At 45.1% G+C, this 84,647-nt stretch carries 72 protein-coding genes, 1 pseudogene and 1 other annotated feature; of the genes and pseudogenes, 61 read left to right on the top strand and 12 right to left on the bottom strand.

The genetic code is table 11. The annotated features are described in order from the left end of the window. The first annotated feature begins 162 nt into the window (after positions 1-162). The 3 genes from carB to DXA18_RS17650 are packed head-to-tail and all read left to right on the top strand — an operon-like array spanning position 163 to position 5,011. Entirely contained in the window at positions 163-3,378 is a 3,216-nt protein-coding gene (carB, locus tag DXA18_RS11425) for a carbamoyl-phosphate synthase large subunit (protein ID WP_118383993.1), read from the top strand. An 11-nt stretch (positions 3,379-3,389) separates the two neighbouring features. Next, positions 3,390-4,337, top strand: a complete 948-nt coding sequence (locus DXA18_RS17655; RefSeq protein WP_330424560.1) for a PglD-related sugar-binding protein — start codon at positions 3,390-3,392, stop codon at positions 4,335-4,337. Then, positions 4,271-5,011: an aminoglycoside phosphotransferase family protein gene (locus tag DXA18_RS17650; RefSeq protein WP_330424559.1), complete on the top strand. Its 741-nt coding sequence runs from the start codon at positions 4,271-4,273 to the stop codon at positions 5,009-5,011. The genes DXA18_RS17655 and DXA18_RS17650 overlap by 67 nt, the downstream gene beginning before the upstream one ends. A 62-nt stretch (positions 5,012-5,073) precedes the next feature. Here DXA18_RS17650 and DXA18_RS11415 read toward each other — a convergent pair whose 3' ends face one another. Continuing rightward, a complete protein-coding gene (locus DXA18_RS11415) occupies positions 5,074-6,099 on the bottom strand; it encodes a bile acid:sodium symporter family protein (RefSeq protein WP_118383992.1) in 1,026 nt (341 codons plus the stop codon). Between the two features lie 81 nt (positions 6,100-6,180). Further along, positions 6,181-6,420, bottom strand: a binding site (T-box leader). A gap of 311 nt (positions 6,421-6,731) precedes the next feature. On the opposite strand from DXA18_RS11415, the gene DXA18_RS11410 reads away from it, so the two are divergent. The 11 genes from DXA18_RS11410 to DXA18_RS11365 all read left to right on the top strand — a co-directional run bounded on the left by DXA18_RS11410 (position 6,732) and on the right by DXA18_RS11365 (position 16,795). Continuing rightward, positions 6,732-7,292 carry a hypothetical protein gene (locus tag DXA18_RS11410; RefSeq protein ID WP_118383991.1) on the top strand — a complete coding sequence of 187 codons (561 nt, stop codon included), beginning with the start codon at positions 6,732-6,734 and terminating at the stop codon, positions 7,290-7,292. Positions 7,293-7,304: 12 nt separating this feature from the next. Beyond that, the gene (locus DXA18_RS11405; RefSeq protein WP_118383990.1) at positions 7,305-7,826 is read left to right on the top strand and encodes a hypothetical protein; all 522 of its coding nucleotides are present in this window, start codon (positions 7,305-7,307) and stop codon (positions 7,824-7,826) included. A 14-nt stretch (positions 7,827-7,840) separates the two neighbouring features. Further along, positions 7,841-8,062, top strand: coding sequence for a hypothetical protein (locus DXA18_RS16185; RefSeq protein ID WP_243007113.1), 222 nt, complete (start codon positions 7,841-7,843; stop codon positions 8,060-8,062). Continuing rightward, the gene (locus tag DXA18_RS11400) at positions 8,062-9,570 is read left to right on the top strand and encodes a V-type ATP synthase subunit A (protein WP_243007112.1); all 1,509 of its coding nucleotides are present in this window, start codon (positions 8,062-8,064) and stop codon (positions 9,568-9,570) included. Before DXA18_RS16185 ends, DXA18_RS11400 begins: the two co-directional genes overlap by 1 nt. A gap of 12 nt (positions 9,571-9,582) precedes the next feature. Continuing rightward, entirely contained in the window at positions 9,583-10,878 is a 1,296-nt protein-coding gene (locus tag DXA18_RS11395; RefSeq protein WP_118383989.1) for a V-type ATP synthase subunit B, read from the top strand. 12 nt (positions 10,879-10,890) lie between these two features. Continuing rightward, positions 10,891-11,505, top strand: a complete 615-nt coding sequence (locus DXA18_RS11390; protein ID WP_118383988.1) for a V-type ATP synthase subunit D — start codon at positions 10,891-10,893, stop codon at positions 11,503-11,505. Next, a complete protein-coding gene (locus DXA18_RS11385; protein WP_118383987.1) occupies positions 11,502-13,343 on the top strand; it encodes a V-type ATP synthase subunit I in 1,842 nt (613 codons plus the stop codon). The genes DXA18_RS11390 and DXA18_RS11385 overlap by 4 nt, the downstream gene beginning before the upstream one ends. Before the next feature lie 21 nt (positions 13,344-13,364). Then, a complete protein-coding gene (locus DXA18_RS11380; RefSeq protein ID WP_118383986.1) occupies positions 13,365-13,799 on the top strand; it encodes a V-type ATP synthase subunit K in 435 nt (144 codons plus the stop codon). A gap of 156 nt (positions 13,800-13,955) precedes the next feature. Then, complete coding sequence (locus DXA18_RS11375) at positions 13,956-14,264, top strand: toll/interleukin-1 receptor domain-containing protein (RefSeq protein ID WP_118383985.1); 309 nt, start codon at positions 13,956-13,958, stop codon at positions 14,262-14,264. A gap of 24 nt (positions 14,265-14,288) precedes the next feature. Further along, on the top strand, positions 14,289-16,019 hold the full coding sequence (locus DXA18_RS11370; protein WP_118383984.1) for a hypothetical protein: 1,731 nt from the start codon (positions 14,289-14,291) through the stop codon (positions 16,017-16,019). A 20-nt stretch (positions 16,020-16,039) separates the two neighbouring features. Continuing rightward, positions 16,040-16,795 (top strand): inositol monophosphatase family protein, encoded by a 756-nt coding sequence (locus DXA18_RS11365; RefSeq protein WP_118383983.1) that lies wholly within the window; start codon positions 16,040-16,042, stop codon positions 16,793-16,795. Positions 16,796-16,820: 25 nt separating this feature from the next. Here the strand turns inward: DXA18_RS11365 and DXA18_RS11360 are convergent, their stop codons facing one another. From DXA18_RS11360 to DXA18_RS11350, 5 genes are all read right to left on the bottom strand, one after another. Next, positions 16,821-18,926: an HD domain-containing phosphohydrolase gene (locus DXA18_RS11360; protein WP_243007111.1), complete on the bottom strand. Its 2,106-nt coding sequence runs from the start codon at positions 18,924-18,926 to the stop codon at positions 16,821-16,823. A 35-nt stretch (positions 18,927-18,961) separates the two neighbouring features. Next, positions 18,962-19,660 carry a hypothetical protein gene (locus tag DXA18_RS16180; protein WP_243007110.1) on the bottom strand — a complete coding sequence of 233 codons (699 nt, stop codon included), beginning with the start codon at positions 19,658-19,660 and terminating at the stop codon, positions 18,962-18,964. Positions 19,661-19,862: 202 nt separating this feature from the next. Continuing rightward, the gene (locus DXA18_RS17025) at positions 19,863-20,198 is read right to left on the bottom strand and encodes a phosphoribosyltransferase family protein (RefSeq protein ID WP_330424561.1); all 336 of its coding nucleotides are present in this window, start codon (positions 20,196-20,198) and stop codon (positions 19,863-19,865) included. Next, on the bottom strand, positions 20,192-20,431 hold the full coding sequence (locus DXA18_RS17020; protein WP_330424558.1) for a hypothetical protein: 240 nt from the start codon (positions 20,429-20,431) through the stop codon (positions 20,192-20,194). Before DXA18_RS17020 ends, DXA18_RS17025 begins: the two co-directional genes overlap by 7 nt. A gap of 16 nt (positions 20,432-20,447) precedes the next feature. Further along, positions 20,448-21,506, bottom strand: coding sequence for an NCS2 family permease (locus DXA18_RS11350; protein ID WP_118383982.1), 1,059 nt, complete (start codon positions 21,504-21,506; stop codon positions 20,448-20,450). 312 nt (positions 21,507-21,818) lie between these two features. Between DXA18_RS11350 and DXA18_RS11345 the strand changes: the two genes are divergently transcribed. The 22 genes and pseudogenes from DXA18_RS11345 to DXA18_RS11240 all read left to right on the top strand — a co-directional run bounded on the left by DXA18_RS11345 (position 21,819) and on the right by DXA18_RS11240 (position 46,232). Then, positions 21,819-22,199 carry a C-GCAxxG-C-C family protein gene (locus tag DXA18_RS11345; protein WP_118383981.1) on the top strand — a complete coding sequence of 127 codons (381 nt, stop codon included), beginning with the start codon at positions 21,819-21,821 and terminating at the stop codon, positions 22,197-22,199. Positions 22,200-22,225: 26 nt separating this feature from the next. Continuing rightward, on the top strand, positions 22,226-23,629 hold the full coding sequence (locus DXA18_RS11340) for an alanine/glycine:cation symporter family protein (protein ID WP_118383980.1): 1,404 nt from the start codon (positions 22,226-22,228) through the stop codon (positions 23,627-23,629). 297 nt (positions 23,630-23,926) lie between these two features. Beyond that, complete coding sequence (locus DXA18_RS17645; protein WP_118383979.1) at positions 23,927-24,043, top strand: glutamine amidotransferase-related protein; 117 nt, start codon at positions 23,927-23,929, stop codon at positions 24,041-24,043. 21 nt (positions 24,044-24,064) lie between these two features. Beyond that, a complete protein-coding gene (gene trpD / locus DXA18_RS11330; RefSeq protein WP_118383978.1) occupies positions 24,065-25,090 on the top strand; it encodes an anthranilate phosphoribosyltransferase in 1,026 nt (341 codons plus the stop codon). A 118-nt stretch (positions 25,091-25,208) separates the two neighbouring features. Further along, positions 25,209-26,546: a TrkH family potassium uptake protein gene (locus tag DXA18_RS11325; RefSeq protein ID WP_118383977.1), complete on the top strand. Its 1,338-nt coding sequence runs from the start codon at positions 25,209-25,211 to the stop codon at positions 26,544-26,546. Between the two features lie 12 nt (positions 26,547-26,558). Then, positions 26,559-27,205, top strand: a pseudogene (locus tag DXA18_RS11320) (potassium channel family protein). A 31-nt stretch (positions 27,206-27,236) separates the two neighbouring features. Then, positions 27,237-28,925 (top strand): DUF4118 domain-containing protein, encoded by a 1,689-nt coding sequence (locus DXA18_RS11315; RefSeq protein WP_118383976.1) that lies wholly within the window; start codon positions 27,237-27,239, stop codon positions 28,923-28,925. After that, positions 28,918-29,619, top strand: coding sequence for a response regulator (locus tag DXA18_RS11310; RefSeq protein WP_118383975.1), 702 nt, complete (start codon positions 28,918-28,920; stop codon positions 29,617-29,619). The genes DXA18_RS11315 and DXA18_RS11310 overlap by 8 nt, the downstream gene beginning before the upstream one ends. A gap of 287 nt (positions 29,620-29,906) precedes the next feature. Further along, on the top strand, positions 29,907-30,416 hold the full coding sequence (locus DXA18_RS11305; RefSeq protein ID WP_118383974.1) for a heme-degrading domain-containing protein: 510 nt from the start codon (positions 29,907-29,909) through the stop codon (positions 30,414-30,416). 49 nt (positions 30,417-30,465) lie between these two features. Continuing rightward, the gene (locus DXA18_RS11300; protein ID WP_243007109.1) at positions 30,466-31,602 is read left to right on the top strand and encodes a response regulator transcription factor; all 1,137 of its coding nucleotides are present in this window, start codon (positions 30,466-30,468) and stop codon (positions 31,600-31,602) included. A 33-nt stretch (positions 31,603-31,635) separates the two neighbouring features. After that, positions 31,636-32,430, top strand: coding sequence for an IclR family transcriptional regulator (locus DXA18_RS11295; protein WP_118383973.1), 795 nt, complete (start codon positions 31,636-31,638; stop codon positions 32,428-32,430). Between the two features lie 17 nt (positions 32,431-32,447). After that, positions 32,448-33,014: an SGNH/GDSL hydrolase family protein gene (locus tag DXA18_RS11290; RefSeq protein ID WP_118383972.1), complete on the top strand. Its 567-nt coding sequence runs from the start codon at positions 32,448-32,450 to the stop codon at positions 33,012-33,014. A gap of 385 nt (positions 33,015-33,399) precedes the next feature. Beyond that, positions 33,400-34,830: an SLC13 family permease gene (locus tag DXA18_RS11285; protein ID WP_118383971.1), complete on the top strand. Its 1,431-nt coding sequence runs from the start codon at positions 33,400-33,402 to the stop codon at positions 34,828-34,830. Between the two features lie 116 nt (positions 34,831-34,946). Further along, a complete protein-coding gene (locus DXA18_RS11280; RefSeq protein ID WP_243007108.1) occupies positions 34,947-36,305 on the top strand; it encodes an aldehyde dehydrogenase family protein in 1,359 nt (452 codons plus the stop codon). Between the two features lie 110 nt (positions 36,306-36,415). Next, positions 36,416-37,549, top strand: coding sequence for an ATP-grasp domain-containing protein (locus DXA18_RS11275; RefSeq protein ID WP_118383969.1), 1,134 nt, complete (start codon positions 36,416-36,418; stop codon positions 37,547-37,549). A gap of 2 nt (positions 37,550-37,551) precedes the next feature. Then, positions 37,552-38,469, top strand: coding sequence for a succinate--CoA ligase subunit alpha (gene sucD / locus DXA18_RS11270; RefSeq protein WP_118383968.1), 918 nt, complete (start codon positions 37,552-37,554; stop codon positions 38,467-38,469). A 188-nt stretch (positions 38,470-38,657) separates the two neighbouring features. Then, positions 38,658-39,617: a (2S)-3-sulfopropanediol dehydratase activating enzyme gene (hpfH, locus tag DXA18_RS11265; protein ID WP_118383967.1), complete on the top strand. Its 960-nt coding sequence runs from the start codon at positions 38,658-38,660 to the stop codon at positions 39,615-39,617. 56 nt (positions 39,618-39,673) lie between these two features. Next, positions 39,674-42,163, top strand: a complete 2,490-nt coding sequence (gene hpfG / locus DXA18_RS11260) for a (2S)-3-sulfopropanediol dehydratase (RefSeq protein ID WP_330424556.1) — start codon at positions 39,674-39,676, stop codon at positions 42,161-42,163. A 113-nt stretch (positions 42,164-42,276) separates the two neighbouring features. After that, positions 42,277-43,425: an iron-containing alcohol dehydrogenase gene (locus tag DXA18_RS11255; RefSeq protein WP_118383966.1), complete on the top strand. Its 1,149-nt coding sequence runs from the start codon at positions 42,277-42,279 to the stop codon at positions 43,423-43,425. A 199-nt stretch (positions 43,426-43,624) separates the two neighbouring features. Further along, positions 43,625-44,374, top strand: a complete 750-nt coding sequence (locus tag DXA18_RS11250) for a tetratricopeptide repeat protein (protein ID WP_118383965.1) — start codon at positions 43,625-43,627, stop codon at positions 44,372-44,374. Positions 44,375-44,398: 24 nt separating this feature from the next. Next, positions 44,399-45,313 (top strand): ketopantoate reductase family protein, encoded by a 915-nt coding sequence (locus DXA18_RS11245; protein ID WP_118383964.1) that lies wholly within the window; start codon positions 44,399-44,401, stop codon positions 45,311-45,313. Then, positions 45,297-46,232: a bile acid:sodium symporter family protein gene (locus DXA18_RS11240; RefSeq protein WP_118383963.1), complete on the top strand. Its 936-nt coding sequence runs from the start codon at positions 45,297-45,299 to the stop codon at positions 46,230-46,232. Before DXA18_RS11245 ends, DXA18_RS11240 begins: the two co-directional genes overlap by 17 nt. A gap of 44 nt (positions 46,233-46,276) precedes the next feature. Here the strand turns inward: DXA18_RS11240 and DXA18_RS11235 are convergent, their stop codons facing one another. From DXA18_RS11235 to aroF, 3 genes are read right to left on the bottom strand one after another with little or no spacing between them, the layout of a single operon-like run. Beyond that, positions 46,277-47,023 (bottom strand): SDR family NAD(P)-dependent oxidoreductase, encoded by a 747-nt coding sequence (locus DXA18_RS11235; protein WP_118383962.1) that lies wholly within the window; start codon positions 47,021-47,023, stop codon positions 46,277-46,279. A gap of 36 nt (positions 47,024-47,059) precedes the next feature. Beyond that, positions 47,060-48,118, bottom strand: a complete 1,059-nt coding sequence (gene aroB / locus DXA18_RS11230; RefSeq protein WP_118383961.1) for a 3-dehydroquinate synthase — start codon at positions 48,116-48,118, stop codon at positions 47,060-47,062. 13 nt (positions 48,119-48,131) lie between these two features. Further along, complete coding sequence (gene aroF / locus DXA18_RS11225; protein ID WP_118383960.1) at positions 48,132-49,145, bottom strand: 3-deoxy-7-phosphoheptulonate synthase; 1,014 nt, start codon at positions 49,143-49,145, stop codon at positions 48,132-48,134. A 283-nt stretch (positions 49,146-49,428) separates the two neighbouring features. On the opposite strand from aroF, the gene pepT reads away from it, so the two are divergent. The 3 genes from pepT to DXA18_RS11210 all read left to right on the top strand — a co-directional run bounded on the left by pepT (position 49,429) and on the right by DXA18_RS11210 (position 53,011). Continuing rightward, positions 49,429-50,646: a peptidase T gene (pepT, locus tag DXA18_RS11220; RefSeq protein WP_118383959.1), complete on the top strand. Its 1,218-nt coding sequence runs from the start codon at positions 49,429-49,431 to the stop codon at positions 50,644-50,646. A gap of 136 nt (positions 50,647-50,782) precedes the next feature. Continuing rightward, a complete protein-coding gene (locus DXA18_RS11215; protein WP_118383958.1) occupies positions 50,783-52,162 on the top strand; it encodes a peptide MFS transporter in 1,380 nt (459 codons plus the stop codon). A 234-nt stretch (positions 52,163-52,396) separates the two neighbouring features. Continuing rightward, positions 52,397-53,011, top strand: a complete 615-nt coding sequence (locus DXA18_RS11210; protein ID WP_330424555.1) for an N-acetyltransferase family protein — start codon at positions 52,397-52,399, stop codon at positions 53,009-53,011. On the opposite strand, the gene DXA18_RS11205 is transcribed toward DXA18_RS11210, so the two are convergent. From DXA18_RS11205 to DXA18_RS11195, 3 genes are read right to left on the bottom strand one after another with little or no spacing between them, the layout of a single operon-like run. Next, positions 53,008-53,958, bottom strand: a complete 951-nt coding sequence (locus tag DXA18_RS11205; protein ID WP_118383956.1) for a HAMP domain-containing sensor histidine kinase — start codon at positions 53,956-53,958, stop codon at positions 53,008-53,010. The two genes, DXA18_RS11210 and DXA18_RS11205, sit on opposite strands and share 4 nt — an antisense overlap. Beyond that, a complete protein-coding gene (locus DXA18_RS11200; protein ID WP_118383955.1) occupies positions 53,853-54,383 on the bottom strand; it encodes a hypothetical protein in 531 nt (176 codons plus the stop codon). Before DXA18_RS11200 ends, DXA18_RS11205 begins: the two co-directional genes overlap by 106 nt. Beyond that, positions 54,376-55,080: a response regulator transcription factor gene (locus DXA18_RS11195; RefSeq protein WP_118383954.1), complete on the bottom strand. Its 705-nt coding sequence runs from the start codon at positions 55,078-55,080 to the stop codon at positions 54,376-54,378. The genes DXA18_RS11200 and DXA18_RS11195 overlap by 8 nt, the downstream gene beginning before the upstream one ends. A 145-nt stretch (positions 55,081-55,225) precedes the next feature. Between DXA18_RS11195 and DXA18_RS11190 the strand changes: the two genes are divergently transcribed. From DXA18_RS11190 to DXA18_RS11085, 22 genes are all read left to right on the top strand, one after another. Then, complete coding sequence (locus DXA18_RS11190; protein WP_118383953.1) at positions 55,226-56,182, top strand: glycosyltransferase family 2 protein; 957 nt, start codon at positions 55,226-55,228, stop codon at positions 56,180-56,182. Further along, positions 56,163-58,802: a YfhO family protein gene (locus tag DXA18_RS11185; protein ID WP_118383952.1), complete on the top strand. Its 2,640-nt coding sequence runs from the start codon at positions 56,163-56,165 to the stop codon at positions 58,800-58,802. Before DXA18_RS11190 ends, DXA18_RS11185 begins: the two co-directional genes overlap by 20 nt. Before the next feature lie 183 nt (positions 58,803-58,985). Then, positions 58,986-59,513 (top strand): tetratricopeptide repeat protein, encoded by a 528-nt coding sequence (locus tag DXA18_RS11180; RefSeq protein WP_118383951.1) that lies wholly within the window; start codon positions 58,986-58,988, stop codon positions 59,511-59,513. Positions 59,514-59,540: 27 nt separating this feature from the next. Next, on the top strand, positions 59,541-60,788 hold the full coding sequence (hflX, locus tag DXA18_RS11175) for a GTPase HflX (protein WP_118383950.1): 1,248 nt from the start codon (positions 59,541-59,543) through the stop codon (positions 60,786-60,788). A 49-nt stretch (positions 60,789-60,837) separates the two neighbouring features. Then, positions 60,838-64,257 (top strand): helicase-exonuclease AddAB subunit AddB, encoded by a 3,420-nt coding sequence (addB, locus tag DXA18_RS11170; protein WP_118383994.1) that lies wholly within the window; start codon positions 60,838-60,840, stop codon positions 64,255-64,257. Continuing rightward, on the top strand, positions 64,218-67,850 hold the full coding sequence (addA, locus tag DXA18_RS11165) for a helicase-exonuclease AddAB subunit AddA (protein WP_118383949.1): 3,633 nt from the start codon (positions 64,218-64,220) through the stop codon (positions 67,848-67,850). The genes addB and addA overlap by 40 nt, the downstream gene beginning before the upstream one ends. A 66-nt stretch (positions 67,851-67,916) precedes the next feature. After that, positions 67,917-68,126 (top strand): small, acid-soluble spore protein, alpha/beta type, encoded by a 210-nt coding sequence (locus tag DXA18_RS11160; RefSeq protein ID WP_118383948.1) that lies wholly within the window; start codon positions 67,917-67,919, stop codon positions 68,124-68,126. A 69-nt stretch (positions 68,127-68,195) separates the two neighbouring features. Further along, on the top strand, positions 68,196-68,639 hold the full coding sequence (locus DXA18_RS11155) for a hypothetical protein (protein ID WP_118383947.1): 444 nt from the start codon (positions 68,196-68,198) through the stop codon (positions 68,637-68,639). Further along, positions 68,630-68,869 (top strand): WecB/TagA/CpsF family glycosyltransferase, encoded by a 240-nt coding sequence (locus DXA18_RS11150; protein ID WP_158567125.1) that lies wholly within the window; start codon positions 68,630-68,632, stop codon positions 68,867-68,869. The genes DXA18_RS11155 and DXA18_RS11150 overlap by 10 nt, the downstream gene beginning before the upstream one ends. Positions 68,870-69,099: 230 nt before the next feature. Beyond that, positions 69,100-70,188: a PucR family transcriptional regulator gene (locus DXA18_RS11145; RefSeq protein WP_118383945.1), complete on the top strand. Its 1,089-nt coding sequence runs from the start codon at positions 69,100-69,102 to the stop codon at positions 70,186-70,188. A gap of 18 nt (positions 70,189-70,206) precedes the next feature. Beyond that, positions 70,207-70,893 (top strand): cell division ATP-binding protein FtsE, encoded by a 687-nt coding sequence (gene ftsE, locus DXA18_RS11140; RefSeq protein ID WP_118383944.1) that lies wholly within the window; start codon positions 70,207-70,209, stop codon positions 70,891-70,893. Next, complete coding sequence (gene ftsX / locus DXA18_RS11135) at positions 70,883-71,791, top strand: permease-like cell division protein FtsX (RefSeq protein ID WP_118383943.1); 909 nt, start codon at positions 70,883-70,885, stop codon at positions 71,789-71,791. The genes ftsE and ftsX overlap by 11 nt, the downstream gene beginning before the upstream one ends. A gap of 80 nt (positions 71,792-71,871) precedes the next feature. Beyond that, positions 71,872-73,050 (top strand): murein hydrolase activator EnvC family protein, encoded by a 1,179-nt coding sequence (locus tag DXA18_RS11130; protein WP_330424554.1) that lies wholly within the window; start codon positions 71,872-71,874, stop codon positions 73,048-73,050. A gap of 26 nt (positions 73,051-73,076) precedes the next feature. Next, the gene (locus tag DXA18_RS11125) at positions 73,077-74,288 is read left to right on the top strand and encodes a S41 family peptidase (RefSeq protein ID WP_118383941.1); all 1,212 of its coding nucleotides are present in this window, start codon (positions 73,077-73,079) and stop codon (positions 74,286-74,288) included. A 91-nt stretch (positions 74,289-74,379) separates the two neighbouring features. Next, the gene (locus tag DXA18_RS11120) at positions 74,380-75,672 is read left to right on the top strand and encodes a dihydroorotase (protein WP_118383940.1); all 1,293 of its coding nucleotides are present in this window, start codon (positions 74,380-74,382) and stop codon (positions 75,670-75,672) included. Further along, a complete protein-coding gene (gene pyrF, locus DXA18_RS11115) occupies positions 75,665-76,591 on the top strand; it encodes an orotidine-5'-phosphate decarboxylase (protein ID WP_118383939.1) in 927 nt (308 codons plus the stop codon). The genes DXA18_RS11120 and pyrF overlap by 8 nt, the downstream gene beginning before the upstream one ends. 51 nt (positions 76,592-76,642) lie before the next feature. Beyond that, a complete protein-coding gene (locus DXA18_RS11110) occupies positions 76,643-77,425 on the top strand; it encodes a dihydroorotate dehydrogenase electron transfer subunit (protein ID WP_118383938.1) in 783 nt (260 codons plus the stop codon). After that, positions 77,425-78,327, top strand: a complete 903-nt coding sequence (locus tag DXA18_RS11105; protein ID WP_118383937.1) for a dihydroorotate dehydrogenase — start codon at positions 77,425-77,427, stop codon at positions 78,325-78,327. Before DXA18_RS11110 ends, DXA18_RS11105 begins: the two co-directional genes overlap by 1 nt. Positions 78,328-78,376: 49 nt before the next feature. Continuing rightward, complete coding sequence (gene pepI, locus DXA18_RS11100; protein WP_118383936.1) at positions 78,377-79,261, top strand: proline iminopeptidase; 885 nt, start codon at positions 78,377-78,379, stop codon at positions 79,259-79,261. A 51-nt stretch (positions 79,262-79,312) separates the two neighbouring features. After that, complete coding sequence (locus DXA18_RS11095; protein WP_118383935.1) at positions 79,313-81,100, top strand: aminopeptidase P family protein; 1,788 nt, start codon at positions 79,313-79,315, stop codon at positions 81,098-81,100. 703 nt (positions 81,101-81,803) lie between these two features. Beyond that, positions 81,804-82,682: a YitT family protein gene (locus tag DXA18_RS11090; protein ID WP_158567124.1), complete on the top strand. Its 879-nt coding sequence runs from the start codon at positions 81,804-81,806 to the stop codon at positions 82,680-82,682. A gap of 49 nt (positions 82,683-82,731) precedes the next feature. Next, positions 82,732-84,282 carry an ABC-F family ATP-binding cassette domain-containing protein gene (locus DXA18_RS11085; RefSeq protein WP_118383933.1) on the top strand — a complete coding sequence of 517 codons (1,551 nt, stop codon included), beginning with the start codon at positions 82,732-82,734 and terminating at the stop codon, positions 84,280-84,282. Positions 84,283-84,647 lie beyond the last annotated feature (365 nt).

Genomic DNA, 84,647 nt, shown 5'->3' with positions numbered 1-84,647 from the left:
GGCTTATTCAATCGTGGTAAATTCGTGGTAAAATGAATGTTTTCCTATACGTCAAAATGCTTGAAAGTATTGTATTTATGCGGATAATCAAAAATCAGATATAAAATTTTATATAAATTATATTGTGAAAAAATGTTACTGCTTCAGCAGAGAGGAGATAATATGTCAAAGAGAGAAGATATTAAGAAAGTACTGATTATTGGTTCCGGCCCGATCATTATCGGTCAGGCGTGCGAGTTCGATTATTCTGGAACACAGGCGTGTAAGGCCCTTCGAAAACTGGGATATGAGATTGTGCTGGTGAATTCTAATCCGGCAACGATCATGACGGATCCGGAGATCGCGGATGTTACTTATATTGAGCCATTGAATGTGAATCGTCTGGAACAGATTATTGCAAAAGAAAGACCGGATGCGCTGCTTCCGAATCTGGGAGGACAGTCCGGATTGAATCTCTGCTCTGAATTATACAAAGAAGGAATTCTTGACAAATATAATGTAAAGGTTATCGGTGTGCAGGTGGATGCAATCGAACGTGGGGAAGACCGCATCGAGTTTAAGAAGACGATGAATGAGCTTGGCGTGGAAATGGCGAAAAGCGAGGTTGCGTATTCTGTAGACGAAGCACTTGCGATTGCTGATAAGCTGGGTTATCCGGTGGTACTGCGTCCGGCTTATACTATGGGCGGTGCCGGCGGCGGGCTTGTCTATAATAAGGAAGAACTGAAGACTGTATGTGCACGAGGACTGCAGGCAAGTCTTGTGGGACAGGTGCTTGTAGAGGAGTCTATTCTCGGATGGGAAGAGTTGGAGCTTGAGGTGGTTCGTGATGCAGAAGGCAATATGATCACGGTATGCTTTATTGAAAATGTTGATCCACTGGGCGTGCATACAGGAGATTCCTTCTGTTCTGCTCCGATGCTGACGATTTCGGAAGAATGTCAGAAGAGAATGCAGGAACAGGCTTATAAGATCGTAGATTCTGTACAGGTGATCGGTGGAACGAACGTGCAGTTTGCGCATGATCCGGTATCAGACAGAATTATCGTTATCGAGATCAATCCGCGTACATCCCGTTCTTCTGCGCTGGCATCCAAGGCAACCGGATTCCCGATCGCGCTTGTATCTGCGATGCTTGCATGCGGACTGACATTGAAGGATATTGAATGTGGCAAATACGGCACTCTGGACAAATACGTTCCGGACGGCGACTATGTGGTAATCAAGTTTGCACGCTGGGCGTTTGAGAAGTTCAAAGGTGTAGAGGACAAGCTTGGCACACAGATGCGTGCGGTCGGCGAGGTTATGAGTATCGGTAAGAATTTCAAAGAAGCATTCCAGAAGGCAATCCGAAGCCTGGAGAATGGCAATTACGGTCTGGGTCATGCGAAGGATTTTGATGCTCGCACGAAGGAAGACCTGCTGAAACAGCTGATTACTCCGTCCAGCCAGCGTTATTTCCTGATCTACGAAGCACTCAGAAAAGGTGCGACTGTAGAGGAGATTCATGAGATCACGAAAATAAAACATTACTTCCTGGAGCAGATAAAAGAACTGGTGGAGGAAGAAAATGCATTGATGGAATCCAAAGGGGCTCTGCCATCAGACGAAGCACTGACACAGGCTAAGAAAGACGGATTCTCTGACAAATACCTCAGCCAGATTCTGGAAGTTCCGGAAGCTGATATCCGCAATAAGAGAAAAGCGCTTGGTGTCGTAGAGGCGTGGGAAGGTGTACATGTAAGCGGTACGAAGGACAGTGCATATTACTATTCTACATATAATGCAGAGGATGCCAATCCGGTATCTGATAACCGTAAGATTATGATCCTTGGCGGTGGACCGAACCGTATCGGTCAGGGTATTGAGTTTGATTATTGTTGTGTACATGCGGCAATGGCGCTTAAGAAGCTTGGATTTGAGACGATCATCGTGAACTGTAACCCGGAGACGGTTTCTACAGACTACGATACTTCTGACAAGTTATACTTCGAGCCGCTGACACTGGAAGACGTGCTGAGCATTTACGAAAAGGAAAAACCGCTTGGTGTGATCGCACAGTTCGGTGGACAGACACCGCTGAATCTGGCAGCAGATCTGGAGAAGAATGGTGTTCGTATTCTTGGAACCGCACCGTCTGTTATCGATCTTGCAGAGGACAGAGATCAGTTCCGTGCAATGATGGATAAGCTGGAGATTCCGATGCCGGAAGCGGGAATGGCTACAACCGTAGAAGAGGCAGTAGAGATCGCAGGCAAGATCGGTTATCCGGTTATGGTTCGCCCATCTTACGTACTTGGCGGACGTGGAATGGAAGTAGTCTACGACGATGTGGCAATGGCTGACTACATGAAGGCAGCAGTTGGTGTAACACCTGACCGTCCAATCCTGATTGACCGTTTCCTGAATCATGCACTGGAGTGTGAGTCTGACGCGATCTGCGATGGAACCAACGCATTTGTACCGGCGGTTATGGAGCATATCGAGCTTGCAGGTGTACATTCCGGAGACTCTGCATGTGTAATCCCATCGGTACACATTTCCAGGGAAAATGTGGAGACCATTAAGGAATATACAAGAAAGATTGCAGAAGAAATGCATGTACAGGGACTGATGAATATGCAGTACGCCATCGAGAATGGCAAGGTATTTGTGCTTGAGGCGAACCCGAGAGCATCCCGTACCGTACCGCTTGTGTCAAAGGTTTGTAATGTGCGTATGGTGCCGATCGCAACGGAGATCATTACGCGTGAGCTGACCGGTAAGGAGAGTCCGGTACCTACACTGGAAGAGAAAGTGATTCCATATTACGGAGTAAAAGAGGCAGCATTCCCATTCAACATGTTCCCGGAAGTAGACCCGCTGTTAGGACCGGAGATGCGATCTACCGGAGAAGTACTGGGACTTTCTGAATCATACGGAGAGGCATTTTACAAGGCACAGGAAGCAGTTCAGTCCAAACTTCCGCTGTCAGGAACTGTGCTGATCTCTGTAAACCGCAAAGATAAGGCAGAAGTTGTAGAGGTTGCGAAACTGTTCCATGAGAATAATTTCCGCATCATTGCAACAGAAGGCACATGTCAGCTGATCAATGAAGCTGGCATTCCGGCTGAAAAAGTAAAGAAGCTGTGTGAGGGACGCCCGAATGTACTCGACGAGATCACGAATGGAAAGGTGGATATCATCGTGAACTCACCGGTTGGAAAAGACAGTGTATATGATGACAGCTACCTGAGAAAAGCTGCGATTAAGGGAAGGATTCCGTACTGCACGACAATGGCAGCGGCTATGGCAGCGGCAACAGGAATCCATGCAGTCAATAATCATGACGGCGGCAAGATTGCATCCCTGCAGGAGCTGCATGGCAGGATTAAATAGGAGCAAGACATATGAAGAGTTTATTAATCCTTGGAGCCGGCGGCTTTGGTCATATGATCAAGGAGACCGCACAGGCACTGGGATACGAAGAGATAGTGTTTCTGGATGATATGGTAAAGGAAGACGATGTGATCGGTATGTGCTGTGATTATGTGATTAAGCACGAGGACTATCCGGTTGCGGTTGCTGCATTTGGCAATAATAAGACGCGTCTGTTCTGGACGGATAAATTGCTGGAAGAGGGATATGAAGTTCCTGCGATTGTGCATCCGTCAGCTGTGGTAAGTCCGAGTGTGACTCTGGAGCCAGGCTGCTTTATCATGCAGAGATCGGTAGTGAATACGAATACAAAGATTGAACGCGCGGCACTGGTGAACAGCGGCGCGGTTGTAGATCATAATTCCGTTGTATGTGCGGGCGCGCATGTCGGACTTGGAAGTGTGGTCAAAGCAAATTGTACGATTGAATCCGGACGCAAAGTAGAAGCAGGAGAGGTCATCTTCTCTACAAGAAGAAAGATCGAAGGTGTGGACAGCCGGAGTCTGGAAGATGCAGTGTATGCATTTGGCTTTGGACCACTGTGCAGCTATGTGAAGCCGTTTGGTGAGGGACATATCAATGAGACATATGCGGTGTATATGCCGGATCAGAATGGCAACGATGTGCCGTTATACGTGCTTCAGCGTATTAATGTAAATGTATTTAAGAATCCGGATCAGGTTATGGACAATATCTTTGGCGTAACCGAATATCTGCGTAATATCATCCGTCAGGAAGGCGGAGATCTGGATCGCGAGGCATTGTCTTACATTAAGACCAAATCCGGCGAGACCTACTTTGAGGATGATAACGGACAGCCGTGGCGATGCCTGCATTATGTGGCGAATTCCATTTGCCATCAGCAGGTGGAGAGACCGGAGCAGTTCTATCAGTCAGCATTAAGCTCGGACATTTTCTGAAGCAGTTGGGTGATTATCCGGCAGAGAGTCTGTATGAGACCATTCCACAGTTCCACGATACGGTAAAACGTCTCAGAGATTTTAAGGATGCACAGCGCAAAGATGTGAAGAACAGAGCGCGCAAGTGTAAGCCGGAGATTGAATTTGTGCTTTCACGTGAAGACGACTGCGGCGTACTGATGAAGCAGCTGGAGGAAGGAAAGCTTCCGCTTCGTGTAACGCATAACGATACCAAGCTGAATAATATTCTGTTTGATGCAGATACAGATGAAGGATTATGCATTATTGACCTGGATACGATCATGCCGGGACTTGCAGCTAATGATTTTGGTGATTCCATTCGATTCGGTGCGTCTACGGCGGAAGAGGATGAGCCGGATCTGGATAAAGTACATTTTGATATCAATCTTTACGATATTTATACCAAGGGATATCTGGAGATGGCAAAGGATGTATTGACACCGGCTGAGATCGCGAGTCTTCCATGGGGCGCCAGACTTATGACGCTGGAGTGCGGTATGCGTTTCCTGGCAGATTATCTGCAGGGAGATGTATATTTTAAAACGGCTTATCCAGAGCACAACCTGGTACGTGCGAGAACGCAGTTCCGACTGGTGAAAGAGATGGAAGAACAATTTGATCAGATGAACGGGATATTGAAAAAATATATTTAATACAGGAAGGCTCTCAGTGTTTAGATTGCACTGGGAGCCTTCTTTATTTTATAATAGATATATTAGTGTGCTGCAGCTGTTACGTTCTCAGCAGTTTTCTCTTTGTGTTTATCATGCATTGCAAACATTCCGGCAAGTAAGGTTCCTGAGATGGAGTGCCATGTGCAGGATACAGCGCAGATGATTGCAGATTCCGGTGTGGATGCAAACTGTGCGGTTGTTGTTGCGAGGTTTGTTGCCAGACCTGCATTCTGCATACCAACTTCGATGGAGATGGTTCTCTTCTTTGATGTGTTCATTCCAACCAGTTTTCCGGCTCCGTATCCCAACAGATATCCGAATCCATTGTGAAGCAGTACAGCAACAAAGATTACAACACCTGACTGGAAGAATTTGGCTCCCTGTGAGGATACAACGCCTCCTACTACACATGCAAGACCAAGCACTGCGATTCCAGGCATTACCTGTTGAAGTTCGCGGAATGTCTGTTTCTTTCCGAGAAGATAATTTAATAAGAATCCGACACCTACAGGAAGGATTACCGTTTCGATGATGGATACGAACATTGGAAGTCCTTTGATCGTAATCTGTGTACCGCTTGCCAGGAAGGATACCATCAGCGGAGTCATGACTGGTGAAAGTAATGTGGATACGGTTGTCATTCCTACGGAGAATGCTACATCGCCGCCGCACAGATATGACATGATATTTGAAGATACGCCGCCAGGACAGCATCCTACGAGAATCAGTCCAAGTGCGATTCCGTCTGGCAGATTTAATGTTTTTGAAATTGCAAATGCCAGGAATGGCATGATCAGGTACTGGGCAATCGCGCCGACGCAGATGTCAAATGGACGCTGTGCCAGAATTTTAAAGTCTTCTGTTGTAAGGGTAAGTCCCATGCTGAACATGATGATTCCGATGATAATAGACTGGCAGGTGAATTTATTTGCCACCATATCCGTGAATAGTGCCAGATTCACCCATCCCATCATCGATGGAAGGAAAAATGTGACTACTGCGATCGCGATTACGACGACCGAGGTGTAGTCTGATAAAAATTTGCTTGCTTTCTGTAATGCTTTCATTACGTGTTTCCTCCTTTTGGTAATTACTGCTCACCGGATTCGATATGAAAGAAATAAAAAATCCCTTCTCAGAACAAACTGAAAAGGGACGAAATCTATCCGCGTTACCACCCTGATTCTGCAGAAATACTCCTGCAACACTTTCTTACGTACTAATATACGCGTTCCCTGTAACGTGGGATGACGGCGAGGTCTACTGATATTACTTTCAACCCGCTTCTTAGAGAGGATATCCTTATTCTGCCATTACCTGCTTCCACCAGCCGCAGGCTCTCTGTGAATGAGCGATAAACAAGGCGTTGTTCTCATCAATGAATTTCGGTGAACGATATTCTTTTTACAAAAAATTATTATAGACCTGCTATTTCAGATGTCAAGCATTTTTTTTTGCGGAATTCTAAATCTATAAAAATAAATCGGAAATGAGGTGAACATGAATTTGAATGACAAAACAGGAGAAACTAACAAGATGGAAAATGATAATTGTTAGACAATTTGACAAAATCTGGACAAAATATTAAATGTGTCAGAATGCTTGGAAATAATTCTTGTTTATATAAGAAGTATGTATTATAATTAAACTTGAATTGTTTCTTAAATAGTACAATTGAAAAATGAAGGGAAGTGAAATTATGGAGTTACAGATTCAAGACTTAGTTTCGTCAATCCGCAAGGACGGCATTGATGCGGCGAATGCGGAAGCAGAAGCAATTATTTCAGAAGCTAAGAAAAAGGCTGAAATGATTATTGCGGATGCGAAGGCTGAGGCTAAGAATATTCAGGAGACTTCAGAAAAAGAGATCAACATTCTGAAAGAGAGTGCAGCACTTAGTGCTGAGCAGGCAAAGCGCGATGCTATGCTTGCATTTAAGAATGAGGTCCAGGCTGAATTTGAAAAGATCCTTTCTGCAAAGATTAAGAATAACCTTTCAGATGCTGCACTTGGCAAGCTGATCCAGGCTGTTGTGGCAGATGAAGATGTACAGAATTATTCCGTTGAAGTTGCTGAGGTGAGTGATTCGCTCAAAGCAGAACTTGCAGAAGAAATTAAGAATGGTCTTGAGATCAAACCGACCAAGAGTGTACGTGCGGGATTCCGCCTGGCAGCTAAAGATGGTTCGGGTTATTTCGACTGTTCTGACGAAGAGATCATGCAGATGCTGATGCCATATTTCAGAAATCTTGATTTCTAGCAGGAGGTGCTTATGGCTTCATATTATTATTTGATATCCAGCCTGCCGGACCTGAGAACAGATGGTGACATGCCGATGACTTACGATGAGTTTCTTGACGTGTGCCAGTCAAATGTAAGTGAATCAAAGTATGAATTGTTGAAGAATCTCACCCTTTCGTCTGAAGAGGGACCGTTGTTAAAAGAGTGGTCAGCTTTTTATAAGAATCTTATGGGTGAGCTTAATTATCAGAGGAGCGTGAGTCTGGGAAGACCGTATCTGACATCCTATGATAAGGATTCGGTGATCGCACAGGTTGCTGGAGCTGCAATGGCTGCGAAGAATCCGCTGGAGGCAGAGAAGATCCTGCTGGAGTGCGAATTTGATAATCTTGATTCATTGGTAGGCCTGCATACTTTCGATGACAGATATTTATTCGGGTATGCGATTAAACTAAAATTGCTTGAGCGCCAGAGCTGTTTTGTTCAGTCAAAGGGACAGAAGGAATTCAAACGTCTTTTTGATCAGGTGCAGCAGCGCGTCTATAGCTTATAACAGGAGAGAATTTGATGGAAACAGTAACAGGATATGTAACTGGTATTAATGGAAACCTGGCGAATGTCAGCTTTAATGGTTCAGTTCATAAGAATGAAGTGGGTTATATCCTTGTTGATGGAAAACGTCTGAAAGGAGAGGTTATCCGTATTAACAACGGTGTTGCCAGCATGCAGATCTACGAGATGTCCAACGGTATCAAGGTTGGAGATCCGGTAGAATTCACCGGTGACTGATGAGCGTAGAACTTGGACCAGGTCTGTTGACCCAGGTATTTGACGGACTTCAGAATCCATTGCCGGATCTTGCAGAGCAGTGTGGTTTCTTCCTTGAGAGAGGTGTATATCTTGATCCGATTCCGGACAGAGAATGGGAATTTACACCATCTGTAAAAGTGGGAGATGCTGTGGAAGCAGGAGATTCAATCGGCAGTGTTCCTGAAGGATTATTTACACATGAGATTATGGTTCCATTCACGCTGAAAGGCAGTGACTGGAAAGTTAAATCAATCAAAGAAAAAGGCTCTTATCATGTAAGAGCGACAATTTGTGTCATTGAAAATGGCAATGGAGAAGAAAAAGAACTCAGCATGGTTATTACCCAGCCGATCAAAAAGGCTGTTAAGTGCTACGAAGAGAGACTTCGCCCGGACGAGCCTCTGGTAACACAGATCCGTTGTATCGATTCGTTCCTTCCGGTAGCGAAGGGCGGAACATTCTGTGTACCTGGACCTTTCGGAGCAGGTAAGACCGTACTTCAGCATATGGAAGCTAAGAATGGTGAGGCAGATATCGTTATCGTGGCAGCTTGTGGAGAGCGTGCCGGTGAGGTCGTAGAGATCTTAAAAGAGTTCCCGGAACTGGAAGACCCGAAGACCGGAAGATCTCTGATGGAGAGAACCATCATTATCTGTAACACATCTTCTATGCCGGTAGCTGCCAGAGAGGCTTCCTGCTACACGGCTGTAACACTGGCTGAGTATTACAGACAGATGGGACTGGATGTACTTCTTCTTGCAGACTCTACCAGCCGTTGGGCACAGGCCATGCGTGAGATGTCAGGACGTCTGGAAGAGATTCCTGGTGAAGAGGCATTCCCGGCATATCTGGAGTCTACGATCGCATCGTTTTATGAGCGTGCCGGTAAGGTAAGACTTAAGGATGGCAAGATTGCATCCGTTACGATCGGTGGTACCGTATCACCTGCCGGTGGTAACTTTGAAGAGCCTGTAACACAGGCAACACTGAAGGTAGTCGGTGCATTCCACGGACTTTCCAGAGAGCGTTCCGATGCACGTAAGTACCCTGCGATCCATCCGATGGATTCATGGTCCAAATACGATGGAGTTGTAGATATGGCTCGTGTGGAGGAAGCACGTTCTATTCTGCACAGAGGAAATGAGATCAACCAGATGATGAAGGTTGTTGGTGAGGAAGGAACTTCCGCAGAAGATTACATCATTTATCAGAAGGGTGAGCTTCTTGATTCCGTATATCTGCAGCAGAACTCATTCGATCCGATTGATGCGGCATGCTCTCCGGATAGACAGCGGGAAGAGTTTGGCGTCCTTTACGATGCATTGATGGCATCCTATGATCTGGATGACAAAAACGAGATCCGAGGTTTCTTCAATCAGTTGAGACAGGAGTTCCTTGACTGGCATGGTACAGAATTCGAATCACCGGAATTCTACGCACAGGAAAAGAAAATCTCAGAATTCTACAAATCAAAAGCTGTTGAGTAGGAGGATGTTAGCGTGCAGAAAGTATATACAAAAATTGAATCAATCGTCGGTAACGTTGTTACTGTCAGAGCGAAGGATGTGCGCCTTGGCGACCTGGCTCTGGTAGGCGACAGTTATGCGAACGTAATTAAACTTGATAAAGATGTGGTATCTCTGCAGGTATTTGCAGGTGCGCAGGGTGTAGGAACCAGCGATCCGGTACGCTTCCTTGGACGGCCGATGATGGTATCCTTCTCAGATCACCTGCTCGGACGTGTATTTGACGGAGCCGGTGTACCGAGAGACCACGGCCCGGCACTTACTGAGAACATGATTCCGATCGGCGGACCGTCATTTAACCCGGCGAAGCGTATTCTTCCAAAGAATATGATCCGTACCGGTATTCCGATGATCGATGTGTTCAATACACTGGTAGAGAGCCAGAAGCTTCCGATCTTCTCTATTTCCGGAGAACCTTACAATGCACTGCTTTCGCGTATTGCGTTGCAGGCGGAAGTAGACGTGATCGTACTTGGAGGTATGGGACTGAAATATGACGATTACCTTGCATTCCGTGATACACTGGAAAAAGGTGGTGCTATGAGCCATACGGTTATGTTTATCCATACCGCGTCTGACCCGACCGTAGAGTGTACGCTGGTGCCGGATATGGCACTTGCTGTTGCAGAGCAGTTTGCGCTTAACGGTAAGAAAGTACTGGTACTTCTTACCGATATGACGAACTACGCAGATGCACAGAAGGAAATGGCGATCACTATGGAACAGGTACCTTCGAACCGAGGTTATCCTGGAGACCTGTACAGCTGTCTTGCATCCCGTTATGAGAAGGCCGTTGATATCGAGGGAGCCGGTTCTATCACGATCCTTGGTGTTACGACGATGCCTGGTGATGATGTTACGCACCCGGTACCTGATAATACAGGTTATATTACAGAAGGTCAGTATTATCTGAAGAATGGACACATTGAACCGTTTGGATCTCTGTCACGTCTGAAACAGAATGTAAATGGTAAGACGAGAGATGACCACCGCGCACTGATGGATGGTATGATCCGTCTGTATTCTCAGTATAAGGAAGCACTTGAGAAGAAATCCATGGGATTCCTGATGAGTGAATGGGATGAGAAGCTTCTGAAGTACGGCGAGTTATTTGAGACGAAATTAATGGATCTTAGTGTGAACATTCCACTTGAAGATGCACTTGATCTTGGCTGGGAGATCCTTGCAGAGTGCTTTGAGCCAAATGAGACCGGTTTGAAGACAAGTCTTCTGCAGGAGAGATGGCCGGATAAGGATGCATTAAAATAAAAGGAGCAGCTAATGGCTATCAAACTTACTAAAAATGAGCAGAAGGTGCAGAAAGACCGCCTGAAACAGTATCAGCGTTATCTTCCGACACTGCAGCTTAAGAAGCAGCAGCTGCAGTCAGTGATCATGAAGACCAAGGCTGAACTGGATGAGAAGGAAGTCGAACGTGCTCAGATGATCGGAGACCTGGATGACTGGGTAGCAGTGTTCGCGGAGAATGAAATCTTCGATGAGGACATGAAGCTTGATTACCTGGTGCAGCCGGATACCGTTATCTGTAAGAATGAGAATATCGCCGGCGTGACAGTTCCTGCATTTCAGGAGCTGACATTCAAAGATATCAGCTATGACGTTGACGACTATCCTTTGTGGGTTGATACTGCGATTATAAAGCTTCGCGAGATTGCCCGTCTGGATGCTCTGGTATCGACGCTCCGCAAGCAGGAGGCACTCCTTGAGAAGGAACTTCGTTCTACCTCACAGCGAGTGAATCTGTTTGAGAAGGTCAAGATTCCGGAAGCCAAGGAGAATATCCGCGTGATCGGTGTATTCCTCGGAGATCAGCAGACAGCGGCAGTTGTACGCGGAAAGATTTCAAAGAAAAAATTAACGGAGGCGGCACAATGATAGAAAAGATGCAAATGGTCTATGTCGTGTCATCCGTCTCCAGAAAAGACGAGATGCTCGAAGGACTTCGTAATCTCGGACTTCTGCATCTGGCAGAAAAGAAGAGTCCGGCACGTGCGGCGACGGAAAGATTTACAACACTTTCCAAGACGGCGACGGAACTGCTGGATTATGCACCTGATAAGAAATCAAAGAACAAAAACAGTGCACCTGTTCTTTCCGACAAAGAATTTGAGGAACTGTATCAGGGCGTACTGAATGCGCTGGATAAGAAGTCCACGCTGGTTCAGGATATCAGTGCAGCCAATGCAGAGATCGAACGAATCAAAGCCTGGGGTGAGTTCTCTCCGGCTGAATTAAAACAATTAAAAGAAGCAGGGTATGATCTTCATTTTTACCGATTAGGTAAGCGTGAGTATGAGATGGCAGTGCAGGATGAAAATGTACAGATGGTCCGGCTGGCATCGATTGACAAGATGGATACCGTTGCTGTAATAGGAAGCCTGCCGGCGACCATACCTGCGGCAGAGTTCGCAATTCCGGAAAAGGGAATCGACGAACTGACAAAAGAGATAGAAGACAGTCAGAAGCAGATTGCTGAGTGTGAAGAAGTCTTTAAGAAAGCAGCAGTGTATGAGTCAAGCTTTCAGGTTCAGATGTTGAAAGCCCAGAATGCGGAGAATTATTCATCTGCAAGCGAGACCGCAGAAAGCGATGAGGATTTTGTATGGATCTCCGGATATCTTCCGGAAGAGGATCTTTCGAGATTCAAAGCAGCTGCGAAAGAAAATGGCTGGGCATGGGCGCAGGAAGATGTAGCTGAGGATGATATGCAGATTCCTACAAAAGTGAAATACGGTAAAGTATCCAGACTGATCAAACCGGTATTTGATATACTTGGTATTCTTCCAGGATACAGAGAACCGGATATTTCCCTTTGGTTCTTCCTGTTCTTTACACTGTTCTTTGCGATGATTATTGGAGATGCAGGTTATGGATGCCTGATTCTTATCGGAACCATTGCATATGCAGCGAAATCAAAGAAATTTAATAATGCAGTTTATTTGCTATTTGTATTATCGATCGTGACGATCATATGGGGTGCGATAACCGGAACCTGGTTTGGTCTGGAATCGGCAATGAATGTTCCGTTCCTGAGGGCACTGGTAATTCCTGATTTTGCAAACTATCCGGGGTACTTTGGCGTGACTGCTCTTACGCAGCAGAACACGATCATGAAGTTCTCATTTTCCATCGGAGCAATTCAGATGGCACTTGGAAGTCTGATCTCGATCAAGAAGAAGCTTTCTAACAAAGATCTGAGCTGGGTGGCAGACCTGGGATGGCTTGTAGCGATTGTTGCAATGTATTTGTTGGCACTTTATCTGGTAATCGGCGAGAAGCTGGCGATCAAACCAATTTTTGTACTGATCGGCGTAGCATTTGCGCTGGTAGTCCTCTTTGGCGGCATGGCACCGGATCGTACATTTGCACAGGGACTTAAAGCAGGACTCGCAGATGCATTTACCGTATTCTTAAATACGATCAGCTGTTTTGGTAACGTTATGAGTTACATCCGTCTGTTTGCGGTAGGTATGGCAGGACTTGCCATTTCTCAGAGTTTCAACGGAATTGCAGCCGGATTCCACGGACCACTTATCATCATTGGTATTGTGGTTGTATTGATCGGACATGCACTGAACATTGTCATGTGTTTCCTGTCAGTCGTAGTACACGGTGTCAGACTGAATGTGCTGGAGTTCTCAGGCCAGGCAGGTCTGGAATGGACAGGAGTCGCATACGAACCATTTAAAGTAAACGATAAGATTGAAAAATAGTATTTATAAAGGAGAAAGATTATGAATTTAGCATTTATTGGAATGGCAGCTGCACTTGGTTTATCCGCTTCAGGATCAGCATTTGGTGCAGGATTTGCAGGACAGGCAGCAGTAGGAGCATGGAAAAAGTGTTATGCAAGCGGTAAACCGGCACCGTTCATTATGATCGCATTTGCCGGAGCACCTCTGACACAGACAATCTACGGATTCCTTCTTATGAACTTTATCAAGAGTGCAGTAGATGGCGGAGCAGACGCAGGACTTGCACTTGGCGTTGGACTTTTCTGCGGACTTGCGATCGGACTTTCCGCATTATTCCAGGGCAAGTGTGCAGCCGGAGCAGCTGATGCACTTGGCGCAACCGGAAAAGGTACAGCGAACTACTTTATCGTAATCGGTATCGTAGAGACAGTAGCCCTCTTTACATTGGTATTCGGCTTACTGCTGTTAGGCTAAGAAGAATAAAAAATAAAAATGGTGTCGGGATTTATTCTCGGCACCATTTTTGTATGTGCGATGAGTTGAGCAGGCTTTTTTTGAAAGCATTTGAAGAGGTGGAAATTCTCTGATATTTCCTTTATAATTAAGTCAGCTTTTTTAGGAGGGAACTGCATGGGTAAGAGAGTTTTTATCAGTTATTCACATCAGGACAGCGTGTGTGCAAAGGGAATCGCACGGTTTCTTACCAGACAGGGATATGATGTCTGGATAGATGTGGATAAATTAGTGGTTGGTCAGAGCTGGGCCAATAATATCAATGAAGCACTGCAGACAGCAGACATGATGATCGCATTGATTTCCAAGAATTCGGTGCGGAGGATGGAAGTACTGCGTGAAATATCGGAAGCACTGGACAGAAATGAAAAAGATGAGAACTTTTATGTGTTGTTTGTAGTCATTGGCAATGTGCATCCATCGTGATTTCCGGATACCGGTGACGGCAAGGTGAAGAAGATTATCGAGTGTCTGCAAGTTATCCAGTTTATCCAGCTTGATGCAAAAGGGACGATCAGTATTGCAAAAATGCAGGAGCTGATACGTGCATTGAATGGTAAGATGACGTATACGGAAGGGATTGATTTCCGTAAAAGCAATGAATATATTTACGAGGCCGGGGTGCCGGAGAAGGTATATGATAATGTTGCTGAGAATTGCTTTTACCGGGTACATGCAAGTGACCTTGCTCCTTCGACAGCATTTCCTTTTGCATTGGATAACCAGTGGCTGCCGGATGAGATCATTGCGGATGATTCAGACATGAAGGGGCAGTTTATGCATTATGGGTTTGAAGCAGAATGTGTCCAGCAGTTTTTAGAGACATATCAGATGAAGAATCTGTATCTTGCGTTGATGCATACAAGACAGATCATCTTAAACAGGGCATCGATCCTTAACAGCAAAAGTCTGCAGAAATTATATTTTGCACACGAATACAAGGAACGGGAGCAGAATGCATTTGCACATTTGCTGAAGAACGGAAGCATTATTGTATTTTTGTATGGTGACCATGAACTGACGCCGTATGTGGATGAGCTGCCGGAGTACTCTACGATGCGCCATGCAGTCGATGAATGGAACCGGCTGTGTACAGAGATCGCCATGTACTGTATTCGGGAAAACTGGGAGACGCCGGTAGACAAACACAGTCAGGAACTCGTGAAGCAGTGTACAACACTGGCATTTAATAAAGAGACGAATGATATGCTGGCAGAATGTTTTGATTTTGATGTCGTTCAGAAAAAAGAATTTTTATCAACGTTGAAGGAGATCGAAATGTCTGTGTTTTTGCAGACACACATCATTGGGACGGGACGCAGGTCGGATGTGAAAGGATACAGCCGGTCAGCGTTTTACCGTAATTTTGTGGTGGTTGATAAGTCAGAAAATCATCCGGATCCGGTACTGAATTGCATATTTGATGAAAATAAGCCATTTCACAGGGAATTGAAAAAAATGATAGATGTATATTATAATTCCATTTTCACGAACTTTTTTAATTGTGCAGCCTTGATCCCCAGTGATATACGACCGGAGGATACATTTATCCATCAGCTATATCTGACACATGGACTGAAAGAAGTGAGTCCGGATGAACTGGAATATGCTTTTTCAGAATTTTTCGGCAATGAGGCGATACTTGATAAGATCGGGGAGATTGGTGATAATTTCTATCTTGAGAACTGGTCACTGGACCGGATCATTTCATATCGGGAAGGAATGCACTGGAGAGAGTATATCGAACTGGTCGAGTATATTACAAACCGTTCTACGTACTGGGAAGTGGATTTCAGTGATATTGAGAATCTGATCGAACTGTTTGTAGAAAGCATAAAGGAATGCCAGGCAAAAGAAGGGACGGTCAGCAAAAGGACACCGTTTGTTCCGGCATATACATTCCGCATATGTATTGGAAGTAAGGTGTTGGATATTGTCTGCAACCGCAATGTGCGTAAGTTAAAGACATACAAGGGCGTCCTGTCTGCCAAGACACAGAACAGTCTGTCAATACAGTTTCTGATCGGTGATTCAACTTCGGAAAGGAATCGGATATCAGAATCGATCTTTTTGCCTGTTAAAATTTTTGATGGAAAGACCAACTATATAGGTGGCAATTCCTATCTGGAAGAATTGAGTTCTTTTTTGACAGAGCAATGTGAATTTATGTGGATATATTAAAGAGAAGGAAGTAAGAGATAATGGATCATATGGAGTATGGACTGGAATTTTGCGAGAAAACACTGATCCCAACCATCAAAAATGTGGTGGATAAGTATGTAGGTACCTCGTATTCAATCGAAAAAAAGGGACAGGGTAATTTTGTTACAACGGTTGATAAGAAGATAGAACAGGAACTGATCGATCGGTTTCAGCAGCTGGTGCCGGGTTCCGGGGTGATCGCAGAGGAAACGGAAGCACAATTGGAGCAGAAGTTTAACTGGATTATTGACCCGATTGATGGAACGACTAATTTTATCAATGGCCTGCAGTATGCAGTGTCTGTAGCTCTCGTATATGAACAGCCGGATCATATTCTCTTAGGGGTGGTATATAACCCTAAAGATGATATCTGGTATTACGCATGTAAAGGAAAGGGAAGCTATATCCGGGAAAAAGGAATGGTAACACAGCTGCGAGTCAGGACATTTCCGCCGGATGAAGGGATTGTGGTGTTTGGAATGCCATATGACAGGAGGAAGACAGGGAAGATATTAGATATTGTACAGAAGTATTATGCAATCGCATCGGATATGAAGCGGATCGGACCGTCTTCTCTTGATATCTGTCTGGTAGCATCGGGGAAAGCGAAGATGTATCTGGAACTGGATCTGAATCTGTGGGACATTTCCGCCGGGATATTAATTCTTACGGAAGCCGGTGGGACGTATGTACAGAAAGGGGATCTGTATATTTTTGGAAATGATGATATCCGGAATATTAAAGGTGCGCCGTAAGGCGCACCTTCTTGAATGGTAAGAATTATCTTTGCCGGGTCTCATCAGTTGTTGGTTTATCCATTATACGGAGATATTCATAGCCAGGCATGAAATTGTGTTTCTTGTACAGCTTGTAGTATTCTGCGAAGATACGGTTCAAGATCTTCGGGATATAGTTCTCATCTGGTTTGAAGAGTATGATCAGATACTGCATGGAGCTGTATCTGGTGCAGATATCTACGGAGCGGATACTCTGATGGATCGAATGCTTCATGCATTCCATGGCTTCCTCAATATTTTCAATATAGGTCATTTGTTCCGGCGCAGTTTTCATCGTTACCATGACAAGATAACAAGGATACTGATGGCGGCTTCCCAGCCGGTTGATGTATTCGTATAACTTGGCAAACTGACGGTAATCCAGATCCAGTGCACCGGAGTAGTCGCCGCTGCTGCGCAGGGAGCGTGCAATCAGTGTCAGATCTTTATTGATGGCAGAATCAGAGGTGAGTTTCTGTTCTAACTGGTGATAGAAATAGAGATTGCCTTTCCCGTTCTGTTTTACATAGTACAAAGCTTTGTCTGCTTTCGTATAGCAGTCTTCGTAGGCATCTTTTGTAGTAGTCATGCACAGACCTGCTGACAGAGAAGCACTGCGGATTTGGATATCCTTAGCCTTGGCTGCATTGAATTTATCGAATAGAGTGTGAACCTGTGCTGTGATCGTTGCCTCAGTGGCATTTGGCATAAAGAACAGAAATTCATCACCGCCCAGACGACAGACAACTGCGTCCGGTGTCATATCTGACAGTAGTGTCCCCAGCAGTTTCAGCGACCGGTCACCGGCTTTGTGACCATGCGTGTCGTTAATCTGTTTGAGGTTATCCATATCAATGAAGACAAGGCAACCATCGTATTTCTGCATAAACTGAGACACCAGCTTCTCACCACGACTCCGCATCGGCAGTCCGGTCAGAAAATCATAAGTTTCACTGTCCTCGTGTGTTTTCATCGTAGTCATGACATTGGAGATAAAGCGGTTGATATCATTTTCAATTGCGGTAAATCCCAGATCATTTTCCGGATGCAGATAATCAGAACTGATATCTAATCGGTGTTCTTCCAGAAGCGTTAAAAAAATCTCCGTAAGTTCCGGATCAAACTGCGTGCCGCTGTTTTCACGGAATTCCCGAATGATAGATGCTTCAGGAAGTGAATTGCGGCAGGCATGATTGGTGTTCATGACATCGTAACTGTCAGCTATGGTTATGATGCGGGCATACAATGGAATATCAGTTCCTTTCAGTCCATCCGGATAACCTTTGCCGTCATAGCGTTCATGATGATGGCGGGCAACATCAGCGGATTGTTTGAGCAACGTGATATTTTTCAAAATCTCACCGCCGATGACGGTGTGCTCTTTTGTGACAGCATATTCTTCAGGAGTCAGTCTGGTTGGCTTATTCAGAATCGTATCAGGGATACCGACCTTTCCTATGTCGTGCAGATGAGCTGCGTACTTCAGATTCAGGATTTCTTTAGGACTCCAGTGAAGTTCTTTTGCAATCAGCGCAGCATATTCGGCAACCCGATGAGAATGTCCGCGAGTATATTCATCCTTTGCTTCAACGGTGAGAGCCAGGGTCCGCATCATCTGCAGAGACAGACGCTCCGTCTGCTGGCGGCGTTTTTCAAGCGCGCGCTGCTGTCTTTGGACTTCCATATTATGTACATTACGGATGGTGCGAAGTACAGCTATAAAGAGCAGAATGATCATACCGATACCCGTAAACATACCGGAAATGGACACTACGAAGTAGACAGACAACCCTTCAACGATTGCCGATATCATAACGGCAGACAGTCCGATTAAGGTCAGTCTGTCAGAGCGGATCGTGCCCTGTTTCATACATTTATAAAAGGTAATAAAGGTACTGACAAATGTGACGCCTAAGATGATCTGGCTGATCGGAAGCGTTTCGATATAATCTGCGATGCCGGTTACATGCAGGATCGTACAGACTGTGAAGTTAATGACTGCGATATAGACAAGAGCCTGATGCAGCTTATGATATCGTCCCTGCTGTACGCTGTCTGCATAGAACAGGACTGGAATCGGAACCAGCATGATCATTACAAAACACAGCATGGAAAGGACGGATGAATTAGGGAACAGGAGCTGTCTTAGCTAGATTCACCGAGCATCCAGGTTGCGCCCATGATCATACACCAGCCCAGATATTCTATATCGAATTTGGATTTGTATACCAGCCCTAGCGCGATACTGAAAAGTACGCTGATAATACCGGAAAAGAGAATGAAGAATGCAATTACAGTCTCTAATCCGTGCTGTTCAAACAGATGGACCCAGATTCCGGCACGGTCGCCGCAGTATACCGGATTGATCACGCCGGAATACCTATGCGTGTAAGTCGTCAGTTCGATGCGGAGTTCTTTCCCCGCATCGGCAGAAGAGGTATCGCAGAATATATAACGGCTGGCTGAATTCTTGCCACATAGTCTGGTATCTTTGGTGCTGTATTCGGTTTGCAGTTCACCGTCAATATAGCATTTGACATCCTGCAGAGAAGAACGAAATGCAATCACATGGGCATTGTAATCATCGGGAAGTGTCGTCGTGAGAATCATAGTCTCTCCGGCGGGAATAGAATAATGTCCGGGTACATCGACAGATTCCGTGGATCCATCCGGCTTTTGCCAGGTAAAGCTTCCGGAATAAATGAGAGAATCTGCTGCCATATCAATCATTCGTTCATTTGTTCCAAATATCTCCATAGCTACAAACCAGATCAGGATTGCAAACATCAGGATATAATAGGGATAGCGTTTGGTTTTACTGATTACGTATTTATCTTTTGTCACGACAGAAATACTCCTTGTATTTTATTGGTGGGAGATGGTTGTTTGTGGTGGGAGCAATCCTTTTGCTCCTGCTATATTTATTATAAGCGGTGCAGGATGCATTTGCAATTGTATGGAAGAAAGAAGTGAAGAAAGGGAAAAGCCCCGGGATACACGGCTGCTGGACCGTATACCCCGGGGCTTTTCGAGATGAAAAACGAGTTTAGTCGATAGCGTTGTATTCACCATCGGATAACTTGCGGAAAAGCGGAAGCTTCTGCAGGAAGATGATGTCTTCTCTGTCTGCTGCATCGCCTTCTGCAAGGATTGCGGCTTTCTTAACGACCTTGGCGCCTGCATTTTCCATCAGGCACTCCAGTGCGTGGAGAGATTCTCCGGTAGAAATGACGTCATCCAACAGGCAGACTCTTTTGCCACGGATCTTATCGGCGTCTTTTCCATCCAGATACAGATGCTGCTCTCCGGCAGTTGTAATGGAATGAACGGATGCGGATACCACATCTTTCATGTAAGACTTTGTACTCTTCCTGGCTACGATAAATTCTTTGAGACCAAGCTGTCTGCTGACCTCATATGCAAGTGCGATACCTTTGCTTCTGCGGTTACGATAGCATCCACATTGCCGATTTTTCTGGCAAGTTCAGGTGCGCAGGCGCTGACCAGTTCTGTATCGCCAAGGACTACGAAACTTGCAAATGCCATATCCTCGCTGATCGGGATAAATGGAAGGGTACGATCTACATTACACAAAGTCATATTGTATGTTTTCATAATAACATATTCCTCCTTATAATCCAAGGAACTTAGCTGCAACACCGGCGAGCATTCCGAGGAATGGATTGGTTACTGCTGTTACGACCATAGTTGTTCCGCCTACTGCAGCATTTGTTGCCAGGGCAGAAGGGGCATCCAGTACAACGGTCTTGAAGATACCAAGTACAAATAAGAAACCTGCGATAGAAGAAGCCGGTACGTATTTACCGATCTTCGGAAGCAGTTTCAGAAGCAGGATCACACCGATCACAACCATCATTGCAACACCGGCCCATACAGCATGTGGTGCATTAGCGGTAGCAGAGATAATAGACTCTACCGGAGCACCACCGAAGAAAGAAGAGCACATATCTGCCAGAGATGAGATTACAGTCAGTGTATCTACATTGTAATTACCGCCTGTTGCCATTCCGGCTGTGATTCCTCCGAAGGAAATGTTGGAACCGATGTTCAGACATACCATTCCGAGAGCACCAAGGATTACGTTAGCGTTGATGGTGAATTTCTGACGGATGAACTTGTCATCTTCTACGATAATGCTTGATTTTTCTTTGTTGAAGATTGCATTGGCAATGCAGGATGCGACAACAGAGATCACGATGGTATATACCAGTGTATTAGCACTGTCTTTTGTGAAATAATAAGTAATGAGTGCTACTGCCAGAGATACGCCTCCGGAAATGGCATCGCTTTTTACCATATCGATTGCAGCTTTGGTAAGGATGATACCAACACCGGCCATCATACCGAAAGCGACATCTTCACCGACAAAATTCACGATTTTAGTTAAAAGACCCAGAGCACCGATCAGAGCCATGATCACACCGCCGATAAAGATCATGGTGCATCGCTCAGAACGGTCCTTGCCGGCTGTTCCGGCGTAAGTGATCGTCTCAGCCTGGAAAGAGATCGGAGCCACGCTCTGTGTTACCGTGTTACCGATCGCACCTACAAAAAATGCCAGTGCAGTAGGTACAGAGGCGAATCCATAAGCCAGTGCCAGGAGTCCCTGCGGAAGTCCATTCAGTACGACACCGATCACAGCCATCAGGTCAGTCATAATTGCATTCATAGTTTTTCCTCCTAGAATAAGTAATAAATATTAAGTCAACAACGTGGTTTGGCAGGATCATGAGTACGCTGTCGTACGATGTCCTGCCTGAATAAAAGTGTAACATCGAATGCTGTGGGTGTAAATGAGTCTGGTTATGAGAACTTTTAACGGACATTGATAACTTATGCTAATAAATAGTCTTTTGCCCCTGGCATCCGTAAATATCTCTGGAAAAAACTTATGATGTATAGTAGAATCAACTGGGAAGTAATCATAAATCAAGAAATGCCGAGGCATTCTTGAAATTAACGAAAGAGAGGAAATCTGGTTATGAGCAAAGCGGAGTTGGCAATTGAAAAGAAGTACAATGGAAAGTGTAACTGTGCACAGGCTGTTGCATGTAGTTTCGCAGAAGAAGCCGGGGTAGATGAGGAGACATTAAAAGTAGCTACTCAGGCATTTGGGGTTGGGCTTGCGACTATGGAAGGCAACTGTGGTGCATTGTCAGGTGCAGCGATGGTATTAGGACTGATCCATAAGGATCGCAAGAAGACAACAGAGGATATTCGTGCGATCATGACAGAATTTAAGGAGACATACGGAACAGTAGTCTGTAAGGAACTTAAGGGTGTGGAGACAGGAAAGGTAATCCTGCCTTGTGATGACTGCATCAGAGCAGCTGCCGAACTATTGGAGAAACAGCTTGGCTAAGCTGGAAGATAAAGGAGAGAAGTTTTATGTTGGGAATGATTATTGACACTATCAGTACGTTCATGTACAGCAAGCTGCTGGTGATACTGCTGATCGGAGCCGGAATCTATTTTACGATCCGGACAAAACTGCCACAGATAAGATTATTTAAAGATGCATGCATGGCAGTTGTAGAGAAGCCGGAGGATGATGAAGGAGTATCATCTTTTCAGGCATTGATGGTTTCTACCGCATCGAGGGTAGGAACCGGTAATATTGTTGGCGTGTCGACTGCAATCTGTATCGGGGGATTCGGCTCCGTATTCTGGATGTGGGTGATCGCGATCATTGGCAGTGCATCTGCATTTGTAGAAAGTACACTGGCACAGATATTTAAGAAAAAAGGAAAAGACGGGGAATGTTATGGCGGTCCTGCTTATTATATAGAAGCAGCTCTTCACAGCAGACCGTTGGCAATTGTTTTCTGCATCTCTATGATTGCGACTTATGCATTTGGATTTAACATGCTTGCATCGTACAATCTGCAGTCCACATTTTCCGGATTTGCATTTTATGATGTAAAGTGGTCGCCATGGATCATTGGAGGTATTCTGGCAGTGATTACCGGATGGTGTCTGCTGGGCGGAGGTTCCCGTATTGTGAAGGTGACTTCTACATTGGTTCCGATTATGGGAGTGGCGTATATCCTGATCTCAATCGTGGTTCTGATTATTAATCATGCCTATCTGCCGATGGTATTCACTAAGATTTTTGAGGAAGCGTTCGATTTCAATGCAATTTTTGGAGCATTCGCAGGCTCAGCCATGATGCAGGGAATCCGTCGCGGGCTTTATTCTAATGAAGCAGGTATCGGTTCTGCGCCGAATGCGTCTGCGTCAGCACAGGTCAGTCATCCGGTTAAACAGGGAATGGTGCAGATGCTGTCTGTGTTTATTGATACACTGCTTCTGTGTACTGCAACTGCGATGATGTGTATGTCATCCGGTATCGCACCGACAGAAGAACTGCAAGGTGCACCGTGGGTACAGGAAGCACTGCGTGAATCACTGGGCGGCTTCGGACCGATCTTCATCGCAATTGCAATGGTACTTTTTGCATTTACCACATTACTTGGCAACTGTTTCTATTGTGATAATCTGTTGAATTATATTCATAAAGGTGAACCAAGTAAAGGTTTCATGAAAGGATTTCGCCTGATATCTGCGCTGGTGGTATTCCTGGGTGCCGGGATGGAAGTGTCCATGCTCTGGAACATTTCAGATGTGTTGATGGGAGTCATGGCTCTCATTAATATTCCGGTCATTCTGATCCTGTCTAATATTGCACTGAAGGCGTTGGCAGATTATGAGAAGCAGATGAAAGCAGGAGTGAACCCTGTGTTTAAGGCAAAAAACATTGATCTGGAATATGAGACCGATTGTTGGAATTAAATAAAATTCACCGTTGACATGATTTTTTCATCGTGCTATTATTTAGTAAATTAATACTTCAAACCGATGAAGTGGAGATAACGGCAATCATGCCTTTACAGAGAGTCCGGGATGCTGAGAACCGGATTTTATCTGTCATGATGATCACAGTGATCATTGTATTATAGATTCACAGAGTATTCTGCAACGTGAAGGCATACGTCAGTTGCCGGGGATATAGAGGTATCCTGATAAGAGCACAGGTTTATTCCTGTGAATACAAGGTGGCACCGCGGATAGTGATTCGTACATTCGTCCTTGACAGAAAGAGTATCTTTCTGTCAGGGACTTTTTTTACTTTACGGATTGCAGTTTCACCCGGAATCTATCATGACACCGGACGGAAAACAGATGATTGCAGCTTTCATACGATAGAGAGAAAAGGAGAGATAGGTTATGATTAAAGAAGCCATTGTAAAAATCGTAAACAAAGAAGACCTGACATACAAAGAAGCATACGACGTGATGAACGAGATCATGAACGGCGAGACTTCTCCGACACAGAACGCAGCTTTCTTAGCAGCACTTTCTACCAAGAGTGCGAGAGCAGATACAACGGATGAGATCGCAGGCTGTGCAGCAGCGATGAGAGAACATGCGCTGAAGGTTGAGACAGACATGGAGCTGTTTGAGATCGTAGGTACCGGCGGAGATAATGCACATAGCTTTAATATCTCTACCACTTCTGCATTGGTAGCGGCAGCAGGCGGTATGAAGGTAGCCAAGCACGGTAACCGCGCAGCTTCTTCCAAGTGTGGGACGGCAGATTGTCTGGAAGCGCTGGGCGTGAATATCCAGCAGAGTCCGGAACGGTGTGTGGAGCTGTTAAAAGAAGCCGGTATGTGTTTCTTCTTTGCACAGAAATATCATTCATCCATGAAGTATGTAGGAACAATCCGCAAGGAACTTGGATTCCGTACGGTATTCAATATTCTGGGATCGCTGACTAATCCCGGAACACCGTCTATGCAGCTGCTTGGTGTGTACGATGAATATCTGGTAGAGCCGCTGGCACAGGTACTGATCAGTCTTGGAGTAAAGCGAGGCATGGTCGTATACGGTCAGGATAAACTCGATGAGATCTCAATAAGCGCACCGACTAAGGTATGTGAGATTAAAGATGGATGGTTTAAAACTTACGTGATCAAGCCGGAAGATTTCGGTCTCACACGCTGTACGAAAGAAGATCTGGTGGGTGGTACTCCTGATGAAAATGCAGAGATCACGAAGAACATCCTGAAAGGAGAGAAAGGACCAAAGCGTGATGCCGTTTTGATGAATGCAGGTGCGGCACTGTACATTGGCGGTAAGGCTGAAAATATGAAAGATGGTATTGAACTGGCGAGTGTGCTGATTGATTCCGGTAAAGCACTGGAGACATTGGAGAAACTGATCGAAGTCAGCAACCGGCCGGAGATATAAGAATATTGCTGTCCGTTCTTTATACTATCTTAATACAAATGGAAATACCATTATACCATCTTAAGATAAAGACTCGTATAGTATTAAACGGAATGAAGATAAAGGAGTTTTATGTACTATGCGTAGATATATGCGACTAAAAAAACATCTGACATCGTTTCAGATCATCATTATGGGATTTGCAGGAGTAATCCTGGCAGGTGCATTCCTGCTTATGCTGCCATTTTCCAGTACATCAGGAAAGATAACGCCATTTTTTGATGCGCTGTTTACTTCAACGTCAGCAGTATGTGTGACAGGACTGGTGGTCGTAGATTCCGGAAGCTATTGGACGATGTTTGGACAGGCTGTAATATTACTTCTGATCCAGATCGGCGGTCTGGGTGTTATTACGATCGCGGTGGCATTTGCAATGCTTTCAGGGAAAAAGATTTCGCTGATGCAGAGAAGCGTTATGCAGAGCGCAATTTCAGCACCGCAGGTGGGCGGTATCGTAAGACTGACCCGTTTTATCCTGGGTGGGACATTTCTGATAGAAATAACAGGAGCAGTGGCTATGATACCATCGTTCTGCAGCAGATATGGAATGCGTGGAATCTGGATGGCAGTATTTCACTCGATATCTGCGTTCTGTAATGCAGGGTTTGATATTCTGGGAACAAAGACACACCAATTTGCTTCACTTACCGGCTACAGTGGAAATGGCGTGATCAATATAACAATTATGCTATTGATCATCATAGGTGGAATCGGCTTTCTGACATGGGAAGACATTTATCTGAATCGTTTTCAGTGGAAGAGATACCGGCTGCAGAGTAAACTGATCCTGTGTACCACAGCATTTCTGATCGTGGTTCCGGCAGTGTTCTTTTATTTTGAAGATTTCCGGGGGCTTACAGGTATGCATGGTGTGTGGAATGCACTGTTCCAGTCGGTTACAACGAGAACAGCAGGATATAATACGGCAGACCTGGCAGCAATGTCAGGAGCATCCCAGGCTCTCATGATCATACTGATGCTGATCGGAGGTGCACCGGGATCGACGGCAGGAGGAATGAAGACGACCACCTTTGCGGTGATGATCGCCAATGCGGCTGCAACGTTCCGGCGAAGGGATCAGATCCAGGTGTTTCACCGGAGACTCAAGGATGAGGTTGTGAGAAATGCTTCAACGATTGCAGGAATGTATATTGCGCTGTTTTTCTGCGGTGCTTTTGCAATCAGCGTCATAGAGCATCTCCCGTTATCCGCCTGTTTATTTGAGACAGCATCAGCTGTCGGAACAGTAGGGCTGACACTTGGCGTGACGCCAGGTCTGGGAGTAGTGTCGAAAGGCATTTTAATCATACTGATGTATTTTGGCCGTGTTGGGGGACTGACACTGATCTATGCAGCTGTTCCGGAGAAAAGCAGATATATTGCAAGATATCCGGAAGAAAAAGTAAATGTTGGATAAGGAGACAGAAAGATGAAAAATATATTGTTAATTGGTCTTGGAAGATTTGGAAAACACATTGCAATCCAGTTGAATAGCCTGGGACATGAGATTATGGCAGTGGATATTGATGAAGAGAGAATCAATACTGTGCTTCCGTATGTTACGAATGCACAGATTGGAGACAGCACCAACTATAATTTCCTGAAATCACTGGGAATCAGTAATTTTGATGTATGCATTGTGACGATCAGCGGCAATTTCCAAAATTCACTGGAAACAACATCGTTATTAAAAGAACTGGGTGCAAGACTGGTCGTGTCAAGGGCAGAGCGGGATGTACAGAAAAAATTCCTGCTGCGGAACGGTGCGGATGAAGTGGTATATCCGGAAAAACAGATTGCTAAGTGGACAGCGATTCGTTATGCGTCTGATCATATCCTGGATTACGTAGAAGTAGATGATACACATGCATTTTTTGAAGTGGAAGTTCCGGAAAAATGGCTGGGAAAAACGGTCGGTGAACTGGATATCCGTAAAAATATAATATTAATATCATGGCGGTCAAAGAAAATGGTAAAATACATGAAATAGTTTCACCAGAGACCGTGTTGACAGATCATATTACATTGATAGTTCTTGGAGAATATAAAGTAATCCAGAAATGTTTTAAGATTTAATGTTATAATTACAGAGACAGAGGTGGAAGTTATGGGAGTTGGAGCTGTATTGGCATTGAGTGTTCCATTTGTGGCCGTACTTGGATGGATTTCAGCTAATCAATTTGAAGGATTTTTTCTGAAAAACTGGAGAGATAATGAGAAAGAGTACAAGATATATGATGATTCTGTGCCAGCCAGAGTTATGAAAACTGCTTTTTACCAGAAAGGATATTGCAAAGATCTGGCGTTCACTGCTTTGATGCTTGCAATATGCACAGCGGTCGGATTCTGCTTTTTTAAGCTTGGATTTACAGATACGAATATTGTCATGATATATATCCTGGGGGTATTGTTGACTGCAGTGGTTACCAAGGGGTATGTATATAGCGTTGTAAGCGCATTTCTGAGTGTGCTGTTGTTTGGCTTCTTCCTGACAGAACCGCGGCTTTCTTTTCAGACTTATGCAGTGGGATATCCGGTGACATTTGCGGTAATGCTCCTTGCTGCAATTATTACCGGTACGCTGGCGGCTCAGTTAAAAGCACATGCGGAGATGTCTTCCAGACAGGCATTCCGGATACAGGTATTGTTTGATACGAACCGCCTGCTCCAGAGGAAAAGAGATGAAAAAGATATCCTCCGTACAACGTGTGAACAGCTGACCAAACTATTTGATTGCAGTATCGTTGCCTATCTTGTGGAAGATGACAGGCTTTCAGAGGGGACGGTTTATGCCGGCGGAGCAAGAGGAAAGGATATCAGACTGCTGGAAGCGTCAGAACATGCGGCGGCAGAATGGGTTCTGAAGAACCGGAAAAGTGCCGGTATCGGAACCGATTACTGCAAAGAGGCAAGAAGCCTTTATATGCCAATCTGTAAAGAAGATAGTGTCTACGGCGTAGTTGGTATACCAATGACGCAGAAGCCTCTGGATTCTTTTGAGTATAGTACGGTACGTTCTGTGTTAAATGAATGTGCACTTGCTATGGATAATGTGCATCATTTAAAAGAGATGGAAAAAGCGGCTGTGTTGGCCAAGAACGAACAGCTACGTGCAGATCTCCTCAGATCCATCTCACATGACCTGCGCACACCGTTATGTGCTATTTCCGGCAATGCAGATACGCTTCTGCATAATGAGGAAGGGATTGATGATGCCACACGAAAACAGATATACACAGACATTTATGATGATGCAGAATGGCTTGTCGGAGTGGTAGAAAATCTTCTGTCTGTTACAAGACTGAATGATAACCGGCTGAAACTGAACATGACAGATCAGCTGGTAGATGAGGTAGTGGATGAAGCGGTACGCCACGTCAGCCGTCTGGGCAGAGAGCATGTTATCGGCACAGATTGTGAAGAGTTATTACTGGCGCGTATGGATGCGCGGCTTATCATACAAGTATTGGTCAATTTGATCGAAAATGCAGTTAAATATACACAGCAGGGTTCTAAGATACAGATCAGTGCCCATAGACAGGGGGATAAAGTCTGTATCCGAGTGTCAGATAATGGAGGGGGCATCCGGGATGCCATGAAGCCGCATGTGTTTGAAATGTTCTATGTCGGTAAGACCACGGTTGCAGACAGCCGTCGAAGCCTTGGTCTTGGACTTGCACTTAGCAGATCCATTGTAGAGGCACATGGTGGAGAACTGACCCTGACAGATAATCAGCCACATGGCTGTATTTTCTCTTTTACATTACCAGTCAGTGAGGTGACATTAAATGAATAAAACATTGATATTGACAGTGGAAGATGACAGACCGGTGCGCAATCTGATCGTCACGACGTTAAAGACGCATGATTATAAATATCTGACCGCAGAAAACGGAAACGAAGCTGTCATGGAGGCAGCATCCCATAATCCGGATATCATACTTCTGGATCTTGGACTTCCTGATATGGATGGTATTGAGGTGATTAAAAGAATCAGAACATGGTCCAACATGCCGATTATCGTGATCAGTGCCAGAAGTGAGGAATCTGATAAGATCGAGGCGTTGGACGCAGGTGCAGATGACTATCTGACGAAACCATTTTCCGTTGAGGAGCTGCTTGCCCGTCTGCGAGTGACCGAACGCCGGTTAAAACTGATGCGATCAGGGACGGAAGCAGGTGCACCGGTATTTATAAATGGGGACCTGAAGATCGATTATGCGGCAGGCTGTGCTTACCTGAAAGGGGAGGAACTGCACCTGACGCCGATTGAATATAAGCTGCTCTGTATTCTGTCGCATAATGTGGGGAAAGTTCTGACGCATACGTATATTACGCAGCAGATATGGGGAAGCAGCTGGGAAAAGGATATCGCATCGCTCCGGGTATTTATGGCGACACTGCGGAAAAAACTGGAGACAGATCCTGGATCTGCGCAGTATATCCAGACCCATATCGGTATCGGTTACCGCATGCTGCGGGTAGACTGAGCTGACATAAGATTCATCCTGAGTACATGGATAGTATCCATATCCGGACAGCAGTAAAGTGCTGTCCTTTCTTTTGGTATTATGGAAACATTGCAATAAGACAAAAATAATTTGAAATCTTACGTAAAACTTGTTATTATTTAAACATGTGTGATAATGCTATTGTACGATTTGCGTAATTTATAAAAAATTAGCCAATTCGCCTTATTGACGCCTATATAACAATAGAAGTATAGTAAAAATGACTAAAAATAGGTAACAGTACCTAGATACAGGAGGGCATAAATATGGCAACAGATTATCAGGAGGCAATTCGTATACTTTCAGAACAGGAGAAGATCCTGCAGTTTGATTCATTTACCAGTGAGGACGCATGGAAGCTTGGCAATATTATGGTAGAAGAGATTAGGAATCAGGGGATCGATCTTACTGTCAGCATTCGCAAAATGAATGGACATATCATATTTGCATATGCATCAGAGGGTGCAAATCTGAATCACCAGAACTGGACAGACCGTAAGTTTAACATGGTAAGTTATATGGAGTGCAGTTCACTTCTTGCAACAGCAAGAGCGCATTTCCTTGGAAGAAGTCTGGTAGAGGATTTTGGACTGAACTACGAAGAGTATAAGCTGTGCGGCGGCGGATTCCCGATCCGTGTGAATGGCTGTATGACGCATGTGATCACAGTGTCTGCACTGGCGCACGAGAAGGATCATGCGTTCATCGTAGGATGTCTGGAGAAATTCCTTGGCAAGAAAGCACCTGCTATGGATATGGAAATTCCAATGTTATAGTGATAGAATAGATAGCATGCAGAGGCAGGAATTGGAGGTACTTGAGAGAATGATGGGGAACGAGAATGCGAATCAGATGAACTTTTTTTCAGAGATGTCTGAATATCAGATTACGGCGAGGGAGTTTTTCAGTACCGTTCTTTTGGACAGTCTGTACCGCAATTTTGGCTTTAATGATATTTTGATCTCTTATTTTGATACCCATGGCAATTTCCTGTCATGGACGAACCGAAGCGGTGCACTGCTAGACTATGAAGGTCATCCTTACCGCAGATTTATGGAAAATGATGTAGTGCGTTATCGTATTTATATTGAGGCTGTAAGAGATCACCTGACCTATTTCAATGTGGAGCCAAGGCTGTACAAGGCAACGGATGTGATCGGAGAAAAGGATTATGAGAATTCACCATATGTCCGTTTTCTGGAAGAGAATTTTCGGAAGCACTACAGTGTGACACTTGCTTTTGGAATCAATGCGTATATTCAGGCAGCATTCTTCAAGAGCAGGGAAGACGGTGATTTTACAGAACAAGAGATCGAGGAATTGAAGGAAATTTATGTATATGTAGCCAATTCCTATAAGAACTTTAAAAAATATGAACAGGCGAAGATTATAGCGAACATTCAGAGTGAGATCATTGCATCAGGGGAAAAGGCATTTCTGGTGACAGATGATTTTACACATGTGATGAGCTACAATAAGACCGCCCAGCAGTATCTGGCAGATATTCTTGGCGAGGCAATGGTGGAACACATTGACAGCTCTACGCCGTGCAGCTGGTTGCCATTCCTGCTTGGAGGCGAGGAGGATGTACAGGCTGAGGACCGTGTGCAGACTCGGGTGATCAAGAATTATATCTTTAAGATATATACTTATGATCAGACCTATTCCAATGGAATTATTGATCGGTATCACTGGATTACGATTTCGAAGAAGAAGGAGCAGTCGGTGTCAGCGTCACCGGCACCGAAGAGCATCAGTGCAAGCGGAGAGTCGCTTCTGACTCATGCAGAGCAGAGGGTAGCGGAACTGATGTGTCAGGGACTGACTTATAAGGCAATCGCAGACGAACTGGTGGTAAGTTATCATACCGTTAAGAAACATGTACAGAATATTTATTCCAAGTGTGGAATCAACAGCCGTTATGAACTTTATAAATGGATGGAAGACCAGGCACAGGAATAATAAGGCATAGATTGAGAAAGAGAGGCACTCCGGATGGAGCATCCACACGAAACAGGGAAAAAAGCATCTGATGCGAAGAGCGTTAGCAAGACACTGGCAATTTTGTCTACATTTGATGAGCGTACACCGATGCAGAGAACATCTGACATTGCTGCGCGGCTGGGGATGAACATCAGTACCGTGTCCAGACATTTGAATACACTTCTGGACTGGGGATTTTTGCGAAGAGATGACGAGACGGGATGCTATTATCCTGGAACACAGATCATATCCCTTGCAGGTGCAGCTCTGCAGGACAGCGATGTGTACCGTTATTCATTTCCGGAATTACAGCTTCTTTCATTCCGTTATGGCGTACACAGCCATATGAGTGTTCAGGATGACACGGAGATCATGCACCTGATCAGCTGTTGCTGCGAGCATACGATGGATCTGTTTGTGCCGATGGGACACAGACAGCCGATGTATTGTTCTGCTATGGGGCGTATCATGCTCGCCTATATGCCGGAAGCAAAGGCGGAAGACATCTTAAAGAGAAGTAACAGAGAAAAGAGAACACCGGATACAAAAGTAGGTGTGGATGAGATTATGCAGGAACTTAAGAAGGAACGTCAGCAGGGCATATGCCTTCTGGTCAACGAACTGGCTTATGGCAAGGGTTCTGTTGCAGCACCGATCTTAGACCGTGACCGTAATCCGGTGGCAGCGATCAGTGTCTCTACCAGCGCAAACGCGCTAAGCCAACCACAGAGAGAAGCAGAACTCAAAAAAGCGATTAAGATCACTGCGTCCAGAATATCCGGCAGACTGGGATATTATCCATATTAATGAATGGAGAAAAGTAAATGAATGGACAGACAAAACGGCTGCGGCTCCTATTTGTGGGCAACAGCCATACTTTTTTTAATGATATGCCAGAGATGGTGGCAGAACGATTCCGGGAGGATGGCTATGACTGTGAGGTGGCAATGATCGCCCACGGCGGCTGGTCTCTTGGTCAGCTTGTGGAAGAACCGGAAGTACAGTTTAATATCCGTTATGGACATTATGACTATGTGATGCTGCAGGATATGTCGAATCCATTCGAATCCGAGAGAAGATTTATAAGATCGATAGCCATACTGGTGCAGTGGATCAGAGAGACGGGGGCGAGCCCGGTGCTGTATCTTCCGTGGACGAGGTGTGATGGTGAGGCGAGACAGGCAGCTATGACGGAGACTTATAAGAAAGCAGCAGAGGTCTATCAGATTCCACTGGCACCGGCAGGAGAATACTGGTGGGAGTATCGCAAAGAACATCCGGAGATTGAGATGTACTATGAAGATGGCACGCATGCTTCAGAGGCAGGATCTGAATTCGCTGCCGGATACATTTATTGTACAATTCTGGCAGATATGAAACAGAAGCAGTAATTTGATTAGCTTATATAGAGAAAAGGGATCGATACGTACACGGAAGTGTGGCGTACCGGTCCCTTTGTTTTTATACGAATACACTAGCGCTTTTATACAAAATAGACAAATAGTTAATGGTAAAATTATTGCGAAATGTATACCATTCACATACTGTTTTGAAAATATATGATGAAATGCGAAAGTCAGTTGCATATACTGCAACCGATAACCAAAATATGAAATGCAAAATCACAATTCGTAATCCTGTTTTGAACAATGCGAAGTATCGGGAAAAAGCTTGTATCGTGTCGAAATATATCTATAATTTATTTCAGAAACAAGTTTTGTCAGCCGGCTAATGACGAAATTTAAAAAGATTCTATTTCTAAAAGGAGACTAAATTATGGACACAAAGAAAAGACTAATCTATTTGATCTTAGGTCCGGTGCTTTTTGCAATTGCTGCTCTCGGGTTAAAAGGAGCTCTTGGAGCATCAGAAGCGATGGCTATTGGAACGTTGGCCTGGATGGTATTCTGGTGGGTAACACAGCCAGTTGCACTGACAGTTACAGCATTCCTTCCTGTAGGTATTAACGCACTGTTCGGTATGGTCGCTCAGGCAGACGTTATATCTCAGTATTCATCAGGAAGTATTATCCTGATCTTCGGTTCTTGTCTGTTGACAATTCCGTGGGCAACAACGGGGCTTGACAAACGAGTTGCCCTGAAGGTTCTTTCGTTAGTAGGACCTTCCATGAAATCACAGATTACCGTATGGCTGCTTGCAAGTATGATCTTCTCATCCTGCCTGCCTAACGTAGCTGTATGTGCACTGTTTACACCTATCGCTGTTGCTATGATCCACGCTGCAGGATATGAAGATATTAAGAAAGCTGCACCGGCTGTTCCGATTCTTCTCTGTATCGGTTGGGGAGCCGGACTTGGTGGTGTAGGTTCTCCGCTTGGTGGAGCTATGAACGTAGCTGCTATTTCCTTCTTCCAGGAGTGGTCAGGACATGAGTTCATGTATGTAGACTGGGTAGTACGTATTCTCCCATTCTTTATCCTGACAGCAGCTGTTACATTGATCCTGATGTATTTCTTCTTCACACGTAAAGGCGAGAAGTTGGAAGGAACAAAGGACTACTTCGAGAAAGCTTATGCAGAACTCGGACCTATGAAGAGAGACGAGAAGATCTGTGGAACACTGTTCCTGTTAGCTATGATCGGTGCATTTACACGTCCGCTGTTTGCTAGTGCACTTCCATCATTGGAACCAGCTTACATCTTTGCAATCCTTGGTGCACTGTCATTCGTTATCACATCAGCTGATAAGAAGAACCCAATCCTTACATGGGAACATGCGCAGAAAAATATGCTGTGGGGTATGATGCTCCTGTTCGGTGGCGGTCTCGCTCTTGGTAAGGTCGTTAACGGATCCGGAGCTGGTGAAGCAATTGCACAGCTGATCACAGATATGCATCTGACAAGTGATCTGGCAATTATCGTAGTATTTGTAGTGGTTGCAATGATCCTGTCTGAGCTTACAAGTTCAACTGTATCAGCAGCAGTTACTGTGCCGATCATCCTGACACTTTGTACCAACCTTGGACTGAATCCGGTACCATACTGGTTCATCGTAGTAATGGGTTACAATGCAGAGTTCCTGCTTCCTGTAAGCGTACGTGCTATCACAGTAGGCAGTGGACTGGATGCGGGTAAGCAGATGAAATATGGCGTACCGTTTATGATCGCAAGAGGACTTCTGGCAATTATCGTTGGTTACATCATGCTGAAGTTCTGGCCGACATTTGGACAGCTTTCATATCTGTAAGCTAAGAGGTTATAAAAGGATTATAATGAGCGCAACGCTGGTGTTGAGGAGCATCAGTGTTGATATAAAAATGTTTAAAGTATGGATTCTATTAAAAAATTAAGGAGATGAATGAAATGAGCACAGTTGAAGAATTAGTTGCGCGTTCAAGAGAGGCGCAGAAACAGTTTGAGTTTGCTACACAGGAGCAGGCTGACGCAGCGGCACGTGCCGTTTGTAAGGCAGTGTATGACAATCAGGAGATGCTCGGTAAGATGGCAGCAGAGGAATCACGTATGGGTGATGTAAACGACAAGATCGCAAAATGCCGTAACAAATCTGCTCTGATCTGGGAAAGCTTAAAAGGCAAAAAGTCTGTAGGTGTTATCCGCAGAATCGAAGAGAAGAGAATGCTTGAGATCGCTAAGCCGGTAGGTGTTGTATGTGCGGTTCTTCCGTCTACGAACCCGGTTGTTACACCAATGGGTAATGCAGCAGCAGCTCTTAAGACACGTAACTCTATCATCTTTGGACCACATCCGCGTGGAATCAATGTATGTAAAGTAGTTGTAGACCTGTTCCGTAAAGAACTGGCTAAACTCGGATTACCAGAAGACCTGGTACTGTGTCTGGAAGAAGTATCGCTGGAAGACAGTAACAAACTGATGAGCATGGTTGATGAGATTGTTGCTACAGGTGGTCCTGGAATGGTTAAGGCTGCTTACTCAAGTGGAAAACCTTCACTTGGTGTAGGACAGGGCAATGTTCAGGTTATCGTTGACAGAGATGTAGATATCGCAGAAGCATGTGGCAAGATCATCGCCGGACGTCGTTTCGATAATGGACTTATCTGTCTTGGTGAACAGACAGCATTCGTTCCGGAAGAGAAATTTGATGAATTTATCGCAGAGTTCCGCAAACAGGGCGGTTACTATGCAGAGGGTAAAGAAGCTACTGACAAACTTCGTGAAGGCATCTTCCCAGGCGGCGGTCCGATCAACCGTGATGTTGTAGGTCTTAATGCAGAAGGTGTAGCTGAAAAGATTGGTATTGAAGTACCGGCAGGTACGAAGGTTCTCGGAGCTACAGCTACAGTAGTAGGTAAGGGAGATGATCTTTGCCGTGAGAAGCTTTGCCCGGTTATCAACATTATGCCATACGGAACATTCGAAGAGGGTGTTGCTGACATGGTTAAAAACCTTGAGTTTGAAGGCAAAGGACACAGTGTTGCGATCCATTCTAATAACCCGGAGCATGTTGAGTACTGTGGAATTCACTGCTCAGTATCACGTTGTATCGTTAACCAGCCGGCAGGAACAACCGGCGGTGGAAGCCCGACAAACGGATACCCTCCGACAACAACACTTGGATGCGGATCCTGGGGCAATAATAGTTTCAGTGGTAACTTTAACTACGAGCACTTAATGAATATTACACGTGTTGGATATCCATACGAAGAATCTTATCTTCCGGATCCGGCAAAAGCATGGGATTAATTCCTGATGCAATTATGAAATCGGCTTTGATTTACTCCTAATATGTATATTGAAATTGTCATAGCACCATATTAAGTTGTGGTGCTATGACTCTAAAGAAAGGATTATTTATGGACTATTTAGAGATTGAAGGAAAAGCGCAGCTGGAAAGATACGGCATCCGTACAAATGGTGGCGTCATTCTGGAGGGCGATGAGATTCCACCGGAAGTTACATTTCCTTGCGTATTAAAGGGACAGATTCAGGCAGGACACCGTGGACAGCACGGAGCTGTAAAGGTTGTTAAGACACCGGAAGAACTGCTGAAAGTAAAGAAAGACATTGAGAAGATCACAATTAACGGAAAACATATGGAAGGTATTATTTCCACAGGATTCCTTCCAATCGCAGAAGAGTATTATCTGGGACTGACACTGGATGTTAAGAACCGTGCACTGGTAATGCTGTATACACCATTTGGAGGAATGGATATTGAAGATCTGGCAGCAAATTCACCGGAGAAATTGCTCCGCTTTGACTGCACAGCAGGATTCGATGAGAAAGCATTCCGTGAGGCAGTTGCCAAGTTTGAACTGCCGGCAGAAAGACTGGATAAGTTAGTAGAGATCGCTGAGAAGCTGACAGATGCATGCTTCGGTCTGGATGCAACAACAATCGAGATCAACCCACTGGCTGTTCTGGAAGATGGAGAAATGGTTGCAATCGACTGTAAGCTGGTTATTGATGATAACAGCTTATATCGTCAGGGAGATTATACATTACTTCCTCGTACATCACAGAAGAAATCTGAGCAGGAACTGGAAGCTCAGAAGTATGATCTGACCTATGTAGAACTGGATCCGGAAGGAGATATCGGAACTATGGCCGGAGGAGCCGGAATCGGTATGGCTACGATGGATACCATCAAACACTATGGCGGAACAGTTAACAACTTCCTGGATCTGGGCGGCGGTGTTACAGCTGAAAAGACTTACCAGGCTATGAAGATCCTTCTTCAGAATGAACAGACAGATTATGTATTTGTAAATGTATTCGGTGGAATCAACAATTGCGCAGATATGGCAGAAGGTATCAGCCGCGCATATACAGAGTTAAAGAGCACCAAGCCGGTTGTAGTTAAGAGCCGTGGCTTTAATCAGGAGCAGGGGTGGGCTATCTACGAGAAACTGGGCTTTGAGCAGACAAAATACGGAACAACCGATGAGGCTGCTATGAAATTATTGAAATTAAAGGAGGGCAAATAATTATGAGTATTCTGATTGATAAGGACACCTCCATGCTGATCATCGGTATCACTGGAAAACAGGGACGTATTCATTGTAAACATATTCTTGACACAGGAAGCAAGTTGCTTGCGGGAGTGGCTCCTGGAAGAGGCGGACAGGAAGTAGAAGGAGTGCCGGTATTCGAGACTGTTGCAGAAGCAAGAGAGAAATTCCCGGAGATCGAGGCTGCTATGCTGATCGTTCCGAAACAGTTCGTAAGAGATGCTGCATTGCAGGCGTTGCGAGAAGGTATCAAATTACTGGTTATCATCACAGAGTTCGTTCCGGTTATGGACGCACTTCAGATTGTACATGAAGCGAAGACTCTGGGAGCTAAGGTTATCGGACCTAACACCATCGGTGTTATCTCTCCAGGCAAATCCAAATTAGGAATCATGCCGGAGTATATTTATGGAAAAGGCCACATCGGTATCATTTCCCGAAGCGGAACCCTGACACATGAGACTGCATCCAACCTGACATTCAAGGGTTATGGACTTTCTACCTGTGTTGGTATCGGTGGAGATTCTATCATTGGTATGAACCATGCAGATGTTATCGAGGAATTTGCAAAAGATGACGAAACAGATGCAATCGTACTGATCGGTGAGATCGGCGGATGCAGTGAGGAGCTTGCGGCAGCTAAGATTAAAGAGCTTGGACTTAAGAAACCGGTATGCGCATACATCGCTGGTATGTACGCACCGGAAAACAAGAAGATGGGCCATGCCGGAGCTATCGTATCTGGCGGTATGGGAACTGTGAAATCCAAAGTAGCAGCTCTGGAAGATGCAGGAGTTACCGTTTGTCCGACACTTGGTAAGATCGTTGAATTTATGGAAGAGTACAATACTCGTACCAATGGCAGGTTAAAATCTCTTGAACCACAGATCGATTAATCGCCTTCTAATATCGAAGAGTAGTGGTAATGGGGAATGTTCCCTATGCGTGTGGTAGGGGATGCCCTAAAAGAGAGAAAAAAATAATCCTGATACCCGATTTCAAGAAAAAACATTTGTTGATATAATTTTAACAAATGAAAGACGCGGATGAAAATCCGATGAAAAAGTGATTGGGAGGTAACATCATGGAACAGCTTACAGGCAATGTGTTTAATATTCAGAGATACACAATTCATGATGGACCGGGACTCCGAACAGAACTATTTTTAAAGGGCTGCCCACTTCGATGTAAGTGGTGCAGCAATCCTGAAAGCTGGCGGCTTCACAGTGAGCCTGGAATATATCAAAGCAAATGTATTTCCGGTAAACTCTGCGGGGCATGCCAGGATGTCTGTCCGGAGGGCGATATCTTCACATTCAGCGAAGATGAAGATAAGCTGATAGGTATCGACCGGACCAAATGCAGTAAGTGCATGAAATGTTATGACGAGTGTCCGTCAGATGCGATCAAACTCTGGGGCAAGCACATGACCGTTGAAGAGTGTATGGATGTGATCCGACGTGATAAAGGGTATTATGACAGATCTGGCGGCGGTGTGACCGTATCCGGTGGTGATCCGCTGGTACAGAGTGATTTTGTGGCAGCTTTGTTTAAACAGTGCAAAGAGGAAGGCTTTCAGACCTGCCTGGAATCTACATTTTATTCAAAGTGGGAAGAGGCAGAAAAGATACTTCCGTATACAGATATCATCATCTCAGATCTGAAGCATATGGATACAAAAGTCCATAGAAAATGGACGGGAGTACACAATGAGAGAATACTGGAGAATCTGAAGCGGATTACCGATGACAATCGGGAGTTCATTCTGAGAATTCCGGTAATACCTGGTATAAATGATGACAAGAAAAATATAGAGGCAAGCGCAGACTTCATATTGAATGAATTACAGGGAAGAATCAGAGTATTACAGCTCCTGAGCTTCATGAGATTAGGGGAAGAGAAATACGCTTCGCTGAATATGCCGTATCAGATGGATTTTATCGATCTGGATCGTGAGTCATTTACAGAACATGTCAATGAAATCGCCGATTACTTTAACAGCAGAGGTATTCACTGCGTAGTCGGGACGAAGGAAAAGGAATAAATATTGTTAAAATATTTACGCAATAAAGGACAAATATTTTTAAGGAGGCAAAAACAATGAGTATGACGAACACACACACAACCGCATGTGGTACTGAGCCATTTGACAAGAACTATTGTATTGGTTATCAGGTACACCATGAAGACTGGTCACCATTCCCGCGTGTCAATCACCTGCGCCAGACATTTCTGGATGGAAAGTACTGGATAGATATCGAGAGATTGAGACTGGTTACAGAAACTTATCAGAAATATGAAAACAAACTTCCTCGTAAAGTTCTGTGCGCAAAGGCATTTGAGAACATTCTTCTCAACTGCACACTGTACATTTACGACGAAGACCTGATCGTAGGCGAGATTGCAGCACCAGCAAAAGCATCTCCGATCTATCCTGAGTTTTCTGTAAACTGGATTATCGAAGAGATTCTGAACTCTCCATTTGAAGAGCGTGCGCATGATCAGTTCTACATCAGAAATGATGAGGAGAGAGCTGAGATCGTTGAACTGTGTAAATGGTGGCAGGGACGCAGTGTTGCTGACATGATCGAAGCAAGACTTACAGATGATCAGATCAAAGGATCTGAGGCTGGAGAGAAGATTTTCCAGACCAACCTGTATCACTATGCAGGAGCAGGACATCTTTCACTGGACTACAGCAGATTGATGTCACTTGGTTTCGACGGACTGATTGACGAGGCTAAGAGGTACAAAGCGGCTCTTGATATGAGAGATGTTGAGTACAACAACAAAGTAGAGTTTTACGATTCTGTTATCATTACATACGAGGCAGCTAAGAAATACATCGAGCGATATGCAAAACTTGCAGAAGAGAAAGCAGCAGTAGAAAAAGATCCTAAGAGAAAAGAAGAGTTACTTGGTATTGCTAAGAGCTGTTACGAAGTAGCCGGACCGGCTCCAAAGACATACTGGGGAGCAATGCAGTTGTTCAACGTAGCTACAGAGCTTCTGAAAGTTGAAGGAAACGGACATTCTATTTCTTACGGACGTTTCGACCAGTGGCTGTATCCATTCTACAAACATGATGTAGATAACGGAATCATCACAAAAGAGTTCGCTCTTGAACTTCTGGAAGTTGAGTACGTTAAGATGAACAACGCTACGAAACTGAAAGATAAAGGAAGTATGGCACTTCGTAACGGACGTGGATTCGGTGGAGAGTCCCTGACTGTTGGTGGCGTAGATAAATACGGACATGATGCAACCAATGATATGACAATGCTTTGTCTGGAAGCATCTGTGCACACACGTATGATGAACCCGTGGCTCTGTGTACGTATGCACAAAGATACACCATATGAACTGCTCATCAAGACAACAGAGTGTATCCGTGCCGGATATGGTCATCCGAAGCTTTTCAATGATGAAACAGCTATTAAGGGTATGCTGAGAAAAGGTATGAGCCTTGAGGAAGCAAGAGATTACATCTGTGTAGGATGTGTAGAGATAGACCTTCCAGGTAAAGAGTACGGATGGCATGATGCTGCATACGTTAATACACCAAAGATGATGGAAATGGTTATGAACGGCGGCCGCAGCATGAATACCGGCAAACAGTTGGGACCAGATACAGGAAGCCTTGAGACTTACAAGTCATTTGATGAGGTACTGGAAAGTGTTAACGCACAGTTCAAGTACTGGACAGATCAGATGTGCTCAAGCCTGTGCATGATCGATAACTGCCACAGAGCACGTAAACCGCTGCCATATCTGTCAGGATTCTATGAGGATGCTATGAAGTCCGGACATGACCTTACAGAAGGCGGAGCAAAATACAACGGTATCGGACCGCAGGCATCCGGACTTGCTACTTCTACAGATATCCTCTGCACGATCAAGCAGTTAGTATTCGAAGAGAAGAAGTGTACAGGTGCAGAGCTTCTGCAGGCTGTTAAGGATAACTGGGTAGGTCACGAGAAACTGTACGCATATGTAAATAGCTCAAAAGTACATCACTATGGTAATGATGATGATTACGCTGATGAACTGTTCAAGTTCATGTTCGAGTGCTACTGCAAGAACGTAGCAGGAAGAACAACTCCACGTGGAGGACAGTTCAACCCAGGTGTTTACTCAGTAAATGCGAACGTAGCAATGGGTCTGAATACCAATGCTTCTCTGGACGGACGTAAGAAAGGTGAGCCTATTTCAGAAAACATGGGACCTGTACACACAGCATTCAGTTCTCATGATATCAGTGGTCCGACAGCTCTGGTTAACTCACTGACTAAGGTTGACCACTCACTGGCTTCTAACGGAACACTGATGAACTTACGATTCCCACAGGACGCTGTAAGCGGAATTGAGGGAAGAGATAATCTTGCAAACTTCATTGAAGAGTACATTAACAAGGGTGCTATGCACGTTCAGTTCAATGTCATGAGTGTTGCTACCATGAAGGCAGCTCAGAAGAAACCGGAAGATTACAAAGATATGCTGGTTCGTGTAGCCGGATACAGTGCATACTTTGTAGAACTCGGTAAACCACTTCAGGATGACCTGATCGGACGTACCGAGCTTCACTTCTAAGACTTCCAGGCAGAAGGCTTGCAACAGATTACACATAATATAACTGCTTATTGTTAAATATGACTGGGTGAGTCATCCGTTTGACTCATCCGGCGAAGAAGGAGATTAATATAATGAAAGATTTTAGATTTAAAGTACCACAGAACATCGAATTTGGAGTAGGAAGCCTGAAGAAACTTCCTGAGATTTTAAAAGAGAACAATTCTGAACATGTATACCTGGTATCTGATCACGGTCTTGAGAGTATCGGAGTTGTTAAGAAAGTACAGGACATCGTTGAAGCTGGCGGACTGACATGTACTACATTCCTTGATGTAGTTCCGAACCCGACAGTAGATGTTGTTAACGCTTCTACAAAGATGTATAAAGAGAGCGGAGCAACAAGTATTATCGCTCTTGGTGGTGGTTCATCTATGGACGTAGCTAAGGCTACAGGCGTACTTGCTACATACGGTGGAGAGATCAATGACTACGAAGGTCTGTACAAAGTACCGGGACCGATTGTACCAATGATCGCTATTCCTACAACAGCAGGTACAGGTAGTGAGGTTACTGCTTCTGCAGTTATCACAGACGAAGCAAAGAACTTCAAGATGTCTGTAATCAGCTACGAGATTCTTCCAAAATATGCAGTACTTGATCCGGAACTTATCATGACAGCTCCGGCATCTATTGCAGCATCATGTGGTGTTGATGCGCTGATCCATGCAATGGAAGCTTATGTATCTAATTTCGCATCTCCATTCTCAGATGCAATGGCGGAAAAAGCAATGGAACTGATCGGTGGAAATCTTCGTCGCTTTGTTGCCAACCGTAAGGATGAGGAAGCAGCATGCGCTATGATGGTTGGTTCTACATTTGCCGGTATGGCATTTGCATGGGCTAAGCTTGGTAACGTACACGCTATGAGTCATCCGGTAAGTGCTTACTTCCATGTACCGCATGGTGTGGCTAATGCAGTTATCCTTCCTACTGTAGTAGAGTACAATGCACTTGCAGACAACGGACGTTATGAGAAGATCTACAATTACATCAGCGAAGACAAAGAACCTGTAATTGATTTCACACCAGATATGCTGGTTGATGAAGTTAAGAAACTGAACAAGGATCTGGGAATTCCTTCTTCACTGTCAGAAGTTGGTGTTACAGAGGATAAGATCGAAGCTATGGCGAAAGATGCAGTAGCTCATCCGAATGTACTTGCTAATCCAAGACAGACCAACCTGAAAGAAATGATTGCTCTTTACAAAAAAGCGCTTTAATACAAATCTAATCTTTAAAAATAACTAATCTCACTTAATAAATATGTTTGGCTTTAACGTATGAAAAACAGAGGGGCGGAGGCTGTGGCAGGTCTTCGTACCCTCCGTTTTACTTTAGAGGAGAACCATTATGGATATGACAATTGATGAATTTTACAAGTAGCTCAGCAACGTATACGAGACAGGTAGCCCGGAAGCTGTGGAATTATACTTAAATGACCGCCTGAAAGAAGCGTCCCATGGCTGTGATATGTGCTTTGAGCCGATGGAGATCACGGTAAACAACGAACTTGGATCTTTCTATCGTGGCATGGGACAGTTTGACAAATCTGCGGAGTTCTTTGAGATAGCAAAGCGTCTGGTATTTGTGCATATCGGAGACAAGACGGTGCAGTATGCGACCGTACTGAATAATCTGGCAGGAACATACCGCCTGGCAGGCAAATACGAAGAGGCAGCAGATCTGTTTAATGAAAGTGCACTGATCTATTCCACAACGATCGGAAAAGATAATTCGTATTATTGCAGCATTTTAAATAATCTGGCATTGGTATATCAGGATATGAAAGAGTATGACAAGGCAGAAGAGATGCTGGCAGATGCATTGAAGTCATCCAGAACACTGGAAAACAGCGCGATGGATGTGGCAATCACCTACTCAAATCTTGGCGCACTGTATCTGGAAATGGGTGATTATACACGAGCAGAAGAAGATCTCAGAGAAAGTGTCGACATCTATGAGCGGTTAGATACCAATCATCAGGTACATCTGGCATCCGTTTACAATTCACTTGGAATCCTGTATTATAAACAGGGTAAGCTGGAAGAGGCAAAAGAAGCTTATCAGCAGGCACTGGAACTGACCTTATATCATTATGGTAAGAACCATGAATATGAGATTCTCTGCAGAAATATTGCTGCGATTGAGGAAGCAGTCCGTAATGCCTGATACATAAGACAGGATGTGAATATTATGAAATATCTGATTATTGGTGCCGGAGGCACAGGAGGACCGTTAGGCTTTTATCTGACAAAAGCCGGAAAAGATGTGACGCTGATCGCACGAGGCGCGCATCTGAAGGCGTTAAGTGAACAGGGACTTATGATGGAACGCCTTTGGAATGGAACTAGAGAGACCATCCTGGTAAAAGCGGTGGATATGGAGCATTACGATGAGCAGCCGGATGTGATACTGGTGTGCGTAAAAGGATACTCTCTGGACGATACAGTACCATTTATCCGTAAGGTTATGAAGAAGAATACCATTGTGATTCCGATTTTGAATATCTATGGCACTGGCGGCAGGCTGCAGAAGCAACTGCCGGAGATTCTTGTAACAGATGGCTGTATCTATGTGGCAGCAGCGATCAAAGAGCCAGGTGTATTAGAGCAGTACGGCAAGGTGCTGAGCCTTGTATTTGGTGTGCGGGATCAGTCAGAAAGCCGTCCGGAACTGGAGGAGATCCGGGCAGATCTGGAATCCTGCGGTATCCGAGCACTTCTTTCGCATCATATCCAGAGAGCAGCACTGGAGAAATTCTCCTACGTGTCACCGATCGGTGCGGCTGGCTTATATTATAACGCAACGGCAGCAGATTTTATGAAAGAAGGAGCACCGAGGGAAAGCTTCAAAGAAATGATCCGCGAGATCGGAGCGTTGGCAGAAGCGATGGGTCATTCATTTCACAAGGATATGGTGACGAGAAATCTGGAGGTGTTATCCACACTGGCACCGGAAGCAACAACTTCTATGCAGAGGGATGTTATGGCAGGCAAGCCGTCGGAGATTGACGGTCTGGTGTATGAAGTGGTAAGACTCGGTAAGGAATATGATGTGCCGGTACCGGAATATGAAAAGGTGGCGAAGAAGCTTGCTGGAGAAAGGTAATAAATTTATAGAGAAATGGATGGCGTTTGTGACGCCGTTATGCATGCTGGTGGGCATCAGCTTCCCGGATGTGGCAGCACATGGGCTTCCGTATGTGACGATGGTATTTGCGTTTATCACATTTACCGGAGCATTAAAATCCGAATTCAAAGACGTATTGCGGGTATTCCATGATCCGAAGCCGCTGCTCTGTATGCTGGTGATGATCCATGTGATGATTCCGGCAGTAGCATGTGGTGCAGGACATCTGTTCTTCGGCTCTGACCCTTATGCGATCACAGGTATGGTACTGGAATTTTCCGTACCGACAGCGGTGGTAGGACTTATGTGGGTAACCATTTATAATGGTAATAATCCGTTGTCCCTGTCGTTGGTTGTGATCGATACGATCTTGTCACCGTTTCTGATCCCGGTTACACTCCGGGTGTTGGTTGGCTCACAGGTGGAGATTGATGCGACGATGATGATGCGGCAGTTAATATTTATGGTGGCACTTCCGGCAATCGCGGCCATGGTGCTGAATCAGGTGACACAAGGTGCAGTGAAGAATACCTGGCCAAAGAAGCTGGCATTATTTTCTAAATTTGCGTTAATGTTTGTGGTAACATCCAATTCTTCAAAAGTAGCACCGTATGTACGGCATATGAATCTGGAAAGGGTGGCGATCGGCGCTGCGATCCTTGTGCTGGCTACAGGCAGCTATGCGTTGGGCTGGGGTGTGGCGAGAGTCCTTCACCAAGATAAAGAGACCACAATCTCTATGATCTACGGAACCGGAATGCGCAATATCAGTGCGGGAGCGGTTATTGCAGGCGCATGCTTTCCTGGAGCAGTCATGTACCCGGTGATGATCGGAACGCTGTTCCAACAGGTGTTAGCGGCGTTCTATGGCAAGGTGCTGGTATCTAAGCTGGAATAAAGACATGAAAAAAGATGCGCAGGAACGCATCTTTTTTAAAATTCTTATACAGTTGTAAACAAGTCGATTACCTGCCCGGTCATAACGAATGGAGCGTCTGCTAACAGATAAACGATTGCTTTTGCTACGTCTTCTGCGTTGCCCATTGCTACACCGTCCTGACCAACGGAATGATTATATACGCGCTGTCCCGGTGTATCTACGATACCAGGTGCTACGGCGTTGCACTGGATACCGTATTCTTTGGTCTGGATCGCAGTTGTCTTCGTCATAGTAACGATACCTGCTTTTGCAACTGCATATGCACCCATCTGAGAGGCGATTCGTCCCATACGGGAAGACACGCTTACAATCTTACCACTATGCTGTTTGATCATTTCCGGAACGACTTTGTTAATGCAAAGGAACGGAATGCGAAGATTGGTCTTGATGATCTGATCCCACTGTTCCTCAGACCATTCCCAGATCTTGATTGCCTGGTGTTCAATATTGTTATAGATCTCTTTAGGATATCCACCGGCATTATTGACCAGAATATCGATTTTACCGTATTTTTCTATAACAGTATCAACCATAGACTGCACCTGTTCACCGTCTGTCAGATCTCTTGAGAGAGAAATGGCTGAGCCGCCGTTATCCTCGATCATCTTTACAGTTTCATCCAGATCTGTCTGCGTTCTGGCAACGGCTACAACAGTAGCCCCTTCAGCAGCGATAGCGAGAGCAGCTTCGCGTCCAATACCTTTACCTGCTCCTGTGACAATAGCAATTTTTCCACTTAATTTGTTCATGATAAATATGTCCTCCTTTAATTTGCTCTGTTTTGTTTATATCATCCGCTTAGGCTCATCAAAGAATTGAAGAGAGGATGGCTCTGCATAACTGTTTCCAATATCGTGTAACAATACCAGATTCAATGTTCCGTGCATATTCTTCTTATCTAAAGAAATGGCTTTGGTCAGACTGCCGAGCGGTAATCCGCATTTGTGTGGCAGTCGGTAAATATTCAACACGTTTAATATTCTTTCAGCAGTACCGGCGTCTGTCAGTCCACGTTCTTCAGCAATGCGGGTGATCTGATACATACCGATGGCAACTGCTTCACCGTGAATCTGCATCTGGTAATTGAAATGCTGTTCAATGGCGTGTGCAAGTGTATGTCCAAAGTTCAGCAGCATACGTCTGCCGGTGTCGAACTGATCTTCTTCTACGATCTCGCGTTTGATGTCTACGCATCTGGTAATTACTTCCGGAAGTACTTTTTTCAGATCCTTAAAGGAAGTGTGGGATGCCAGTGTCTCAAAGAGGTCCGCATCTTCAATACAGCCATATTTGACGACTTCGCCCATACCGTCGATGATGAAACGCTCACTCAGTGTGTCAAGGACTGTAGGATCGATCAGTACCAGGGATGGCTGATAAAATGCACCGACCAGATTCTTGCCCTGTGGAAGATCGACAGCAACCTTGCCGCCTACGGATGAATCTACCTGTGCTAACAGAGAAGTAGGAATCTGCACCAGCTTGATGCCGCGCATATAGGTAGATGCTGCAAATCCTGCGAGGTCTCCGATGACACCGCCACCCAGGGCAATGATCATGTCGGTTCTGGTAAAGTGAGCCTCGGCCATAGCTTCGTAGATCTGAGGCAGAGTCTGGAAGTCTTTGGTCTGTTCGCCGTGTGGCAGTACGATATGATAACATTCCCAATCAGCAAGTCTGGCGGTCAAAGCCTCTCCGTAGATCGGATACACGATATCATCAGAGATGATCATAATTTTGTGACCACGAAAGGCTTCGTGGATATAAGTATCCGCCTGACTCAATATGTTGTTTTTTATATAGATCGGGTAGCTGTTGGCTCCCAGATTTACAGTTAATTTCATGGGTTGATACTCCTTAAACTTCTTTTCCTACTACATGGGCAATCTGTGAAACTTTCCTGACCAGATTGTCGAATTTCTCAGGCTTTAATGACTGGGCACCGTCGCAGAGAGCAGCTTCCGGATTGTTGTGAACTTCAATCATAAGTCCGTCCGCACCTGCAGCTACAGCAGCCATTGCCATAGAATCTACCAGCCACCATTTGCCGCCTGCATGACTCGGATCGATGATGATTGGAAGATGAGTCAGCTTGCGGAGTACCGGGATGCACTGAAGATCCAGCGTGTTTCTTGTATAGGTTTCAAATGTACGGATACCACGCTCGCAGAGAATGACATTTTCATTACCTGCTGCCATAATGTATTCGGCAGACATGATCCATTCTTCGTAAGTTGCATTAAGGCCTCTTTTCAGCAGGATCGGGCGATCGATCTGTCCTAACTGTTTTAACAGATCAAAGTTCTGCATATTGCGGGCACCGATCTGAATCAGGTCAACCTTTTCGTTGAAAACATCCAGATACTGTGGAGACATTAATTCACTTACGATTGGAAGTCCAACCTCCTTTTTGACAGCTTCCAGAATCTCCAGACCTTCCAGCCCAAGTCCCTGGAATGAATATGGACTCGTACGAGGCTTGAATGCGCCGCCTCTTAACAGATTGGCGCCGGATGCTTTAGCAGCCTTTGCGATGCCAAGTACCTGTTCGTAAGTCTCAACAGAACAAGGACCTGCGATCAGCCCAAGGTGATCGCCGCCGATCTTAACTCCTGATACATCGATGATGGAATTCTCCGGATGGAATGCGCGGTTGGCAAGTTTATAAGGTTCCTGCACATGCATAACTCGTTCTACTGAAGGATCTACTTCAAAAAGTCTTGGATCTACCTTAGATGTGTCACCGACACAGCCGATGATGGTCATTTCGTTGCCGACTACCATGTGAGGTGTCAATCCCTTGTTCTTAACCAGTGATTCGACACGAGCGTTATCTTCGGCACTGGTATGTGGTTTTAATACTAAAATCATAATGTAAATCCTCCTTGACATTTGTTGTTTGATATGTGCGTTGGAATGCCCTGTGGATTGCTCCGTGCTGTGTGCACTCTCGCAATCCATGCCCAACATTCATAGACATTCATACTGTAAAATATTCATACTGTAAAATTTTAGTTGTTTAAAGTGTGAAACTAATGGTATGATACAGCCGATCGAAGAGGATGTCAATAGATTTTGCAAAAAATGTGTAGAAGATTGTATACAAATGGGATAGAATAGAACGTAGATTAATGATTGAGAGGAGACTACAATAATGAAAGCGTACGAAAGATTTTTGGAGTATGTTGCAGTATGGACAACAAGTGATGAGAACAGCGATACGGTTCCTTCGGCAGCAAGAGAACTGGATCTGGCGAAGAAACTGGTAGAAGAGATGAAAGGACTTGGCATTGAGGATGCGAGAGTGGATGACAAGGGCTATGTATATGGTTCTGTTCCTGCTACACCGGGATGCGAGGACAAAGCAGCTCTGGGACTGATTGCGCATATGGATACAGCGATGGATGCGTCCGGTAAAGACATCAAGCCACAGCTTATCAAGAACTATGATGGCGGTGATGTGGTGCTTGGAACAAGCGGCAATGTATTATCAGCAGCAGAATTCCCACATCTGGCAGGTCTGAAAGGACGAACTCTGATCACAACAGACGGAACAACACTTCTTGGTGCTGACGACAAGGCTGGTATTGCAGAAATCCTGACAGCTGTAGATGAGATTATAAAGGAAGGACTTCCACATGGTAAGATCTGCATCGGATTCACACCGGATGAGGAAATCGGAAGAGGTTCGGATCATTTTGATGTAGAAGGATTTGGGGCAGATTACGCTTACACATTGGATGGTGACGCAGAGGGTGAGATCCAGTATGAGAATTTTAATGCGTCTACAGGCTTTGTAACATGTCACGGCGTCAGTGTACACACAGGATCTGCAAAGGATATTATGGTGAATTCGCAGACGATCGCAACGGAATTCCACCAGATGCTTCCGGCAGATGAACGTCCGGAGACGACCGAAGGATACGAAGGCTTCTATCATCTGAATGCAATGAGTGGTAATGTAACTACTACGAATATGAAGTATCTCATCCGTGATTTTGATAAGGAGAATTTTGATAAGCGCGCAGAAAAGATGCAGGAGATTGCTGAAGTACTTAATCAGAAATACGGAGAAGGCAGCGTAGAAGTGAAGGTGACGGAGTCTTATCGTAATATGAGGGAGAAGATCGAACCGTGTATGGAGCTGGTAGATATGGCACTTGCTGCGATTAAGAATGTGGGACTGGAACCGGTCGTAGAACCGATCCGTGGAGGCACAGACGGAGCAAGACTCAGCTTCATGGGACTTCCATGCCCGAATCTTGGAACGGGCGGTCACGCATTTCACGGTGTGTTCGAGCACATTACGGTAGAGGGAATGGATCTCGGAGTTAAAATCGTGAAAGATATTGTAAGACAGATTGCAGAATAAACATTTAAAACACAGGGAAAATGTGGAGTTTATACTATTTTAATTGAACCGCGTTCTAGAATATGGTATAGTACGGATTGTCTGCTGTTATTTGGGGAAGTGACAGCGATCATCAAAGTATAGAAGGAGAACAAAAATGGGAGCAACAAAGACAAAAGAGAAACACCCAAAGGGCTTCTATGCGTGCTGTATCACGTTCATGTTTGAACGTCTAGCATTCTATGGGGCAAAGCCGTTGCTGCTCTTATTCCTGATTACTGCTGTGGCAGAAGGTGGTCTGGGAATTGAGAGGACAGACGCGGCGATCATGGCTGCGAATCTGACAGCGTACACTTATATGGCACCGCTGATCGGAGGCGTGATTTCAGACAGATGGCTTGGGGCAAGATATGCCATCTCGCTTGGTTACGTTATTATGGCATTAGGATACATTGTAGGATGGCGGGCAGATAGTCCGGCTATGATTAATGCAATGATCATTCTGGTGTCTATCGGAACAGGTTTATTTAAAGGCAATCTGAACGCATTGATCGGAAGACAGTATCATAACAAGGAATTATTGGATGCGGCATTTTCCATTCAGTATTCCTATGTAAATGTAGGAGCATTTGTGGGATCATTGCTGACAGGCTTCTTGTATCTGCATGTGTTTAAAAAGGGAGATGTACTTGGATTCCGTCAGTGTTTCCTCATGGCAGCACTGTGGTGTATCGTAGGTCTGGTATGGTTTGTGCTGAACTGGGGCAATCTCCAGGGACAGGGCATTAAGCCATTCAAGTACCTGACGGATGAAAAGGGTGAGATCATCGGATCTACACATACTGCTGACGAGGGCGCAGGCAAGAAAGAGCCATTGTCAAAGAAAGAGAAGGAACGAATGGGAGCGATCATTCTGGTATCCGCACTGTCCGTCATCTTCTGGCTGTTCTACTATCAGCAGGATCTGGCACTGGTAATCTACATGACAGACTATGTGAAGATGAGCCTTGGCTCGTTCGAAATTGCACCGTCATGGATCACAACTACATGGAACGGTCTGCTGTGTGTAGTACTTGGTGGCGTTATGGCTGCAATCTGGAAGAAGCTTGCAGAGCGTCCGCAGGGCGATATGAATATGTTCAAGAAAGTCGGTCTGGGATTTCTGTTTGTAGGACTGGCATTCGGTGTAATGGTATTATGCGAATTATTCCGTGGTGTTGGTGCAGGTGCATCTGTTAAGGCAAGTGTACTCTGGCCGATCCTGTTCTCTGCCGTAATTACCATCGGAGAGATGTGCTTCTCGCCACTGCGTAATGCATTCGTAAGTAAATATGCACCGAAGAAATACCTGTCACTGCTGATGGGAGTTATCGCGGTATCTACATTTGTGGCAAATAAACTGAGCCCATATGTACAGGCATTCATTGAGAAATTCGATGTATTCCCGGTATTCGTTGGAATCTTCGTGATCATGATGGCGTTTACTGCATTGCTGTTTGCGGCGAATAAGCAGTTGAATAAACTGGTAGAAGATTAAGAGATATATGAATATCACGCACCATGTTTGTATGGTTGCGTGATATTTTTTTGTGTGCTATCGTAGATGCAGTATATCAGATGGGAGTCAATCTCCCAGCTGATATAGCCTCCGGCAGGATTGCAGAGGTGCGCAGTAGAAGTATGTCATGCAATTGCATGACACGCACCTCGCAGCAAGAACGCCGAGGCATTCTTGAATAGAGAAGATAATTTTCGGGAAAGGATGTTGGGAATGGAACTTAAGATACGTGTAGTCAGTGAGGATGACGCAGAGGCGCTGGTGGAAATATATCGATATTATGTGGAGCATACGGCGATCACTTATGAATGTCATGTGCCGTCCGTGGAGGAATTCCGACAGCGGATACGTCATACATTGGAAAAATATCCTTATCTGGCAGCAGAGTTGGACGGAAAGGTCGTGGGCTATGTTTATGCCTCTCCGCTGAATACCAGGGAATCCTATGACTGGTCGGTAGAGACGTCGATCTATGTGGCAGAGAATGTACGCGGACATGGAATCGGAAGCCGTCTTTATCAGGCACTGGAAGACACGTTGGATGCCATGCACATCATCAATCTGAATGCGTGTATTGCGTATCCGGAAGAACCGGATGAGTATCTTACTAACAATAGTGTAGAGTATCATGAACATCTCGGCTACCGGCTGATCGGAACATTTCACCAGTGTGCGTACAAATTCGGACGCTGGTATCATATGGTATGGATGGAAAAAGCGATTGCAGAGCATCCGGAGACTCCGGAACCTGTGATCTGGTTTCCTGAGTTACAGAATCAATATAGTAAGCAATGTGAAGAGATATGGAAAAGGGCTGCGGAGGATTAATCCGCAAGCCCTTTAAATGTTAAAGTAGAAGTGAATGATTCCGCCATCTGCGTGTAGTGTAGCCCGCCATGCATCAGCCGCATCATTTTTTCTGCACTCTTCAGACCAATCCGGTTGCTCTCGATGCCGGCAAGGTCTGATTTAACTGCATTTTTTAAGGTGATAATCAGCTGCGGCACATTATGACTGTCTGTATTCTGACAGAATGTAATGACGACCGGAGCTTTTTTGTCTCCATATTTGAGAATGTTGGAGAACAGATTGTTAAAGATTCGCTTGATCAGCGCAGGATCGCCTTCAAAATCAGAAAGTGGTTCATCGGGGATCTGAGGTGAAGTCTGAAATCCGGTCAGATGCAGGAAGTCTGCATTTTCCATCAGGTGTTCTAGCAGAAGTGTAGCAGGGAGCCTGCGAAATTCAGGCTGGATGTCCTTTTCATAGACGAGTGCATATTCAAACATCCGGTCTGACATTTCCTGGATATCTTCGGTTTTCTGAATGCAGCGATTCAAGTATTCGGTCTGCATGTCTGCATTTTTTCCGAGACGCAGTATTTCCAGATAGCCTTTCAGTACCGTGAGCGGGGTGCGCAGATCATGGGACATGGCGGTGATCAGATCCTGATTTGCCTGATGACTTTCCTGCTCATTGGTGATTGTTTCGTGCAGTGTAATTCGCAGGTTGTCAAGTTCTCTTGCAAGTATGCCAAGTTCATCTTTGCTGCCGGGGATTACAGGTGTTGTCAGATCACCGGATGCCATGGTCAGGATATGCTGTTCTAATCGATCCACTTCTTTCATTTTGCGGCGGACAAAGAACAGGATGCTTCCAAGGAACAGCGTCAGGCAGCAGATAAGGCAGGCGAAGAAATATGGTGTAATGAAATACGTCTGATGATAGAAATAGACGATGACAGTAGCATATCCATTCTTAAACTTAACCGGCATTTCGAAGCGTTCTTCATTGGCTCCGTCTGTCCATCGGTAGGCAATGTCAAATGGTACACGAAAATTTCGGAATCCATAATCTGGGCATAACGACCGACCAGATATTCCCCTTCGGTCAGAGAATAAAGATATATGCTGGTATATTCGTCTGCTGTTTCATCGAAGAAAGGAGTCAGTGCATCGATTGCCTTGGAATCCGTTTCGGAGGCAGGAAGGTCATAATCAGCAGCTCTATTAAAAAGATTATTCCAGAAATTATCGTCTGCACTCGGCAGTATATCATCAAAAAATCCGGCATCTGACAGTACGTCCCAGACCTTCCATCTGCAGTTCCACATTCCCTGGAAAAGCAGTGCACTTGCAAGCCCGGTGATGATGATCAGAAGCAGAAGTTTAGTACGAATTTTAGTACGGAGCTTATTCACAGCGGTACCCCTTTCCCCAGACGGTTGTGATCAGGGTAGGAGCAGCAGGATCGACTTCAATCTTGCGGCGCAGGTTTCGAATGTGTACCATGATAGAATTGCTGGCACCATAGTAATAAGGCTCATTCCAGACAACTTCGAACAGCCGCTCGGCAGAAAAGATCTGACTAGGATGGGTAACCAGTGTAAGCAGCATGGCATATTCGGTGCTGGTAAGATCTACTGCTTCACCATCCCGGTAAACGGTCTCGGTATTCCTGTCAATATCCAGATTGTGGTAATGGATATTGACAGGGACTTCGGTAATTGTCTCTTCATCCTTTCCTTTATATATCTGGTAACGTCGGATCAATGCCTTTACCCGGCTGATCAGCTCCGGATAGGAAAAAGGTTTCGCCAGATAGTCGTCTCCGCCGCTGGAGAAGCCCAGAGTTTTATCACTGTCTTTGGTGCGGGCACTTAAGAACAGAATTGGAGCATTGGTGAGCTTACGGATCTCCAGACAGGTCTGGTATCCATTCATGCCTGGCATCATAATATCCAGAATAATCAGGTCATAATGCTTTTCTTTCAGCATAGCAAGCGCCTGTGTGCCATCTCCTGCCTGATCGACTGCAAAGCCTTCACCGGTTAATAGTATCTCTATAATCTCCCGGATTTCCGGGTTGTCATCTACTGCCAGAATGTGGGCATCCATAATAAAATCTCCTTTCATATTCGTTCTGCTGATAAGTATACAAGAATTTAATAAAAAATCATTTTAATTTAAGAAACTTTAAGATTTAATTTGACAAATACTTAAGATATGTGAGATAAAATATCCGCCAGAGGTGAATAAGATTATGGATAAGATATCAATTATCGTTCCGTGCTGGAACGAGGAAGCGGCATTGCCGATATATTATAAAGAAATGAGCCGGATCATAGGTCAGATGGATACAGACGTTGAACTAATCTTTGTAGATGATGGCTCTGCAGATAGAACACTGGAGGAAATGAAGAAGCTTCACGAGATAGATGCCCGGTGCAGATACCTGTCATTTTCCAGAAATTTCGGTAAAGAGGCAGCAATCTATGCGGGACTTACACATGCAGAAGGAGATTATATTGCGGTGATGGATGTAGATCTTCAGGATCCGCCGTCACTTTTGCCGGAGATGTACCGGATATTAAAAGAAGAAGATTACGACAGCGTGGCAACGAGACGTTCTACCAGAGCAGGAGAGCCGGTGATACGGTCGTTCCTGTCCAGACAGTTTTATCGTTTTATCAACAAAATATCTAAGACGGAGATTGTAGATGGCGCAAGAGATTACCGCTTGATGAACCGTAAGATGGCAGATGCAGTATTACAGATGAGTGAGTACAACCGTTTTTCCAAAGGAATCTTTGGATGGGTAGGATTTAAGACCAAATGGCTGGACTTTGAAAATGTAGAGCGTTCTGCAGGTGAGACGAAGTGGTCAGTGTGGAAACTGTTCCGTTATTCATTAGAAGGAATCACCGGATTTTCAGTAGTACCATTAGCGCTTGCATCGGTACTGGGAATTCTGTTCTGTGGACTGTCGGCACTGGTGATCCTGGTAATTATTATCCGGACACTTGTATGGGGAGATCCGGTATCCGGATGGCCGTCCATGGCATGTATCGTGTTCATGGTCAGCGGTGTACAGCTCTTGTGCCTTGGAATTCTTGGACAGTATCTGTCTAAGACTTATCTTGAGACTAAGCATCGTCCAATCTATCTGCTTCGGGAATCCAGTGAGGAAGGAGAGACGTATGCAGATCATAAAAGGTAAGAAAAAGATTCGTGGTGTGATCTATCTGCTGCTATGCTTGCTGACCGTATTTGTATGCTGGCTCTTTGTGGGACGAAATGGTGTGTTTGGGGCAAAGGTAGACTGGATCAGCCAGCATAGCGTGATTCCGGATTATTTCAGACAGCAGTTCTATGATACAGGAGAACTGTTTCCGGAGTTTGCAGCCAATCTTGGCGGTGGACAGAATATTTATAATTTTTCCTATTACGGTTTATATAGTCCGGTAATTCTGTTGTCCTATCTGCTGCCTTTTGTAAAAATGGGCGATTATATAATCGCAGTCAGCGTTGCAGGGATCGCAGTATCTGTGTGCCTTCTGTATTACTGGCTTGGCAGACGCGGATTTCCGGAAGAGATAAGACTTGGCGTAGCATTGATGTATATGCTGGCAGGTCCTGTGATCTATCAGTCCTGTCATCAGGTGATGTTTGTCAACTATATGCCGTTCCTTTATATGTCACTGATCGGGGTCGATCGGTATTTTGATAAGAAACGATCGGATCTGTATCTGATCAGTGTATTTCTGATGATTATGACTAGCTTTTATTTCAGTATTGGCGGTATGTTGGCACTGGTGCTCTATGGTGTGTACCGGTATCTGGAAATCACACCAAAGTTCCGGGTACCTGTATTTTTGCGAGATGGAGTTCGCTTTGTGATGCCGATGCTTGCAGCTGTATGTATGAGTGGTATCCTGCTGGTGCCGACGGCAAGAGCCCTTTTTGGGAGAAAGCAGGAAGCAGCCGGCATGAAGATCGGGGAGCTTTTGATACCGCAGTTTCCGCCGCTTCGTGTAGCGTATGGAACTTATGGACTGGGACTTACCACTCTTGCAATTACCGTATTAATTGTCGGACTTACTTACCGAAGATGGAGTGAGCGTGTACTTGCCTGGGGCTGTATGCTGGTTATTAGCCTGCCGGTATTTGCATGGCTTCTGAATGGTGGATTATATATAAGAGATAAGGCTGTCATTCCATTTTTACCGCTGATTTGCTATCTGATCGCGTTATATCTTTGGAAGAATAAGAAACATGAGATTTCATTGCCGGTTAATCTGATTGCCGCAGTGCTTACGCTGGCAGTGATTATGTATGACTATTATGGAAGAAATGCAACGATTTCGTATGAAATGCAGTGGCAGTTGCTCATGTTGGATGGAGTGATCGCATTGATATCCGTTGCTGTATTTTGTTGGAAACGCAGGATAGCGGTCCTGATCGTTCCACCATTGATCTGTCTGACACTGTTTGAAGGTGTGGCCAATGCGTACAGCAGTGAATTGATCGAACCCGCAGAGTATGCGAAAGTGACGGACAGCAGGATTGGAGGTACCGTGAATGATATTCTGCAGCATGATTCTTCCTTTTATCGGATCGAACAGATGGGGAAAGACACGGAAAATGCCGCAGATCTGAACCGGGTATGGGCATCGGGGCAGTGGGTGTCATCCCTTTATTCTTCAGCGTATAATACGGAGTATCAGGATTTTCGCAAGGATACGTTTGAATTGGAACAGCCATACCGCAACAATCTGATGCAGAGTGTGGCGAAGAATCCATTATATCAGCGGTTCATGGGTGTAAAGTATCAGATCAGACAGAAAAAGGACGGAACACCGATCGTAACGGAAAATGCAGGCGTGGCACCGGTGGCCTATGCTACAGACCGTGTGATGGCGGAGGAAGAGTATCGGACACTTGCATTTCCATATAACCAGACTGCGCTGATGAATTACGCTGTAGTAAATGCAAACAGTACAGATAATGCGGAGGCAGATGCGGATGATCAGGGGTGCAAGAGTCTGTTTGAAGCTACGGCAGAAAAAAGTACATTTACGATTCCGAATATGAATACAAAACAGATGAAGATATCAACGGATGCAGATGGTAACATTGAGATTAAGGCAAAGAATAAAACTTCGGTAAATGTATCTGTGCCTGCGGAGACATCGGCATATAGTGAAGCGACAGACTATAATCTATATCTTCAGTTTCAGGTGGACAATCACAGACCGAATCATGATGTGGCAATCTGGGTAAATGGAATCCGTAATAAGCTGAGTTCCGAAAGTCACTTATATTATAATGGAAATACGACATTTACCTACGTGATGACACTTCCGTCAGACCAGACTGATCTGAAGATAACCTTTGGAGCAGGGGAATACGAACTGACAGGAGTACAGTGTTATATGGGATCCGCAAGTGCGTATACGGAGGATATGGAAGAAGATCAGAATCTGTATCAGTCTGCATTTCAGGTGGACAGGGATGATACAAAAGGCAATACGATCGCAGGTAAGATCGATGTACAGAATACCGGATATTTTATTACGTCGATCCCATATGATAAGAACTTTACCATCTATGTGGATGGGGACCAGACAGTGCCTAAAAAGGTGAACACAGCATTTTTAGGATTTCCAATAGAATCAGGCGAACACAGTGTTGTGATCATATATCATGCTTCCGGTGTGGCAGCAGGCAAATTCTTAAGTCTTGTGGGACTTGTGATGATGGCAGTTATTTTTTTAACCGAATCAAGCAAGTCCCCTGCTTCAATTGCTTGTATCAGGAGTGGTGCAAGCCACTCCTGATAAGCTGCAAAGCAGCATTCGGTTATGAGCAAGTAGCGAAGCGGATTGCGAATATCCGCTTGACTAGAGAAGAGACGGACAAAAAGAGGGACTTACTAAGGTAAGTTCCTTTCTTCGTATTGAAATGTTTTTCTGGATTTGGCATAATGGATTCATAGAATAATCTCTAATGGGGAGGATAACATGAAGAGACATGTAAGTTTTATTGCAATATGTATGCTGCTGTGCCTGGCATTGACAGGCTGTGGATCCAAAGCGATCGAAGAGGGTACAACTTACCTGGAGGATGGCAACTATAAAAAAGCTGTCACGAAGTTCAAGGAGGCAGCGGATAAAGGACAGGATACCGGAGAGGCGTACCGCGGCATCGGTATGGCGAAATGGGAACTGGGTGAGTATGAAGCAGCACTCAGTGCATTTCAGTCAGCGCTGGATAATGGTGCGGAGAAGACCGCGGCACTGTATAATTTCCTCGGAAGCTGTGAACTGAAGCTGGATAATCCAAAAGAAGCTCTGAATTATTACAATCTTGGGCAGGAATGTGACGATGCCAGCAAGGAACTGATGCAGGAGATGAAGTATAACGAGATTGTAGCATATGAGAAGCTTGGCAAATGGGAGAATGCCAGGACAAAGCTGAAGGAGTATGTGAAGGATTATCCGGATGACGAACGCGGAACGAAGGAAGCAGAATTTCTGGAGACACAATAACAGAATTACAGAAGGAACAGAACATAGATGTATGAGACAGAACAGAAAAAAGAACGGGTAATTCTGGTGGGAATCAGTTTATCCGATGCAGAGGATGTGGATCAGTCGCTGGATGAGCTGGAAGAACTTGCGCGCACTGCCGGAGCGGAGTGCGTGGGCAGAGTGATCCAGAAGAGAGAACTGATCCATCCGGGAACTTATGTGGGCAAGGGTAAGCTTGATGAGATCCGAGATCTCTTGTGGGAGACAGAAGCAGATGGCATTATCTGTGATGACGAGTTGTCGCCGGCACAGATCGGCAATCTGAAGGATGAGCTGCATACGAAGATCATGGACCGGACGCTGCTGATCCTGGATATCTTTGCCGCGAGAGCATCTACCAATGAAGGTAAGATCCAGGTGGAGCTTGCACAGTTAAAGTATCGTCAGTCGAGACTTACCGGATATGGTACATCACTTTCAAGGCTTGGAGGTGGTATCGGTACCAGAGGTCCCGGTGAGAAGAAGCTGGAGATGGACCGACGACTGATCAAAGGACGAATTGCCAGACTGAACCGGGAACTTACGGAAGTGAAGAATCACAGACAGGTGGCAAGAGAACAGCGGAAGAAGGAGATGCTTCCGGTTATTGCTATTGTAGGCTATACCAATGCGGGCAAGTCGACGCTTCTGAATTATTTGACGGGAGCGGAAGTGCTGGCAGAGAATAAGCTATTTGCCACACTGGATCCGACGACCAGGGGATATCAGCTTGGCAGCGGACAGAAGGTGCTGTTTACAGATACAGTTGGATTTATCCGGAAGCTGCCGCATCACCTGATTGATGCATTTCGCAGTACACTGGAGGAAGCAAAGTACGCAGATCTGATCCTGCATGTGGTGGATGCGTCGAATCCACAGCTGGATGAGCAGATGCATATTGTATATGAGACGTTGCGGGGACTGGGCGTACAGGATAAGCCTGTGATCACCGTGTTTAATAAGCAGGATCTGCTGACAGAGCCTGTGATCTTGCGGGATTTTCAGGCAGATGCGACAGTGCCGATCTCAGCGGCGACAGGAGCGGGGATTGATGCACTGGAGAGCAAGCTGGAAGAGGTGCTCCGGGGACAGAAGGCGTTGGTAGAGTATACATTTCCATATAAAGACGTAGCGAAGATCCAGTTGATCCGCAAGTACGGAGAGCTTCTCAGAGAAGAATATATGGAAGACGGCATTGCTGTGGAAGCCTATGTGCCGATTCCGATATATGGAAAAATATTTGCAGATTCATAGCCTGGAAGAATTGGTTGACAGATTTCAAGACAGATGCCGGGAGGAATATATGGCATTACAATTTGTATTTGGGGGTTCCGGTTCCGGAAAGTCCCACTATTTATATCAGAGAATTATACAGGAGGCAGGGGAACACCCTGCCCTTAATTACATGGTCCTGGTGCCGGAGCAGTTTACGATGCAGACGCAGAAGGACCTTGTTTTGATGAACGAGAAAAAGGGCATTATGAATATCGATGTGTTGAGTTTTGGACGACTGGCATATCGGATTTTTGAAGAGACAGGGAAAGGAAATACGCCTGTGCTGGACGATGAGGGCAAGAACCTGATCTTGCGCAAGATTGCCGGAGACATCGAACCGGAGCTGCGTGTGCTGAAAGGCAACATGAAGCGTCTCGGCTATATCAGTGAGGTGAAGTCGGTTCTGTCGGAGTTCGACCAGTATGATATCGGGGAAGAAGAACTGGACTGCGTGATGAAGCGGGCAGGAGAAGAATCTTATCTGTATTATAAGTTAAAGGATATGAGCCTTATATATAAGAAGTTTCGGGAATATCTCCAGGACAGATATATTACCAAAGAGGAAATTCTGGATGTGCTGTGCAGAACAGTGCCAGAATCGGAACTGCTGAAGCGGAGTGTGGTCGTGCTGGATGGATTTACCGGATTTACTCCGGTGCAGAACAGACTGCTTGCGGAGCTTATGAAGCTTGCCAGAGATGTGATCGTGACAGTAACCATCGATGACAGAGAAGATCCTTACCGTTATACGGATGCCTGCCAGATGTTTGGGATGAGTAAGCATACGGTGACAACACTGACGAGGATTGCAAGAGCGTGCGGTGTGGAGCAGACAGAACCGGTATGGCTCAAAAAGAGACCGTTTTACCGTTTTCGGAAAAGCGAGGCACTTGCCTTTTTGGAGGAGCATCTTTTCCGTTATTCGGGCAGATATTATATCGGGAAGCCGGACACAATCGCGATTCATGAGACCAGAACGCCAAAAGAAGAAGCCTATGCGGCAGCTGCGCAGATCCGCAGGCTTGTGCGGGAAGAGGACATGCGTTACCGGGAGATTGGTGTAGTGGCAACGGATCTTAATGGCTATGGCGATTATCTGGAAGAAGCATTTGCCAAATACAGGATTCCGGTATTCATGGATTATAAGCGGAGTATTCTGCTGAATTCTTTTGTGGAGTATGTGCGAAGCATTTTGAATATGGCGGAGCAGAGCTTTACTTATGAAAGTGTGTTTCGTTTTTTAAGAGCAGGTTATGGACCGTTTACAGATGACGAGGTGGATGAGCTGGAGAACTACTGTCTGGCACTTGGTATCCGTGGGTATAAGAACTGGCAGCAGCGATGGGTGCGCAGAGGCACAGATGTGACAGAGGACGAACTGGAGCATCTGAATCACCTTCGGGTGAAACTGGTGGAGCTGGTGGACGGTCTGCTTTTTGTACTGCGGCAGCGGAAGAAAACGGTGCGTGATATTACCGAGGCACTCTACCGTTTTCTGGAAGAGCAGGAACTGCAGCAGGAATTAAAACGGCAGGAGGATGCATTCACGGAAGAGGGAGAACTTGCGCTTGCCAGAGAATATGCACAGGTATATAGTGCTTTGATTGGTCTCTTCGACAAATTTGTAGAGCTTTTGGGAGACGAACCGGTAACATTAAAGGAATACGTGGAGCTTTTGGATGCCGGACTGAATGAGATTAAGATTGGTGTAATTCCGCCGGGATTGGATCAGGTGATCGCCGGGGATGTACAGCGAACCAGATTAAAAGATATCCGTGTACTGCTGATGCTTGGAGTCAATGATTCGCTGCTTCCGGGCAATCTGATGCGGACAGGACTGTTAAGTGAACAGGACAGAGCGCAGTTTGAGCAGGAAAATCTCTCACTCACACCGGGTGGAAGAGAACAGGCATATATTCAGAAATTTTATCTGTATCTGAATCTGACCAAACCGGAAGAGGAACTGCATCTGTTTTACAGCAGATCGGGAGCAGATGGCAAAGCAAAGCGTCCGGCGTATCTGATCGGTGAGATCCGCAGATTATTCCCGGATGCGCCGGTGATCGATGAGGCGTCAAAGCCGTTAACTGAGCAGGAACTGACGCCGGAGATTGGACTGCAGGCACTGATCCGGGGACTCCGCATGCAGAGTGATGCGGGCGGCAGCAGCTGGATGGAGCTTTATAACTGGTATAAGAAGCATCCCGAATGGGCAGAGAAGATCGGAGACCTTCTGGATGCGTCATTTTATTCTTATCATCCGAAGCAGATCAGTGAGGAAGCTGCAAAGCTCCTTTACGGTACGCATTTCCAGAACAGTATTTCCCGAATGGAGAAATTCTCTGCCTGTGCATTTGCACATTTTCTGACATATGGACTACGCCTGAAGGAACGGAACGAATACGAGTTTCAGCCGCTGGATCTGGGAAATGTCTTTCACAGTGCGATGGAGCGTTATTCCGGTAAAGCGGAAAAAGAAGGCGGATGGACGAAAATAGAAGAAGAGAAGCGGCAACAGCTGGTGCGGGAGAGTCTGGAAGAATCCATTGCGGATTACGGTAATTCTGTATTGTACAGTTCTGCCAGAAATGAATACATGATCACAAGACTTGACCGTCTGCTGAACCGCACGGTCTGGGCACTTACCGAACAGTTAGCCAGAGGTGATTTTAAACCGTCGGCATATGAGATGTCCTTTGGCAGTGGCAAAATCGACCGGATTGATGTGTGCGAGACACAGGATGAAGTCTATGTGAAGGTTATCGATTATAAGACCGGACGGATGGGATTCGATGTGTCAGCACTTTATTATGGATTGCAGTTACAGCTGATGGTGTATATGAATGCGGCAACCGACCACATGAAGAAACGATATCCGGGTAAACAGGTAATCCCGTCGGGCGTATTTTATTACCGGATGAAGGATCCGCTGTTAGAGAAAAATGGCAAAGCAGATCTTGAAAAAAGGCTTTTGAAGGAATTGCGCCCGGACGGCGTGGTGAATCTGGAGCAGAACAGTCTGGAACATCTGGAAAGGGAACGTACAGGAGATTCATTGGCTGTGCCGGTGAAGTTTAATAATGACGGAAGCCTTTCTAAAGTATCCAGAGCGGTCAGCCAGGAAGAATTCCACACCATGATGGAGTATGCGGATCAGAAAGCGGCAGAGATCAGACAGCAGATTGTCCGGGGTGAGGTGGCAGTGCAGCCATATCGCCAGGGTCAAAATCATGAGTGCGAGCATTGTATTTATCAGCAGATCTGTGGATTTGATCCACAGCTTGACGGCTATGAATATCTGGACAGAAAGAAGCTGACGCGCGAGGAAGCGGTTGCAAAGATGCAGAGTGCAGTATCAGGAGAAACAGGAAAGGTACCTGATACTTTTAATAGAAAGGAGGATACGCCATGGGAGTCCAGTGGACCGAAGAACAGCGGCAGGTCATAGAGCTTGGCGGGCGTAATATTCTGGTGTCGGCGGCAGCTGGCTCCGGAAAAACAGCGGTGCTGGTGGAACGAATCATTACCATGCTCACCAGAAAAGAGAATCCTGTGGATGTAGACCGGCTGCTGATCGTGACATTTACCGAGGCAGCAGCGGCAGAGATGAAAGAGCGTATCCGACAGGCAATTGAAGATCAGGCAGAGAAGCGGCCGGAGGATGCGAATCTGAACCGGCAGGCGACATTGATCCACAGTGCGCAGATTACGACCATTCACAGTTTCTGTTTATCCGTAATCCGGGAACATTTTCATACCATTGATCTGGATCCGGCATTTCGGATTGGCGAAGAGGGAGAATTAAAGCTTCTGCGTGGCGATGTGATGCAGGAAATGTTAGAACAGTATTATGAAGAAGCGGATCCGGAGTTCCTGAATCTGGTAGAAAGCTACGGAGGAAGCCGTGATGATAAGAAGATCGAGGAACTGATCGAGCGTCTGTATGAATTTTCGCGCAGCTATCCGGAACCGGACAGATGGCTGGCAGAATGTGTACATGCATACGAAGTAGAGAATATGGAAGAACTGCAGGCGACGGTGTATTATCAGGCAATGCAGAAAAATATGGTGGGCTATATGGCAGGAGCAAAAGAGCTCTTGCGGCAGGGACTTGCTGTATGTATGGCACCGGATGGACCGCAGATGTATATGGATGCGCTGGAAGATGACCTGCGTCAGATTGAACGATTGGAACAGGCAGAAGGATATGAAGAGACTTACGAAGCCATCCAGCGGATTAATTGGAAACGTCTTGCTTCGAATCGCAAGAATCAGGCTTCAGAAGAGAAAGCGAATTTCGTGAAACGAGTGCGGGATAACGTCAAGGACATGATAAAAGACCTGAAGTCGTTGTATTATGAATTACCGGGAGAGGATGTGCTGGCAGAAATCGGACGGTGCAGACCTTATATGCAGATGCTGGCGCGCCTGACAACTGACTTTTCGAAGCGCTTTGAAGAGATAAAACGTTCCCGTAATATGATTGACTTCGATGATATGGAGCAGTATGCCATGCGGATTCTTACCCGCGAAGAGGATGGCAGACTTGTGCCATCCAAGGTGGCGGAGGAGTATCAGAAGCAATTCTATGAGATCATGATCGATGAATATCAGGACAGTAACCTGATACAGGAAACAATTTTGACCAGTGTGTCCGGTAAATGGACGGGCAAAAATAATATCTTTATGGTAGGTGATGTGAAACAGAGTATCTACCGATTCCGTCTGTCCAGACCGGAATTATTTATGGAGAAATACGATTCTTATACATTGACGGATGGACCGGAGCAGAGAATTGATCTGCATAAGAATTTTCGAAGCAGGAAAGAAGTGCTGGCCGGAGCCAATGACATTTTTCGGCAGATCATGATCAGGGATCTGGGCGGTGTAGAATACGATGACCGGGCAGCGTTATATCCGGGGGCAAGTTATCCTGAAATATCAGATCCCCAAGCAGACAATATCCCGGAGCTGATTCTTGTGGATATCGAGGATGATGTGGAATCCGGTGCAGATGTAGAGAAGCTGTCGAATCGTGAAAAGGAAGCATCGGTGATCGCGGGACGGATTCATGAACTGATCCGTCATCAGATAGTGAAGGATAAGAAGACAGAGCAGATGCGACCGGCAGAGTTTCGGGACATCGTGATCCTGACACGTAGCATGAAGGGATATGCGGATGTCTATATGGAAGTTCTGAAAAAAGAGGGAATCCCGGTGTACGCCGGTTCCAGTGAAGGTTATTTCGAGACCAGAGAGATCGGAGTATTGTTAGATTACCTCAGAATCCTGAATAATAAACGGCAAGATGTACCGTTAGCATCCGTTTTGCGGTCGATATTCGGCCATATGACGGATGAAGAACTTGCCCGGATTAAGGGAAACTACAGGGACAAGCCGTTCCATCAGGCGGTAAGCTGTTATGCAAAAGAAGGATCAGATAAAGTTATAAAAAGTAAACTGGTGACATGTCTGGATCAGATGGAACATTTTCGCAGAATGATCCCTTACACGGCACTTCACAGGCTGCTGGATAAGATCATGCAGGAGACCGGTTACCGTGATTATATCTCTGCGCTTCCGGCAGGGGAGCAGAGAGCAGCCAATCTGGATATGTTACTGGAGAAAGCGAGAACCTTTGAGAGTAGCAGCTACAAGGGCGTATTTCATTTTATACGGTACGTGGAACAGCTTCAGAAATACGAGATTGATTACGGGGAAGCCAACACGGCAGATGAACAGTCCAATACTGTGCGGCTCATGAGCATTCACAAAAGTAAGGGGTTGGAATTCCCGATTGTTATTGTGGCAGGCATGGGCAAACAGTTCAACAGGCAGGACAGTAAGGGCGATGTGTTGATGCATGCCTCTCTTGGGATCGGACTGGAAAGCGTGGATCTTGAGACGCGTACCAAATGTCCAACGCTGATCAGAAATGTGATTGCCAGGGAAGAGGTGCTGGAGAGCATGGGCGAAGAGCTTCGCGTGCTCTATGTGGCACTGACCCGGGCGAAAGAGAAGCTGATCGTGACCGGCACGCTGTCAGACCCGGAGACAAAGGTTCGTGAGGCAATGAATCAGGCCTTATATCATAAGGAAAATATGGCGGCTCATCCGACTCCGATGAGCTTTGGACAGCTTGCAGGGGCGAAACGTTATCTGGACTGGATACTTCCGGCGGTGGCAGGAAGAGGAGAGAAAAGTCCATTCCGCATCCAGATCGTGGATATGTCCCAGGTGCGGGGATCGCAGATAGAACAGACCGCGGAGCAGATGGTGACACGTCAGGCATTAGAAAACTGGAATGTGGAAGAAGTCTACGATGAGAAGATGCAGGAGCGTCTGAAACAGCAGTTTTATTATCAGTATCCTTACCGAGATCTGGAAGGAAAAAAGCTGAAATACACCGTATCGGAGTTAAAGAAGCGAGCATATCTGGCAGAGGAAGCGGGAGAGCTTCCATATGAAGACGAACCTGTGGTGCCATTGATCCCAAGATTTCTGCAGGGCGAGGAAGAGATTACCGGAGCACCGCGAGGTACCGCATATCACAGAGTGATGGAGCTTCTGGATTTCACAAAGGAATATGATCTTGAAGGTACAGAGGCAGCGATTGAGAAGATGTGCGAATCCGGACGGATTGCAGGAGAGATGGCAGAGAGCGTGAGGCCGAAAGATATCCTTACCTTTATCCATACAACATCCGGACAGCGCATGAAGCAGGCAGCAGAAGAGAACAAGCTGAGGAAGGAGCAGCCGTTTGTACTGGGAATTCCGGCGCGGGACATTTATCCGGAGATGACAGAAGAGGATGAGACCATGCTGGTACAGGGAATCATCGATGTCTGTTTTGAGGAAGACGGGGAACTCGTGGTACTCGATTATAAGACCGATAAGATCTGGTCGGAACAGAAACTTCTGGATAAATACCAGTCCCAGCTTGAGTATTATGCAAGGGCGCTGGAGCAGATTACCGGAAAGAAAGTACGGGAAAAAATCATATATTCATTTACCATGCAGAAAGAGCTTGCGTGGAAGTAAAGTGTATGAATAGACGATAATGAATCTGTCAATACTTCCTGTAGAATCAGGAAAGGGGCAGATAATATGTCTGGAAAAAAAGATAAACCGATTGATCTCAGTAAGGTGACACCGGATGAGAAAATGAAATACGAAATTGCGGAAGAACTGGGACTTCTGGATCAGGTGCTTCAGAAAGGATGGAAGTCGCTGTCATCAAAAGAAACGGGACGAATCGGTGGATTGATCACAAAAAAGCGCAGGGAAGCGTCAAATAATCACAGAAATGTTAATTAGTATGAACTTTTCATGTCATTGCTTGCAAAGGAATAATCCTTTTGATACAATCTCCTGACAGGTGATGCTATGAGAGAGAAGATTAATGTATTAGATGTGAATATAGAGTACTGCTCGGCAAAGCAGGCATTAAAAGCAGCTGTAGAATATATGGATACACCCGCTACCAGCGTGATCGATCTGGTTACGATCGAAGCACTTATGTATGCCAGAGATGATCAGGGTTACCGGGAAGCGATCGAACAGAGTGATCTGGTGCTTCCGGGGCAGAAGGATATCCTGGAAGCGGCAGGGATTACGGATTCCAGAAGTATCCGTGAGACCGCGTCGCAGACGTTCTTAAGACTCTGGTTAAAGTATCTGCATCGGAATCACTGCAGAGTTTATTTATTAGTAGAGACAGATGAAGAGGTGGATGCGCTTACGGGATGTCTTACAGAGGAATACCGTGGCATTGCGATCGTTGGCGCAGCAAAGTGGCACCGGGCACGGAAGCGGACGATATGCTGGTGAATGCGATCAACGGTGGCGAAGCAGATTGCGTGATCGCGATACTCACGCCGCCGGTACAGGAGCAATTTATTGCCAGGAACAGAAGTCAGATCAATACGAGAGTCTGGCTTGGCGCAGGTAAACTGATGGAATTTGCATATCGCCAGAAGAGCGGCAAGGGCAAAGTGATGACATTTCTGGATCGTATGCTTTTCAGACGTGAGATAGAAAAAACAAAAAAAGAATCTTAAGATGTAAGATATGTGGACTTGGACTTAAAAGGGATTTGTACACAATGTATAGGAGATAAAAGTCTGAAGATTATCTTAAAAGCTGAGGAAATCAACAAAAATACTTGATTTCCTCTTTCTTTTTTTGTTGATATGTATTAAGATAAAAAATAGTAATATGCAGAACTAGGCAAATGTATACGTCAGATATTGTGAAAAATGCATATTGAAATCAATGGAGGAGATGGACTATGATATCTAATCAGATACTTCAAAACACAATTGATGGTTTGAAGGAGATCACCAGAATTGACCTGTGCGTCATGGATACCGATGGAAAAACTCTTGCAACAACATTTTCCGGGCAGGTAAGTTATGAAGAGGCGGTAATGGCATTTGCGTCATCACCGGCTGACAGTCAGGTGATTCAGGGGTGTCAGTTTTTTAAGATTTTTGATGAACACCAACTAGAGTATATATTATTAGCAAATGGCGGAAGCGACGATGTGTATATGGTAGGCAAGCTTGCAGCATTCCAGATACAGAGTCTGCTGATTGCATACAAGGAGCGTTTTGATAAGGACAATTTTGTTAAGAATCTGTTGCTTGACAATCTGCTCCTGGTAGATATTTATAACAGAGCCAAAAAATTACATATTGACACAGAGGCTAGGCGTGTTATCTTTATTGTGGAGACGAACCATGAGAAAGACAATAGTCGTCTGGACAACATTCGCGGAATCTTAAGTGCGCGTACCAAGGATTTTATCACAGCGGTCGATGAGAAAGATATTATCATCATGAAGCAGCTTGGACTGACAGAAGGATATCCGGAGCTTGAGAAGGCAGCCGCAGAATTTTACGATGCGCTGAAGAGCGAAGGCGAGGAGAATGTAAGGATTGCTTACGGTACGATCGTTAATGATATCCGTGAAGTATCCAAATCATATAAAGAAGCGAAGCTTGCACTGGATGTCGGCAAAATATTCTTTGACGAGAAGAAGGTTATCGCGTATAGTACATTAGGTATCGGGCGATTGATCTATCAGTTGCCGATTCCGCTTTGTAAAATGTTTATCCGTGAAATTTTTGAGGGGAAATCTCCGGATGAATTTGACGAAGAGACATTGGCTACAATCAATAAGTTCTTTGAGAACAGCCTGAATGTGTCTGAGACTTCAAGACAGCTTTATATCCACCGTAATACATTGGTATATCGTCTGGACAAGCTGCAGAAGAGTACGGGACTTGATCTCAGGGTATTTGAAGATGCGATCACATTTAAGATTGCATTAATGGTAGTCAAGTACATGAAATATATGGAGTCGATGGAGTATTAAATAATTTAGGAGGAAAGTATGATTGAATTAAATGAGGTAACGAAAGAGTACTCAAAAGGGGTTGCTGCTCTGAACGGTGTCAATCTGAAGATCGAACAGGGCGAATTCGTATTTATCGTAGGTGACAGTGGTTCCGGTAAGTCTACACTGATCAAGCTGATCATGAAGGAACTGGAGCCTACATCCGGCACTATCATGGTGAACGGACAGAACCTTGAAAGATTAAAGCACAGAAAGATTCCGATGTACCGCAGAGGTCTGGGCGTTGTGTACCAGGATTTCCGTCTGCTGAAGGATCGTAATATTTATGAAAATATTGCATTTGCGCAGCGTGTCGTAGAGACACCAACACGTATCATCAAGAAGAAAGTTCCGGCGGCATTGTCTCTGGTAGGACTGGCGCAGAAGTATAAGTCATATCCGAAGGAGCTGTCCGGTGGTGAGCAGCAGCGAGTTGCTATTGCAAGAGCGATTGTGAATGAGCCGGCAATTCTTCTGGCAGATGAGCCGACAGGTAACCTGGATCCGACCAACTCATGGGAGATCATGAAGCTTCTTGAGGAGGCCAATGAGCGAGGAACAACAGTGCTTGTTGTTACGCATAACCAGGAGATTGTCAACGAGATGAAAAAGCGTGTTATTACAATGAAAAAAGGGGTCATTGTAAGCGACGAGCAAAGAGGTGGGTATAATAATGAGAATTAGTACGATCGGATATCAGACAAAACAGGGTTTTAAGAATATCGGAAGAAACAAAATGTTCTCCGTTGCGTCTATTGCGACCATGGCGGCATGTATCTTCCTGTTTGGTATATTCTTTTCAATTGTAACCAATTTCAGATACATGGTTCAGAAAGCCGAGGAAGGCGTTGCGATTACGGTATTCTTTGATGAAGAAGCAACTGATGCGCAGATCAAGAAGATCGGCGATGAGCTGAAAAGCCAGAACGGCGTATTGAAGGTGAATTTTGTATCGGCAGACGAAGCATGGGATTCCTTTAAGGACGAGTATTTCGGAGACGCCAAAGAACTGGCAGACGGATTTAAGGATGATAATCCGCTAAGCGGATCTGACAACTACGAAGTATACATGAGTGATGTGTCCAAGCAGAAAGATGTTGTATCTTATGCAGAGAAGCTGGACGGAGTGAGTAAGGTCAATAAGTCTGACGTAGTAGCGAAGACACTGACCAGCGTGAACCGACTGATCTATTATGTATCTATTGTATTAATCGGCATTCTGCTTGCAGTATCCATCTTCCTGATCAGTAATACCGTTACTATGGGTATTACCGTGCGAAGAGAAGAGATTGCGATCATGAAATATATTGGAGCAAAGGACGGATTCGTCCGGGCACCGTTTATCATCGAAGGTCTTGTGATCGGACTGATCGGTGCGGTGATTCCGCTGGTGATCCTGTACTTTGTATATGATAAGGCAGTTGCTTATGTGATGACCAAGTTCAGCCTGTTGAACAATATCATCGAGTTCCTTCCGGTAACGACAGTATACCGTACGTTACTTCCGGTCGGTCTGATCCTCGGTGTAGGTATTGGTTTCATTGGCAGTGCATTTACTATTCGTAAACATCTGAGGGTATAATTAATAAAAGTAACTTTTTAGAATTAGATGAGGGTTTGAGAAACAGATAATTAGGCAGGGGAAATTTAAGGAGAATTATTATGCAGAAAAAAAGAGTATTAAGTGTAATCTTAGCACTGACGCTTTCAATTGGGTGCGCGATTCCTGCACAGGCATCCTCAATTTCAGAGACACAGAAAAAGGGTGAAGAACTCCAGTCTCAGAAAGATTCAGCAGAAGCAGAGAAAGCCGCTCTGACCAAGCAGTTGAATGATCTGATCGATGAGATGGATAAGACGACTGAAGATATTAACACCAAGCAGGAAGAGATTGATGCGAAAGAGACCGAACTGATCCAGGCTCAGATTGATGAGAATAATCAGTACGAGAGTATGAAGAAGCGTATCAAGTACATGTATGAGAACGGTAATACACAGTTTATTGAGGTCCTTCTGGAATCTAAGTCAATCGGTGAATTCCTGAATAATGCAGAATACATTGCGCAGATTTCTGATTATGACAGACAGATGCTGAAAGAGTTCCAGCAGACAGTTCAGGATGTTGATGATCAAAAGACAGCACTGGAAACTGAGAAAGCGGAATTGGAGACATTACAGACACAGCTTCAGGATAAACAGAATGAAGTTTCAACATTGATTTCAGAGAAAGCGGATCTGATCGGTGATCTGGAAACAGCTATTGGAGAGAATGCAGCCAAATTGCAGGCATTACAGGAAGAAGCTGCAAGACAGGCGCGTGTACAGCAGGAAGCTGCTGCAGCAGCAAATAGAGGAAACAGCAGTTCCGGATCATCTGGCGGCGGAAGCTCTTCTGGTGGAAGTAGCTCCGGCGGTGGAAGTTCATCGCCTGTAGCACCAATTACACCAAGTGGAAGCGGAAGACTTAGTAATCCGTGTCCGTCAGCCTATATCAGTAGTGAGTTTGGTGGACGTACATCACCGGGTGGTATCGGAAGTACAAACCATAAAGGACGTGACTATGCAACAGGTACAGGAAGCCCGATTTATGCGGCAGCAAGCGGTACAGTTACAACTGTAAGTTATAATGTGGCAAGAGGTAATTATGTGGTGATTAACCATGGTAACGGTCTTTCTACACTGTATCAGCATTGCAGTGCAACTTATGTAAGTGCAGGACAGTCTGTAAGTGCAGGACAGAATATTGCAGCGGTAGGTACAACAGGATATTCTACTGGTCCGCATCTTCATTTTGAAGTATGGGTAAACGGCACTCCGGTTGACCCAAGACTGTATCTGTAGATCTGGTTTAGACAAGGGATTAAGGCATGAAAAATAAAAAAAGTTTTTTCAAAGGGGCGCTTACAGGCGCCCTTGCTGTATTATTAATTATGAGCATGGTTTCCTGCGGGATCAAACTACCGGGAACATCTAAGACATCAAAGAAAAGTTCATCCACATCGAACAGCGAGGAACTTCTGGATGACAGCACAAAGACGAAGCTGGAATTACTGGAACAGCTGGTAGACGAGAGTTATTCCGGTGATATTGATATGGATGATCTGCAGGAAGGACTGTACAGAGGCTATATTGACGGGCTGGGAGACAAATATTCTGTATACTACGACGAGGATGAGACCAAAGCACTGATGCAGAGTACATCTGGTGAATTTGGTGGAATTGGAGCATTATTTTCACAGGACAAAGATACAAAAGTTATTACTTTTTTGAAAGTCTATGAGGGGTCAGGTGCAGAAGAGGCCGGATTTAAGGTAGATGATATCCTATACAAAGTAGACGGCAAGGATATTTCCGGAGAGGATCTGTCTGAGGTTGTCAGTAAGATCCGCGGTGATGAAGGCACAACGGTAGAACTTACTGTACTTCGTGGTGATGATGGCGAGGAGTATACTGCCACAGTGACTCGTAAGATCGTGCAGACTGACACCGTATATCATGAGATGAAAGAGGGTAAGATCGGTTATATTCAAGTAACAGAGTTTGACGATGTTACCACAGACCAGTATAAAGAAGCCTTGGAGGATCTGGAAAATCAGGGTATGAAGGGGCTGGTTGTTGACCTGAGAAATAACCCGGGCGGTAATGTGGATACGGTTACGGATATGCTGGATCTGATGCTGCCGGAGGGAACGACTCTTTCAATTAAGGATAAGCAGGGCAAAGAATCAGTGTACGAATCAGATGATGAACATCAGTTTACTAAGCCGTTAGTAGTGCTGGTGAATGAGAACAGCGCCAGTGCATCTGAAATATTCTCCGGTGCGATCCAGACATTTGGAACCGGTGAGGTCGTAGGTACAACTACGTATGGTAAAGGTGTGGTACAGCAGATCTTTGATCTGAAAGATGGCACCAGCGTGAAGCTTACGATTGCGGAGTATCTGATCGCAGGACAGTTCGGTATCAACGGAAAAGGTGTGACTCCTGATGTGGAAGTACAGTATGAGAAGGATGCGCAGAATCCGGATCGTGATAATCAGCTTGAAAAGGCACTGGAAGAAGTTAAGAATAAGTTGTAAGGAAGGGAACGGTTTTCACCGTTCCTTTTTTTTGCGGATTGTGTTAAAGTATAGATAAATGACTGAAGACAGTGAGAAAGGAATACATGGCATGAAGGTATTAATACAAAATGGACATGTGCTGGATCCTGTGACGAGCAGGAACGGTGTATACGATGTGCTGGTAGAAGACGATAAGATCGTAAAGGTTGAAAAAGGGATAACGGCAGAGGTGGACAAGGTGATCGACGCAGAAGGATGCTACGTGATGCCTGGCTTTGTTGATCTGCATGTGCATTTCCGGGATCCGGGACTGGAATACAAAGAGACGTTAAAGACTGGCGGAGAGGCAGCGGTACACGGTGGTGTAACAACTGTATGTGCAATGCCGAACACCAAGCCGGTGATTGATAATGGTGTGAAGATCTCTGAGGTGCAGAACCGCGCAAAGAAGGAATCTAAGACCAATGTATTACAGCTTGGATCCGTAACGATCGGACAGATGGGGGAAGATCTGGCAGATATCAAAGGCATGGCAAGAGAAGGCTGTGTTGGAATCAGCGAGGATGGCAAGTCTGTAATGAATGCGTCCCTGTATCGCAAGGGAATGCGGGCAGCAAAAGAAGCAGGAATGATCGTATTTGCTCACTGTGAAGATATTACGATGGTAGAAGGCGGTGTGATGAACGCCGATGCCAGGGCTGAAGAACTGGGACTTAAAGGCATCACCAATGCAGTTGAAGATGTGATCGTGGCAAGAGATATTCTGCTTGCGAAAGAGACAGGAGTACAGCTTCATCTGTGCCACTGTTCGACAGCAGACAGTGTGAAGATGCTGAGAGAAGCTAAGAAGGATGGGATCCACGTGACCGGCGAAGTATGCCCACATCATTTTATCCTCACATCAGATGATATTATCAGTGATGATGGCAATTTTAAAATGAATCCGCCGCTTCGTACACAGGCCGATGTGGATGCACTGATTGAAGGTTTGAAGGATGGCACGATGGATGTGATCGCTACTGACCATGCGCCACATGCAGCAGCAGAAAAGAATCGCAGTATGAAGCTGGCATCTTTCGGTATCGTAGGGTTGGAGACATCTGCGGCACTGACCTATACGGAGCTTGTGGATAAAGGCATTCTGACACCGATGCAGATGGTGGAAAAGATGAGCACCAATCCGGCGAAGATTCTGGGACTTACAGACAAAGGTTCCGTATCCGAGGGTAAGACTGCTGATTTGGTTATTTTCGATCCACGTAAAGAATATGAGATCGATAAGAATACATTTTTCTCAAAAGGGAAAAATACACCGTTCCATGGATGGAAGGTGAAAGGAGAAGTGGCCTGCACGATGGTAGGCGGCAAAGTCGTATATGAAGGAGGACAAATCATTGATTAACAAACTGGTTGAGAATATTAAGAAGACAGGAGCACCGATTGTAGTAGGATTAGATCCGATGCTGAACTATGTGCCGGAGCATGTGCAGAAAAAGGCATTTGCAGAATATGGAGAGACACTGGAAGGAGCTGCTGAGGCAATCTGGCAGTTCAATAAGGAGATCGTAGATAAGACATATGATCTGATTCCGGCAGTTAAGCCACAGATCGCAATGTATGAGCAGTTTGGAGTGCCGGGACTTGTGGCATTTAAGAAGACGGTTGATTACTGTAAGTCAAAAGGACTGGTTGTGATCGGTGATGTGAAGCGCGGTGATATCGGTTCAACATCAGCAGCATACGCAGTAGGACATCTGGGACATGTGCAGGTAGGAAAGAATCGTTACGCCGGATTTGACGAAGACTTTGCAACGGTTAACCCATATCTGGGATCTGACGGTATCAATCCGTTTATCGATGTATGTAAAGAAGAGAAGAAGGGATTGTTTATCCTGGTTAAGACATCCAACCCTTCCAGCGGTGAGTTCCAGGATCGTCTGATCGATGGCAGACCGCTGTACGAACTGGTAGGCGAGAAGGTAGCCGCCTGGGGCGAAGAGTGCATGGGTGATGAGTACAGCTACATCGGAGCCGTAGTAGGAGCAACTTATCCGGAAATGGGTAAAGTTCTGAGAAAGATTATGCCGAAGGCTTATATTCTGGTACCGGGTTATGGTGCACAGGGTGGTAAAGGCAAGGATCTGGTTCACTTTTTCAATGAAGATGGATTGGGCGCAATTGTGAATTCCTCCAGAGGAATCATTGCCGCATATAAGCAGGAACAGTACGCAAAATTCGGTGCAGAGAACTTTGGTGATGCATCCAGAGCTGCAGTAGAGGCGATGATTGCTGATATTGGCGGAGCACTGAATAACCGCTAGAGCTTATTGGCGTGAAAAAGTTTCAGAATAGAATCTGATAGGAGAATTATAATGAGCAGAAAGAAAGAGATGGCGACAGTATTGTCTCAGGAAATGCTGGCAGAAGGCATTTTCAGCCTGTGGCTGGAGACTTCCGCAGCGGCAGAAGCTAAGCCTGGACAGTTTCTGTCTATATATACAAATGACGGTACAAAGCTTCTTCCTAGACCGATCAGTATCTGTGAGATCGACAAGGAAAAGGGAGCACTCCGTATGGTGTACCGTGTGACCGGTGAGAAGACCGGTACAAAGCAGTTTTCAGAGCTGAAAGCGGGAGACCAGATCCCGGTGATCGGACCAATGGGTAATGGATTCCCATTAGAAGAAGCAAAGGGTAAAAAAGCATTCCTTATGGGCGGAGGTATTGGTGTGCCTCCGATCCTGGAGCTTGCCAGAGAGGTCGACTGCGCAGAGAAGCAGATCGTAGTCGGCTACCGTGATGCACATACTTTCTTAAAAGAAGAATTTGAACAGAATGGAAAGCTATATATCGCAACAGAAGATGGCAGCGTGGGCACAAAGGGCAATGTCATGGATGCGATCCGCGAGCAGGCGCTGGATGCAGAGGTAATCTTTGCGTGCGGACCAATGCCGATGCTCCGTGCGATTAAAGCTTATGCGGAAGAGAATGGCATTCTCTGCTACATTTCCCTGGAAGAGCGTATGGCGTGTGGTATCGGAGCCTGTCTTGGCTGTGTATGCAAGACGAAGGATGTAGATGCCCACAGCAATGTGCATAACAAGCGTGTCTGCAAGGACGGACCGGTATTCTTATCTACGGAGGTGGAGATCTGATGAATATGGCAGTGAATATAGCCGGAGTAGAATGGAAGAATCCGGTAACAACCGCATCCGGAACCTTTGGATCCGGAGAAGAATTTTCAGAATTTGTAGATCTGAACCGCCTGGGCGCAGTAACGACCAAGGGGGTAGCGAATGTGCCATGGCCGGGTAATCCGACACCGCGTGTGGCAGAAGTGTACGGCGGCATGATGAATGCCATCGGTCTGCAGAATCCGGGCATTGATCTGTTCTGTAAGCGTGACATTCCGTTCCTGCGTAAATATGATACAAAAATTATTGTGAATGTATGTGGCAAATCCGAGCAGGATTACTGTGAAGTCGTAGAGCGTCTGGGAGATGAAGACGTGGATATGCTGGAGATTAATATCTCCTGTCCGAATGTCAAAGAGGGCGGTATCGCATTTGGTCAGAATCCAAAGGCGGCGGAAAGTATTACCAAAGCAGTGAAAAAATACGCGAAACAGCCGGTTATCATGAAGCTGAGTCCGAATGTGACCGATATTACAGAGATGGCAAGAGCCGTCGAGGCAGGTGGAGCTGATGTAGTATCGCTGATCAATACACTTACAGGAATGAAGATTGATATCAACCGTAAGACATTTGCCATTGCTAATAAGACCGGCGGTATGTCAGGCCCGGCAGTGCATCCGATCGCTGTGCGCATGGTATATCAGGTGGCACAGGCAGTGAAGCTTCCAATTATTGGTATGGGAGGCATTGCTTCAGCAGAAGATGCCATTGAGATGATTCTTGCAGGAGCAAGTGCAGTATCGGTAGGTACTGCTAATTTCCATAATCCGGCAGTGACGATGGAGATCGTAGATGGCATTGAGAAATACATGCAGGCACAGGGATTTGATAGTGTGGCGGACATGGTCGGTATTGTGAAATAATATCGCAGATACATAGCAAAGACTTATTATAGAGACAGGAGGAAAAGACATGGAGATCAGAGAAGGATATATGCCATTTTTAGAGTATAAGACATATTATCGTGTTGTTGGTAAGAATACTGGTAATAAGAAGCCGTTAGTGCTGCTGCACGGTGGACCTGGATCTACTCATAACTATTTTGAAGTACTGGACCGTATTGCGGAAGAGGACGGAAGACAGCTGGTAATGTATGATCAGATTGGCTGTGGCAATTCTTATGTGGAGAATCGACCGGATCTGTGGAATTCCAAAGTGTGGATCGAAGAGCTGATCGAGCTTCGTAAGCATCTTGGCCTGGATGAGATCCATCTGCTTGGACAGTCATGGGGAGGTATGCAGACGCTGGAGTATGTGTGCAATTACAAGCCAGAAGGACTGAAGAGTATCATTCTGTCCAGCACTTTGCCGGCATCATGGCTGTGGGCGGAAGAGGCACAGCGTATGATCGCGCAGATGCCACAGGATATGCAGGATGCTATTAAGAAAGCAACCGAGTCCGGCGATTACAGCAGTCCGGAATATCAGGCAGCAGAGGCTGAGTACATGCGTCAGCATTGTGCAGGAGAAGTGACAGAGAATGATCCGGAATGCCTGAGACGTCCGAAAAAGGCCGGAAGAGAATCTTACGTAGTAGGATGGGGACCGAACGAATTTACTCCATTAGGAACACTGAAGGATTACGATGTGATCGATCAGCTTGGCGACATCAAAGAGCCTGCACTGATTATCAACGGAGGTAATGATCTCTGTACACCATATGTTGCTAAATTCATGTACGACCGTATCCCGAATTCTGAGTGGGAACTGTTCCGTACCTGCAGACATATGTGCTTCGTAGAGGACAATGACCACTACGTAGAAGTGTTAAAGAAGTGGATGAATAAGAACGATTAATCATCCGGAAGATTATAATAAAAAGTATAATTCAGAAAAGAGGCAATTATCATGACGATACCAGAGAAGTTACAGGCACTCCGTGCCGTGATGAAAGCAAATGGAATTGATATCTATGTTGTTCCGACAGATGACTTTCATCAGAGTGAATATGTAGGTGAGCATTTTAAAGCGAGAGCATATATTACAGGATTTACAGGATCAGCCGGAACAGCAGTGATCACACTGGACGAAGCAGGACTGTGGACAGATGGAAGATATTTCCTGCAGGCTGGCAAGCAGTTAGAAGGCACTACGATTACTCTGCGTAAAATGGGTGAGCCGGGCGTGCCGACAATTCCGGAATATCTTGCAGAAGCATTACCGACAGGCGGTACACTGGGAGTAGATGGAAGAGTTATTTCCGTGAATACAGGAGATGAGTATGAGAAGATCGCTGCAGATAAGGGTGGCAAGATCCAGTATCATCAGGATCTCATCGATCAGATCTGGACAGACAGACCGGAGCTTTCCAGAGAGCCGGTATTTGCACTTGGCGTTGAATATGCAGGTGAGACCACAGAGAGCAAACTTACAAGAATCCGTGAAGAGATGAAGAAGAATCATGCAGACAAACATGTGCTTACTACACTGGATGACATCTGCTGGACATTGAATATTCGTGGAAATGATGTGGAATTCTTCCCGTTGGTACTGTCTTATGCAGTGATCACCATGGACAGCATGGAGCTGTATATCGATGAGAGTAAGCTGGATGATGAACTGAAAGCATCGCTTAGTAAAGACGGCGTTCATTTACATCCGTATAATGATATATATGAGGATATTAAGAAGCTCGATGCAGATACCACACTGCTTCTTGATAAGGTAAGATTGAACTATGCATTGTATAAAAATATTCCAGAGCAGGTAACGATCGTTGATGTACAGAATCCAGAGATTCTGTTTAAAGCTCTGAAAAATGAAACAGAGATTGAGAATATCCGCAAAGCGCAGATCAAGGACAGTATTGCGCATGTTCGCTTTATGAAATGGGTCAAAGAGAATGTTAACAAGCAGGAGATCACAGAGATCAGTGCATCCGATAAGCTGGATGAGTTTCGTGCGGAAATGGGTAATTTTCTTCGCCCAAGCTTTGATCCGATCAGCGCTTACGGTGAACACGGCGCGATCGTACATTATTCTTCTACACCGGAGACCAATATTCAGGTAAAAGAGGGAAGTCTGTTGCTTATGGATACAGGAGCAGGATTCTACGAAGGATCTACCGATGTGACCAGAACCTATGCACTGGGTGAGATTCCGCAGTACATGAAAGATGATTTCACACTGGTGGCAATCAGTAACCTGTGTCTGGCTGATGCCAGGTTCAAAGAAGGTATCAGCGGTGCCAACCTGGATTATCTGGCGAGAAGACCATTCTGGGAGAGAAATATGGACTTCAATCATGGAACAGGACATGGCGTAGGGTATCTGCTTAATGTACACGAAGGTCCTGCCGGATTTCACTGGAGAACTCGCGGCAATAGTATTTGCCCATTCCAGAAAGGTATGGTAATCACAGACGAGCCTGGTATCTATATCGAAGGTTCACATGGTATTCGTCTGGAGAATGAAGTACTGGTATGTGAAGGCGAGAAGAATGAGTATGGTCAGTTCCTGCACTTCGAGATCATCACATTGATTCCATTTGACCTGGATGCGATCAATCCGGATATCATGACGGAGTCGGAGAAGAAGCTGCTGAATCAGTATCATGCGAAAGTATACGAGACACTGGCACCACATCTTACAGAAGAAGAGGCTGAGTGGCTGAAGAAATACACAAGAGAGATTTAAATAAATCCAAAACAAATCCGCTGTGCCGATATCTTAATTATCAGTACAGCGGATTTAAACCACTTCGTCCATTGGACTAACCTCCTGTTTAATTATTTATCTATCTTAAACTATCTGCAATAGTGTAATGTGGTAATTTCTTATTTTCTTTTTTATTCTAATGTGTTAGCACATTCTACTTTACCGTTTACCTGTTATTCATATAATTTAGATAGATTCTTTGAAGTGTCTACTTAGTACATTGGACCATACCTCGTTTCATAAATTTTACGTTCTAAATTGGATTTACGTTTTTGGTGGTCTGTCCTCCTTTTCGTTAGATTTTTATTTTCTTTAGGTATTTCCTTTTGTTGAGTCTATAATATCTCATTACTTGCAAAATGTCAATAGAAAAATCAAATTTATTTTAAGAAAAAGTAAAATAAAGAAATAAAATAGAATAAATGAATGAATATTCTGAAAATTAAGAGCCGAAAATTAACATTGTTATTAGTTGCTACGATGGATAAAAGGATTGTTATGGCAGTGACGAATGTACTTCATTGAAGCATATATAAATGTGTGTTATGATTGTTATGTTTAATATGGTATGAAAAGTGGATATCTGGGGGGCAAAGATTGCAGGGATGTATGAGGACAGTAAAAGTTCCCGACTGTGACACTATAAGCGTGCGAGGTGAAGGATATGAGAGAGGCACGACATATGGACAAAAAAATAAAAAAGGCAATTGCAGAAGTGGTTCAGATTTTATTTGGAACAGGCTTGTTTGGTCTGGCTGTAAATCAGTTGATTCTTCCGTTCGGTCTGTACAACACTGGATTTTTGGGGATTGCTCAGGTTATTGTGAGCGTACTTGCGGATGTAACGAGGATATATAGAGGTTCCTTTGATCTGGTCAGTCCGATTTTTTTAATGATCAATATTCCGGCATTTCTGCTTGGGTTATTTCTAATGGGCAAAAAATTCATGGTGAAGACGATCTTTGCGACCATCATGTATTCTGTTTGGATGATGATTCTTCCGGCACCGGAACATGCAATTGTATCAGATCCGTTGACAGCATGTTTGCTGGGTGGTATTCTGACCGGAATCGGAGTGGGCATTGTGTTGACAACCGGAGCTGCCGGAGGAGGACAGGATATCGTGGGAATGTGTATTACAGAGCGCAATCCCAAGGCGTCTGTTGGCATCATGTACATTATTATTAACCTGTTTGTGTACGGATGCTGTTATTTCATTTATGATATGGAACGTGTTATTTATTCGCTGATCTATACGACATTGATGGCACTGGTACTTGATCGTTATCATAAAAGAAATATTCTTGTTGGCGTTATGGTATTTACCAAAAAAGAAAATGTATCTATCGGTATCATGGAAAATGTGCACAGGGGAGTTACTCGTTGGGATGGCATGGGATGCTATACAGATGAGGAGACAAAAGTGTACTATTCAGTCGCGAATAAGTATGAACTTCCTGCCTTGAAACAGGAGATTCACAAGATTGACCCAGACGCGTTTATTGTCTGTACGGAAAATGTGCAGGTGGATGGTAAATTTGCAAAACGTCTGAGTGATTAGAGGATGTATATAAAAACAGGATAAAGGGTTGGAAAATTAGGAGATAGAAATGATTTTAAATGTAAAGAATCTTACGCACGGTTTTGGTGACCGTGCGATATTTTCAGATGTATCTTTCAGACTTCTGAAAGGAGAACATATCGGACTTATTGGTGCAAATGGTGAGGGAAAGTCTACCTTTATGAATATCATAACGGGAAAGCTTATGCCGGATGAAGGTACGATCGAATGGGCAAAACATATTCGTGTGGGTTATCTGGATCAGCATGCAGTGCTGGAAAAGGGTATGACAATCAGGGATGTATTAAATTCTGCATTTGCATATCTGTTTGATATGGAAACAGCTATGAATGAGATGTATGAAAAAATGGCAACAGCAGATGAGGAAGAGATGCAGTATCTGATGGAAGAAACCAGTACTTATCAGGAACTTCTGGAGCATCATGATTTTTATATGATCGATGCAAAGGTCAGTGAAGTGGGACGTGCACTCGGTCTGGAAGATATCGGGCTGGACAGAGATGTAACAGAACTGTCCGGAGGTCAGCGTACAAAGGTATTGATGGCAAAACTTCTGTTAGAAAAACCGGATATCCTGCTTCTTGATGAGCCTACTAACTATCTTGATGAGAGTCATATTGAATGGTTGAAGCGTTATCTGAACGAATATGAAAATGCATTTATCCTGATTTCTCATGATATTCCATTTTTGAACAGCGTAATCAATATCATTTATCATATGGAGAATCAGTCACTGGATCGTTATCCGGGAGATTATGACCATTTTCAGGAAGTATATGCTGCAAAAAAGGCGCAGCTTGAAGCTGCCTATAGAAAACAGCAACAGGAGATCAGTGAACTGAATGATTTTATTGCCAGAAATAAGGCGCGTGTTGCAACAAGAAATATGGCAATGGCGAGAAAGAAAAAGCTGGATAAAATGGAAGTGATCGAGCTTGTAAAAGAAAAACCAAAGCCGGAATTTAATTTCAAGCGCGGTCGTACTTCAGGTAAATTGATTTTTGAGACAAAAGATCTTGTGATTGGTTACGATGAGCCATTGTCCAGACCGTTGAATATTAGTGTGGAACGCGGAGAGAAGATTGCACTGGTCGGCGCAAATGGAATTGGTAAGACAACACTATTGAAGAGCATCCTGGGATTAGTAAAACCATATTCCGGTGAAGTAGAGCTGGGGGATTACCAGATGATCGGTTATTTTGAACAGGAATCTGATCCGAATAATGCAACGACATGTATTGAAGAAATCTGGAAAGAGTTCCCATCATGGAATCAGTATGAGGTGCGCTCTGCACTTGCCAAATGCGGTCTGACTACAAAACACATTGAAAGCCAGGTGCGTGTTCTCAGCGGCGGCGAGCAGGCAAAAGTACGTCTTTGCAAGATATTAAATGTAGAGACAAATATTCTTTTGCTGGATGAGCCTACCAATCATCTGGATGTGGATGCAAAAGAAGAACTGAAAAGGGCGCTTCGGGAATATAAGGGAACGATTCTTCTGATCTGTCATGAACCGGAGTTTTATCAGGATATCGTGACAGATGTGTGGAATTGTCAGGAGTGGTCAACAAAAATCTAACTATATAGATAAGAAATAAGATAGTAAGTGGAACTGAATTGTCTAAGTTGTCTAAATTAAATAAATATTAAAAACAATATTGACAATTCGGCTTCCGCTGTGCTATATTATACAAGCTGTCGCGTGAGACAGGGCTGAGAAGTACCGCTGTCCATGAGACACAACCAAAAATCCGGAATATATGAAATGAAAAAAGTTGTTGACAAATGTCGATGAACATGATATTCTAGATAAGCTGTTTCGAGCGAGTACACACCGCTGAAACAACAAAAATAAAAAAGTTGTTGACAAGCGACGAAAGATGTGATAATCTATTAAAGCTGTCGCAAACGACAACACAAAGAACTTTGATAACTGAACAATAG

Origin of the sequence: Dorea sp. AM58-8 (assembly GCF_003464045.1) — a bacterium.
Lineage (GTDB): Bacteria > Bacillota > Clostridia > Lachnospirales > Lachnospiraceae > Claveliimonas > Claveliimonas ammoniilytica.
This window is presented reverse-complemented; position numbering and strand designations above follow the sequence as displayed.

What these genes read in the sequence shown, in the direction of transcription:
- DXA18_RS11300 (WP_243007109.1), top strand. Translation starts at nt 30,466, where the DNA reads ATGATGGGGAACGAGAATGCGAATCAGATGAACTTTTTTTCAGAGATG.
- hpfH (WP_118383967.1), top strand. Translation starts at nt 38,658, where the DNA reads ATGGAACAGCTTACAGGCAATGTGTTTAATATTCAGAGATACACAATT.
- DXA18_RS11295 (WP_118383973.1), top strand. Translation starts at nt 31,636, where the DNA reads ATGGAGCATCCACACGAAACAGGGAAAAAAGCATCTGATGCGAAGAGC.
- sucD (WP_118383968.1), top strand. Translation starts at nt 37,552, where the DNA reads ATGAGTATTCTGATTGATAAGGACACCTCCATGCTGATCATCGGTATC.
- DXA18_RS11110 (WP_118383938.1), top strand. Translation starts at nt 76,643, where the DNA reads ATGAGCAGAAAGAAAGAGATGGCGACAGTATTGTCTCAGGAAATGCTG.
- DXA18_RS11215 (WP_118383958.1), top strand. Translation starts at nt 50,783, where the DNA reads ATGGGAGCAACAAAGACAAAAGAGAAACACCCAAAGGGCTTCTATGCG.
- DXA18_RS11415 (WP_118383992.1), bottom strand. Translation starts at nt 6,099, where the DNA reads ATGAAAGCATTACAGAAAGCAAGCAAATTTTTATCAGACTACACCTCG.
- aroB (WP_118383961.1), bottom strand. Translation starts at nt 48,118, where the DNA reads ATGAAATTAACTGTAAATCTGGGAGCCAACAGCTACCCGATCTATATA.
- DXA18_RS11365 (WP_118383983.1), top strand. Translation starts at nt 16,040, where the DNA reads ATGGATCATATGGAGTATGGACTGGAATTTTGCGAGAAAACACTGATC.
- ftsE (WP_118383944.1), top strand. Translation starts at nt 70,207, where the DNA reads ATGATTGAATTAAATGAGGTAACGAAAGAGTACTCAAAAGGGGTTGCT.
- DXA18_RS11255 (WP_118383966.1), top strand. Translation starts at nt 42,277, where the DNA reads ATGAAAGATTTTAGATTTAAAGTACCACAGAACATCGAATTTGGAGTA.
- DXA18_RS17655 (WP_330424560.1), top strand. Translation starts at nt 3,390, where the DNA reads ATGAAGAGTTTATTAATCCTTGGAGCCGGCGGCTTTGGTCATATGATC.
- DXA18_RS11090 (WP_158567124.1), top strand. Translation starts at nt 81,804, where the DNA reads ATGGACAAAAAAATAAAAAAGGCAATTGCAGAAGTGGTTCAGATTTTA.
- DXA18_RS11400 (WP_243007112.1), top strand. Translation starts at nt 8,062, where the DNA reads ATGAGCGTAGAACTTGGACCAGGTCTGTTGACCCAGGTATTTGACGGA.
- addA (WP_118383949.1), top strand. Translation starts at nt 64,218, where the DNA reads ATGGGAGTCCAGTGGACCGAAGAACAGCGGCAGGTCATAGAGCTTGGC.
- DXA18_RS11185 (WP_118383952.1), top strand. Translation starts at nt 56,163, where the DNA reads ATGCAGATCATAAAAGGTAAGAAAAAGATTCGTGGTGTGATCTATCTG.
- DXA18_RS11125 (WP_118383941.1), top strand. Translation starts at nt 73,077, where the DNA reads ATGAAAAATAAAAAAAGTTTTTTCAAAGGGGCGCTTACAGGCGCCCTT.
- DXA18_RS11325 (WP_118383977.1), top strand. Translation starts at nt 25,209, where the DNA reads ATGCGTAGATATATGCGACTAAAAAAACATCTGACATCGTTTCAGATC.
- DXA18_RS16185 (WP_243007113.1), top strand. Translation starts at nt 7,841, where the DNA reads ATGGAAACAGTAACAGGATATGTAACTGGTATTAATGGAAACCTGGCG.
- DXA18_RS11360 (WP_243007111.1), bottom strand. Translation starts at nt 18,926, where the DNA reads ATGCTGTGTTTTGTAATGATCATGCTGGTTCCGATTCCAGTCCTGTTC.
- DXA18_RS11290 (WP_118383972.1), top strand. Translation starts at nt 32,448, where the DNA reads ATGAATGGACAGACAAAACGGCTGCGGCTCCTATTTGTGGGCAACAGC.
- DXA18_RS11410 (WP_118383991.1), top strand. Translation starts at nt 6,732, where the DNA reads ATGGAGTTACAGATTCAAGACTTAGTTTCGTCAATCCGCAAGGACGGC.
- DXA18_RS11305 (WP_118383974.1), top strand. Translation starts at nt 29,907, where the DNA reads ATGGCAACAGATTATCAGGAGGCAATTCGTATACTTTCAGAACAGGAG.
- hflX (WP_118383950.1), top strand. Translation starts at nt 59,541, where the DNA reads ATGTATGAGACAGAACAGAAAAAAGAACGGGTAATTCTGGTGGGAATC.
- DXA18_RS11235 (WP_118383962.1), bottom strand. Translation starts at nt 47,023, where the DNA reads ATGAACAAATTAAGTGGAAAAATTGCTATTGTCACAGGAGCAGGTAAA.
- DXA18_RS11210 (WP_330424555.1), top strand. Translation starts at nt 52,397, where the DNA reads ATGGAACTTAAGATACGTGTAGTCAGTGAGGATGACGCAGAGGCGCTG.
- DXA18_RS11405 (WP_118383990.1), top strand. Translation starts at nt 7,305, where the DNA reads ATGGCTTCATATTATTATTTGATATCCAGCCTGCCGGACCTGAGAACA.
- aroF (WP_118383960.1), bottom strand. Translation starts at nt 49,145, where the DNA reads ATGATTTTAGTATTAAAACCACATACCAGTGCCGAAGATAACGCTCGT.
- DXA18_RS11145 (WP_118383945.1), top strand. Translation starts at nt 69,100, where the DNA reads ATGATATCTAATCAGATACTTCAAAACACAATTGATGGTTTGAAGGAG.
- DXA18_RS11340 (WP_118383980.1), top strand. Translation starts at nt 22,226, where the DNA reads ATGTTGGGAATGATTATTGACACTATCAGTACGTTCATGTACAGCAAG.
- DXA18_RS11130 (WP_330424554.1), top strand. Translation starts at nt 71,872, where the DNA reads ATGCAGAAAAAAAGAGTATTAAGTGTAATCTTAGCACTGACGCTTTCA.
- DXA18_RS11095 (WP_118383935.1), top strand. Translation starts at nt 79,313, where the DNA reads ATGACGATACCAGAGAAGTTACAGGCACTCCGTGCCGTGATGAAAGCA.
- hpfG (WP_330424556.1), top strand. Translation starts at nt 39,674, where the DNA reads ATGAGTATGACGAACACACACACAACCGCATGTGGTACTGAGCCATTT.
- carB (WP_118383993.1), top strand. Translation starts at nt 163, where the DNA reads ATGTCAAAGAGAGAAGATATTAAGAAAGTACTGATTATTGGTTCCGGC.
- addB (WP_118383994.1), top strand. Translation starts at nt 60,838, where the DNA reads ATGGCATTACAATTTGTATTTGGGGGTTCCGGTTCCGGAAAGTCCCAC.
- DXA18_RS11195 (WP_118383954.1), bottom strand. Translation starts at nt 55,080, where the DNA reads ATGGATGCCCACATTCTGGCAGTAGATGACAACCCGGAAATCCGGGAG.
- DXA18_RS11245 (WP_118383964.1), top strand. Translation starts at nt 44,399, where the DNA reads ATGAAATATCTGATTATTGGTGCCGGAGGCACAGGAGGACCGTTAGGC.
- DXA18_RS11105 (WP_118383937.1), top strand. Translation starts at nt 77,425, where the DNA reads ATGAATATGGCAGTGAATATAGCCGGAGTAGAATGGAAGAATCCGGTA.
- DXA18_RS11085 (WP_118383933.1), top strand. Translation starts at nt 82,732, where the DNA reads ATGATTTTAAATGTAAAGAATCTTACGCACGGTTTTGGTGACCGTGCG.
- ftsX (WP_118383943.1), top strand. Translation starts at nt 70,883, where the DNA reads ATGAGAATTAGTACGATCGGATATCAGACAAAACAGGGTTTTAAGAAT.
- DXA18_RS11150 (WP_158567125.1), top strand. Translation starts at nt 68,630, where the DNA reads ATGCTGGTGAATGCGATCAACGGTGGCGAAGCAGATTGCGTGATCGCG.
- DXA18_RS11205 (WP_118383956.1), bottom strand. Translation starts at nt 53,958, where the DNA reads ATGCCGGTTAAGTTTAAGAATGGATATGCTACTGTCATCGTCTATTTC.
- trpD (WP_118383978.1), top strand. Translation starts at nt 24,065, where the DNA reads ATGATTAAAGAAGCCATTGTAAAAATCGTAAACAAAGAAGACCTGACA.
- pepI (WP_118383936.1), top strand. Translation starts at nt 78,377, where the DNA reads ATGGAGATCAGAGAAGGATATATGCCATTTTTAGAGTATAAGACATAT.
- DXA18_RS11190 (WP_118383953.1), top strand. Translation starts at nt 55,226, where the DNA reads ATGGATAAGATATCAATTATCGTTCCGTGCTGGAACGAGGAAGCGGCA.
- DXA18_RS11155 (WP_118383947.1), top strand. Translation starts at nt 68,196, where the DNA reads ATGAGAGAGAAGATTAATGTATTAGATGTGAATATAGAGTACTGCTCG.
- DXA18_RS11180 (WP_118383951.1), top strand. Translation starts at nt 58,986, where the DNA reads ATGAAGAGACATGTAAGTTTTATTGCAATATGTATGCTGCTGTGCCTG.
- DXA18_RS11380 (WP_118383986.1), top strand. Translation starts at nt 13,365, where the DNA reads ATGAATTTAGCATTTATTGGAATGGCAGCTGCACTTGGTTTATCCGCT.
- DXA18_RS11385 (WP_118383987.1), top strand. Translation starts at nt 11,502, where the DNA reads ATGATAGAAAAGATGCAAATGGTCTATGTCGTGTCATCCGTCTCCAGA.
- DXA18_RS11350 (WP_118383982.1), bottom strand. Translation starts at nt 21,506, where the DNA reads ATGAATGCAATTATGACTGACCTGATGGCTGTGATCGGTGTCGTACTG.
- DXA18_RS11315 (WP_118383976.1), top strand. Translation starts at nt 27,237, where the DNA reads ATGGGAGTTGGAGCTGTATTGGCATTGAGTGTTCCATTTGTGGCCGTA.
- DXA18_RS11280 (WP_243007108.1), top strand. Translation starts at nt 34,947, where the DNA reads ATGAGCACAGTTGAAGAATTAGTTGCGCGTTCAAGAGAGGCGCAGAAA.
- DXA18_RS11160 (WP_118383948.1), top strand. Translation starts at nt 67,917, where the DNA reads ATGTCTGGAAAAAAAGATAAACCGATTGATCTCAGTAAGGTGACACCG.
- DXA18_RS11285 (WP_118383971.1), top strand. Translation starts at nt 33,400, where the DNA reads ATGGACACAAAGAAAAGACTAATCTATTTGATCTTAGGTCCGGTGCTT.
- pepT (WP_118383959.1), top strand. Translation starts at nt 49,429, where the DNA reads ATGAAAGCGTACGAAAGATTTTTGGAGTATGTTGCAGTATGGACAACA.
- DXA18_RS11390 (WP_118383988.1), top strand. Translation starts at nt 10,891, where the DNA reads ATGGCTATCAAACTTACTAAAAATGAGCAGAAGGTGCAGAAAGACCGC.
- DXA18_RS11310 (WP_118383975.1), top strand. Translation starts at nt 28,918, where the DNA reads ATGAATAAAACATTGATATTGACAGTGGAAGATGACAGACCGGTGCGC.
- DXA18_RS11120 (WP_118383940.1), top strand. Translation starts at nt 74,380, where the DNA reads ATGAAGGTATTAATACAAAATGGACATGTGCTGGATCCTGTGACGAGC.
- DXA18_RS17020 (WP_330424558.1), bottom strand. Translation starts at nt 20,431, where the DNA reads ATGAAAACATACAATATGACTTTGTGTAATGTAGATCGTACCCTTCCA.
- DXA18_RS11345 (WP_118383981.1), top strand. Translation starts at nt 21,819, where the DNA reads ATGAGCAAAGCGGAGTTGGCAATTGAAAAGAAGTACAATGGAAAGTGT.
- DXA18_RS11375 (WP_118383985.1), top strand. Translation starts at nt 13,956, where the DNA reads ATGGGTAAGAGAGTTTTTATCAGTTATTCACATCAGGACAGCGTGTGT.
- DXA18_RS11275 (WP_118383969.1), top strand. Translation starts at nt 36,416, where the DNA reads ATGGACTATTTAGAGATTGAAGGAAAAGCGCAGCTGGAAAGATACGGC.